Source organism: Serratia sp. B501, assembly GCF_051172315.1.
Lineage (GTDB): Bacteria > Pseudomonadota > Gammaproteobacteria > Enterobacterales > Enterobacteriaceae > Serratia > Serratia ureilytica.
This window is the reverse complement of sequence record NZ_JBPIZB010000004.1, coordinates 228,405-339,960: the sequence shown is the minus strand read 5'-3', so window position 1 is coordinate 339,960 and position 111,556 is coordinate 228,405. Positions and strand designations below refer to the sequence as shown.

The 111,556-nt window shown below is 61.4% G+C and carries 109 protein-coding genes, 3 tRNA genes and 3 pseudogenes (1 of these 115 running past the window's edge); 70 read left to right on the top strand and 45 right to left on the bottom strand.

Annotated features, from left to right (window positions below):
- Window positions 1-583 precede the first annotated feature (583 nt).
- From ACSBQV_RS15175 to ACSBQV_RS15160, 4 genes and pseudogenes are all read right to left on the bottom strand, one after another.
- A pseudogene (locus ACSBQV_RS15175) lies at window positions 584-1,088 on the bottom strand (integrase core domain-containing protein).
- A gap of 198 nt (window positions 1,089-1,286) precedes the next feature.
- Window positions 1,287-2,411, bottom strand: coding sequence for an HNH endonuclease (locus ACSBQV_RS15170; RefSeq protein WP_241900777.1), 1,125 nt, complete (start codon window positions 2,409-2,411; stop codon window positions 1,287-1,289).
- Between the two features lie 223 nt (window positions 2,412-2,634).
- Window positions 2,635-2,943 (bottom strand): hypothetical protein, encoded by a 309-nt coding sequence (locus tag ACSBQV_RS15165; protein ID WP_099784669.1) that lies wholly within the window; start codon window positions 2,941-2,943, stop codon window positions 2,635-2,637.
- Entirely contained in the window at window positions 2,838-3,080 is a 243-nt protein-coding gene (locus tag ACSBQV_RS15160; protein ID WP_099784667.1) for an ash family protein, read from the bottom strand. Before ACSBQV_RS15160 ends, ACSBQV_RS15165 begins: the two co-directional genes overlap by 106 nt.
- A gap of 379 nt (window positions 3,081-3,459) precedes the next feature.
- Here ACSBQV_RS15160 and ACSBQV_RS15155 point away from each other — a divergent pair, with 379 nt between their 5' ends.
- The 3 genes and pseudogenes from ACSBQV_RS15155 to ACSBQV_RS15145 all read left to right on the top strand — a co-directional run.
- Entirely contained in the window at window positions 3,460-4,296 is an 837-nt protein-coding gene (locus ACSBQV_RS15155; RefSeq protein ID WP_099784665.1) for an RNase A-like domain-containing protein, read from the top strand.
- 4 nt (window positions 4,297-4,300) lie between these two features.
- On the top strand, window positions 4,301-4,588 hold the full coding sequence (locus tag ACSBQV_RS15150) for a contact-dependent growth inhibition system immunity protein (protein WP_089192518.1): 288 nt from the start codon (window positions 4,301-4,303) through the stop codon (window positions 4,586-4,588).
- A gap of 19 nt (window positions 4,589-4,607) precedes the next feature.
- Window positions 4,608-4,898: pseudogene (locus ACSBQV_RS15145) on the top strand (contact-dependent growth inhibition system immunity protein); the annotation flags it as partial.
- 45 nt (window positions 4,899-4,943) lie between these two features.
- Here ACSBQV_RS15145 and ACSBQV_RS15140 read toward each other — a convergent pair.
- Both ACSBQV_RS15140 and ascF read right to left on the bottom strand, forming a co-directional pair.
- On the bottom strand, window positions 4,944-6,374 hold the full coding sequence (locus tag ACSBQV_RS15140; protein ID WP_099789758.1) for a 6-phospho-beta-glucosidase: 1,431 nt from the start codon (window positions 6,372-6,374) through the stop codon (window positions 4,944-4,946).
- Between the two features lie 16 nt (window positions 6,375-6,390).
- On the bottom strand, window positions 6,391-7,833 hold the full coding sequence (gene ascF, locus ACSBQV_RS15135; RefSeq protein WP_099785716.1) for a PTS cellobiose/arbutin/salicin transporter subunit IIBC: 1,443 nt from the start codon (window positions 7,831-7,833) through the stop codon (window positions 6,391-6,393).
- Between the two features lie 284 nt (window positions 7,834-8,117).
- Between ascF and ACSBQV_RS15130 the strand changes: the two genes are divergently transcribed.
- The 6 genes from ACSBQV_RS15130 to ACSBQV_RS15105 all read left to right on the top strand — a co-directional run bounded on the left by ACSBQV_RS15130 (window position 8,118) and on the right by ACSBQV_RS15105 (window position 15,437).
- Entirely contained in the window at window positions 8,118-9,137 is a 1,020-nt protein-coding gene (locus tag ACSBQV_RS15130; protein WP_143557069.1) for a LacI family DNA-binding transcriptional regulator, read from the top strand.
- Between the two features lie 641 nt (window positions 9,138-9,778).
- Window positions 9,779-10,843, top strand: a complete 1,065-nt coding sequence (rffG, locus tag ACSBQV_RS15125; protein WP_033651412.1) for a dTDP-glucose 4,6-dehydratase — start codon at window positions 9,779-9,781, stop codon at window positions 10,841-10,843.
- Window positions 10,844-10,863: 20 nt separating this feature from the next.
- The gene (gene rfbA, locus ACSBQV_RS15120) at window positions 10,864-11,733 is read left to right on the top strand and encodes a glucose-1-phosphate thymidylyltransferase RfbA (RefSeq protein ID WP_033651411.1); all 870 of its coding nucleotides are present in this window, start codon (window positions 10,864-10,866) and stop codon (window positions 11,731-11,733) included.
- A 75-nt stretch (window positions 11,734-11,808) separates the two neighbouring features.
- On the top strand, window positions 11,809-12,858 hold the full coding sequence (locus ACSBQV_RS15115) for a TDP-N-acetylfucosamine:lipid II N-acetylfucosaminyltransferase (protein ID WP_099785712.1): 1,050 nt from the start codon (window positions 11,809-11,811) through the stop codon (window positions 12,856-12,858).
- A gap of 54 nt (window positions 12,859-12,912) precedes the next feature.
- Window positions 12,913-14,043, top strand: coding sequence for a dTDP-4-amino-4,6-dideoxygalactose transaminase (rffA, locus tag ACSBQV_RS15110; protein WP_033651409.1), 1,131 nt, complete (start codon window positions 12,913-12,915; stop codon window positions 14,041-14,043).
- Entirely contained in the window at window positions 14,040-15,437 is a 1,398-nt protein-coding gene (locus tag ACSBQV_RS15105; protein ID WP_099785710.1) for a lipopolysaccharide biosynthesis protein, read from the top strand. Before rffA ends, ACSBQV_RS15105 begins: the two co-directional genes overlap by 4 nt.
- An 87-nt stretch (window positions 15,438-15,524) precedes the next feature.
- Here the strand turns inward: ACSBQV_RS15105 and yjiA are convergent, their stop codons facing one another.
- The 3 genes from yjiA to ACSBQV_RS15090 form a co-directional block, all read right to left on the bottom strand.
- Window positions 15,525-16,478, bottom strand: a complete 954-nt coding sequence (gene yjiA / locus ACSBQV_RS15100; protein ID WP_099785708.1) for a GTPase — start codon at window positions 16,476-16,478, stop codon at window positions 15,525-15,527.
- A gap of 21 nt (window positions 16,479-16,499) precedes the next feature.
- Complete coding sequence (locus tag ACSBQV_RS15095; protein WP_004953088.1) at window positions 16,500-16,703, bottom strand: YbdD/YjiX family protein; 204 nt, start codon at window positions 16,701-16,703, stop codon at window positions 16,500-16,502.
- A 218-nt stretch (window positions 16,704-16,921) separates the two neighbouring features.
- Window positions 16,922-19,102: a carbon starvation CstA family protein gene (locus ACSBQV_RS15090; protein WP_079450037.1), complete on the bottom strand. Its 2,181-nt coding sequence runs from the start codon at window positions 19,100-19,102 to the stop codon at window positions 16,922-16,924.
- Window positions 19,103-19,538: 436 nt separating this feature from the next.
- Between ACSBQV_RS15090 and sfnG the strand changes: the two genes are divergently transcribed.
- Window positions 19,539-20,633, top strand: a complete 1,095-nt coding sequence (sfnG, locus tag ACSBQV_RS15085; protein ID WP_025305137.1) for a dimethylsulfone monooxygenase SfnG — start codon at window positions 19,539-19,541, stop codon at window positions 20,631-20,633.
- Between the two features lie 4 nt (window positions 20,634-20,637).
- Here sfnG and ACSBQV_RS15080 read toward each other — a convergent pair whose 3' ends face one another.
- From ACSBQV_RS15080 to ACSBQV_RS15040, 9 genes are all read right to left on the bottom strand, one after another.
- Window positions 20,638-21,522: a LysR family transcriptional regulator gene (locus ACSBQV_RS15080; RefSeq protein ID WP_099785706.1), complete on the bottom strand. Its 885-nt coding sequence runs from the start codon at window positions 21,520-21,522 to the stop codon at window positions 20,638-20,640.
- 27 nt (window positions 21,523-21,549) lie between these two features.
- Window positions 21,550-22,242 (bottom strand): MgtC/SapB family protein, encoded by a 693-nt coding sequence (locus tag ACSBQV_RS15075; protein ID WP_019453282.1) that lies wholly within the window; start codon window positions 22,240-22,242, stop codon window positions 21,550-21,552.
- Between the two features lie 111 nt (window positions 22,243-22,353).
- Window positions 22,354-23,133 (bottom strand): ABC transporter ATP-binding protein, encoded by a 780-nt coding sequence (locus ACSBQV_RS15070; protein ID WP_099785704.1) that lies wholly within the window; start codon window positions 23,131-23,133, stop codon window positions 22,354-22,356.
- 585 nt (window positions 23,134-23,718) lie between these two features.
- On the bottom strand, window positions 23,719-24,801 hold the full coding sequence (locus ACSBQV_RS15065; protein WP_099785701.1) for a porin: 1,083 nt from the start codon (window positions 24,799-24,801) through the stop codon (window positions 23,719-23,721).
- Between the two features lie 31 nt (window positions 24,802-24,832).
- Complete coding sequence (locus tag ACSBQV_RS15060) at window positions 24,833-25,624, bottom strand: ABC transporter ATP-binding protein (protein ID WP_099785699.1); 792 nt, start codon at window positions 25,622-25,624, stop codon at window positions 24,833-24,835.
- A 16-nt stretch (window positions 25,625-25,640) separates the two neighbouring features.
- Window positions 25,641-27,362, bottom strand: coding sequence for an ABC transporter permease (locus ACSBQV_RS15055; protein ID WP_033641724.1), 1,722 nt, complete (start codon window positions 27,360-27,362; stop codon window positions 25,641-25,643).
- Window positions 27,363-27,844: 482 nt separating this feature from the next.
- Window positions 27,845-28,534 (bottom strand): trehalose-6-phosphate synthase, encoded by a 690-nt coding sequence (locus ACSBQV_RS15050; protein ID WP_099785697.1) that lies wholly within the window; start codon window positions 28,532-28,534, stop codon window positions 27,845-27,847.
- Window positions 28,535-28,547: 13 nt separating this feature from the next.
- Complete coding sequence (locus ACSBQV_RS15045; protein ID WP_099785695.1) at window positions 28,548-28,958, bottom strand: GNAT family N-acetyltransferase; 411 nt, start codon at window positions 28,956-28,958, stop codon at window positions 28,548-28,550.
- A 29-nt stretch (window positions 28,959-28,987) separates the two neighbouring features.
- Window positions 28,988-30,358: a glutamine synthetase family protein gene (locus ACSBQV_RS15040; protein WP_033641727.1), complete on the bottom strand. Its 1,371-nt coding sequence runs from the start codon at window positions 30,356-30,358 to the stop codon at window positions 28,988-28,990.
- 236 nt (window positions 30,359-30,594) lie between these two features.
- Here ACSBQV_RS15040 and ACSBQV_RS15035 point away from each other — a divergent pair, with 236 nt between their 5' ends.
- The gene (locus tag ACSBQV_RS15035; RefSeq protein WP_033638833.1) at window positions 30,595-30,912 is read left to right on the top strand and encodes a hypothetical protein; all 318 of its coding nucleotides are present in this window, start codon (window positions 30,595-30,597) and stop codon (window positions 30,910-30,912) included.
- Here ACSBQV_RS15035 and ACSBQV_RS15030 read toward each other — a convergent pair.
- The 5 genes from ACSBQV_RS15030 to ACSBQV_RS15010 form a co-directional block, all read right to left on the bottom strand.
- Entirely contained in the window at window positions 30,903-31,298 is a 396-nt protein-coding gene (locus ACSBQV_RS15030) for a hypothetical protein (RefSeq protein ID WP_099785693.1), read from the bottom strand. The genes ACSBQV_RS15035 and ACSBQV_RS15030 overlap by 10 nt on opposite strands.
- Before the next feature lie 13 nt (window positions 31,299-31,311).
- Window positions 31,312-31,704 (bottom strand): hypothetical protein, encoded by a 393-nt coding sequence (locus ACSBQV_RS15025; RefSeq protein WP_099785691.1) that lies wholly within the window; start codon window positions 31,702-31,704, stop codon window positions 31,312-31,314.
- Between the two features lie 27 nt (window positions 31,705-31,731).
- Window positions 31,732-32,121 carry a hypothetical protein gene (locus ACSBQV_RS15020; RefSeq protein ID WP_072626664.1) on the bottom strand — a complete coding sequence of 130 codons (390 nt, stop codon included), beginning with the start codon at window positions 32,119-32,121 and terminating at the stop codon, window positions 31,732-31,734.
- Window positions 32,121-33,125: a hypothetical protein gene (locus ACSBQV_RS15015; RefSeq protein ID WP_099785689.1), complete on the bottom strand. Its 1,005-nt coding sequence runs from the start codon at window positions 33,123-33,125 to the stop codon at window positions 32,121-32,123. Before ACSBQV_RS15015 ends, ACSBQV_RS15020 begins: the two co-directional genes overlap by 1 nt.
- A gap of 108 nt (window positions 33,126-33,233) precedes the next feature.
- Complete coding sequence (locus ACSBQV_RS15010) at window positions 33,234-34,133, bottom strand: LysR family transcriptional regulator (protein WP_099785687.1); 900 nt, start codon at window positions 34,131-34,133, stop codon at window positions 33,234-33,236.
- A gap of 168 nt (window positions 34,134-34,301) precedes the next feature.
- Between ACSBQV_RS15010 and ACSBQV_RS15005 the strand changes: the two genes are divergently transcribed.
- From ACSBQV_RS15005 to ACSBQV_RS14975, 7 genes are all read left to right on the top strand, one after another.
- Window positions 34,302-35,000 carry a CoA transferase subunit A gene (locus tag ACSBQV_RS15005; protein ID WP_004933280.1) on the top strand — a complete coding sequence of 233 codons (699 nt, stop codon included), beginning with the start codon at window positions 34,302-34,304 and terminating at the stop codon, window positions 34,998-35,000.
- Window positions 35,001-35,011: 11 nt separating this feature from the next.
- Window positions 35,012-35,665 carry a CoA transferase subunit B gene (locus ACSBQV_RS15000; RefSeq protein WP_025305151.1) on the top strand — a complete coding sequence of 218 codons (654 nt, stop codon included), beginning with the start codon at window positions 35,012-35,014 and terminating at the stop codon, window positions 35,663-35,665.
- Window positions 35,666-35,679: 14 nt separating this feature from the next.
- Window positions 35,680-36,864: an acetyl-CoA C-acetyltransferase gene (locus tag ACSBQV_RS14995; RefSeq protein WP_099785734.1), complete on the top strand. Its 1,185-nt coding sequence runs from the start codon at window positions 35,680-35,682 to the stop codon at window positions 36,862-36,864.
- Between the two features lie 18 nt (window positions 36,865-36,882).
- Window positions 36,883-37,806, top strand: a complete 924-nt coding sequence (locus tag ACSBQV_RS14990; RefSeq protein WP_099785685.1) for a 3-hydroxyacyl-CoA dehydrogenase family protein — start codon at window positions 36,883-36,885, stop codon at window positions 37,804-37,806.
- Window positions 37,807-37,848: 42 nt separating this feature from the next.
- Window positions 37,849-39,243 (top strand): GntP family permease, encoded by a 1,395-nt coding sequence (locus ACSBQV_RS14985; protein WP_197809601.1) that lies wholly within the window; start codon window positions 37,849-37,851, stop codon window positions 39,241-39,243.
- A gap of 12 nt (window positions 39,244-39,255) precedes the next feature.
- Complete coding sequence (locus tag ACSBQV_RS14980) at window positions 39,256-40,026, top strand: 3-hydroxybutyrate dehydrogenase (RefSeq protein ID WP_099785681.1); 771 nt, start codon at window positions 39,256-39,258, stop codon at window positions 40,024-40,026.
- A gap of 369 nt (window positions 40,027-40,395) precedes the next feature.
- A complete protein-coding gene (locus tag ACSBQV_RS14975) occupies window positions 40,396-41,532 on the top strand; it encodes a porin (RefSeq protein WP_046688171.1) in 1,137 nt (378 codons plus the stop codon).
- A gap of 36 nt (window positions 41,533-41,568) precedes the next feature.
- On the opposite strand, the gene ACSBQV_RS14970 is transcribed toward ACSBQV_RS14975, so the two are convergent.
- Window positions 41,569-42,390 (bottom strand): AraC family transcriptional regulator, encoded by an 822-nt coding sequence (locus ACSBQV_RS14970; protein ID WP_046688172.1) that lies wholly within the window; start codon window positions 42,388-42,390, stop codon window positions 41,569-41,571.
- A gap of 120 nt (window positions 42,391-42,510) precedes the next feature.
- On the opposite strand from ACSBQV_RS14970, the gene ACSBQV_RS14965 reads away from it, so the two are divergent.
- The 3 genes and pseudogenes from ACSBQV_RS14965 to ACSBQV_RS14955 form a co-directional block, all read left to right on the top strand.
- Window positions 42,511-42,888 carry a hypothetical protein gene (locus ACSBQV_RS14965; protein ID WP_099785679.1) on the top strand — a complete coding sequence of 126 codons (378 nt, stop codon included), beginning with the start codon at window positions 42,511-42,513 and terminating at the stop codon, window positions 42,886-42,888.
- A 10-nt stretch (window positions 42,889-42,898) separates the two neighbouring features.
- Window positions 42,899-43,774 carry a helix-turn-helix domain-containing protein gene (locus tag ACSBQV_RS14960; RefSeq protein WP_047025153.1) on the top strand — a complete coding sequence of 292 codons (876 nt, stop codon included), beginning with the start codon at window positions 42,899-42,901 and terminating at the stop codon, window positions 43,772-43,774.
- A 233-nt stretch (window positions 43,775-44,007) separates the two neighbouring features.
- A pseudogene (locus tag ACSBQV_RS14955) lies at window positions 44,008-44,925 on the top strand (L,D-transpeptidase family protein); the annotation flags it as partial.
- 173 nt (window positions 44,926-45,098) lie between these two features.
- Here ACSBQV_RS14955 and ACSBQV_RS14950 read toward each other — a convergent pair.
- The gene (locus tag ACSBQV_RS14950; protein ID WP_033651388.1) at window positions 45,099-45,401 is read right to left on the bottom strand and encodes a DUF5862 family protein; all 303 of its coding nucleotides are present in this window, start codon (window positions 45,399-45,401) and stop codon (window positions 45,099-45,101) included.
- 492 nt (window positions 45,402-45,893) lie between these two features.
- On the opposite strand from ACSBQV_RS14950, the gene ACSBQV_RS14945 reads away from it, so the two are divergent.
- The 5 genes from ACSBQV_RS14945 to ACSBQV_RS14925 are packed head-to-tail and all read left to right on the top strand — an operon-like array spanning window position 45,894 to window position 51,257.
- Window positions 45,894-46,301 carry an ExbD/TolR family protein gene (locus ACSBQV_RS14945; protein ID WP_021504179.1) on the top strand — a complete coding sequence of 136 codons (408 nt, stop codon included), beginning with the start codon at window positions 45,894-45,896 and terminating at the stop codon, window positions 46,299-46,301.
- 1 nt (window position 46,302) lies between these two features.
- Window positions 46,303-47,034, top strand: coding sequence for a TonB N-terminal domain-containing protein (locus ACSBQV_RS14940; protein WP_099785677.1), 732 nt, complete (start codon window positions 46,303-46,305; stop codon window positions 47,032-47,034).
- A 39-nt stretch (window positions 47,035-47,073) separates the two neighbouring features.
- A complete protein-coding gene (locus ACSBQV_RS14935) occupies window positions 47,074-49,317 on the top strand; it encodes a TonB-dependent receptor family protein (RefSeq protein ID WP_033651386.1) in 2,244 nt (747 codons plus the stop codon).
- 46 nt (window positions 49,318-49,363) lie between these two features.
- Window positions 49,364-50,014, top strand: a complete 651-nt coding sequence (locus ACSBQV_RS14930) for a MotA/TolQ/ExbB proton channel family protein (RefSeq protein WP_016929215.1) — start codon at window positions 49,364-49,366, stop codon at window positions 50,012-50,014.
- Window positions 50,007-51,257: a phospholipase D-like domain-containing protein gene (locus ACSBQV_RS14925; protein ID WP_099785675.1), complete on the top strand. Its 1,251-nt coding sequence runs from the start codon at window positions 50,007-50,009 to the stop codon at window positions 51,255-51,257. The genes ACSBQV_RS14930 and ACSBQV_RS14925 overlap by 8 nt, the downstream gene beginning before the upstream one ends.
- 34 nt (window positions 51,258-51,291) lie before the next feature.
- On the opposite strand, the gene ACSBQV_RS14920 is transcribed toward ACSBQV_RS14925, so the two are convergent.
- From ACSBQV_RS14920 to ACSBQV_RS14905, 4 genes are all read right to left on the bottom strand, one after another.
- Window positions 51,292-52,401 carry a P1 family peptidase gene (locus ACSBQV_RS14920; RefSeq protein WP_099785673.1) on the bottom strand — a complete coding sequence of 370 codons (1,110 nt, stop codon included), beginning with the start codon at window positions 52,399-52,401 and terminating at the stop codon, window positions 51,292-51,294.
- A 2-nt stretch (window positions 52,402-52,403) separates the two neighbouring features.
- Window positions 52,404-53,780, bottom strand: a complete 1,377-nt coding sequence (locus ACSBQV_RS14915) for an APC family permease (protein ID WP_099785671.1) — start codon at window positions 53,778-53,780, stop codon at window positions 52,404-52,406.
- Between the two features lie 125 nt (window positions 53,781-53,905).
- On the bottom strand, window positions 53,906-55,414 hold the full coding sequence (locus ACSBQV_RS14910) for a CoA-acylating methylmalonate-semialdehyde dehydrogenase (RefSeq protein ID WP_099818202.1): 1,509 nt from the start codon (window positions 55,412-55,414) through the stop codon (window positions 53,906-53,908).
- Window positions 55,415-55,424: 10 nt separating this feature from the next.
- Window positions 55,425-56,765, bottom strand: a complete 1,341-nt coding sequence (locus ACSBQV_RS14905) for an aspartate aminotransferase family protein (protein WP_099785667.1) — start codon at window positions 56,763-56,765, stop codon at window positions 55,425-55,427.
- Between the two features lie 135 nt (window positions 56,766-56,900).
- Here ACSBQV_RS14905 and ACSBQV_RS14900 point away from each other — a divergent pair, with 135 nt between their 5' ends.
- Window positions 56,901-57,830, top strand: a complete 930-nt coding sequence (locus ACSBQV_RS14900; RefSeq protein ID WP_033651382.1) for a LysR family transcriptional regulator — start codon at window positions 56,901-56,903, stop codon at window positions 57,828-57,830.
- Between the two features lie 135 nt (window positions 57,831-57,965).
- Here ACSBQV_RS14900 and ACSBQV_RS14895 read toward each other — a convergent pair whose 3' ends face one another.
- Window positions 57,966-59,093 carry an iron-containing alcohol dehydrogenase gene (locus ACSBQV_RS14895; protein ID WP_099785665.1) on the bottom strand — a complete coding sequence of 376 codons (1,128 nt, stop codon included), beginning with the start codon at window positions 59,091-59,093 and terminating at the stop codon, window positions 57,966-57,968.
- 229 nt (window positions 59,094-59,322) lie between these two features.
- Here ACSBQV_RS14895 and ACSBQV_RS14890 point away from each other — a divergent pair, with 229 nt between their 5' ends.
- The 3 genes from ACSBQV_RS14890 to ACSBQV_RS14880 all read left to right on the top strand — a co-directional run bounded on the left by ACSBQV_RS14890 (window position 59,323) and on the right by ACSBQV_RS14880 (window position 61,868).
- Complete coding sequence (locus tag ACSBQV_RS14890; RefSeq protein WP_434991459.1) at window positions 59,323-60,081, top strand: response regulator transcription factor; 759 nt, start codon at window positions 59,323-59,325, stop codon at window positions 60,079-60,081.
- Window positions 60,082-60,182: 101 nt separating this feature from the next.
- Window positions 60,183-61,484 carry an NAD(P)/FAD-dependent oxidoreductase gene (locus ACSBQV_RS14885; protein WP_033641752.1) on the top strand — a complete coding sequence of 434 codons (1,302 nt, stop codon included), beginning with the start codon at window positions 60,183-60,185 and terminating at the stop codon, window positions 61,482-61,484.
- Window positions 61,485-61,502: 18 nt separating this feature from the next.
- Window positions 61,503-61,868 carry a cupin domain-containing protein gene (locus tag ACSBQV_RS14880; RefSeq protein WP_015376517.1) on the top strand — a complete coding sequence of 122 codons (366 nt, stop codon included), beginning with the start codon at window positions 61,503-61,505 and terminating at the stop codon, window positions 61,866-61,868.
- A gap of 38 nt (window positions 61,869-61,906) precedes the next feature.
- Here the strand turns inward: ACSBQV_RS14880 and ACSBQV_RS14875 are convergent, their stop codons facing one another.
- The 5 genes from ACSBQV_RS14875 to ACSBQV_RS14855 all read right to left on the bottom strand — a co-directional run bounded on the left by ACSBQV_RS14875 (window position 61,907) and on the right by ACSBQV_RS14855 (window position 66,410).
- Complete coding sequence (locus ACSBQV_RS14875; RefSeq protein WP_089195436.1) at window positions 61,907-62,713, bottom strand: alpha/beta hydrolase; 807 nt, start codon at window positions 62,711-62,713, stop codon at window positions 61,907-61,909.
- Between the two features lie 95 nt (window positions 62,714-62,808).
- Window positions 62,809-63,921 (bottom strand): class II histone deacetylase, encoded by a 1,113-nt coding sequence (locus ACSBQV_RS14870; protein WP_099785661.1) that lies wholly within the window; start codon window positions 63,919-63,921, stop codon window positions 62,809-62,811.
- Complete coding sequence (locus ACSBQV_RS14865; RefSeq protein ID WP_434991458.1) at window positions 63,918-65,105, bottom strand: MFS transporter; 1,188 nt, start codon at window positions 65,103-65,105, stop codon at window positions 63,918-63,920. Before ACSBQV_RS14865 ends, ACSBQV_RS14870 begins: the two co-directional genes overlap by 4 nt.
- Window positions 65,106-65,245: 140 nt before the next feature.
- Entirely contained in the window at window positions 65,246-65,893 is a 648-nt protein-coding gene (locus tag ACSBQV_RS14860; RefSeq protein WP_033651375.1) for a helix-turn-helix transcriptional regulator, read from the bottom strand.
- Window positions 65,894-66,221: 328 nt separating this feature from the next.
- Entirely contained in the window at window positions 66,222-66,410 is a 189-nt protein-coding gene (locus ACSBQV_RS14855; RefSeq protein ID WP_099785657.1) for a hypothetical protein, read from the bottom strand.
- A gap of 96 nt (window positions 66,411-66,506) precedes the next feature.
- On the opposite strand from ACSBQV_RS14855, the gene ACSBQV_RS14850 reads away from it, so the two are divergent.
- From ACSBQV_RS14850 to ACSBQV_RS14830, 5 genes are read left to right on the top strand one after another with little or no spacing between them, the layout of a single operon-like run.
- Window positions 66,507-68,000 (top strand): APC family permease, encoded by a 1,494-nt coding sequence (locus tag ACSBQV_RS14850; RefSeq protein ID WP_089192544.1) that lies wholly within the window; start codon window positions 66,507-66,509, stop codon window positions 67,998-68,000.
- Window positions 67,975-68,565 carry a DUF3156 family protein gene (locus tag ACSBQV_RS14845; protein WP_099785655.1) on the top strand — a complete coding sequence of 197 codons (591 nt, stop codon included), beginning with the start codon at window positions 67,975-67,977 and terminating at the stop codon, window positions 68,563-68,565. Before ACSBQV_RS14850 ends, ACSBQV_RS14845 begins: the two co-directional genes overlap by 26 nt.
- Window positions 68,558-69,340 carry an SDR family NAD(P)-dependent oxidoreductase gene (locus tag ACSBQV_RS14840; protein ID WP_099785653.1) on the top strand — a complete coding sequence of 261 codons (783 nt, stop codon included), beginning with the start codon at window positions 68,558-68,560 and terminating at the stop codon, window positions 69,338-69,340. The genes ACSBQV_RS14845 and ACSBQV_RS14840 overlap by 8 nt, the downstream gene beginning before the upstream one ends.
- Before the next feature lie 10 nt (window positions 69,341-69,350).
- Entirely contained in the window at window positions 69,351-70,148 is a 798-nt protein-coding gene (locus ACSBQV_RS14835) for a MoaF C-terminal domain-containing protein (protein ID WP_099785651.1), read from the top strand.
- A 4-nt stretch (window positions 70,149-70,152) separates the two neighbouring features.
- Window positions 70,153-70,944 carry an SDR family oxidoreductase gene (locus ACSBQV_RS14830; RefSeq protein WP_099785649.1) on the top strand — a complete coding sequence of 264 codons (792 nt, stop codon included), beginning with the start codon at window positions 70,153-70,155 and terminating at the stop codon, window positions 70,942-70,944.
- A 104-nt stretch (window positions 70,945-71,048) separates the two neighbouring features.
- On the opposite strand, the gene hpaR is transcribed toward ACSBQV_RS14830, so the two are convergent.
- The gene (gene hpaR / locus ACSBQV_RS14825) at window positions 71,049-71,501 is read right to left on the bottom strand and encodes a homoprotocatechuate degradation operon regulator HpaR (RefSeq protein WP_042783637.1); all 453 of its coding nucleotides are present in this window, start codon (window positions 71,499-71,501) and stop codon (window positions 71,049-71,051) included.
- Between the two features lie 328 nt (window positions 71,502-71,829).
- On the opposite strand from hpaR, the gene ACSBQV_RS14820 reads away from it, so the two are divergent.
- From ACSBQV_RS14820 to hpaC, 11 genes are all read left to right on the top strand, one after another.
- Entirely contained in the window at window positions 71,830-72,462 is a 633-nt protein-coding gene (locus ACSBQV_RS14820) for a fumarylacetoacetate hydrolase family protein (RefSeq protein ID WP_033651368.1), read from the top strand.
- Window positions 72,459-73,223: a fumarylacetoacetate hydrolase family protein gene (locus tag ACSBQV_RS14815; RefSeq protein WP_016929192.1), complete on the top strand. Its 765-nt coding sequence runs from the start codon at window positions 72,459-72,461 to the stop codon at window positions 73,221-73,223. The genes ACSBQV_RS14820 and ACSBQV_RS14815 overlap by 4 nt, the downstream gene beginning before the upstream one ends.
- Window positions 73,220-74,674, top strand: coding sequence for a 5-carboxymethyl-2-hydroxymuconate semialdehyde dehydrogenase (gene hpaE / locus ACSBQV_RS14810; protein WP_033651367.1), 1,455 nt, complete (start codon window positions 73,220-73,222; stop codon window positions 74,672-74,674). Before ACSBQV_RS14815 ends, hpaE begins: the two co-directional genes overlap by 4 nt.
- 50 nt (window positions 74,675-74,724) lie before the next feature.
- The gene (gene hpaD / locus ACSBQV_RS14805) at window positions 74,725-75,582 is read left to right on the top strand and encodes a 3,4-dihydroxyphenylacetate 2,3-dioxygenase (protein WP_099785647.1); all 858 of its coding nucleotides are present in this window, start codon (window positions 74,725-74,727) and stop codon (window positions 75,580-75,582) included.
- A gap of 9 nt (window positions 75,583-75,591) precedes the next feature.
- Window positions 75,592-75,978: a 5-carboxymethyl-2-hydroxymuconate Delta-isomerase gene (locus ACSBQV_RS14800; RefSeq protein ID WP_004933172.1), complete on the top strand. Its 387-nt coding sequence runs from the start codon at window positions 75,592-75,594 to the stop codon at window positions 75,976-75,978.
- Between the two features lie 14 nt (window positions 75,979-75,992).
- Window positions 75,993-76,796 (top strand): 2-oxo-hept-4-ene-1,7-dioate hydratase, encoded by an 804-nt coding sequence (hpaH, locus tag ACSBQV_RS14795; RefSeq protein ID WP_033641768.1) that lies wholly within the window; start codon window positions 75,993-75,995, stop codon window positions 76,794-76,796.
- 76 nt (window positions 76,797-76,872) lie between these two features.
- Entirely contained in the window at window positions 76,873-77,667 is a 795-nt protein-coding gene (gene hpaI, locus ACSBQV_RS14790; RefSeq protein ID WP_033641769.1) for a 4-hydroxy-2-oxoheptanedioate aldolase, read from the top strand.
- Window positions 77,668-77,670: 3 nt separating this feature from the next.
- Window positions 77,671-79,041, top strand: a complete 1,371-nt coding sequence (gene hpaX, locus ACSBQV_RS14785) for a 4-hydroxyphenylacetate permease (RefSeq protein ID WP_021505400.1) — start codon at window positions 77,671-77,673, stop codon at window positions 79,039-79,041.
- Window positions 79,042-79,075: 34 nt separating this feature from the next.
- A complete protein-coding gene (gene hpaA, locus ACSBQV_RS14780) occupies window positions 79,076-79,972 on the top strand; it encodes a 4-hydroxyphenylacetate catabolism regulatory protein HpaA (RefSeq protein WP_004933161.1) in 897 nt (298 codons plus the stop codon).
- A 178-nt stretch (window positions 79,973-80,150) separates the two neighbouring features.
- Entirely contained in the window at window positions 80,151-81,713 is a 1,563-nt protein-coding gene (gene hpaB / locus ACSBQV_RS14775; RefSeq protein ID WP_004933158.1) for a 4-hydroxyphenylacetate 3-monooxygenase, oxygenase component, read from the top strand.
- Window positions 81,714-81,729: 16 nt separating this feature from the next.
- Complete coding sequence (gene hpaC / locus ACSBQV_RS14770) at window positions 81,730-82,245, top strand: 4-hydroxyphenylacetate 3-monooxygenase, reductase component (RefSeq protein ID WP_099785645.1); 516 nt, start codon at window positions 81,730-81,732, stop codon at window positions 82,243-82,245.
- Window positions 82,246-82,278: 33 nt separating this feature from the next.
- Here hpaC and ampH read toward each other — a convergent pair whose 3' ends face one another.
- Together ampH and ACSBQV_RS14760 are read right to left on the bottom strand one after the other, a co-directional pair.
- Window positions 82,279-83,421 (bottom strand): D-alanyl-D-alanine-carboxypeptidase/endopeptidase AmpH, encoded by a 1,143-nt coding sequence (gene ampH, locus ACSBQV_RS14765; RefSeq protein ID WP_033651366.1) that lies wholly within the window; start codon window positions 83,419-83,421, stop codon window positions 82,279-82,281.
- Window positions 83,422-83,546: 125 nt separating this feature from the next.
- On the bottom strand, window positions 83,547-84,305 hold the full coding sequence (locus tag ACSBQV_RS14760; protein WP_099785643.1) for a FadR/GntR family transcriptional regulator: 759 nt from the start codon (window positions 84,303-84,305) through the stop codon (window positions 83,547-83,549).
- 236 nt (window positions 84,306-84,541) lie between these two features.
- Between ACSBQV_RS14760 and ACSBQV_RS14755 the strand changes: the two genes are divergently transcribed.
- The 7 genes from ACSBQV_RS14755 to ACSBQV_RS14725 are packed head-to-tail and all read left to right on the top strand — an operon-like array spanning window position 84,542 to window position 90,703.
- Complete coding sequence (locus ACSBQV_RS14755; protein WP_099785641.1) at window positions 84,542-85,282, top strand: SDR family oxidoreductase; 741 nt, start codon at window positions 84,542-84,544, stop codon at window positions 85,280-85,282.
- Window positions 85,283-85,307: 25 nt separating this feature from the next.
- The gene (locus ACSBQV_RS14750; protein WP_099785639.1) at window positions 85,308-86,153 is read left to right on the top strand and encodes a fumarylacetoacetate hydrolase family protein; all 846 of its coding nucleotides are present in this window, start codon (window positions 85,308-85,310) and stop codon (window positions 86,151-86,153) included.
- 14 nt (window positions 86,154-86,167) lie between these two features.
- Window positions 86,168-87,445, top strand: coding sequence for an L-fuconate dehydratase (locus ACSBQV_RS14745; RefSeq protein ID WP_099785637.1), 1,278 nt, complete (start codon window positions 86,168-86,170; stop codon window positions 87,443-87,445).
- Window positions 87,446-87,459: 14 nt separating this feature from the next.
- Window positions 87,460-88,323 carry an amidohydrolase family protein gene (locus tag ACSBQV_RS14740; protein WP_099785635.1) on the top strand — a complete coding sequence of 288 codons (864 nt, stop codon included), beginning with the start codon at window positions 87,460-87,462 and terminating at the stop codon, window positions 88,321-88,323.
- Complete coding sequence (locus ACSBQV_RS14735) at window positions 88,301-89,077, top strand: SDR family oxidoreductase (protein WP_099785633.1); 777 nt, start codon at window positions 88,301-88,303, stop codon at window positions 89,075-89,077. The genes ACSBQV_RS14740 and ACSBQV_RS14735 overlap by 23 nt, the downstream gene beginning before the upstream one ends.
- Complete coding sequence (locus ACSBQV_RS14730) at window positions 89,074-89,433, top strand: L-rhamnose mutarotase (RefSeq protein WP_015376547.1); 360 nt, start codon at window positions 89,074-89,076, stop codon at window positions 89,431-89,433. Before ACSBQV_RS14735 ends, ACSBQV_RS14730 begins: the two co-directional genes overlap by 4 nt.
- A 40-nt stretch (window positions 89,434-89,473) precedes the next feature.
- A complete protein-coding gene (locus ACSBQV_RS14725; protein WP_099785631.1) occupies window positions 89,474-90,703 on the top strand; it encodes a sugar MFS transporter in 1,230 nt (409 codons plus the stop codon).
- Window position 90,704: 1 nt separating this feature from the next.
- Here the strand turns inward: ACSBQV_RS14725 and ACSBQV_RS14720 are convergent, their stop codons facing one another.
- The gene (locus ACSBQV_RS14720) at window positions 90,705-91,907 is read right to left on the bottom strand and encodes an MFS transporter (protein WP_099785629.1); all 1,203 of its coding nucleotides are present in this window, start codon (window positions 91,905-91,907) and stop codon (window positions 90,705-90,707) included.
- Between the two features lie 108 nt (window positions 91,908-92,015).
- Between ACSBQV_RS14720 and ACSBQV_RS14715 the strand changes: the two genes are divergently transcribed.
- Window positions 92,016-92,927: a LysR family transcriptional regulator gene (locus tag ACSBQV_RS14715; RefSeq protein ID WP_033651358.1), complete on the top strand. Its 912-nt coding sequence runs from the start codon at window positions 92,016-92,018 to the stop codon at window positions 92,925-92,927.
- Here the strand turns inward: ACSBQV_RS14715 and ACSBQV_RS14710 are convergent.
- Complete coding sequence (locus ACSBQV_RS14710) at window positions 92,924-94,018, bottom strand: GGDEF domain-containing protein (RefSeq protein WP_046688204.1); 1,095 nt, start codon at window positions 94,016-94,018, stop codon at window positions 92,924-92,926. The genes ACSBQV_RS14715 and ACSBQV_RS14710 overlap by 4 nt on opposite strands.
- Window positions 94,019-94,277: 259 nt before the next feature.
- On the opposite strand from ACSBQV_RS14710, the gene ACSBQV_RS14705 reads away from it, so the two are divergent.
- Complete coding sequence (locus ACSBQV_RS14705) at window positions 94,278-94,562, top strand: DUF1435 domain-containing protein (RefSeq protein WP_033641783.1); 285 nt, start codon at window positions 94,278-94,280, stop codon at window positions 94,560-94,562.
- A gap of 89 nt (window positions 94,563-94,651) precedes the next feature.
- Here ACSBQV_RS14705 and ACSBQV_RS14700 read toward each other — a convergent pair.
- From ACSBQV_RS14700 to ACSBQV_RS14685, 4 genes are all read right to left on the bottom strand, one after another.
- Window positions 94,652-94,738, bottom strand: a tRNA-Leu gene (locus tag ACSBQV_RS14700).
- Window positions 94,739-94,780: 42 nt separating this feature from the next.
- A tRNA-Leu gene (locus tag ACSBQV_RS14695) sits at window positions 94,781-94,867 on the bottom strand.
- Between the two features lie 36 nt (window positions 94,868-94,903).
- Window positions 94,904-94,990 (bottom strand) — tRNA-Leu (locus ACSBQV_RS14690).
- A gap of 72 nt (window positions 94,991-95,062) precedes the next feature.
- Window positions 95,063-96,007 carry a LysR family transcriptional regulator gene (locus ACSBQV_RS14685; protein WP_099785627.1) on the bottom strand — a complete coding sequence of 315 codons (945 nt, stop codon included), beginning with the start codon at window positions 96,005-96,007 and terminating at the stop codon, window positions 95,063-95,065.
- Window positions 96,008-96,125: 118 nt separating this feature from the next.
- On the opposite strand from ACSBQV_RS14685, the gene ACSBQV_RS14680 reads away from it, so the two are divergent.
- Window positions 96,126-97,118 (top strand): aldo/keto reductase, encoded by a 993-nt coding sequence (locus ACSBQV_RS14680; protein ID WP_099785625.1) that lies wholly within the window; start codon window positions 96,126-96,128, stop codon window positions 97,116-97,118.
- Between the two features lie 51 nt (window positions 97,119-97,169).
- On the opposite strand, the gene rsmC is transcribed toward ACSBQV_RS14680, so the two are convergent.
- A complete protein-coding gene (rsmC, locus tag ACSBQV_RS14675) occupies window positions 97,170-98,210 on the bottom strand; it encodes a 16S rRNA (guanine(1207)-N(2))-methyltransferase RsmC (protein ID WP_033641786.1) in 1,041 nt (346 codons plus the stop codon).
- Between the two features lie 146 nt (window positions 98,211-98,356).
- On the opposite strand from rsmC, the gene ACSBQV_RS14670 reads away from it, so the two are divergent.
- From ACSBQV_RS14670 to yjjJ, 14 genes are all read left to right on the top strand, one after another.
- Entirely contained in the window at window positions 98,357-98,794 is a 438-nt protein-coding gene (locus ACSBQV_RS14670) for a DNA polymerase III subunit psi (RefSeq protein WP_046688207.1), read from the top strand.
- Window positions 98,739-99,182: a ribosomal protein S18-alanine N-acetyltransferase gene (gene rimI / locus ACSBQV_RS14665; protein WP_033641788.1), complete on the top strand. Its 444-nt coding sequence runs from the start codon at window positions 98,739-98,741 to the stop codon at window positions 99,180-99,182. Before ACSBQV_RS14670 ends, rimI begins: the two co-directional genes overlap by 56 nt.
- A 151-nt stretch (window positions 99,183-99,333) precedes the next feature.
- Window positions 99,334-100,923: a peptide chain release factor 3 gene (gene prfC, locus ACSBQV_RS14660; protein ID WP_004933094.1), complete on the top strand. Its 1,590-nt coding sequence runs from the start codon at window positions 99,334-99,336 to the stop codon at window positions 100,921-100,923.
- A gap of 516 nt (window positions 100,924-101,439) precedes the next feature.
- Window positions 101,440-102,054 (top strand): molecular chaperone OsmY, encoded by a 615-nt coding sequence (gene osmY, locus ACSBQV_RS14655; protein WP_033641790.1) that lies wholly within the window; start codon window positions 101,440-101,442, stop codon window positions 102,052-102,054.
- Between the two features lie 161 nt (window positions 102,055-102,215).
- Complete coding sequence (locus ACSBQV_RS14650; RefSeq protein ID WP_004933089.1) at window positions 102,216-102,377, top strand: DUF1328 domain-containing protein; 162 nt, start codon at window positions 102,216-102,218, stop codon at window positions 102,375-102,377.
- 68 nt (window positions 102,378-102,445) lie between these two features.
- Window positions 102,446-102,631: a CsbD family protein gene (locus tag ACSBQV_RS14645; protein WP_004933086.1), complete on the top strand. Its 186-nt coding sequence runs from the start codon at window positions 102,446-102,448 to the stop codon at window positions 102,629-102,631.
- A gap of 10 nt (window positions 102,632-102,641) precedes the next feature.
- Window positions 102,642-103,760 (top strand): patatin-like phospholipase family protein, encoded by a 1,119-nt coding sequence (locus tag ACSBQV_RS14640; RefSeq protein WP_099785623.1) that lies wholly within the window; start codon window positions 102,642-102,644, stop codon window positions 103,758-103,760.
- Window positions 103,757-104,539, top strand: coding sequence for a TatD family hydrolase (locus ACSBQV_RS14635; RefSeq protein WP_072626698.1), 783 nt, complete (start codon window positions 103,757-103,759; stop codon window positions 104,537-104,539). The genes ACSBQV_RS14640 and ACSBQV_RS14635 overlap by 4 nt, the downstream gene beginning before the upstream one ends.
- Window positions 104,540-104,723: 184 nt before the next feature.
- Entirely contained in the window at window positions 104,724-106,001 is a 1,278-nt protein-coding gene (locus ACSBQV_RS14630) for a NupC/NupG family nucleoside CNT transporter (protein WP_004933076.1), read from the top strand.
- A gap of 370 nt (window positions 106,002-106,371) precedes the next feature.
- A complete protein-coding gene (gene deoC / locus ACSBQV_RS14625) occupies window positions 106,372-107,151 on the top strand; it encodes a deoxyribose-phosphate aldolase (RefSeq protein WP_099785621.1) in 780 nt (259 codons plus the stop codon).
- A 66-nt stretch (window positions 107,152-107,217) separates the two neighbouring features.
- The gene (gene deoA, locus ACSBQV_RS14620) at window positions 107,218-108,543 is read left to right on the top strand and encodes a thymidine phosphorylase (protein ID WP_099785619.1); all 1,326 of its coding nucleotides are present in this window, start codon (window positions 107,218-107,220) and stop codon (window positions 108,541-108,543) included.
- A 193-nt stretch (window positions 108,544-108,736) separates the two neighbouring features.
- Window positions 108,737-109,960 carry a phosphopentomutase gene (gene deoB, locus ACSBQV_RS14615; RefSeq protein ID WP_033641795.1) on the top strand — a complete coding sequence of 408 codons (1,224 nt, stop codon included), beginning with the start codon at window positions 108,737-108,739 and terminating at the stop codon, window positions 109,958-109,960.
- 166 nt (window positions 109,961-110,126) lie between these two features.
- Window positions 110,127-110,858 (top strand): purine-nucleoside phosphorylase, encoded by a 732-nt coding sequence (gene deoD, locus ACSBQV_RS14610; protein ID WP_004933059.1) that lies wholly within the window; start codon window positions 110,127-110,129, stop codon window positions 110,856-110,858.
- 137 nt (window positions 110,859-110,995) lie between these two features.
- A protein-coding gene (gene yjjJ / locus ACSBQV_RS14605; RefSeq protein ID WP_099785615.1) for a type II toxin-antitoxin system HipA family toxin YjjJ crosses the window boundary here: on the top strand, window positions 110,996-111,556 show its start. 783 nt of this gene lie beyond the right edge of the window; 561 of the gene's 1,344 nt are visible here — the first part of the coding sequence; the start codon lies at window positions 110,996-110,998; its stop codon lies off the right edge, out of view.

Genomic DNA, 111,556 nt, shown 5'->3' with positions numbered 1-111,556 from the left:
AACGCGGGAGGCTATGCTTTAACTATAGGAAGGTCTGGAACGTCAACAGGAGCGGAAGCTAGTTCATTTACTATGCAGGGTGCCAATTGCTTAATCTTGTGTCATTGAAAACACGCTACCGCCCGACCTTGGTTTTTAGAACCTGCCCCGTGCTATGTTACCAGCATTTGATGGTGTAAGCACACCCATTTTAATTCCACGCACTTTTTGAGATTTCCGATTTTTCAGTAATCAACCGGTATTCATTCCACCTTCTTCGAAAGAAATATAGCCAGCAGTTAATCTGTATGCCCTGAGTGTTCGTTAGCGAACGTAGAGCACCTACTGGCTTGAAAGAAAAGCGGCGCTCATCACATGATTCTCGCCCGAGATTCGTAACCAGTAAGCGCATACCCTGAATCACTTAAAAGTGTAATCCTCATGGAGCGAATGACTATATTTAGTTCTTAGCTGACTAAGTGGCTCAGTACTATTACGTGTTGATAATGTATAGCTGGCCTGCCCCCAGGATTAGATACAACGTTTAGTTAGTCATGTCGGATCCTTCACTCTCAGAATGTCACTTTCTCCAAGCCGCCGCAAATTAAGACGGCGTCTGATAATTTAGCGTGGAGTGCGGGCGACACTCGTTATAATCCTGACGCTATTCACGGATGATCTTCCAGGCATGACTGACGTCTCTGAACCAGTGTTCATTCAGGCATTCATCGCGAAAGCGTCCGTTAAAACTCTCAATAAATCCGTTCTGTGCCGGCTTACCGGACTGGATAAGTTGCAGCTCCACTCCGCACTCAAAGGCTCATTGATCCAGCGCGCTGCAGGTAAATTCCGGCCCCTGATCTATTCTTATCGTAACCGGGTAGCCGCGAAACAGCGCAATGCTGTCCTGAAAACGCGTAACTTGCACGCCTGAAATCCCGAAGGCAACGGTTAACCTCGGGCACTTCTAAACCGCCATACTTATTACGCCAGGTGTAAAACGTGGCATCGGAAATGGCGTGCTTGCGGCGGAGTTCACGGGCGGATATCCCGGCTTCAGCCGCGTGGAGAATACTGATGATCTGCTCGTCGGAAAAACGCTTCTTCATGGGGTGCCCTCATGTGACTTATGAAGACATTACTAACATCGGGATATACTAATCAATGGAGAGCAACTCAACGGCTCGATGAATTGGTCGTAAGTAGGTACTGACATGCTGAGGTTCCCTGTTTTTCCTTATTATTCCTATGATACTGCACAAACTCGGTTTTGAAGTTGACAGGTAGCACGCTGTTGTCGGCAACTTTTAACCGATAGTGGCCTCTTTCAACTCCAACTTCACCATCAGCTGCTTATTCACCTCTTTCCCATCCACTCCGCTATGAATCCGTCGATGGCAAGTTGGGCAGATGGCGCCCACCCACTGCGGGTGATCGGGGCCTTCGTCGGCTAAGCGTTTAGTGTGATGGGGTTCTAGGTAGGGCTCGCCATTCTTTTTCTTGAACGGTGCCGGCTGGTCGCAGGCTTCACAGATGCCATTGGCGCGCTTCAGCACGTATTTTTTTACGTCTTCGCTGCGTTTGAACCAGGATTTTTTGCTGTCGCTCTGTTGGCGCTGGCCTGATATCTCTGAAGACTTTATAGCCTTTGCGCGCAACTGTTCTAGAGTCTCCTCCTTCTGGTCTACTTCTGATGAGATAAGATCATGATCAGCATCTTGAGCAGAAGATACACGGAATAGATTGAAAATTATCCCTTGCCTCATGTTTTTTTGGGTGTCTTCACATTCAGCGTAGTTCCATGAATCACATTCAAATAGCCCAGCAAATTTCACGCCCGTACGTTTTTTGTTATATTCAAATAAAAGTATATCCTTACCATTCTCTTTATGGTCGCGGATATCTTTATTGCCTTTGGTAAACTGCATGTTACCTTTCTGGCCTTCTCCCGTGTAGGAGAAGTGGTCGTTGTTAGACCATCCATCTTTGTACCCATGCGTTTCGCCAGTCTCGCCGGTGAAAATAAAGATCACGGGAAATTCTTTAGGTGTCGATATTCCGCCCTGTTCTTGCCCTCCATAGAGGTCGTGAAGGTATTTACGTTTATAAACTTCGTCTTTTTCCAGTATCTCAAAAGGATGCGGCGTTTCGACGATATCGAAGTCGAGGTCTTTGAGAAATTGGATGGCTTTTTCCGTGCCGCTATCGGCATTTATTCCCTTAAACGGATAGCCATGCTGTTCACTGTATGCTCTAGCGGCAATGCCTCGGATATCGTACTTCTCGCCATTGTAATGAAGGGTGAATTTTTTAAATCGTTTTATTTTATGTTGTTTTAAGAATTCATCTCGGCCAATTTTTTTATATTCTTCGATGGCTTTTAAAACGGATTCTTTTGAAGATAACGCCTCTATTGCAGTTGCCAAAACCACTCCCTCACATTACCGAGTAGGCTCTGGGCAATGTGCTTGCTGACGAGAGCAGTATGCATCAATACCCAGCAGTTAACTCATCGATTTACCGAATGCGTTAACTATGCCAGGTAGGGGAGGAAATGCCTACCTTGATGAATGTTTTTGTTGTGATATGTCAGTCAGATCTATTGGAAATCGTGGGTGGGAAGGGCGATGAGCATCGCCCTGATTGCCATTTACGTTAGCCGCAGGCTTCCATCTCCCGCAACGCCCGCCCATAAAGATTACACAACGCAGGAACCAGATGCGCTGTAGCGTTGAGATAGCGATTCAGTTGCTCCCAGCCTTCGGGATCCAGCTGTGGGGTCTTTTGCAGCAAGTGGCCGAACAGCATCAGCCCGTGGCACAGCCCTTCCGCCTGTTCGGCAGAGAGTGCTGCCAGGTCTAAGAGCTCTGAGGGATTAAAAGCGCTAAGATCGAGGTGGTTAAACAGTTGGCGATAAAGGGTGAGGGTACTTGTGGTGTTTTCGGTGATGGCGACATTTTCCATGTGTCTTTATCCTTAGTGTGTAGTATGCGTACTACCACATGAGACGCTAAACCCATGGTGGTAGCCCAAGCGGAGTTAGCGTTACCGGACACGAAGGAAACCGGCGCTTCTTGCGAAGCCCCCACTTGGGCCACCATAATTCTGGATGTTTAAAGCCCCAACATTATATACATAATGCTGCCTTGTGTAAGTGTTCGGAACGCTAACTCCGGCTACGGATTTTGCCGCAGCGAAAAAAACTATAGCGTTATCAGTAAAAGGAAAAAATAAGCTGTATGGAATTACAGTTTGTTTGCTTTTAGGATTGGAATGCAGCTCGCAGTTATTTATGGTGCTCTTTTATATTTGTAATGTTGTCTATATATAGTGAATATAATTCATGGCATTCCATTCTCTAAATGAATGTTATGCTCAGTAATCCTCTATTCGCGCTACGAAGTGTTAACCGTTCCAGTATTTATCCTTTCTAGAGCTTATGTTAATCATACGGCTTTGCTCATTCACGGATGAACGAACATGGCGAATGAAGATGAGTTGCGTATTGCCTTGTCGCCGGTGCAGCTTGCGGCGGTGCTGTCTGATGAAAGCGTCACTGAAGGTGAAACGCTCAGTAACCGTCTGCTTGGCGGTTTGGGGCTTGCCGGTGGTGTCCTTGAGCTGATGGGGGCGGGGGTGTTGTGCTATGCGCCGGATCCGACGTTTATCACCAAAGTTGGGTGTGTGGTGGTGGGAACGCATAGCCTGGACAGCATCAAGGCCGCTTCCAATCAGATGATTACCGGGCATCCAACAACTACCGATACTTATCAGTCTGCCGTTTTATTGGCGCAAACATTGGGTGCCGATCGGGAAACGGCCTATAACGTTGGTTTAACGGTCGATATTGCCGTGCCTTTTGTCTTTGCCGGAGCGGTTGGCGCTGCCAGAGTCGCATCCGTGCGTATGGGGCGGGTTAAGCTGGTTGAGCTGGTTGAGCATGAGTCCGTTAGCGGTAAATATCCGGGCGGGCACACATTGGCTCGGCATATTAACAGAGCTCCGGAAGCACTTATTGCCAGGCTAGCCAGGCGCCCGAAACTGATTGCAGCAAGCACCTTCAGATCGGTAAAAGAGGCCGAAAAATATGTTTCTGTTACGGTAAAGGCGAACCGCGCAGATATTATGAATTGGGTAAAGTACGCGTCTCCCGGCAGCCGTTTGAGTGTGTATCACAATTTCACAGAATCAGTGGGTTATGGGGTATTACGCGGCAGTACTGACGTCTATCAATGTCACCGGGTTGGCGTTGTGATTGAATTTACCCGCTATAATGGCAAACCTTACTTTATCCTTAGCGCTTTCCCTGCGAGATAAGCCGATGAAAACCAGCGAACTTGATAACCTGATCGTCGTTTATTTTGGTCAAGATTATGACCTGATAAATGCAGAGGGCGATATTACTGCGCTGATTGCAGAGTACATTCGTCTGGCGACTCATCAGCAGCGCGAGGCGTTGCTCGAGGAGATAGATGCGTTATTGGCGCAGGATAATGTGGAGTCATTATTCAGCCAACGTTTCGGTTTTACCTTCAGCCCGGAGCTATGGGGAACCACGGTTTCTGCATTCCTGCAACAGGCCAGAAGCGCTGCAGTGAAAGCGCTTTGAGCACCATCACGAGCTCAGTAGCTTATTCAGTATTTACTTCGGTCAGGATTATGATCTGTTTACTGATGCCGAAACGGCCGAGGGTGTGATTGACGGCTTCCTTGTGCAAAACGGCAGTCAGGTCATCCGCAATATCCTCGAGGAGACTAAAGAGTTTCAGGCTACTTATGCAGGGCGTATGGACGAAGGCATGATGGAGCATTTTTCAGATGAGTTTGTGCCGGAAAGCTGGGGAACTACCGCGGTAGCGTTCTTTACCATATTGCAACGAAAAACAGAGCAAAAGCTGGAGCAGCTTAAACGAATTTAAGCCCCCCAACCCCACCGTCAACCCTCCTAACCCCACCGCCCAAACCTACCCCAAATCCCCCCCATTGCTGGCGATCACTTTCTTATACCACCAGAACGATTTCTTGCGGGTGCGGGCGAGGGTGCCGTTGCCCTGGTCGTCGCGGTCGACGTAGACAAAGCCGTAGCGCTTGCTCATTTCGCCGGTCGAGGCGGCCACCAGGTCGATGCAGCCCCAGGTGGTGTAACCCAGCACCGGCACGCCGTCGGCGATGGCGTCGGCCATGGCGCGGATGTGTTCGCGCAGGTAGCTGATGCGGTAGTCGTCCTCAATCTCGCCTGCTGCATTGAACTCGTCGTGTGCGCCCAGGCCGTTTTCCACCAGGAACAGCGGCTTTTGGTAGCGGTCGTACATCATGTTCATGGTGATGCGCAGCCCCAGCGGATCGATGCCCCAGCCCCAGTCGCTGCGCGGCAGGTGCGGGTTCGCCAGCGATTTCACCACGTTGGCGGCGCTGCTGTTGTTGTCGTTCATGTCGGCGGAGGCGCAGCGCGAGGCGTAGTAGCTGAAGGAGACGAAGTCGACGGTGTGCTTCAGGATGTCGGTGTCTTCCGGCGCCATGACGATGCTGACGCCTTTCTCGCGGAAGACGCGGGCGGCGTAGGAGGGGTAAGCGCCGCGCGCCTGCACGTCGATAAAGAACAGGTTCTCGCGGTCTTTCTCCAGCGCGGCCCACACGTCTTCCGGCTTGCTGGACCACGGGTAGAAGTTGCCGCCGGCCAGCATGCAGCCCACCTGGTTGGCGGGGTTCACTTCATGGGCGATGCGCGTCGCCAGCGCGCTGGCCACCAGTTCGTGGTGCGCGGCCTGGTATTTCACCTGTTCGGGGTTTTCGTCCGCTTCAAACACCAGCCCCGCGCCGGAGAACGGGCTGTGCAGCAGGATGTTGATCTCGTTGAAGGTCAGCCAGTATTTCACCAGCCCGTCGAAGGCTTCGAAGCAGGTGCGGGCGTAGCGAGTGAAGAACTCCACCATCTTGCGGTTGCGCCAGGAGCCGTATTCGGTCACCAGGTGCATCGGCACGTCGAAGTGGCACAGGGTCACCAGCGGCTCGATGCCGTATTGGCGGCACTCTTCGAACAGGCTGCGGTAGAAGGCGATGCCTTCTGCGTTGGGCGTCAGCTCGTCGCCGTTGGGGTAAATCCGGCTCCAGGCGATGGAGGTGCGGAACACGGTAAAGCCCATCTCCGCCATCAGCGCGATGTCGTCGCGGTAGCGGTGGTAGAAATCGATGGCGTCGTGGCTGGGGTAAAACTCGTCGTCGCGCAGGCTAAAGCGCTTCTCCTGCCCGAGTTTGACCGCCATGCGGTGCGGGCCGTGCGGGATCATATCGACGGTTGTCAGCCCTTTGCCGCCCTCGCGATAGCCGCCTTCCGCCTGGTTGGCGGCTAAAGCGCCGCCCCATAAAAATCCTTTAGGGAATGTTGAATCGGACATGCAATCCTCTGGTATCTCAATGCGTTGCGCTGGCGGCGTTCGCCGCCGGTGCGGTTTGGCCGGGCGCGGCGGCGTTTTCCGGCAGATCCTCGAAGCCCAGCATCAGCGTGAGCGCGAACGACAGCACCACCGAGAGCGCCATCACCGCTACCACCCACACGATGCTCATCGGGTTGGCCGGATCGAAGAACTGCACGCTGGTGAACAGCCCGGGCGAGGCCATCGAATGGCTGGCCAGCCCGCCGATGCCGGCGACCGCGCCGCAGACAAAGCCGCTGATCAGGCTGGCGACCAGCGGCCGTTTCAGGCGCACCGCCACGCCGTACAGCGCCGGTTCGGAAATCCCCGCCACGATGGCTGAGGCGGCGGCGGCCAGCGCGGTCTGGCGCAGCTCGCGGTTCTTGGTTTTCAGCGCCACCGCCAGCGAAGCGCCGCCCAGCGACAGGTTGGCGCCGATCTCCGAAGGCATCACCATGCCCTCTTTGCCGGTCTCGGCGATGGTCTGGATGATGGTCGGGGTGAACACCCGGTGCATGCCGGTGATCACCAGCAGCGGCCAAATCGCCCCCATGATGGCCACGGAAAGCCAGCCCAGGTAGCCGTGCACGGTGTAGACCAGCGCCGAAATGCCGCTACCGATCCAGATGCCGAGCGGGCCGATAAGCAGAATGGCGATCGGCGCGGCGATCAGCACGATCAGCATTGGCTTGAGGAAGTTCTTGGTCACCGCCGGGGTGATGCGATCCACCCCGCGTTCGATGTGCGACAGGATCCAGGTCATCACCAGCGCCGGGATCACCGTGTAGGTGTATTTCACCGCCGTCACCGGGATGAAGGCGAATTCCACCGCCTGGCCCTGCGCCGCCTTGGCCATCAGATCGATAAAGTTGGGATGCACCAGCACCCCGGCGATGGCGATCGCCAGCGACATGTTGGTTTTGAACTTCAGCGCCGCCGAGGCGGCGACCATCACCGGCAGGAAGAAGAACGCGCCGTCGCCGATCACGTTGAGGATGACGAGGGTCGAGGAGCCTTTCTCGAATACCCCGGCCATGTCCAGGATCATCGCCAGCAGCTTCACCATCGAGCCGCCGATGATGGCGGGGATCAGGGGCGACATGGTGCCCACCAGCGCGTCGAGAATGCCGGCGCCGATGCCCTTCAGGGTGAGCTGGCGTTTCACCGGGGCGGCGGGGGCCGCCGCGCCCGGCATGCCGAGCGCCAGCACCGCCTGATAGGCCTTGGCCACCTCGTTGCCGATGATCACCTGGCACTGCTCGCCGCTGTGCACCACGCCCAGCACGCCGTCGATGGCCTTCAGCGCCGGCGTGTCGATCTGGGTTTTGTCTTTCACCACGAATCTCAGGCGGGTCATGCAGTGGGTCACGGCCTCGATGTTGCCCGTGCCGCCCAGGGCGGCCACGATGGCGTGCGAGATCTCTGCGTAGTTCTTCGGCATGGCGTGTCGTCTCTCAGATAGCAATTCGGATAGCCCAAAGGCGAATATTTACTGCCTGGGCGATCCGTCGTTCCATCCGTATGAAACGCCCACAAGAAACCGGTTTCACAAAATCATGTATTGGTGTTTTGTGGTTGGCAAGAACTATGATTTTTGGCGTTTCGTTTTCGTGATCTGGATCGTCAGAGGTAAGTGCGCACCGGCGCGCAGGGGCGCGAAAGCGTTCCAAACGCCGGGCGTCTTGGGTAGACTGCGCTGAACCCATGGATTTTGGCGGCGCACAGATGGCAACGATACTCGAGGTGGCGAAAAAGGCCGGCGTTTCAAAGGCGACGGTGTCGCGCGTTTTGTCCGGCAGCGGCTATGTCAGCGAGGAGAAACGCGCGTTGGTGGATAAAGCCATCGCGGAAACCGGCTATCGGCCCAACCTGCTGGCGCGCAGCCTGGCGACCAACACCACCCAAACCCTCGGCCTGGTGGTCACCAACACCCTCTACAGCGGCAACTATTTCAGCGAACTGATGGCGCACTCGGCACGCATCATGGAGGCGAACGGCCGCCAACTGATCCTGGCGGACGGCAAGCACACCGCCGAAGAGGAGCGGGCCGCCATTCAGTTTTTGCTGGATCTGCGCTGCGACGGGGTGATCATCTATCCGCGTTTTCTGTCGATCGCGGAAATGGACGAGATCGTCTCCCAACACCACCAGCCGATTCTGGTGATCAACCGGCGGCTGCGGCTGAACGACAGCTACTGCATCTTCAGCGATCAGCACGCCGCCGGCGCGGCGGCGGTGGCGCACCTGATCGCGCGCGGCCATCGCGACATCGCCTTTATCACCGGTTCGCTCGATTCCCCCACCGGGCTGGAGCGGCTCTCCGGCTACAAATCCGCGCTGGCGCAGCAGGGCATTGCGGTTAACGAGGCGTTGATCGTCGAAGGAAAATGGCACGCGCAAAGCGGCGTGGCGGCGGTCGATGCGCTGCTGGCCGGCGGGCAGCCGTTCAGCGCCATCGTCGCCGGCAACGACGAAATGGCCATCGGCGCGATGAAGCGGCTGGCGGAGCGCGGCGTGGCGGTGCCGGAGGCGGTATCGGTCATCGGCTTCGACGACATCCCGCTGGCACCCTATACCGTGCCGTCGCTGTCGAGCATGAAGATGCCGGTCACCGAGATGATCCAGGAGACCATCAACCGCCTGCTGTCGATGCTGGACGGCGGCGAGCTCAGCAAGCGCCCCAGCTTCCCGGCCAGCCTGATCGAGCGCGAGTCGGTGGCGGCGGGGCCGTACGAGCGAAGTTGAACTCGGCAATGCGTCCATGTGGTTTGTGAAGGCGTAGGTTGGCCGTATAAGCCGTTATCACCCGGCGCAGCGCCGTCACCCCCATAGCCATGACTTTTCGCGACGGCGCGTCAGTCGCTCCCCTTACCACCCTGAGTAATAATCTGAAAGAGCGCCCCAAGACTGCTCTTTCGGGCCGCTATACGTTATGTTATCCCCCGAAAGTTTGGCCGTTCCCACCCGCTTTTAGCGATTGAAAGCATCACGCTGTCTTCTGCGACGGCATGGCTTCCTGCGTTGCGTCGGTGAACGGTTTCAGTGGCAAACCTTGCGGCCCTGCGGATGAACGGCCTGAGCGTGTCGCCGTCCGGCGGCAATACCCGAGCGACCACCAGAGATTGGCGTCTGTGAGCCAAGGGCGGTAGCGTAGCTGTCCGGCGTTTCCGGCGGCGATACCCGAACACGACGGTTGCGTGCCGACCTAAAACCAACAGAGCTGCGATGCAGCTCTGTTGGTTTTAGGGGCTTGCTCGCGCGGGATTGGGGAATGCTGTGATTCGATGGTCGGCAGGGTGTTTACCCACGACAAGGCCTTTAGCCGTTTTATGCGCATGTAAAACAATGTGGCGATGAAATGACCACGGCGTATTTTAGAGGATTCTATGAAAATTATCGTTACCGGCGGCGCCGGGTTTATTGGCTCGGCCGTTGCCCGCCATATTATCAATGATACCGCTGATCACATTTTGGTGCTGGATAGCCTGACCTATGCCGGCAACCTCGAATCCCTGGCGCCGATCGCCGATAGCGATCGTTACACCTTCGAGCAGGTCGATATCTGCGACCGTCAGGCGTTGGATCGCGTGTTCGCCGCCTTCCAGCCCGATGCGGTGATGCACCTGGCCGCCGAAAGCCACGTCGATCGTTCTATTGACGGCCCGGCCGCCTTTATCGAAACCAACATCGTCGGCACCTACACCTTACTGGAGGCGGCTCGCCAGTATTGGCACGCCCTGGACGCCGAGCGCAAGCAGGCGTTCCGCTTCCATCACATCTCCACCGACGAGGTGTATGGCGATCTGCACGGCACCGACGATCTGTTTACCGAAACCACGCCGTATGCGCCAAGCAGCCCGTATTCCGCCTCCAAAGCCGCCAGCGATCACCTGGTGCGCGCCTGGTTGCGCACCTACGGTTTACCGACCGTCGTCACCAACTGTTCGAACAACTACGGTCCTTACCATTTCCCGGAAAAGCTGATCCCTTTAACGATCCTGAACGCGTTGGAAGGCAAGCCGCTGCCGGTATACGGTAACGGCGCCCAGGTGCGCGACTGGCTGTACGTCGAGGATCACGCGCGGGCGCTGTATAAGGTGGTCACTGAAGGCGCGGTGGGCGAAACCTATAACATCGGCGGCCACAACGAGCGCAAAAATATCGAAGTGGTGCAAACCATTTGCGCGCTGTTGGATGAGATGGTGCCGAACAAACCGGGCGACATCGCGCATTATGCGGATCTCATCACCTTTGTCACCGACCGCCCAGGGCACGATATGCGCTATGCGATCGACGCCGCCAAAATCGATGCGGAGTTGGGGTGGAAGCCGCAGGAGACCTTTGAAAGCGGCATTCGCAAAACCGTGGAATGGTATCTGGCGAATGAGACCTGGTGGCGCCGGGTGAAAGACGGCTCCTATGCCGGCGAGCGTCTGGGTTTGACCCGTTAATCGATTTTTAAGGAAGAAGTATGAAAGGCATTGTTTTAGCGGGCGGTTCCGGCACGCGTCTCTATCCCATCACGCGCGGCGTTTCCAAGCAGCTGCTGCCGATTTACGATAAGCCGATGGTCTATTATCCGATCTCCGTGCTGATGCTGGCGGGGATCCGGGATATCCTGATCATCTCCACCCCGGAAGATATGCCCTCCTTCAAGCGTTTGCTGGGCGACGGCAGCCGTTTCGGCATCAATCTGAGTTATGAAATCCAGCCGAGCCCGGACGGCCTGGCGCAGGCCTTCCTCATTGGCGAAGCGTTCATCGGCGGCGACAGCTGCGCGCTGGTGCTCGGCGACAACATTCACTTCGGCCAGGGCTTCGGCAACAAGCTGGAGTCGGTGGTGAAGCGCAGCGAAGGGGCGACGGTCTTCGGCTATCAGGTGATGGATCCTGAACGTTTCGGCGTGGTGGAGTTCGACGATAACTTCCGCGCGTTATCGCTGGAAGAAAAACCGGCCGTGCCGAAATCCAACTGGGCGGTCACCGGGCTTTATTTCTATGACCATCACGTGGTCGAGATGGCCAAGCAGGTGAAGCCGTCGGCGCGCGGCGAGCTGGAAATCACCACTCTCAACCAGATGTATCTGGAGCGCGGCACGCTAAACGTCGAGCTGCTGGGGCGCGGTTTCGCCTGGCTGGATACCGGCACGCACGACAGTCTGATCGAAGCCTCTCAGTTTATACATACCATTGAGAAGCGTCAGGGCTTCAAGGTCGCTTGTCTGGAAGAGATCGCCTACCGAAAAGGCTGGTTGACGCGCGAGCAGCTGGCCGCCGAAGCCAAGCTGCTCGGCAAAACGCTGTATGGCCAGTATCTGTCGCAGCTGATCGCGGAAAAATAACCCCGGCCCGGCCCGTCGTGCTCCGAACATCCGGCGCGCGGCGGGGCGCTGGACGAACCTGCATATAGAGCGGATATGAGCACTGTACATATTTGTCCTCTGGATAAATTCATCCCTTCATTCATTGAATTTGTGAATGAGAAATTCGATCCCGATGAGCACACCTTTTGGGTTTACGGCGATAAGGCGCGTTTCGCTTTGCCGCCGGCGGATAACGTTCATTATCTCGGGGCGGATCTGTTCGGCAACGTCAAGCCGACCCTGAAGTTGATGAAGGCCATTCAACGCCACGACCGGGTGATTCTGCACAGCTTCCACGGCATCAAGATGGCGCTGCTGCTGCTGTTGACCCCCTGGGTATTAAAGAAATGCTATTGGTTCATGTGGGGCGGCGATCTCTACCAATACCAAATCGGCAAGCGCAACTTCAAATGGCGCCTGACGGAGCTGCTCCGCCGCCCGGCCATCAAGCGTATGGGCAACTTTGTCACTTACATCAAGGGCGATTACGAGCTGGCTAAAAAGTGGTACGGCTGCGCCGGCCGGTGGCATGAGTGCCTGCTGTATACCAGTAACGTATACAAGAAAAACGTCATCGGCGAACGTGCGGCGGACGCGGACGATAAAACCACCATTTTGCTGGGTAATTCCGCCGATCCGACCAATAATCATTTTGCCGCATTCGACGTTTTGGAAACCTACAAAAACGAGAATATCGAACTGGTCGTGCCGCTCTCCTACGGCAATAAACGCTATGCGGCAGAAGTGGTGGCCGAAGGCACGCGGCGCTTTGGCGAGAAGTTTGTCCCCTTGACCGACTTTATGCCTTTCCAGCACTACCTGGCGCTGCTGGGGAAAGTGGATATCGCGGTGTTCAATCACCATCGCCAGCAGGCGATGGGCAACACCATTTCCCTGCTGGGGCTGAAAAAAACGGTGTTCTTGAATCCGGGCACCACGCAGTGGGATTTCTTTCAGGAAAAGGGTATCCAGGTATTGGATCTTCAAACGTTTTCGCTACGCAGCTTGAGCGCGGCGGAAAAGCATGACAACGAGCAAAAAATCGAAGCCTATTTCTCCGCTGAGAACCTGACCGCGCAGTTAAAGGCCGTCTTTACTTCCTGATGCCGCACGGCTCACCGCCTCGGCATGCATTCAGAATCGACAACAAGGGATAACATGATACCGTTCAACAAACCACCGGTAACCGGCAACGAAATTCAATATATCAATGCGGCGTTGGAGAATGGGAAACTGTCGGGCGATGGCCCGTTCGGCAAACAGTGCCAGCAATGGTTTGAAAACAAGCTGGGGTGCAAACACGCGCTGTTGACCCCGTCTTGCACCGCCGCGCTGGAGATCGCCGCGCTGCTGGTCGATATCCAGCCGGGCGACGAAGTTATCATGCCAAGTTACACCTTCGTCAGCACCGCCAACGCCTTCGTGTTGCGCGGCGCAAAAATCAAATTCGTCGATATCCATCCTGAAACCATGAATATGGATGCAGCGCTGGTGGCTGCGGCGATCACCGATAAAACCAAAGCCATCGTGCCCGTGCATTATGCCGGCGTCTCCTGCGATATGGATGCGATCATGCGCCTGGCCGACCAACATAACCTGCTGGTGGTTGAAGATGCCGCGCAGGGCGTCATGAGCAAATACAAAGGCGATTTCGTCGGCGTTAAAGGCCATCTGGCGGCTTTCAGCTTCCATGAAACCAAAAACTACACCAGCGGCGGTGAAGGCGGCGCGTTGGTGATCAATGACGAACGCTTTATCAAACGCGCCGAAATTCTGCGTGAGAAGGGCACCGATCGCAGCCAGTTCCTGCGCGGCCAGGTGGACAAGTATACCTGGGTCGATTTCGGCAGCAGCTTCCTGCCGGGTGAACTGCAGTCGGCTTGCCTGTGGGGGCAGTTGGAACTGGCTGATGAGATCAACGATAACCGCCTGGCGACCTGGCACAAGTACTATGCGAGCTTTGCGCCGCTGGCGGAGAAAGGGCTGCTGACGTTGCCGACCATCCCGGCGGACTGCGAGCATAATGCGCATATGTTCTATGTGAAGCTGAAGGATATCGAGCAAAGAACGCAGTTCATCGCTCACCTGAAGGCCTGTGGCGTCATGGCGGTGTTCCATTATATTCCGCTGCACTCGGCGCCGGCGGGCAAGGTCTTCGGCACCTTCATCGGCGAAGACAACTACACTACCCGCGAAAGCGAGAGACTGGTTCGCTTGCCGCTGTACTACAAAATGAGCGATGCCGATCTGAATAAAGTCATTGAAAGCGTAGTGAGGTTCTTTGAGTGAACGCCCGCAAGATCCTGGCGTTCGCTATCGGGCCGATCGGTAATGCCGCGCTGGGATTGTTGACCCTGCCGGTGATCACCTGGCTGTTTTCGGCGGACGACGTAGGCCGAATCAGCATGCTGAACGTGGCCGTGTCTTTCTGCGTGCTGTTTTTCAGTTTGGGGCTCGATCAGGCTTACGTTCGGGAATACCATGGCGAATCCGATCGCGGGCAGCTGTTGAAGAACGTTGCTTTCCCCGGTTTGCTGATGATCGTCATCATCAGCGCCGTGTTCCTGCTGTTCCCCGGCAGTTTGTCCACGTTGCTGTTCGAACAGAAAGACACGGCGATAAGCTGGCTTGTCATGCTGATTCTGTTGGCTTCGTTCATCAACCGTTTTCTGTCCCTGATACTCAGGATGCAGGAGAAGGGGATGGCGTTTTCGCTCAGCCAACTGATGCCCAAGCTGATGACGCTGATCGTTATCGGCCTGTGCTATGTCCTGTTCACCCAGCATACGCTGATGCAGCTGGTGGTGGCGAACGCCGTCGGTTTTATCGCGGTGTCGCTGATGCTGATGTGGTCTTCCCGGGCGGATTGGATCGCCGCGCTGCGCAGTTCGCTGGACGCCGGCAAACTGAAAGCGATGCTCAAGTTCGGCTATCCGCTGATTTTGGGCGGGCTGGCGTTTTGGGGGCTAACCACCATCGATCGGATGTTCGTGCGAGCCTATTCCGGCTTTGAACAGTTGGCTATCTTCTCGGTGGCGGTCAGCTTCGCCGGCGTGGCGAGCATTCTGCAAAGCGTATTTTCTACCGTTTGGGCGCCGATGGTCTACAAGCTGGCGGAATCCAACGAGGGCGGCGAGCAGCAGATGATCAACAAGGTCACGCAGTGCATGCTGATTGCCGTGGTTTGCCTGTTCAGTCTGGGGGGGCTATTTTCCTGGCTGGTTGACTTTGTCTTGCCCGCTAACTACGTGAATGTGAAATACATTCTGGTTGCGAGCCTGGGTTTCCCTTTGCTGTTCACGCTGTCGGAAACGACGGCGGTCGGCATCGGCCTGAGCAGAAAGACCGGTTACACCATGCTGGCTTCCTTGATCGCGTTGATTATCAACGTGGCGGCCAACGCACTGCTGGTGCCTCGTTTCGGCGCCGGTGGCGCGGCGGTCAGCACCTGCTTGGCCTTCTGGGCATTCTTGATCCTGAGAACGGAGTTCTCGATTATCAGTTGGAAGACCATGCCGCGTTTTGAAATGTATTTCTTCACTTTCCTGTGTCTGGCGGGGGCGTCGGCTTCCGCACTGGCGGGCGAGAAAATGAAATACGAGCTGTTTGTCTATTGGGGCGTCCTGCTGGCCGTTGTGCTGGTGAGGAACCTGCGGTTCCTTAAATCGTTCGCCAAAAGATAACGTTTTCGGTCAGGCAACCCGTTGCGGGTTGCCGCCGTTTTGACTTCCCCCATCCAGCGCTATCCGATGGCGTTCACTTCTCCTGGCTCAACGCAGCCGCTCCCGAATCTCCTCCTCCGGCAAATCCACACCGATAAACACCAGCGTGCTCTTGCGCTCTTCCTCAGGCAGCCATTCTCGATCCCAGTCGGCGTTATACAGCCGCTGCACGCCCTGGAACAGCAGGCGGCGCGGCTCGTCTTCGATAGACAGAATGCCTTTGTAGCGCAGCAGGTTGTCGGCGTATTCCAGCAGCAGGCCTTCCATCACGTCGGAGATTTGCATCAGCGGCAGCGGGCGTTCCAGCGTCACGACAATTGAGCGGATGTCGCTCTGCGGCTGCGGGATGCGGCGGAACAGCGGGGTGGCTGGCGTCAGGTTCAGCTTGTCGTTCAGCGTGAAGCCTTCGATGTCGAACAGCACGCTCAGATCGATGTCGCCGTGCGTGACCTTGTAGACCGGCGCGCGGGCGTTCATCCGCTGCAGCCGCTGGATCAGCGCCTCGCAGTCCGGCGCTACGTCGGTTTTGGTCAACAGGAGGCGGTCGGCGTAGCCCACCTGCGCCTGGGCGATGCTGAACTGGCTCAGCTGCTGCTCGGCATGCGCCGCGTCCACCAGGGTGATGATGCCGTCCAGCAGGAAGCGCTCGCACAGGATCTCGTGCGAGAAAAAGGTCTGGGTAATCGGGCCGGGATCGGCCATGCCGGTGCATTCGATGATCAGCCGATCGAACGCCAGCTGGCCGCTGTCGACGCCGTCAAGCAAATCCAGCAGCGCGTCCGCCAGTTCGTTGGACTTGCTGCAGCAGATGCAGCCGTTGCTCAGGGTGGTAATGCGGCTGGCGCGATCGCCGATCAGCGCGTCGTCGATCGGCACTTCGCCGAACTCGTTCTCGATGACCGCGATTTTATAGCCGTGGTCGGCGTTCAGGATGTGGCGCAGCAGGGTGGTTTTGCCGGCGCCCAAAAAGCCGGTCAGGATGGTGACTGCAATGGGTTTCATACGGATCCTTGTGACTGCGGGTTAACAGCAGCGCATGCCGCCTTTGCCGTCGCCGCCGTAGCGCGCTTGCTGGCGCTCGCGGAAAAATTCTTTATAGGTCATCACCGGCTTGTCCGGGTGGTTGTCTTTCATGTGCTGGACGTAGGTATCGTAGTCAGGCACGCCCACCAACATGCGCGCCGCCTGCCCGAGATATTTCCCCGCCTGGCCGAGATTTCCGAACATAAGCCTTCTCCAACTTTACCCTGCATCACTACAGCGCTTGCTTAAGCCTGATATTAGGGGAAGCCGGGGGATGGGGTTCCCGCAGGGATGCCCCACCTCCGGGTCGCCCCGGGTATCTCGATTGCATCGCGCCGCACGCCTGGCATCTTGCGATACGTAGGCCGTGCGGCTTTGGGTACTACTTAACGTTTATTATGCAGGGTATCCGTTAAATCACATCAATGCTGGGTCGAAACTTTGACCTCCCCCTCAGTTACGCCGTCGGCGGGCGCGGCCTGCGGCACCGGCACGTAAGGCGTTTCCTGATCGGTGCGTTTCGGGTTCTTGTGCGCCGCCAGCGCGGTTTTCACCCCGTAGAAGATGATACTGTACACCACCAGCAGGAACAGAATGCTCAGCCCGGCGTTGGTGTAGTTGTTCACCACGATGTGGTTCATGTTGGCGATCTGCTGGGCGCTCAGCTCGGCGCCGCCCTCGGCGATTTTGCGTTTGTACTCGCCGGCCAGGAAGAAGAAGCCTTCCAGCTGCGGGTTGTCGCTGAACAGCTTCAGGCCCAGCGCGTAGGTGGTGCAGATCAGCAGCCACACCGCCGGCAGCACGGTCACCCAGATGTATTGCGCGCGCTTCATCTTAATCAGCACCACGGTGCCCAGCACCAGCGCCACGGCGGCCAGCATCTGGTTGGAGATGCCGAACAGCGGCCACAGGCTCTTCACGCCGCCGAGCGGATCCACCACGCCCTGATACAGCAGGTAGCCCCACAGCCCGACACAGCCGGCGGTGCCGACGATGCCGGCCACCAGCGAGTCGGTTTTCTTCAGGAACGGCACGAAGTTGCCCAGCAGATCCTGCAGCATAAAGCGGCCGGAGCGGGTGCCGGCGTCCAGCGCGGTCAGGATGAACAGCGCCTCGAACAGAATGCCGAAGTGATACCAGAAGCCCATGTTGGCGCCCGGAATGATCTGGTGGAACACGTGGGCGATGCCCACCGCCAGCGTTGGCGCGCCGCCGGCGCGGTTCAGCACCGAAGGTTCGCCGATGTCGGTGGCGGTCTGCAGGATCTGTTCCGGGCTGATGACGAAGCCCCAGGAGCTGACCGCCGCCGCTGCGTGCACGGTCACGTCCTTCAGCGAAGCCATGATCATCGGCGCGTCTTCGGTGCCCAGGCGGTGCAGATCCGGCATGGTGATGCCCAGCGCCGCCGGCGGGGTGTTCATGGCGAAGTACAGGCCCGGCTCGATGATGGAAGCCGCCACCAGCGCCATGATGGCGACGAAGGACTCCATCAGCATCGCGCCGTAGCCGATAAAGCGCGCGTCGGTCTCATTGGCCAACAGCTTCGGCGTGGTGCCGGAGGCGATCAGCGCATGGAAGCCGGAGACCGCGCCGCAGGCGATGGTGATGAACAGGAACGGGAACAGGGTGCCTTTCCACACCGGGCCGGTGCCGTCGACGAACTGGGTCACCGCCGGCATTTTCAGCTCAGGATTGAGGATCACGATGCCGATCGCCAGTCCGACGATCACGCCGATTTTCAGGAAGGTGGCCAGGTAGTCGCGCGGCGCCAGGATCAGCCACACCGGCAGCAGGGCGGAGACAAAGGCGTAGCCGATCAGCGTGAAGGTGATGGTGGTGTCTTTAAAGGTCAGCGCCGGGCCCCAGTACGGGTCGTGCGCCACCACGCCGCCGAACCAGATGGCGGCCACCAGCAGCACGATGCCGATGATTGACACTTCACCCACGCGGCCGGGGCGCAGGTAGCGCATGTAGATGCCCATAAACAGCGCGATCGGCACGGTGGAGCAGACGGTGAACACGCCCCACGGGCTTTCCGCCAGCGCTTTCACCACGATCAGCGCCAGCACCGCCAGGATGATGATCATGATCAGGAAGCAGCCGAACAGCGCGATGGTGCCCGGTATCGGCCCCATCTCTTTTTTGATGATCTCACCGAGCGAGGCGCCGTTGCGGCGCGAGGAGATGAACAGCACCATAAAGTCCTGCACTGCCCCCGCCAGTACCACGCCGCCCAGCAGCCACAGCGTGCCGGGCAGGTAGCCGACCTGCGCGGCCAGCACCGGCCCCACCAGCGGCCCGGCGCCGGCGATGGCGGCGAAGTGGTGGCCGAACAGCACGTTCTTGTTGGTCGGCACGTAGTTGAGGCCGTCATTGTTGACCACCGCCGGGGTGGCGCGGCCGGCGTCCAGCTTCATCACCCTGGTGGCGATGTACAGGCTGTAGTAGCGGTAGGCCACCAGATACACCGCCACCGAAGCGACGACGATCCACAGCGCGCTGATGTGTTCGCCGCGGCGCAGCGCCACCACGCCGAGGCAGGCTGCGCCGAGTATCCCCAGCAGCATCCACGGAATGTGCTTTAAAATCCCCTCTCGTTTCATGAGGTATCCTTAATTCCAGTCTGCAAAATATGAATGAACTCGTCCGCTTGTAAGAGATGTCAGAGTGGCGCGGCGAGCCGTAGCGTCTTTCCCGAGGTAAGGCGGGTTTAGGAACAGCTCATCATCGCCGGGGGTTAGGGGGGAAGACAGGCGTATTTCGGTCAGCGGTCAGATCCGCCGGGTGAACGGTTGGATTGACGGGGTAAGCGGTTTGTTGCATAACCAACAGCCGCCCGTCAGCCGCTGTTGCCAATGCAGCACCCGCCCGCACCCGTCGGCTTTAAACTCCCGGTTTTTCAGCCAGATGCCTTAACGCGGCGGTTGGCACGCATCCTGCTATCGGTTTTATAACCAAAACAAGGTTTTCAATATTTGGAAATCAATAATGGTTATATGCGCGCCGCATAACGGCGCCGACGGTCAGAGGGAGAGAAGCATGTCAGCAGCAAACCACTCACAGCAGCCGATTCAGTTCGCCTACTGGGTGCCGAACGTTTCCGGCGGCCTGGTGATCAGCAATATCCCGCAGCGCACCGGTTGGGACATCGGTTATAACCGCAAGCTGGCGCAGATCGCCGAGCGCGCCGGTTTCGACTACGCGCTTACCCAGATCCGCTTCACCGCCGGTTACGGCGCGGAAAACCAGCACGAATCGGTGTCGTTCTCTCAGGCCCTGCTGGACGCCACCGAAAAGCTGAAAGTGATCGCCGCACTGCTGCCGGGGCCGTGGAACCCCACGCTGGCGGCCAAACAGATCGCCACCATCAGCCATCTTTCCAACGCGCGCATCGCGGTGAACATTGTCAGCGGCTGGTTCCGCGGCGAGTTCAAGGCCATCGGCGAGCCGTGGCTGGATCATGAGGAGCGCTACCTGCGCTCGGAAGAGTTTATCCGCTGCCTGCGCGGCATCTGGACTGAGCCCAGCTTCACCTTCGCCGGCGATTTTTACCGTTTCCGCGACTACTCGCTGAAGCCGAAGCCGCTGGCGCCGTTGCCGGAAATTTTCCAGGGCGGCAGCTCACGCGCGGCGCGCGACATGGCGGCGCGGGTCTCGGACTGGTATTTCACCAACGGCAACAGCGTGGAGGGCATTCGCCGGCAGGTGGAGGACATCCAGAGCAAGGCGCAGGCCAATCACCATCGGGTGAAGGTGGGGGTGAACGGTTTTGTCATCGCCCGCGAGAGCGAACAGGCGGCGCAGGCGGTGCTGCAGGAGATCATCGATCACGCCAACCCGGAGGCGGTGCAGGGCTTCGGGCACGAGGTGAAAAACGCCGGGGCGGCCTCGCCCGAGGGCGAGGGCAACTGGGCCAAGTCCACCTTCGAAGATTTGGTGCAGTATAACGACGGCTTTAAAACCAACCTGATCGGCACGCCGCAGCAGATCGCCGAGCGCATCATCGCGTTGAAAGACGCCGGGGTGGATCTGCTGTTGCTGGCGTTTCTGCACTTCCAGGAAGAGGTGGAGTACTTCGGCCGTGAAGTGATCCCGCTGGTGCGCGAACTGGAGCGCCAGCGGGCGGCGGCCTGAGCGTTCAACCCGTTTGCAGGGTTTGCAGCAGGTGGATAAAGGCGGCGCTGAGCGGCGGCGTGGCCGGCTCATGGCGGGTAAAGACATAAAAGCGCGCGCTGATGTCGATCCCCTGCGTCGGGATTTTCTGCAGGTGCAGCTGCGGGGCGTAGTGCGCGACGACCCGATCGCTCAGCAGCGCGATATAGCCCTGCTGCCTGACCAGGCACCAGGTCGCCAGAAAGGAGTCGGTCTCGACGATCTGGCCGTGCGGCGTGTAACGTTCGGCGATCTCGCGGATGGCGGCGTGCCCCACCGAGCAGGAGCGCGGCACCACCCATTTGGCCTCGGCCGGCGGCTGCCCGGCGGCGGTAAGATCGCCTCCCTGATAGAGCGAGAAGCGCTCGCTTTTCAGCGCCTGCATGGCCAGATCGGCGCCGCCCGCCGCGCCGTTCAGGCTGCTGACCGCCAAATCCAGCTCGCAGTTTCGCAGCCGGGCCAGCAGGCCTTCCGGGCCGTCCTCCACCACCGTCACCCGGGTATGCGGGTAGCGGCGGTTGAAGCCTTCGAGCACCTGAGGCAGGTAGCACAGCAGCGGATCGACGCTCATCCCCACCCGCAGGCGCTTCTCGCCGTCAGCGCTCAGGCCGCGCAGCTCGTCAAACGCGTTGAGCAACTGATTGGTGGCGGCGTCTATCCGCCGGTAAAACAGCTCGCCGACCGCCGTCAGGCGCACGCCGCGGTTGCTGCGCTCCAGCAGCCGCGCACCGATGGTCATTTCCAGCTCTTTAAGCACCCGGCTGAGCGTCGGCTGCGAGACGGCCAGTTTTTTCGCGGCCTCGTGCAAGCTTCCACAGTGAACGATGTCTTTGAACATCGTCAGATGAGTCAGTTTTGGCATGGTTTTCATGGTTGATCTCCCTGGAAGTGAACGGCATCAGCCGGAGCCGGCGATGCGGCTGTAATAGGCCTGTTTCATCATGCTGTCGTTCAGCAGTTTATTGATGGTCTGGTCGAGTACCGGCGTGGTGACGGAGGCCGGCATCAGCGTGGCGGTGATCTCCACGTCGTCGTCGCCAAAGGGTTCGATATCCAGATGCGAGATAAAGCAGTTTTCTCCTTGCAGCACCTGTTTGAATTTGGCCAGCGCCTCACGTTGCTCATGCTCGAAGGCAATGACGCAAATCTGGTAGGTGGATTCACCGTTAACGTCATTGAAGGGTTGTTTGTTGACCATATTGACCAGCGGGCGCAGCAGGGTATTGGCGGCGAGCACGAACAGCGTCGCGGCCAGCGCATCGCCGTACAGGCCGCAGCCGGCGCAGGCGCCGACCGCCGCGGAGCCCCAGAGCGTGGCGGCGGTGTTCAGGCCGCGGATGTTCATCCCTTCTTTCATGATGGCCCCGGCGCCGAGAAAGCCGACGCCGGAGACCACGTAGGAAATGACGCGCACCGCGCCGCCGCTGCCGTCGATGGTCATGGCCAGATGGACGAAGATCGCCGCGCTGGTGGCCACCAGCGTGTTGGTGCGCAGCCCGGCGGTGCGCTGGCGGAACTGTCTTTCGTAGCCGATGGCCGCGCCCAGGACGGACGCGGTCAGCAGCGTCAGCAGTGTATGAATGAAATGCATGATAATAACTCGATGTATTATCCGCTTATCATGAGCCACCCGTGGCGGGGTGACTCTTGATAAACAGGTAGTTAAGTTGGCGGGACCCGTCCCGCCAGGCCAGGGCGGCGCTCAGTGCGCGGCGGCGATCTGCCGGCTGAGCGTCTCGCTGATTTTGTCCGTCAGCGGCTGCATCCCCTCGCGGGTGCGCGCCTCGCGGCGCTGCGTGATGTGATAGCAGCCGTCGAGGGTGCCGGCGCCCAGCAGGAGGATGCGATCAGACATCATCACCGCTTCCTCTACGCTGTGGGTCACCAGCACGATGGAGCGGGTTTTGATCTGGCGCGTGCTCCAGATGCGCAGCAGATCGCTGCGCAGGTGTTCGCCGGTATAGACGTCCAGCGCGGAAAACGGCTCATCCAGCAACAGCAGCATCGGTTCTACCGCCAGCGCGCGCGCAAAGCCGACCCGTTGGCGCATGCCGCCGGAAAGCTCGCGCGGGTAGGCGTCGCGGTAGGGCGCGAGCCCGACCAGATCGAGCATTTTCAGCGTCTGGGTTTCGACCACCTGCGGCGGCAGATCCTGCGCCTGCAGCCCGAAGGCGATATTTTGGTAGACGTTCAGCCACGGGAAAATGGCGAAGGTCTGGAACACCATGTTGATCTGCGGATTCGGCCCCGAGACTTTTTTATCCCCCAGCATCACGGTGCCCAGATCCGGCGCGATCAGGCCGGAAAGTATGCGCAGCAGGGTGGATTTGCCCGAGCCGGACTGCCCCAAAATGCTGACGACCTCGTTATCGTAGAGGCGCAGGTTGATTTCATTCAGCACCAGGCGTTTTTCTTTACCGGTAGGCTGAACGCTTTTGCTGACGTTATTAACCGTCAGCAACGTGGTTTTTTTTACCATCATGATGTTTCTCCACTCAATTAAAAATATGAGCATGGAAAAATGGCCGATAGTTATCGCCGCGCAGGGGTAAAATAAATGCGAGCGCAAATAAGCCTGAGCGTTATCGGACTGTTAATAAGCGTATGCTGGAAGGATTAGCCTGTCAGGCGCGCCGGAGCGGCGTGCGCGGAGGCCATGCGCTGAAGGGGTAAAGCGAAGGGATGTAGTAACTGACGCATATCCTGACACTTTCAGGATGCAATGGGATGACTATTGCTCCTGTGACCTCAGCGATTCCAACAATAAAATAAACAACCAACTGTCGCCGTCCATATCATTCCCCCGTTATTTTTCGTGTGGCCATAATACGCGTGATATTGCCTGTGATTCAATGTGGTTAGGCGGAATTATCGCGGCAAAATGTAATTTAATATGAATGCGGGAAAGTTTTTCTTTATTTATTAAACGGGGCGTCAACGAAAATCATGAGAATGAATATAGACGCTATTTTATGGAAATATAAACCTGAATTAAACGAGAGAATAACAGGGCGGGCGCAAGACAAATAATGAACCGGCCGCAGCGCGCGCTGCGGCCGGTATCGGGTCAGAACTGATACATGATGCCGGTTTCGACAATGTCGTCGGCGCCGGCGCCGACGGCGTTCTGCCGTTGCAGCAGGTTGAGCTTGTACTCCACGTAGGTTGACATATTGGCGTTGAAGCTGTAGTTCAGCGCCAGATCCAGGTATTTGACCAGATCGGCGTCGCCGATGCCGGGCAGGTTACGGCCGCGCGTTTGCAGGTAGGCCACCGAGGGCGTGACGCCGGAATCGAAGTGATACTGCGCGACCGCCTCGACGGCGTCCGCGCGGGGGGCGAAGCCGGCGTAGCGATCGCCGTCGACATAGGTCATGTTTTCGGTGCGCGCATAGCTGGCCGCCAGGTAGAGGTTGTCCAGATCGTATTTCAGCCCCAGCGTCCAGGCCCGGGCGCGATCGCCGTCAGCCAGGCCGAAGCGCTGCTGCGCCAGGGTGCGCGCAGAGTTGGCGTAGGCGGCGCCAAAGTTTAGCCCCGCGCCGGTGTCGTAGGTGGCGGAAAAGGCGTAGCCATCGCCGTTTTGCGTCTGAATATCCTTCGCCCGCAGAGCGTCGTCCCCCCGATTCTTCCCCTGATATTGCAAGCCGAGATCCAGACCGTCCAACAGCCCGCCCAGGCTGCGGTTGTGGTAGGTCAGCAGGCCGTTGGCGCGGCCGGTCATGAAGTTGTCGGCCGCTTCGTAGCTGTCGTTGCCGAATTCGGGCAGCACGTCCGTCCAGCCGGCCACGTCATACAGCAGGCCGTAGTTGCGGCCGTAGTCCAGGCTGCCCCAGCGGCCGAACGTCAGCCCGGCGAAGCCCAGCCGGGTATAGCTGTCGCCCGGCCCGGCGCTTTCCGCCTGATCGAGCCCCGCCTGATATTCCCATTGGCCATACCCTGTCAGCCCGTCGGCGATCTGCGTCTCGCCTTTGAAGCCGAAACGGGTGTAGGAGCGATCGCCGTTATTGTCGGCATCGCTGCTGAAGTAATGCACCCCGTTCAGTTGGCCGTACAGATCCAGTTTATTGCCGTCTTTGTTGACGATTTCTGCCCCGGCGGCGGCCGCCGGCAGCAGGATGACCAGCGCCATCAGTAAGCTTTTATGTTTCATTTCACTACCCTGAGTTAACGAAAATGCGGCCTTATCCGGCCGGTTGCGCCCGCGCGATTTTTTTGTACAGGCAGCTGCGGATCCGATCGGTGAGGTGCCGCAGGCTGTCCCGGTTGCGCGCCGCGCGGGGAATATTGATGCTGAATTCGTCATCGATCCGTTTGCTGGTCGCGTCCAGGATCAGCACCCGATCGGACATCAGCACCGCCTCTTCGACGTCGTGCGTCACCATCACCATGGCGCGCGTGCGCAGCCGGTTGTCTCCCCACAGCGCCAGCAGATCGCTGCGCAGTTTTTGCGCGGTAAAGATATCGAGGGCGGAAAAGGGCTCGTCCAGCAGCAAGACATCGGGCTCTACCGCCAACGCCCGGGCGAAGCCCACGCGCTGGCGCATGCCGCCCGACAGCTCGCGCGGCCAGGCGTGCTCATAGCCGCTCAGCCCCACCAGGCGCAGCAGCGCTCCCAGCCGCTCGGCGATCGTCTGCGGCGGCAGCTTTTGCGCCAGCAGGCCGAAGGCGATGTTGTCGTACACCGTCAGCCAGGGGTAGAGCGCGTAGGATTGAAACACCATGCCGGCGTTGGCGCTCGGGCCGCAGACCGGTTTGCCCGCCAGGGCGAGCGTGCCGCTGTCCGGTGGGATCAGCCCGGCCAGCATGCGCAGCAGCGTGGACTTGCCCGAACCGGATTGCCCCAGAATGGTGACAAACTCGCCGGCGTGCACGGTCAGCGACACGTCGCGCAGCACGGGGGTAGGGCGCTTGTTTTCGCCGATAAACGTCTTGTTCAACCGACGGGCGCTGATAATCACGTCTTGAGTCAGCATGTTGTTCCCCCTTTGATCAGTCATATTTGAATTTGGTTTCCGCGATGCGATACAGCGGTTGCCAGACGAAGATGATGCACAGCGCCACCAGCGCGCACATCGCGGCGCAGCCCAGTGCGGACTCCGGGTTCTTGCCGGCGTCGGTGACGACGGAAATGAACGCGCCCAGCCCGGTGGCGCTGAGGGTGGTGCTGCCCCACTGGATCACTTCGGCGGCGATGGCGCTGTTCCAGGCGCCGCCGGCGGCGGAGATGATGCCGGTCACGATGTAGGGGAAGATCGCCGGCAGCATGTAGTAGCGCCACCAGCGGAAACGGCGCAGCCCGAAGGTTTCGCTGACCTCGGTGATCTGCGTCGGAATGGCGGAAACGCCGGCGATCACGTTGAACAACACGTACCACTGGGTGCCCAGCATGATCATCGGAATGGCCCACCAGCCGAGATCCTGATGATAAATGGCGATGAAGGCGGCGATCAGCGGGTAGAAAATATTGGGCGGAATGGCCGCCAGGATCTGGATGATCGGCTGGAAGATCTTCACCAGGCGCGGATTCAGGCCGATCCACACCCCCAGCGGCGTGAAGATCGCTACGCTGAGCAGCATGGCCGCGGCCACGCGCGCAGTGGTAAGCAGCATCCACTCCGGCAGCATGGCGAAGTACTGTTTGGGGAAGTATTCCCACAGCCGGTAACCGAACCAGACGCAGGCCAGCACCACGCCGAGATACCACAGGCTGCGCCACAGCCAATTGCCTTTGGCGGCGAGGCGAAACAGGCGGTGCAGGCCGAGGGCGTACCACAGCCGCGGCAGCTTGAACAGCCACAGATCAGCCAGCGCGCGCAGCGTGCGGCCGAGCGCCGCGCCGACGTGCGAAAAGGCCAGACTGTTGTAGAACCACGGATTGCCGAGCGCCCGATTGGCGGTGACGTCTTCGTATTTGAAGCGGGCGGTGTAACGCACCAGCGGGCGGAAAACCAGCTGATCGAGCAGCACGATGTTGGCGGCCAGCGCGACGATCGCATACAGGATCGCCGGCACGTTCTGCTGCGCCAGCGCTTCGGCGATATAGGAGCCGACGCCGGGCAGTTCGACCGAGCGATCGCCGACCGGAATGGCTTCGGAGGCCACCAGGGCGAACCAGGCGGCGGATTGCGACACCATGGCGTTCCACAGCAGGCCCGGCACCGAATAGATGAATTCCAGCCGCCAGAAGCGTTGCCACGGGTTGTAATTGAAGCTGCGGGCGGCTTCGTCCAGCTCCTTGGGCACGATGCGCAGCGTCTGATACAGCGTCAGCATCATGTTCCAGGCCTGGCCGGTAAACACCGCGAAGATGGCGGTGCACTCCAGCCCCATCACGCTGTGTGGGTAGAGGTTGAGAAAGTACACGGTCGTGAAGGTCAGGAACCCCACCAGCGGCACCGACTCCATAAAGTTGACGAAGGGCAGGATCACCCGGCGCAGCGGCGCATAGCGCGCGGCCAGCACGGCGAACACCACAGAAAACAGCAGCGACCAGGCCATGCCGAGGAGAAAACGCATGCTGGTTCTGAGCGAATAATAAAGCAGGTTCCAGGCATCGAGACTAATGGCAGAGACGTTTTGTTCATTGAAGTCGCCGTGCATGTCGCCCCACGCGCGAATAAAAAAGGCAATGAAGAAAACGCCGATGGCGATAACGATAAAGTCATTTAAATAAGACTTTCTGAAAACAGATGTACCCCGGTTATTTTGCATAACGCAATACCTTATTTTTCCCATAAGAAATCCGTCGGCGCTCGGGTAATAGGCCCGGCGACATCAGATAAATACCGCCACAGCGGTTGAGACAAACGTTATTTTCGCAGCGAGGCGATGGGCGGGCAGGCAGAGCGGGAAAGGCCGTCAGAAGGGGAGCGGTTGCCGCATTCCGTATCTTTCAGAATGCAACGTGGATGGCATTACTGAAAGGCGCCCAATAGCATTAGCGTAAAACTAAAACTTTCATCGCCCATAGGGCCCTCCTCGGTTTAAATATGGCACGGAGAGGGTAATGTGTTTTGCTAATAAAAAGCAATTGGCGGTGCGTGGTTTTTACGGTTGATATGTAACAGGATGAATATTCATTTTTTAATCGCTATATTCAGAAAATAAAATAACCTATTTTGATGGCGGTAAATGTGGTGAAAATAAATCGCGGCGAAATAAAACGGCGCGCCTGAATACCGCGCGCCGTAACATCAATAAACCTGCCTGCCGTTGATGCCGGCGGGGAAAATGCCGGTGGCGAAGAGATGCCCGTTGGCCTGGATCTGGTCGTCGGGCAGCATCTCCAGCGGAAACTCGGCCGCCAGGCAGCTGAGAAAGGCGTTGCGATCGTCGGTGGTGGTAAAGCCGATCAGATCGTAGAACAGCAGCGAGGCGATCAGCTGGCGATGTTCCGGGATGCGCCGCAGCAGCGCCGCTGACGGGAACGGCAGATGGAAAAAGAACGCGCAGGCGTTCAGCAGCCCCTGTTCCTTCAGCGCCTGGGCGCAGGGCAGCAGTTGGTAATCGTCGATGCAGACGATATCGCCCGGGCACAGGTGTTCGCAGGCGATATCGGCGAAACGGCGATTCAGCTGCCGGTAGGCGCGGTAGTTTTCCGGCGTGAAGTGCGCCTTCTCCGGCTGGTTGTGGAACACCGGCCACAGGCCGTCGTGGTAGTAGCCCTGATAGTGGCGGCGAAACTCTTCGATGGACAGCGGGAAGGTCACCTGATCGTAACCGGCGCCTTGACGGCAGTGGACCGGGCGCTGCGCGAAATTCTGCACGTCGCCGTTCCAGCCGAGCCACAGCCCCGGTTCGGCGTCGGCCGCCAGCGTCCGGCCGGCGCAGGCCAGATCCTTGCCGTCGCACTGCTTGTTGGAAATCAGCACCAAACGAGACATGGGGGTCTCCTTATCAGTGAAGGGCGCGCAGGGCGTGCGCCGCGCAGTCGGCGCGCCAGGGCGCTTGCAGCGCGGGGAGCGTGACGCGCAGGCCGCGCAACGCCGGATGCGCCAGGCAGCAGCGCGCCAGCCAGCTTCCCAGCCCGACGCCGCGGTATTCGGCGCTGACGAACAGTTCGCTCACCGAGGCGAAGGTGGCGTAATCGGTCACCATGCGGGCGAAGCCGAGCAGGTGGCGCTTGCGGTACAGCCCGAAGCACAGGCCGTGGTGCACCAAGCGCTCCGCCGCCGCCCGATCCGGCAGGCTGAGGAAACGCTGGATCGCGTCGATATCCAACAACTGCCGATCGGTGCTGATATGAAAAACGCCTTTGCGCCAGCAGAGCAGCGGCTGTGCGGGCGCCCGTTGCGGTTGCATATTCATGATTATCCTTAGGTTAATGAACCGGGTGGTTACAGCATCCAGCCGAGTTCGGCGGCGGTGACCTGTTCCTCGAAGCGGCGCAGTTCGGCGCTTTTGCAGGTGTGCCACAGGGTGCAAAACGCCGGGCCGAGCAGTTCGCGCAGCGGATCGCTGTGGCGGAACAGCGCCAGCGCCTCCTGCTGGCCGAGCGGCAAGGGCGCGGCGTTGTCGCTCTCGCAGCCGTTGGCGGCGGGCGGCAGTGGCAGCGGGTGTTCCAGCCCGTGCAGCAGGCCACCGAGCATTACCGCCAGCGCCAGATAGGGGTTGGCATCGGCGCCGGCCAGGCGGTATTCGATGCGCTGGTTGGCACTGTCGGCGCAGGGCAGGCGCAGCGCCACCGTGCGATTGTTGTGGCCCCAGGAGGCGCGCAGCGGCACGTGCATGCCGGGGCGGAAGCGGCGAAACGCGTTGATGTTGGGCGCCAGGATCGCCATCGACGCCGGCATCAGCGCCAGCATGCCCGCCATCGCCTGCTGCATGTTGTCGCTCAGTTCGCCCGGCGCGCCGGTCAGCAGGTTCTCGCCGTGCTCGTTCTGCAGGCTGATGTGAAAATGCAGCCCGCTGCCGGCGGCGTGGGCGCAGGGCTTGGCCATAAAGCAGGCGTGCTGGTGATGTTGCTCGGCAATCTGCCGCGTCAGGCGCTTCAGCGCCATGATCTGGTCGCAGGCTTCCAGCACGCGCCGGCTGTGATGCAGGTTCAGCTCGTACTGGCCGGAAGCGGCTTCGGCCACCACGCCGGTCAGCGGCAGGCTTTGCAGCCGCGCGTGCCGTTCGATGTCGCTCAGCAGCGCATGGTGGCGCTCGGGCGCATCCACCGCGAAGCTCTGCGTCGGGCAGGCTTCCGCCTCGGCGGGGCGCTGCGGATCCTGCAGGTAGAACTCCAGTTCGGCCGCCACCACCGGGAAGCAGTTGCGCTCGTGCAGGCGCTTCAGCACCCGTTGCAGCACCACACGCGGCTCCAGCTCGCAGGCGTCGCCGTCGGCGTTTTGCATCGTCAGCAGCAGCTGGGCGTGGCGTTCGGGATCGCGTGCGCAGGGGCGCAGCGTGCCGGGCACCGGCAGGCACAGCCGATCCGGCTCGCCCGCCCGTTGCCCCAGCCCGCTTTCTTCAATCACCCGGCCGTGCAGATCCAGGGCGTAGATCGACAGCGGGAAGTAGCAGCCTTTTTCCAGGCCAAAGGCTTCGGCGATCGGCAGGCGCTTGCCGCGCAGCTGGCCGTTCAGATCGTGCAGATAAATATCCAGCTGTTCGGTATCCGGATAGCGCTGCAGGTAGTGTTCCAGCTCTTTGCGGAAGGTGCGCGTCGGCGATGCGGGCAGCTCTGCCAGCAGAGGATTGAACCCGATGATATTAGAATGCATGGCGCGCTCCAGAACGAAGACCGGTCACGGCCAGAGGCAGGGATAAACGCATGAGACAACTCTCTTGTGAGGCCATAGCGGCGATGTGAAAAGGGTATCTGCGGCGGCAAAAACTGTCTGTAAAAACGCCGTAACGTTAACGGGGCGCGGAATAAAAATGCCGTAAAGAGCGCGGCGGGTTGGCCGGGGCGGCACGGTCTATACTGGCGAGACGGGCCGTAGAAGGAGAGATAACGATGAAGAGAATAGGGTTGCTTATCGCCGCGCTGGCCGCGTTCCACGCCACCGCGTCTTCCCCACAGGCGTGGGCCGAGAGCGAACGGGCGATGCGCGCCGCCTGCCTGAAAGCCAGCGGGCTAAAAAACGCCAGGGTAGAAGGGGAGATTATTCACTACGGTGATGACGTCGGCTATTCGGCGCTGTTTATCGGTGGGCGCTACCCGCAGCCGTTTATGAAAAACCAGCCGGGCAGGGAGCTGTGCTTATATCAGCGCGCCACACAGAAGGCGGCGGTGCAGGCGGTGGAGGGGAGCAACGCGTCTGCTCAACCTTGATGCTTGATGAGGTAAATAAAAATACAACCCACGGTGGTAATAATGGCCTCTACGAGCAAAAGTATAAAGTCCATCGCCAGCCACTTCTGTAGCTCAGGAGAGGCGGTTTTTTGCACGAAATCGTAGGTTTTCGCATCGAGCCAAACTTGATCCCTTATTTTTATTTTTTTCCTTTTCAGAATCCAAAGAAACCACTGTGCCTTCAATGAGGTACCTAGCATACCGAGGCCGTCGGCAAAGGCGACGTAGGGCGGAATAAAATGTCCGCTGCCGGCGTAACGCTGATAGAACGCGTCAAACTCTTTTTTATGGCGCCGGTAGCCAATGAACTGAATGAAGGCGCTTAAAACCAGCAGCGTTAAGCATAATATGACAAGGGTTTTCATTGAGTAGCCTGAATCACGATATTCTCGCTATCATCATAAAGATCAATGCCATGATGAAGAGCACGCCTTCCAGCGCCAAAAGCGTGCCGTTGTTTTTCATCCAGGTCTGCAAGCGTTCAGATGATGAAAGACGAACAAATTCATAGGTCTTGGCGGGAAGATATTGGTTTTTCTTCACCTTGATTTTCTTGCCGCAAAGGATCCATCTGAACCATTGGACTTTGATGGAAGTACCTAAAGAGCCAAGGCCATCGGCAATTGCGACGTGAGCAGGGACAAAGTGGCCCTGTTGGGTATAGAGTTGATAAAAAACATCAAACTCGCGTTTATAGCGACGAGAGTAAATATATTGAGCAAGCCAACAAACTAAGAGCAGCACGGCTGCAATAAGTGATGCTGTTTTCATAAGCCCCCGGCTAAGGTTCAAGGGGCGTTATGCCTTACTCAAAAAAGCAAAGATACACATCAACGCCAAACACCCCATTTTCAGCACGCTTAGGATGAAGTCTTTTCGAATCCAGCTCTTCAGATGTTGAGATGTGTTTTCATTCACGAATTCGTAGGTTTTAGGGCTCAGAAAAGCGTTTTTCCCTATCTTTATTTTTCTGCCATTCAATACCCAACGGAACCATTGTGCTTTGATAGACACACCGAGCAAACCAAGGTTATCCGCGAAGATGACAAATGGAGGCAAGGGATGGGCGCTTTGCACATAACGTTGATAGAATTCAGAAAATTCGTCTTTATAGCGCCGATAGTAAAGGTACTGCACCAGGGCGCTAATCAATGTCAGAGTGAAGAACAGGACGATAGCGATTTTCATTATTCACCAAAAATGAAACCAGTAATGCTGTCGGCGGCTGCACCGCCACCCCAACTGCCAGCTGCGCCACCCAGAGCAGCGCCTGCTATACCACAAGCTAAAATACCGGTACCAAACGTGGAGGCGCCTAAGACGATACTACAAGCCGTCATTGCTAACATCGCACCGCCTTCACCCCCCAAAATCCCCGCCGCAGTACTTGCCGCAAAATGACTGTATCCCTTCACCGCGATCTTGGCGCACTCCTGTTCGCGACCGGTGGTGCAGGCGTTGTAGACGTCGTTGGTGGTATTCAGCCCACTCAATCCGATGCCGATCCAGCCGCCGGCTTTCATAAACTTGGCCGCCCGGCTGGCGCTGTCGACGTAGTTCGAATAACCCTTGATGGCGCCGACGCCGGCGGTGCTCCATTCATGCACCAGCGATTTACTGGAGAGCCCCAGCGCGTGTTTGATTTGCGCATACTCTTTCATATTGAGTTGAGCACGAGTAAGGCGATTCAGTAACGGTTTTAATGTACCGAACAGCCGCGCTCGTTCCACCTGAAACTGGGTGCCAATCAACGCGCCACTCGTGCGGAACTGATTTTGGTAGGTTTTTTCAATCTCGACCAGGATATTTTTGATCTGGCTGAAGTAGCGTTCTCCGGCATCTGAAGCCAGCCCGACGACCGTTTCCCCATAGCTGGTGAAGGCGGCGATAGCGGCGTAATTGCGGTGCAAGAAGGTAGAGAAATCGCTGTCACCGGCTTTCACCGCTTTGCTGGTGCGGCTCTTGGCCTGCATCAGGGCGGCGATCTGCGTAGATTGATTATGATTGCGCGGATCGGCGACGATCAGCATTTGCCCCGGTTGAACCAGCGGCGTATCGGCATTGAGCTGCATAAAAAAGCGTGCCGCTTCCGATGGCTTGCCACCGAACAGGTAGTTAGCGTGGAAGGCGAGCGGGCCGGTTTGTTGGGCGATGCAATAGCCCGGTGCGATGCTGCTGGACTTCTGTTCCATGTCGAAAAGCCTCCTTATTTTTAGGAAACTTAACATTTTCTACAGGGTGGTAACAGGTTCTGGCTCACGCTCTCGATCGGAGAATCATCTGAAAATGCTGGTGCCGCTTTACCCGTCACTCCCCGCCATCTCCCGTTCGATTACCGTCGCCAGCGCCTGCGCGGCGGAAGAGAGTTGGTGCTGCGCCAGGCGGATCAGGCCCACGCGCCGTTCGATAATCGGGCCGATCAGCGGCACGCAGACCGCCCCCAGCTCATCCATCTGTTGCTCGCACAGCGCCGGCACCGCGCTGGCGCCGAGGCCGTTGGCCACCATGCGCCCGACCGTCACCAACTGGTGGCTCTCAAACGCCACCTCCAGCGTTCGCCCGCTGCGGGCCAGTTCCTGCTCCAGCAGCAGCCGCACCGCCGATGGCCGCTGCAGGGTGATGAAATCCAGCGTCAGCAGTTCCTTCCAGCTCACCTGCGCCTTGCGCGCCAGCGCCGAATCCTTCGGCACCACCGCCAGAAAGCGATCGCGGCACAGCGGGGTGAAGTGCAGGGTGTCGCTCGGCTCCGGCTCGAAGGCGATGCCCATCTCCACCCGGCCTTCGCGGATCATTTCAAACACCTGTTCGTTGATGACGTCGTGCACCGCCACGTTGATGCCGGCATAGCGATCGCGAAACGCCTTAAGGATCGGCGGCAGCGGGTTGCCGGCGAACGACGGCATGGCGGCGAGCGCCACCTTGCCCATCTGCAGGGTGAAGCGCTGACGCATCGCCTCTTCCGCGTTATCCCAATCCGCCAGCAGCTGGCGCGCCATCGGGAAGAAGGTTTCTCCTTCCGGCGTCAGCGTCACCCGGCGGGTGGTGCGCAGCAGCAGCGGCCCGCCCAGCGCGTCTTCCAGCCCACGGATCGCCAGGCTGAGCGCCGGCTGAGAAATATTCAGCCGCTCGCTGGCCTGGGCGAAATTCAGAGTGTGAGCTACCGCTAAAAATGCGCGTAACTGTTTGATGCTCATTTTCATTTTGGTTGGCGTTAACTCTTTGTTAATTGTCGGTTAACGAGTGATTAATAAAAATTCTAAATGAATGCGGCATAAAAACAAAATTAACAAATCATTTTTGTGACCTGAAGATGCCCTCACGCAAGCCAGGGCATTTCGCCCTGCGCCGCAACATGCAGGGGCAACGATATGGCAGGGCTCGACAAACGCGTCGGCAGCTACCAGGAAGCGCTGGCAGGCCTGACGGACAACATGACGGTGCTGGCGGGCGGCTTTGGCCTGTGCGGCATCCCGGAGAATCTGATCGAAGAGATCCGCCGGCGCGGCGTGCGCGGGTTGACGGTGGTTTCCAACAACTGCGGCGTCGATGGGTTCGGCCTCGGGCGGCTGCTGGAAACCCATCAGATCCGCAAGGTGGTGGGATCTTACGTCGGTGAAAACGCGCTGTTCGAGCAGCAGGCGCTCAGCGGCGAGCTGGAGGTGGATCTCACGCCGCAGGGCACGCTGGCGGAGAAGATCCGCGCCGGCGGCGCCGGCATCCCGGCATTCTTCACCGCCACCGGTTACGGCACGCCGATCGCCGAAGGCAAAGAGGTGCGCGAGTTCAACGGCCGCCCCTACATCATGGAAACCGCCATCACCGGCGATTTCGCCATCGTGAAAGGCTGGAAGGCCGATCACTTCGGCAACGTCATCTACCGCCACACCGCGCAGAACTTCAATCCGCTGATGGCGACCGCCGGGCGCATCACGGTGGTGGAAGTGGAAGAGATCGTCGCGCCGGGCGAGCTGGATCCGGCGGCGATCCACACCCCCGGCATCTATGTCGATCGGCTGATCCAGGGCACCTTCGAAAAGCGTATCGAACAACGCACCCTGCGGGCATAAGGAGAATTCGCATGCTTACCCGTGAACAAATGGCGCAGCGCGTGGCGCAAGAGCTGAGGGACGGTTACTACGTCAACCTGGGCATCGGCATCCCGACGCTGGTGGCCAACTACGTGCCGGCGGGCATGGACGTGATGCTGCAGTCGGAAAACGGTCTGCTGGGGATGGGCGAGTTCCCGACCGAGCAACAGCTGGACGCCGACATGATCAACGCCGGCAAGCAGACGGTTACCGCGCGCCTCGGCGCGTCGATCTTCGATTCGGCGCAGTCGTTCGCCATGATCCGCGGCGGCCATGTCGATCTGACCGTGCTGGGGGCGTTTGAAGTGGACGTCGAGGGCAACATCGCCTCGTGGATGATCCCCGGCAAGATGGTCAAGGGCATGGGCGGCGCGATGGATCTGGTGGCGGGGGCGGAGAACATCATCGTGGTGATGACCCACGCTGCGAAGGGCGGCGAGTCCAAGTTGCTGCCGCGCTGCACGCTGCCGCTGACCGGCGCCAACTGCATCCGCAAGGTATTGACCGATCTGGCCTACCTGGAAATTGAAGACGGCGCCTTCGTGCTGCGCGAACGCGCGCCGGGCGTCAGCGTGGCGGAGATTGTCGCCAAAACCGCCGGCCGGCTGATCGTGCCGGAGCAAGTGCCGGAAATGCGTTTCTGAAACGGGAGGTGAATGTGCAACAACGTGAAGTGGTGATCGTGGCGGCGACGCGCACGCCGGTCGGCAGTTTTCACGGCGCGCTGGCGCCACTGACGGCGGTGGAACTGGGCACGGCGGCGGTGCAGGGGCTGCTGGCGCAAAGCGGCGTGGCACCGCAGCAGATCGATGAAGTGATCCTCGGCCAGGTGCTGACCGCCGGCTGCGGGCAGAATCCGGCGCGCCAGACCGCGCTCAACGCCGGGCTGCCGTTTACGACGCCGGCGCTGACCATCAACAAGGTGTGCGGCTCCGGTTTGAAGGCGGTGCATCTGGCGGTGCAGGCGATCCGCAGCGGTGACGCCGACGTGGTGATCGCCGGCGGCCAGGAGAGCATGAGCCGGTCGCCTTACCTGATGGCCGGCGCGCGCGCCGGTCTGCGCCTCGGTCACGCGCAGATGGTGGACAGCGTGATCCACGATGGCCTGTGGGACGCGTTCAACGACTACCACATGGGCATCACCGCCGAGAACCTGGCGGAGAATTACGCCATCAGCAGAGAAGAACAAGACAGGTTCGCGCTGCGCTCGCAGCAGAAGGCGCAGGCGGCGCAGCAGGCCGGGCGTTTCGCGCAGGAGATCACGCCGGTGACGGTGCCGCAGCCGAAGGGCGAAGCGCTGCGGGTAGAGCGCGACGAACAGCCGCGCGACACCAGCCTGGAGGCGCTGGCGCGGCTGCGCCCGGCGTTTCGCAAAGAGGGCACGGTGACCGCCGGCAACGCCTCGTCGCTCAACGACGGCGCCGCCGTGGTGCTGCTGATGAGCGCGGAAAAAGCCGCCGCGCTGCGTTTGCCGGTGCTGGCGCGCATCGCCGGTTACGCCTCGTCGGGCGTCGATCCGGCGATCATGGGCATCGGCCCGGCGCCGGCCGCGCGCCGCTGCCTGGAAAAAGCCGGTTGGCGGCTGGAGGAGGTCGATCTGATCGAAGCCAACGAAGCCTTCGCCGCGCAGGCGCTGGCGGTGGGCAAAGAACTGGGCTGGGAGGCGGAGCGGGTGAACGTCAACGGCGGAGCGATCGCGCTGGGGCATCCGATCGGCGCTTCCGGCTGCCGCATTTTGGTGTCGCTGCTGTACGAAATGCAGCGCCGCGAGGTGAACAAGGGGCTGGCGATGCTGTGCATCGGCGGCGGGCAGGGCGTGGCGCTGGCGGTAGAGCGCCCGTAAACAACCGAGGAAGGCACGATGCAGTCATCTGACTATGCGGTACTGGGCGCCGGGCTGATGGGGGTGGGCATCGCCACCCACTTTATTCGCCACGGCCATGAGGTGCTGCTGTATGAACCGGATCCGCAGCGCCGGGCGGAAGCGCCGGCAGTGGCGAGCGGTATTCTGGCCGAGCTGAGCGACGTCGGGCAGTTTGATCGCGGCGAACGCGAAGCGGCGCTGGTGCGGCTGCGCGTGACCGGCGATCTGAACGCGGTAGCGCGCGCCCGGCTGCTTATCGAGGCGATCCCGGAACGGCTCGAGCTGAAGCACGCGCTGTATGAGCAGTTGGAAGGGCTGATCGCCGACGACGCGGTGATTGCCAGCAACACCAGCGGCTTGCCGCCGGACGAGCTGGCGGCGCGCATGACCCATCCGCAGCGGCTGCTGATCGCCCACTTTTGGCACCCGCCGCACCTGATCCCGCTGGTGGAGATCGTGCCCGGCAGCGCCACCGAGCCGCGCCATCTGGCGGCGGTGCAGGCGCTGCTGGGCGAGATGGCGCTGGAGGCGGTGCTGCTGGAACGCGCCGCGCCGGGGTTTGTCGGCAACCGGCTGCAGTTTGCGGTGCTGCGTGAGGCGCTGCACATCGTCCACAGCGGCATCGCCAGCGCCGAGGTGGTGGATCAGGTGATGCGCGCCTCGCTGGGGCGGCGCTACGCCATGGTCGGCCCGCTGGAGGCCGCCGACATGACCGGGCTGGGGACGGTGGCGGACATCGCCCGCCACCTGTTCCCGGAGCTGGCGACCGGCGACGAGATGATGGCGCTGGTGGAACAGCGGCTGCAGCGCGGCGATACCGGCCAGCGCAGCGGCCGGGGATTTTATCTTTGGGATGACGCACGCAGGGAACGCATTCAACGGCGACGGGCGCATCAGCTGCGCTTTGCGCTGAAACCGTAATTTCGCACGCCGTACCTGACAATAACAACGATAGCGAGGTGCCTGATGAGCGTTTTGATTGCCCTGGCAGCACTGGGATTACTGATGCTGGCCGCCTACCGCGGCTACAGCGTGATTTTGTTCGCCCCGATAGCCGCGCTGGGCGCGGTGCTGTTGACCGACCCCGGCGCGGTGGCGCCGACCTTCACCGGGCTGTTTATGGAGAAGATGGTCGGCTTCGTGAAGCTCTACTTCCCGGTGTTCCTGCTGGGGGCGGTATTCGGCAAGCTGATCGAGCTGTCCGGCTTCTCCCGTTCGATCGTCGCGGCGGCGATCCGCATTCTCGGCCGACGCCACGCCATTCCGGTGATCGTGCTGGTGTGCGCGCTGCTGACCTACGGCGGGGTGTCGCTGTTCGTGGTGGCGTTCGCGGTTTATCCGTTCGCCGCCGAGCTGTTCCGCCAGAGCGGCATCCCCAAGCGGCTGATCCCGGCCACCGTGGCGCTTGGCGCCTTTTCCTTCACCATGGACGCCTTGCCCGGCACGCCGCAGATCCAAAACATCATCCCGACCAGCTTCTTCGGCACCAACGCCTGGGCCGCGCCCTGGCTGGGGCTGATCGGCTCGCTGTTCATCATCGCGGTCGGTTTGCTGTATCTTGAACGCCAGCGGCGCAAGGCGCAGCTGAAGGGGGAGGGTTACGGCACCGATCTGCTGAACGAGCCGGAAACCCCGGACGACATCAACCTGCCGAACCCGCTGATCGCCATCCTGCCGCTGATTTTGGTCGGGGTATTCAACCTTGGCTTCACCCATTGGATCCCGCAGTGGTACGGCGCCAGCCACGAGCTGACGCTGCCGGGGCTGGCCAAGCCCATCACCACCGATGTGGCGAAGATCACCGCCATCTGGGCGGTGGAAGCGGCGCTGGTGTCGGGGATTCTGCTGGTGGTGGCGTTCGGCTTTCGCAATATTCGCGGCCGGCTGGCGGAAGGCAGCAAGACGGCGGTCGGCGGCGCAATTCTGGCGGCGATGAACACCGCCTCCGAATACGGCTTCGGCGCGGTGATCGCCGCGCTGCCGGGCTTTTTGGTGCTGTCGCAGGCGCTGTCGACGATCCCCAATCCGCTGCTGAACGAAGCGATCAGCGTCACCCTGCTGGCCGGCATCACCGGTTCGGCCTCCGGCGGCATGAGCATCGCGCTGGCGGCGATGGCCGATAACTTCGTGGCCGCCGCCCATGCGGCACACATTCCGCTGGAAGTGCTGCACCGGGTGGCCTCGATGGCCAGCGGCGGCATGGACACCTTGCCGCACAACGGCGCGGTGATCACCCTGTTGGCGATCACCGGCCTTAGCCACCGGCAGGCCTATGGCGGTATTTTCGCCATCACCCTGATCAAAAGCGCCGCGGTGCTGTTTGTGATTGGCGTGTTCTACCTGACCGGCATTGTTTAAAGGAGCGATACCATGAGTGTACAAGGCAAAACCGCGCTGGTGACCGGCTCGACCAGCGGCATCGGCCTCGGGATAGCGTCCGTGCTGGCCGCCGCCGGCGTGCGCGTGATCCTCAACGGCTTTGGCGATGTGGAAGCGGCGAAAGCGCAGGTTGCCCGGCTGGGCAGCGCGCCGGGGTATCACGACGCCGATCTCGGCGATGCGGGCCAGATAGCGGACATGATGCACTATGCCGAGCGTGAGTTCGGCGGCGTGGACATTCTGGTGAACAACGCCGGCATTCAGCACGTGGCGCCGCTGGATCAGTTCCCGGTGGAGAAATGGAACGCCATCCTCGCCATCAACCTGTCGGCGGTGTTCCACACCTGCCGATTGGCGCTGCCGGGCATGCGCGAGCGCAACTGGGGGCGCATCATCAACGTGGCGTCGGTGCACGGGCTGGTGGCGTCGAAAGACAAGTCGGCTTATGTGGCGGCCAAGCACGGCGTGGTGGGGCTGACCAAGACGCTGGCGCTGGAAACCGCCCGCACGCCCGTGACCTGCAACGCCATCTGCCCCGGCTGGGTGCTGACGCCGCTGGTGCAACAGCAGATCGACAAGCGCATTGCCGCCGGTACCGATCCGCAGCGGGCGCGCGATGAGCTGTTGGCGGAGAAGCAGCCTTCGCAAGCGTTCGTCACGCCAGAGCAGCTCGGTGAGCTGGCGCTGTTCCTGTGCAGCGATGCGGCGGCGCAGGTGCGCGGCGCCGCCTGGAACATGGACGGCGGCTGGCTGGCGCAGTAGTGAGATCTTCCCCGGAGCGCGCAACGCGCTCCGTCGTTATTTCCCGCCATTAATTAATTCCCTCGCGTGACGGTTTACCTGCGGCAATAATATTTATTTGTTATTTGCTATCTTTATTCCCAGATAATCACGCCGGGTTATTTTGGGTAAAAGATGCGGATTGGTTTATTTCGTGCTGCGGTTATTACATTATTTTTCTCCGTGTTACAGGTGAACACGTTTCTGCTGAAAATAAGCCCAACCTGAAATAATGGCAGATTATGACGTGAATTTTTATATCTTGCGTGCGCTGTTGACATCGGGTAATTATTTCCGCGTGGCTTAAGACCACCGTGTTTATAACAATAATTTTTTCGGGCAGGGGTAATAATGAGAAAGAATACAACGCCAATATTCATTGGCGGCGTCTTGCTGTCGGCGTTATCCGCCGGCGCACAGGCCGAGATCACCATTCTGGATAAAAACCCGCAGAGCAATGTGTTGCTGGCGCCGCTCAGTTTAAAGGTGGGCGGCAGCATTCGCCCCGAGTGGATCTTCAATAACGGCCCGGAGCCGGGCTATGACAAAAACGGTCACGACGGCGGCACGCGTTTTCGCTTCAGCGGCGACTATGCGCTGACGCAGGACACCTCGATCATCGGCTATTACGAGTGGGGCGTCGATCTGGCGCACGCGCTCAGCTGGGACGGGCACTACAATGAGGACGGCAAACGCGACTATCAGCGCCAGCTGTACGCCGGTTTCAAGGACGATCGTTACGGCACCCTGACCTATGGCCACCAGTACGGCATCTATTATTCCGTGGTCGGCATCAAAAGCGACGTCTGGGATAACGACGGCCACGCGGGCGGCACCGGCATCGGTATTTCCGGCGATTATGACGGCGGCAATAAACCGAAAAACAGCATCAAATACACCAATGATTTCGGGCCGGTAACGCTGTACGCCAACTATTTATTGCCGGAAGACGATCTGCACACCGCGGATAACCTGATTTACCGCCGCAAGGGCGGTGGCGGGCTGGGCTTCGATTATAAGGTGACGAAGGATTTCACCTTCAGCGCCGCCTACAGTTATACCGACGCGAAGATCAAAGATAATCTGTACAACGAAAAGGATTATCACCAGCAGCTGTCCGGCACCGCGTTGACCTGGCAGCCAAACAACTGGTACATCGTCGGCACCGCCAGCTATTACAAAGACTATGTGCCGAGCACCCGCCAGCGCACGCTGTCGCACTTCTTCGCCGGTGACGGCTACGGGCTGGAAGGCTTCGTCGGTTACACCTTCAATATCGACAAGCCGTTCCTCAAATCCGTTCAGCCTTACGTCGCGGCGGACTCGCTGCGGCTGAAGGGAGACGAGGCGTATCACGCCAACCACGTCTACCTCGGCGCGGGCACCACCATCGGCTACGGTCTGTCGGTGTATGTGGAGCGCACGCTGGCCAACAGCAGCGACAACGAGCCGGATTCCACCTGGATAACGGTGTTCTACGACTTCTGATCCGCCTCTTGCCAGGCCGGCGCGGGCGCCGGCCGTTCACATGCTGATCGCGCCGCCCGGAGATTGCCCGGCGGCGTTGCGTTCCGCCAGGTAGCGCGCCGGCGGTTTGCCCACCGCCTTTCTGAACATGGTGACAAAGCCGCTGGCGCTTTCGTAGCCCAGATCCAGCGCCACCGTCTGTACGCTCTCACCCTGTGTCAAGCGCTGCAGCGCCAGCATCACGTGCAGCTGGCGACGCCAGTGGCCGAAGCTCATGCCCATTTGTTGTTGCAACGTGCGGCTGAGGGAGCGCTCGCTCATGCCGATGCGCTGCGCCCACTGCCCGAGGGTGGATTTGTCCGCCGGGCAGCTCAGCATGCCTTCGGTCAACTGCCGTATGCGCGCGTCGTCGGATACCGGCAGATGCAGATTCTCGATCGGCGCGGCCACCAGCTGATCCAGCAACACCGCCGTCAGGCGCCCTTCGGCGCCCTGTTCGTCGTAGAGCGGTTCGAAGGTGGTGGCCTGCAGCAGCAGTTCGCGCAGCAGCGGCGAGACCGACAGCGTGCAGCAACTCTGCGGCAAGCCGGCGACGACGTGTTGATCGACGAACAGGCAGTAAGCCTCGGTCGAGCCGGCGCCCTGGGCGTTGTGCAACACGTTGCCCGGCATCCACAGCGCGCACTGCGGCGGCACCAGCCACAGGCCGTTTTCCACTTCGCAGCGGATCATGCCGCGCACGGTATAGATCAGCTGCGCCTTTTGATGACGGTGCGGCTCGACTTCCCAGTCCTGCTCGATGGTGGAACTCTGCACGGCGAACAGCGGGCGCGGCACCTGATCGATATCGATATTGCGGCGTGGGATCTGGACTTTCATGAGAATAATTCTCAATTTGGCGGAATTGAAAAGTATTGTGTCCTGATTGCGCAATGTGGTCTAGCGCCGATGCCGATAAAGTAAGCGCCAGTCCTAAACCCTTTCGCGAGGAAACTGATTATGTCACTCGATACCGCCGATTTTCCGCTGGTGTGGATGCGCCGAAACGGGCGCGATACCCAGGCCGAGCTGGCTGAATTCAGCGCGCTGCTGGCGCGCGCCGAGCCTTTCGTCCTGATGACCGATCGTAGCGTCGGCGATGAAGGTGAAGAGCACGATCGCGACGCCCGCACTCAGGTAGCGCTGTGGAAGCGCGATAACCGCGCGGCGCTGAAGCGGTGGGCGAAAGGCATGATCATGCTTGAACCGGACGACGCCAAACGCGCGGCGGCGGAAGCATTCGCCGAATACGGCGCCAGGTTCTGGGGCTATCCGATATTGGTGGCCGCCGATGAAGCCGCAGGCCGGATGTTGGCGCTGACATTACTGAGCAAATAAGGGGAACACCATGCACCAGCAACAGGTGATTGAGCAGCTGCTGGCCTGGATCGAGCAGAGCCTGGATCAGCCGCTGACGCTGGACGACATCGCCGCCAAATCCGGCTATTCCAAGTGGCATTTGCAGCGGATGTTCAAGCAGCACACCGGCCATATCCTCGGCACGTACGCCCGCCGCAGAAGGTTGACCGCCGCCGCGCGCGAACTGCGCCTGACCGGCACCAGCGTGGCCTGTATCGCCGATACGTACCAGTTCGATTCGCAGCAGACCTTCACCCGCTGCTTCCGCAAGCAGTTCGGTCTGCCGCCGGCCAGCTATCGTCGCAGCCAGGATTGGTCGAGCTACGGTCTGCAGCCGCCGCTGCGGCTGACCGAAGCGCCGCTGCCGCAGGCCGACATCGTGACGCTGCCCGCCATGCAGCTGGTGGGCAACACGCAACGCCGCAGCTTTACGCTGGGGCAGTTGGCGGCTTCCAAATGCGAGCTGCGTCGCCATGCCTGGCGGCAACTGCTGCGGCCGCAGACGCTGCCCGAGGTGATGTATGGCCTTACCAGCCTGGAGATCGACCGGCAGCGTCGGGGCTGCCCGCGCATGGCGTATACCGCCGCTTTGCCGGACGAAGGGGCGGTGGGGGAACGGGTGACCATCGAACAGGGGGAGTACGCCCGTTTCACCTATCAGGGGCAGGCGGAAGGGTTACAAAACTTTATTGTCCGGCTGTATGACACCGCCATGCCGCAGATGAACGCCATCCGCCGGCCAGGGCAGGATATTGAGCGGTTCTACCCGGCGCAGGAGGGCAGTTGCCCGCTTGGCGGCGCGGCGATCCGCTGTGAATATCTGATCCCCATTCGGCGGGCGGAGGCGCTGGCCGCCGCCAGTTAGGCGGCGGTTCTCGCAGAAAATCGCCTTCGTGGCGCGTCAGGTTACAAAAAATTGCGATATTACATCGGTAATGGTTCACACTTTGATTGATGTGCACATATAATGCGCATCCGGTCAAATCCCCCTTGGTTTTTCAGGCCGCAGCGCCGTTGGCTGCCGGCTGAAATTCAACGGGGAAACGTGGCCGTAGAAACCAATACCCATAATCGCCAGTGGCCTTGACCAACACGAAGATGAAAATGAGCATTCGCGCGTTATTAACCCTGTTTACGGCACTGGTTGCATTCAGCCAGGCTGCCTTCGCCGTCGTCTACCCGCTGCCGCCAAAAGACAGCCGTTTGGTGGGCGAAAATATCCAAATCACCGTACCGGAAGACAGCAAACTGCCGCTGGAGAGCTTCGCCGCCCAGTATCAGATGGGGCTGAGCAACATGCTGGAGGCCAACCCGGGCGTGGATCCGTTCCTGCCGAAGGCCGGCAGCACCCTGACCATCCCGCAACAGCTGATCCTGCCGGACGCGCCGCGTGAAGGCATCATCATCAACAGCGCAGAAATGCGTCTGTACTACTACCCGAAAGGTTCCAACACCGTGGTGGTGCTGCCGATCGGTATCGGCCAGCTGGGTAAAGACACCCCGCTGAACTGGACCACCACCGTGCAGCGCAAGAAAGACGGCCCAACCTGGACGCCGACCGCCAAAATGCGCGCCGAATACGCGGCTGACGGCGAGATCCTGCCTGCGGTGTTCCCGGCCGGCCCGGATAACCCGATGGGGCTGTATGCGCTGTATGTTGGCCGCCTGTATGCCATTCACGGCACCAACGCCAACTTCGGCATCGGCCTGCGCGTGAGCCACGGCTGCGTGCGTCTGCGCGCCGACGACATCAAGTACCTGTTCCAGAACGTGCCGGTAGGCACCCGCGTGCAGTTCATCAACGAACCGATGAAGGCCACCGTCGAACCGGACGGCTCGCGCTACGTGGAAGTGCACAACCCGCTGTCGGCCAACGAAGAGCAGCTGCAATCCAAGGATCCGGTGCCGCTGACCATTTCCGCGCCGGTCGGCAAAGTGCTGATGGACGCCGGCGTCAACCAGAGCGAAGTGGACGCGGCGATCAAGGCTCGTTCCGGTATGCCGGTGAAAGTGAACTGATCGCCTCGGGCTTCAGTGACAATACCAAGAAGACGCCTGCGGGCGTCTTTTTTATGAACCGAAGTGCTGTCAGGATATTTGCGCCGGCGCGTCTCCGGGATTAACGGTTTTTTTATTCCCCGCGCGTCAAAAATAAAATAGCCGCCGCGCCGGCGGCCATTTTATTTCTATTACAGGCTGCCGCCGACCGAGGTCGAGGTGGAGCCGATCGTCTCGCGGAAATGTTTCGCGTAGTCGGCCACTTCCTGCTGCGTATGCGTCAGGCCATAAAGACCCAGCCCCACACCGCCTGCAACGCCGCCGATGAGGGTGCCAACCAATTGGCCGACCGCACCGGCAATAAAGCCGCCTGCGCCTGCGGATTTGCCTGCAATCAGCGCGCCGGTCATGGCGCCGTCCAACAGCCCATCCCAGGCCGCGTTCAGATCGCCACCGCTAACGTACTGTTCTTCATATTGACTAAGTACTTTCATATACAATCCTTATAAATAAAAGGGTGACTTAGTGGGTTTAATTAAATTCTAAAATAACGCCGTAGCGCTATTTCACTTTAAAAATATAACAGCTGATATTTGATTGGCAATATTCTATTCAATGAAGGGTATTATTTGGTTAAATATAGGCGCATTCATTTTTGGCGAGTGTTTTAAAGAGGGGGATTGGGAATGTTCTTGGGAAAAATAGCAGATATCGCTGGAAGGTGAGAGGCAAAACCGCCGCCGGTTGGCGCAGCTTGTCACTATTTTCACATTTATTGTCTCGTCATCCGCACGGCGTTAGGCCCACATTGCAATTATTCCGATAAAAACTATCGCTAATTAATGGGTTATATAGCCCTTGCCGTCGTTAGCCATTGAAAAAATCCTCGCAAAAAATCCGCACTGTGAAAATAAGATCACACAAGCGTAACAAAAGGTAAACAAACCCCTCCTATATTGGCTGCTTCGCTTTTGTGAGGGAGTGTCATGCGTAACTGGAACGAACCGAAAAAGAACAAAGCGCACATCGAACTGATCCCGATGATCGACGTGATGATGTTTTTATTGGTGTTTTTCGTCTTGATCAGCCTGAACGTCATTCCGGCGCTCGGGTTGAAAACGCAGCTGCCGTCCGCCGGCAGCGCGCAACAGCTGAAACCGCAGAAGAAAGCGATTATCACGCTGGGGGCCGACGAACAGCTGCAGCTGGATGGCCAGCCGATCGCGCTCGACGCGTTGGTCACGACGCTCAAGCAACAGCAGCAGGCCAACCAGACCACCACCATCATCGTCAACAGCGACAAAGGCGTGGCGGTCGAGCGGCTGGTGGCGGTCATGGATAACCTGCGCCAGGGCGGTTTCTTCTCCGTCTCCATCGCGACACGGAAGCTGTGACATGTATCTGCTCTATCGCTCACGTCATCTTTTCAGCTGGTTGCCGGCGCTGATTGTCGCCGGCTGCCTGTTGTTCGCCAGCCAGCAGGCGGCGCTGAAGATCCAGCCGCGCTACGACGAAACCGCCATCGAACTGGCGCTGGTGGAGCCTGAACCGGCGCCTGAACCTCAACCGCAAACGCCGCCGGACCCCCAGCCCGAGCCGGAGCCGATCCCCGAACCGGTGGTGCCGGCGCCGGAACCGATCGTGGAAGCCAAGCCGGTGCCGAAACCGCAACCGAAGCCCAAACCCAAGCCGGTGAAAGAGAAAGCCAAACCGGTGGAAAAGCCTAAACCGACGCCGGTGCCCGCCGCCCCGCGCGCGCTGGTCAGCAAACCGGCGGCGCAGCCCGCGCCTGCCGCCCCGGCGGCGCCGAAGGTGAATGCGCAGGCGATTGAAAACGGCTATCTGCTGGCCTTGCGCCGCGAACTGGAACAGCGCAAGCGCTACCCGACCGGCCGTCAGGCCTCCCTCGAGCGCCCGCAGGGCAACGTTGAGGTGTGGCTGGAGGTCGATCGCAGCGGGCGGGTGGTCTCTTCCGGCATCGCCAACAAAGCCGCCAGCATGCTGCTGAATCGCGCGGCGATGAGCAGCCTGCAAAGCATCAGTTCAGTAAAGCCTTTCCCGAGCGACGCGTTCGCCGGGCAAACAACCAAAAGATTTACCGCGACGTTCAATTATCAGGCGCCTTAGCGCAAGGGTTAATCGTTTGATTTTTAAGGGATGCACACCATGAAATCGTTCAATCGTTCTGGGATCTATCTGGCGGTGATGTCGGCGATGCTGCCGGGCGCCGCGCTGGCGGCCGACGGCACCGACGTCGGCACCATCAGCGTCAAGGGGCAGTCGCTCGGCGGCGGCATGATGGTGCAGGACGACAGCGCCAAAGCGCGCTCCACCGTCACCAAAGAGGCGATGGATAAAATGCCGTCGGCGGCCAACGCCATCGACAAGCTGAAGTTCACGCCGGGCCTCAACGTCAACAGCAATGATGCCAGCGGCCTGAGCGGCGTGGACTACACCATGCGCGGCATGAACTCGGATCAGATCGGCCTGTCGATGGACGGCATCCCGATCAACGACTCCGGCAACTACGCGGTATACCCGAACCTGCTGGGCGATGCGGAGAACCTGGAAGAGGTGTTCGTCACCCAGGGCTCTTCCGAAGCGGACGGCCCGCATATCGGCTCCAGCGGCGGCAACATCGGCCTGGTAACGCGCCGCCCGGCGAAAGACTTCGGCGGTTTCGTCAAGCAAACGCTGGGCAGCAACAGCCTGAGCAAAACCTTCGCCCGCCTGGACACCGGCGAGTACAACGGCTTCAGCAACTGGCTCTCCTATTCGCACACCGAGGCGAAGAAGTGGCGCGGCGAGGGGCGGCTGTACTCCGACAAGTTCGAGATGAACTCGCTGTACGAAGACGGCAACGGCAACAGCAGCAATCTGGTGATGAAGTACAACCGCCAGAACAACACCAACTACAACACCCTGAGCAAGGCGCAGTTCCAAAACGACGGCCGCGACACCGACTATGCCACCACGCCGGAGTACAACAGCCGCGGACAGTTGAACAAGTATTACAAGCTCGAGCGCAACCCGTTCGAGAACTTCACGCTGTCGTTCACCCAGAAGCTGCAGTTGCGCGACAACCTGTCGCTGACCCTGCAACCGTATTACTACTGGGGCAACGGCGGCAGCTTCAACGGTCAAACCGCGTCGGTATTGTCCAGCACGTCGGACAGGGCAGGGCAGTACGATCTCAGCAACCTGAAATCCAACACCTACTACCGCCCGTCGTGGACGCAGACCTGGCGGCCGGGCATCACCACCAAGCTGAAGTGGGACATCAACGATCAGCACAGTCTGGATATCGGTTACTGGTATGAGCGCGCGCGCCAGCTGCAGACCCAGCCGTTCATCAGCATCAAGGGCGACGGCAACCCGTCGCAGATTTGGGGGCCGCCGGGCGGTTCCGATCAGGTGAAGGACGCCAACGGCAACACCGTTCAGGGGCGCAACCAGTACACCATCACCCCGGCGCAGAAGGTGTGGCTGCAGGATACCTGGTTCGCCACGCCGGACTGGACCTTCGTCGGCGGCCTGGCCTATCAGTACGTGGAACGTAAAGGGGACAATCGCGGCAGCCTGTACAACGCGCCGGAGAAACGCAAAGCCACCTATCATGAATTCCTGCCGAACTTCAGCGCCAGCTATAAGGTGAACCAGGAAAACCAGGTGTTCTACAACCTGACGCGCAACATGCGCACGCCGCCGAACTACGTGCTGTACAACGTCGGCGATTCGCTCAGCACCAAGCCGGAGCTGAGCTGGAACCACGAGCTGGGCTGGCGCTTCCAACAGGAAGACATGCTGCTGAGCGCCACGCTGTTCTACATGCGCTACAGCGATCGCCAGATCTCCACCACCAACGCGGCCGGCGACTACGAGATGATGAACATCGGCAACGTGGAGAACAAAGGGCTGGAGCTGGAGTGGAGCGGCCAACTGCCGCATAACTTCAATTACTACACCTCCTATACCTATACCCAATCGAAGCAGAAGAGCGACATCGTCAGCAACGGCGGGTTGCCGCTGCCGACCTCCGGCAAAGAGGTGCCGAACGTGCCGAAAAACCTGCTGAACATGACGCTGGGTTATGACGACGGCCTGTACTACGGCAGCGTCAGCGGCAAGTACGTCAGCGCGTTCTATGGCGATCTGACCAACGACGAGAAGATCGGCGGGCGCACGGTGTTCGATCTGGCGGCGGGGGTGCATCTGCCGGTGGACAAGAAAATCGTCAAAAGCGCCGCGCTGCGTTTTGGCATCAGCAACCTGTTTGACAAGGAATACCTGACCTCGGTGCGCACCACCACCTTCAACGCGGCGCCCTACGGCGGCGTGAAGGCCAGCACCCCGTATTACAACGTCGGCGAAGAACGCACCTTCAGCGTCTCGCTGGAAGCCACCTTTTAACTGAATGCCCCGCCGTCTGCCCGGCGGCGGGGAAGAGGAACCCTGTATGGACGCCAATCTGTTGCACGACATTATTTTCTACGTGATGTACGCCGCGCTGGCGATCGCGCTGGTGATCATCATCGAACGCACGCTGTACTTCGCCTACACCCAACGCCAGGCGCGCAGGCTGGAGCAGGCGCTGACGCCGGAGGTGCGCCGCGCGGCCGATCTGCCGGACGCGCTGACCCAGCGTAACAGCCTGCCGATGGCGGTGATCGCGCCGGTGCTGGCGCAGAAACACCGCGCCGGCGACCGTGAGGCGATCGGCGATCTGATCGATGCCCAGTACCTGCTGAGCAAGCCGCCGATGGCGCGCGGCCTGTGGCTGCTGGAAACCGTGGTCACCGCCGCGCCGTTGCTGGGGCTGCTGGGCACGGTGATGGGGATCATCGAAACCTTCAAGGCGCTGGCCGCCTCGGGGGTGTCCGAGCCGAGCCTGGTGTCGGCCGGCATGGGCACCGCGCTGTACGCCACCGGGCTGGGCATCGCCATCGCGCTGCTGTGCCTGGTGGCCAACAATTTCCTGCAGAGCCGCATGGAGCGCATCAACGAGCTGCTGAAGGTGCTGCTGATCCGCGCCGGTCAACCGGCCAGCCGTCCGGAGAGCGGCAGCGGCGAACAATGGGTTGACAGCGGAGCGCCGCGCTATGCCTAATGGCCATCCAGTACGGCGGCCGCTCGGCCGCCTTTATGCGGCATTGTGGAGCGGTTGTTTGTTGATGTTGAGCCAGAGCGCTGCGGCGCGTTTTGCTATTCCCGGTTATGAGCTGGTGTACACCGCGCCGGTGGAAACCGCGCTGCAGGCCGACGACCTGCGCAACACCGCCGAGGTATGGCGCGAGATGTTCGACGCGGCGAAAACCCGCATCGATCTGGGGCAGTTCTACGTGGCGAATCAGGACGGTTCGCTGCTGGACGGCGTGCTGCAGCACCTGAAGGCGGCCGGTGAGCGCGGGGTGAAAATCCGCTTTTTGCTGGAAGAGAAGGGCATTCGCCTCTCCACCGCCGAGACGCTGGAACGGCTGAAGGCGATCCCCAATCTGGAGCTGCGCATCATCCCATACCAGAAGCTGAGCGGCGGCATTCTGCATGCCAAGTATCTGCTGGTGGACGGCGAGCAGGCGTTCGTCGGCAGCCAGAACTTCGACTGGCGCGCGCTGGAACACATTCACGAAACCGGGCTGCGCATCAGCGACGCCAGGGTGGTGGGGCAGATCCAGGCGATCTTCGAACAGGACTGGCGGGCGCAGGCGCTGCTGGCGCAGGATAAGCCGGTGCCGACGCTGCCCGATTCGCCGCCGACGGCGCAGCCGCAGGGCAATTATCTGGTGGCCAGCCCGCGCGCCTACAACCCGGCGGGCGTGCTCGATTCGCAGGCCGAGCTGCCGCGTTTGCTGGCCGACGCCAAACGGCGGGTGCGGGTGCAGGTGATGGACTACGCGCCGCTGTCGTTTGGCCCGGAGCGCAGTCGCCCCTTCTATGCGGTCATCGACAACGCGCTACGCAGCGCGGCGGCGCGCGGCGTGCAGATCGAGTTGATGGTAGCCAACTGGAACACCAAAAAGCCGGATATCGCCTGGCTGAAGAGCCTGGCGCTGGTGCCGAACGTGCAGATCAAGGTGGTGACCATTCCGCCGGCCAGCAGCGGCTTCATCCCGTTTTCCCGGGTGATCCACAGCAAGCTGATGACCATCGACGATGAGATTGCCTGGGTGGGCACCAGCAACTGGACCGGCGGCTATCTGGACAACTCGCGCAATCTGGAGCTGGTGCTGCACAGCACGGCGATGAGCGGGCGGTTGGACAGGCTGTACCAACAGCTGTGGGACAGCGTCTACGCCGAGCCGTTGAAGCTGGATTACGATTACCCGACGCCCAAACCGGGCGGCGAATCCTGATAATCAGGGCGCATTAACCCGCGCCCCGCGTTGTTTACCGCCGCCAGCCGGCCTTCTCCAGCGCCGTCACCAGCTGTTCGGCGCTCAACCCTTCCGCCCGATGGCCGTTGCCGCTGACGGTATTGGCCGCCAGCAGCGCATTCACGATCGCTTCCTCCACCGCTTCCGCCGCCGCGGCGAACAGCGCCGAAATGTAGTCGTTGTTCACCATGCGCAGCGGCGTGGTGAAAGCGCCTTTATTGGCGTAGTCGGCGGGCGGCAGGCCGTCGTTGCCGGTGGCGAAGGCGATAAAGATATCGCCGCTCGAGTCCTCGGTGCCGCCGCCGGTGCGGGCGATGCCGATGCTGGCGCGCTGCGCCAGCCGCGCGCACTGGTGCGGCAGCAGCGGCGCGTCGGTCGCCAGCGCCACCACGATGGAGCCCATGCCGGGATGCGGCAACTGCGGCGTGAACGGCGAGGGGAGATGCCCCAGGTGGCGGCCCACCGGGTAACCGCCGACCAGCAGCGACTCGCGCTTGCCGTGGTTGGCCTGCACGATGGCGCCCACCGTCCAGCCGCCTTGATCGGCGGGCAAGCGGCGCGATGCGGTGCCGCTGCCGCCCTTGAACTCATGGCAGATCATGCCGCTGCCGCCGCCGACCGCGCCTTCCTGCGGCAAGCCGCCTCGGGCCGCCTGCTGCGCCTGGCGCACGTGCTCGGCCTTGACGTGAAAGCCGTTGATGTCGTTGAGCAGGCCATCGAAGGTTTCCATCACCACCGGCATATTCCAGTACACCGCGTTGTCGCTCGCGGGCAGCGTTTCACGCTCCAGCGCGATCAGCGCATCGCGCACTACCCCCACGCTGTGGGTGTTGGTGAAGGCGATCGGGCTGGTCAACAGGCCCGCTTCGCGCACCCATTCCAGGCCGGTGGCGTCGCCGTTGCCGTTCAGCACGTGCACGCCGGCGAAGCAGGGCGCGTGGCGAGCGGAGCCGGGGCGCGGTTCGATCACCGTCACGCCGGTGCGCACGCTGCGCCCGTCCGCCAAATCGGCATGAAGGCTGGCATGGCCGACGCGCACGCCGGGCACGTCGGTGATGGCGTTCAGCGGGCCGGGCGTGCCCTGGCCGATGGTGATGCCCAGATCCTGAGCGCGCTGCGTCATGGTTATTCTCCTTCTATTGAGGGGGTGGCGAGGGGCGCCGTCTGGCGGCCGCGCAAGTGGTTCAGCGCCAGCCCGAAGCCGATGATGCCGGCAATGATAATAAAGTCTTTCAGGCTGCTGGCGATCAAAATCGTCCACAGCACGTACAGGCAGCACAGCAACGCCACCGCTACCGGCAGCGGCCACAGCGGCATCAGGTACGGGTGATGGAAGTGGCGGCGACGGCGGCTGATCAGCGCCGCCACCGCCATGATGATGTACACCAGCAGCAGCAGGATCACGGTGAACGAGGTCAGCGACTCGAGATCGGAGCAAAACGCCAGCAGCGCCGAGGGGACGCCGAACAGCAGGGTGGCGATCCAGGGGGTGCCGAAGCGCGGGTGGATGATTTTCAGCGCGCGGTTGAACGTCGGCAGCCAGAAGCCGTCGCGCCCGCTGGCGAACATCATGCGGCTGAACTGCGCCACGATGGCGATGATGGCGTTGAATACCGACAGATAGATCGCGCCGCTCACCACCCGCGCCAGCGTCGGGCCGCCGAGCTGGGTGACCACATAACCGACCGGATCGGCCTGTTTGGCCATCTCCGCCAGCGACGGCGAGCCGATCAGCAGGGCGGTGAACGGCACCAGTTCCACCAGCACCACGATGACCAGCGTCAGCATGATCGCGACCGCCATCGGTTTGCCCTGCTCGCGCATATCTTCCGCCATGTACACCGCCGCGCCGTAGCCGTTGTAGGAGAACAGCGCGACCCCGACCATGGCGACGATCAGCGGCAGCGAAACCGGCGCCAGGCTGCCCTGCGCGTCCAGCATCACCGGCGCGATGAGGATCTCCGCGCTTTGATGCGGATGGCTGAAACCGAGCCAGGCGATCAGCGCCAGCACCGCCACTTCCACCACCAGAAAGGCGCCGGTCAGCAGGGCGTTGGCCTTGATGTTGAAAATGGCGCAGGCGCCGCCGATCAGCACGGTGATCATGCCGGCGGTGGAGGCGTCGAATGAGGTGCCCAACGCGGTATTCAGATAGGGCACGGCGCCGGTGGCCAGCACCGCCGGCACGAACAGCGCGGCGCTGAGAATAAACAGATAGGTCTGCAACCCGCACAGGGTGCCGAACAGGCGTTTGATGATGCTGTATTCGCCGCCGGCGCTGGGGTGCGCGGCGCCGAGCTCGGCATAACACAGCGCGATGGTGGCGGCGACGCAGGCGGCGATCAGAAACGACAGAAAGGCGCCGCTGCCGGCGCTGGCGATCGCAAGCGGCGCGATGACGAAGATCGAACTGGCCGGCGTCACGCCGGAAGCGGTAATCATCACTACGTCGAGGACGCTGAGATTGCCTTTGAAAGTGTGTTCAGGGGCGGACTCTTGCATGGTTAACGACTCCATTAACGTGTGAGTGAGTTATTGTTTTGCTGCACAGGCTGTACGCAGAAATCAAATGGAGCGCGCTAAATGCCGGGGAGCGTTGCTCCCCGGAAGTTTATTGTTCTTATGTGTTACCCCTGCCCCGACGGGAAGCTGAAACTGGCGCGGCGGGCGTCGCCGGAGGCCGGCCAGCGCTGGGTAATGGTCTTGCGTTTGGTGTAGAACCTGACGGCGTCCGGGCCGTAGGCGTGCAGATCGCCGAACAGCGAGCGCTTCCAGCCGCCGAACGAGTGGTAGGCCACCGGCACCGGCAGCGCCACGTTGATCCCCACCATGCCGATCTGAATGCGGCTGGAGAAGTGGCGCGCCGCTTCGCCGTCGCGGGTGAACAGGCAGGTGCCGTTGCCGTATTCGTGGGCGTCGATCAAGGCCATCGCCTCCTGCAGCGACGCCGCGCGCACCACGCCGAGCACCGGGCCGAAGATCTCCTCCTGATAGATGCGCATGCCGGGCGTCACGCGGTCGAACAGCGTCGGGCCGAGGAAATACCCCTGGCTGGGGCGGCCGTCGGCGTCCGTCACGCGCAGTTCGCGGCCGTCCACCAGCAGCTCGGCGCCTTCGGCCACGCCCTGATCGATATAGCCTTTCACCTTCTGATAATGCTGTTGAGTCACCAGCGGCCCCATGTCGTTGCGGTTGTCGCTGCCGGGGCCGACGCGCATGGCGGCCATCTGTTGCCGCAGCCCGGCGATCAGCGCGTCGGCGGTGCCGTCGCCCACCGCGACCACCAGCGGGATGGCCATGCAGCGCTGGCCGCAGGAGCCGAACGCCGCGCCCATCAGCGCGCCGACCGCGCCGGGGATATCGGCGTCCGGCAGCACCACCGCGTGGTTTTTGGCGCCGCCCAGCGCCTGCACCCGTTTGTTCTGGCCGCAACCGGTGTGATAGATGTGTTCTGCGACCGGCGTCGAACCGACGAAGCTTATCGCCTTCACGCGTCCGTCATGCAGCAGCGTCTCCACCGCTTCGCGATCGCCGTTGACCACGTTGAGCACCCCCGGCGGCAGCCCGGCCTCCGCCGCCAACCGCGCGATATACAGCGTGGCTGAAGGGACGCGCTCGGAAGGTTTCAGTACGAAGGTATTGCCGCAGGCGACCGCCATCGGCCACATCCACAGCGGCACCATCGCCGGGAAGTTGAACGGGGTGATGCCCGCTACCACCCCGAGCGGTTGAAACTCGCTCCAGCTGTCGATGCCCGGGCCCGCCTCTTTGCTGTGTTCGCCTTTCAGCAGTTCCGGCACATAGCCGGCGTATTCGATATTCTCGATGCCGCGCTGCAGTTCGCCCAGGGCGTCGCTGAGCACTTTGCCGTGCTCGGCGGTGATCAATTGGCAGATGGCGTCGGCGTGCTGCTCCAGCAGATCCTTGAGCTTCATCATGATGCGCGCGCGCTTCAGCGGCGGTGTGTCGCGCCAGGCGGGGTAAGCCTGCTCGGCGGCGGCGATGGCGCGCTCCACCGTGGCACGGTCGGCCAGCAGCACCTCCTGCGCCGATTGGCCGGTGGCCGGGTCGTAAACCGGCTGGCTGCGTTCGCCGGCGGCGGCGGGTTCGCCGTTGATCCAATGGGTAATGGTCATGGTTCGCTCCTTATTCGGTGGCGTTGAGGGCATCGCCGACGGCGTTGATCAGCGCATCGATCTGCGCTTCGCTGCTGATGAACGGCGGCGCCAGTTGCAGGGTGTCGCCGCCGTAGCGCACGTAAAACCCGCTTTCCCAGCAGCGCATCGCCGCTTCGAAGGGCCGCCGCGCCGGTTCGCCGGGCCGCGCCGCCAGCGTGATGCCGGCTGCCAGGCCGATATTGCGAATGTCGGCGACGTGTTTGGCCCCCTGCAGGCTGTGCACCGCGCGCTCGAAATAGGGCGCCAGCGCCTGTACGCGCTCCACCATCTGTTCGCGCTGCAGGATGTCCAGCGTCGCCAGCGCCACCGCGCAGCTGACCGGATGGGCGGAGTAGGTGTAACCGTGCGGGAATTCGAGCTGGTAGTCCGGCTCGCCGCCGTTCATGAAGGTTTGGTAGATCTCCGGCCGCACCACCACGGCGCCCATCGGCTGCGCGCCGTTGGTCACCTGTTTGGCGATGTTCATGATGTCCGGCGTGACGCCGAACGCCTCGGCGCCGGTCATCGCGCCGCAGCGGCCGAAGGCGGTGATCACTTCGTCGAAGATCAGCAGAATGTCATGCTGGGTACAGATCTCGCGCAGGCGCTGAAGATAGCCGACCGGCGGCACGATCACCCCGGCGGAGCCGGAGAACGGTTCGACGATCACCGCGGCGATCGTCGAGGCGTCGCGCAGCGCGATGATGCGGTTGAGCTCTTCCGCCAGCTCCGCCCCCTGTTGCGGCATGCCGCGCGAAAAGGCGTTGCCGGCCAGCAGGGTGTGCGGCAGATGGTCCGCCTCGGCGCCGGTGCCGAACGTCTTGCGGTTGCCGGCGATGCCGCCGACCGAGATGCCGCCGAAGTTAACGCCGTGATAGCCCTTTTCCCGGCCGATAAAGCAGGTTTTGCCCGCCTGGCCTTTGGCGCGCCAGTAAGCGCGCGCCATTTTCAGCGAGGTGTCCGCCGCTTCCGAGCCGGAGCCGGTGAAGAACACGTAATCCAGCCCCGCCGGCGTCAGCGCCTTGATTTTGTTGGCCAGCTCGAACGACAGCGGGTGGCCGAACTGAAACGCCGGCGAGTAATCCAGCGTCGCCAACTGACGCTGGGCGGCGTCGGTGATTTCCTGCCGGCCGTGCCCCAATCCGCAGCACCACAATCCGGACAGGCCGTCGAAAATCTTTCTGCCGTCGTGGCTGGTGTAATACGCCCCTGCGGCCTGAGTAATGATGCGCGGCTGCGCTTTAAAATTGCGGTTGCCGGTAAAAGGCATCCAATGGGCTTCTAACCCTTCGGCATCGAGACGATTAAGCGAATAATTTTCAGCGGCCATGTTTTCCTCCGGGCAGGAAAATAAGTGCGATTAATTAAATAAAATGAGTTGTTAACGAATTGTTGTGCGAAATTGACTATGTACCGCTTGTTCTCTACTGTGAATAATCATATGTCGAAACTTACTTAAGGTTTTATGCAAGTAAAAAAGCGCGCGTTGCTGGGACAATTGTCGGATATGGATCTGCGTCTGCTGCGGGTATTCAAGGCCGTGGTCGATTGCGGCGGCATGAGCGCCGCCGAACTGGAGCTGAATATCAGCCTGTCGACCATCAGCAAGCACATCAAGGATCTGGAGCAGCGGCTGGGCCTGACGCTGTGCCAGCGCGGGCGCGAGGGCTTTGCGGTCACCGACGAGGGGCTGATTATCTACCAGGAAACCGTCAACCTGCTGGCGGCCACCGAGGCGTTCCGGCGCGGGGTGGATGAGGTGCACCAGCGCATGGGCGGGCAGCTGCACGTGGCGATATTCGACCATACGGTCAGCAATCCGCAGGCGCAGATCGGCCGGGCGATCGCGTTATTCAGCGAGCGCGCGCCGGAGGTTTCTTTGCAAATGTACGTGGAGCCGATTAATACCATTGAACGTGGCGTTATTGACGGGCAATTTCAGGTTGGCGTTATTCCCATGCACCGCAGCGCGGAAAGTTTATCTTATCATTCGTTATTCAGTGAGAGGATGTTCTTATATTGCGGCGCGCAGCATGAATTATTTTCCGCCCGCCATGAAACATTAAATTGGGATCTGCTGCACAATTATGCTTTCGCCGGATTGGGCTACCATTCGCCGAATATGGAACTGAGCCTGCAGCAACATTTGCATCGCAAGGCGACGGGGTTCGCGCAAGAGTCGATCGCCACGCTGATCCTGTCCGGCAAGTACGTCGGCTTTTTGCCGGATCACTACGCGGCGTTTTTTGTGGCGCAGAACCTGATGCGGGCGATTAAACCGGCGCTGTTCCGCTATCACTGCGAGTACTCCAGCGTCCTGCGCCGCTCGCCGGTGCCGCAACGGGTGGTGAAGCTGTTCCATGAGTGCCTGCTGGCGGCCCACGGAACAGCGTGACGCTTACTGCTCTTTCTTCTTGCCGAAGATTCTGATCAGCGCGCCGACCAGGATGCCGACCGCGATGCCGGCGAAGATCCAGCCGATGATGCCCATTTCCTTAACTCCTGCTAGTGCGTTGATCTGATTATATAATCATTCGATGCGAAACGCCTCTTCGATCATCCGTTGCCGCTGCGCCGGCGCATAGTCGATCCAGGAATTCTTGCTGTTGGATTTCTCCAGCGCCACCGCCAGCTCCTGGCCGGAAATCGGCAAATCGTCCTGCCAGAACGGCGCGATGGCGTGGCGGGTGATGAAATCGGTCAGGTAGCTCTCCGGGCTGCCCTGCCAGTGCGGGTACAGTCTGGCGGCCAGCTCGGCCATCAGCGCGCGCTGCTGCGGCTGTTCGCTGCTTTCCAACAGGGCGAGGAACGGCAGCAGCAGGCGACCGCAGACCTGCCCGTGGTGGTAGTCGCGCAGCGCGCCGATCTCGCCGGCGATGCCGTGAATGACCCCCAGCCCGGCGGCGCTCAGCGTCAGCCCGCCGAGGTAGGAAGCCTGCATAATGGCTTCGCGCGCCGCGTCGCTGCGGTTGAGCGCCGGCCAGGCGGCGAGGAAGTGGCGGATGCCGTTCAGCGACATATCGCGCGTCATGGCGCCGGCGGTTTTCGACAGATAGGCCTCGAACAGGTGGGTGAAGGCGTCGATAGCGCAGTAGGCCAGCACCTTTTCTGGGGCGCCCGCCAGCAGCTGCGGATCGAGAATGGCGGTGTGCGGCACGAAGTTGTTATGGCGCAGCGAGGCTTTCACCTTGCTGACCTGGGTATCGGTGATCACCGCGTTCTGGGTCACCTCGCTGCCGGTGCCGGCGGTGGTGGGAATGGCGATCAGCGGCAGGGTGGCGCCGCTGATTTTGCTGTCGCCCACCTTTTCCATATAGCGCAGCGTTGGCAGCGGGTGCTCAACCAGCGCGGAGAACGCTTTGGCGGCGTCCAGCACGCTGCCGCCGCCGATGGCCACCACGCGCCGCGCCTGGCCGCGCCAGCGCGCCACCCAGGCGTCGATTTCCTGCGGCGACGCCTCGTGGCTGACGATTTCGGTGCCGATGAGCAGCGGCGCCAGCGCTTCGCGCAGGCCGGCGTACACCGGGCCGTTGAGAAAAGAGCGGCAGCTGAACAGCAGCGTCGGCTGCGGGTCGGCAAGCAGCAGCGGCGGCAGCTGCTGGATGCTGCCGTGGCCGAACCAGGTCTGGCGGTTGGCGATGATGTGGCTGACGGACATGAGGTCTCCTTGACGGCGTTGCAGGTCGCGATGCCACAGCATAAGCCAGCGGGCGCGGAGCGGCCACCGCTTTCCCCGCCGCGGCAACCTGTGAGTTGTTTAACATGTAAACGATCGCGCTCTTGCATTTCGGCGCTGCGGATGCTTTTTTTAACAGTACCGGCCGTCGTGCGGCCAACCCCATCCGAAATCGGTAGATTGTTAATGTGTTAATAATGGCGAGGCGGGTATGGAAATTCAGGTTGAACGCTTGTCTGCGGTGATCGATGCGGTGGCCAGCCCACGCTTTTATCCCAGCCTGTTGAACTGGCTAGAAGGGTTTTTTGCCTTCGACAACGCCATCGTCTATGCCTTCGAACGCGGCCGGCCGCCGCGCTGCCTGATTAAAACCGAGCGCGAAAACAGCGACGCGGTCAATCAGCTCTACCAGCAGGGCGCCTACCTGCAGGATCCGTTTTACCGCGCGCTGAACGACGGCGGCGAAGGCGAGGTGCTCACGCTGCGCCAGCTGGCGCCCTGCGGGTTTTATCACAGCGACTATTACCGTAATTTTTATCGCAAGACCGGCTGGCACGACGAGGCCGGCGTGCTGCTGCAGCTGACGCCGGAGCGCGGGCTGGGCGTCTTTTTCGGTTCGGCGCGCCGCACGGTGGCGGTGCGTTACCCGCAGCGGGCGGATCTGCGCAGCGCGTTGACGCTGGTGAAAAGCGTGGCGCGGCTGCACGGCGAAGTGGTGGCGGCGGCGGCCGAGGCCGCGACGGTGAACGATGACGGCGCCCAGGCGCGCTATCTGCTGACGCCGCGCGAGCGCGAGATTGTCGATCTGATCCTCGCCGGCTGCGGTTCGCAGCAGATCGCCGACCGGCTGTTCATCAGCCTCGGCACGGTAAAAAACCACCGCAAGAACATCTACGGCAAGCTGAACATCGGTTCGCAGGCCGAACTGTTCAGCCTGCTGCTGGCCGCCCCGCAGCGACGCAGCGCGTGAATGTTAATTTTTTGTAGCGAATGACCCTAAGGGGACATAGCGGCACGGCTGCTGCCTCCCGATAATCCGATGTCATGGCATAGGCAATCGGGAGTGCGGCAGTGAACAACGAAATCGAGTCCTTAACCTACTACGCGGCGACCAAAAAATACGATCTGCGCTTCCCGACGTTGGAAGAGGATCTGGACGTTGACGTGGTGATCATCGGCGGCGGCTTCTCCGGCATCAACACCGCGCTGGAGCTGGCGGAGAAGGGCATCACCAACATCGCCATTCTCGAGGGCCGCTATCTGGGCTACGGCGGCACCGGGCGCAACGGCGGCCAGGTGATGGCCGGCATCGGCCACGATCTGGAGAAGATCAAACGCCACGTCGGCCCGTCCGGGCTGGAAACCATCTTCAAGATCAGCAACCTCGGCGCCGGCATTATCCGCGAGCGCATCAAGAAATATGACATCGACGCCGACTTCTGCTTCGGTTACGGCTACCTCGGCAGCAACGCACGCCAGGAGAAGACCCTGCGCGGCTGGCTGAAGGAGTTCAGGGCGGTGGCGCCGCAGGAAGAGATCGAACTCTACACCGGCGCGGAAGTGAAGCAGGTGGTGGGCTCCGACGCCTACACCTGCGCGCTGAAACACATGGGCGGCGGCCACGTGCATTCGCTCAATCTGTTGCTGGGCGAGGCCAAGGCGCTGAGCGGCTACGGGGTGAAAATCTTCGAGAACAGCAGCGTGCTCGACGTGGAGTATGGCCCGCGCATCACGGTGCGCACCGCCATGGGCTCGGTGCGCGCCAACAAGATGCTGTGGGCCTGCAACGGCTTTCTCAACGGCATGGAGCCGCAGATCTACCGCAAGACTATCAATACCTACGCCTTCCAGCTGGCCACCGAGCCGCTGTCTGACGATCTGATCCGTCAGATCAGCCCGATCCGCGGCGCCTACAGCGACATCCGCCCGGTGATCGACTATTACCGGGTGACCAACGAGAACCGGCTGCTGTTCGGCAGCGCCACCCGCCTGATCGAATACTTCCCGTCGGATCTCAAGGCCTGGAACCGCAACCTGATGCTGAAGGTGTTCCCGTACCTGAAAGACGTGAAGATCGATCTGGCCTGGGGCGGCCCGCTGTGCTGCAGCGCCAACCTGTTCCCGCAGATCGGCACGCTGCCGGATCGCGACAACGTGTTTTACGTGCAGGGCTACTCCGGCTTCGGCGTGACGCCGAGCCACATCGTGTGCAAGGTGCTGGCGGAGGGCATGAGCGAAGGATCCGATCGCTACGATCTGATGAGCTCGATCCCGCACGTCAACATTTTCGGCAAGGACAAGCTGCGGCGGGTGATGACCACCGCCGGCAAGGTTTGGCACCAGACATCCGGCTACTGGAAAGGCCGCCGTTAACCCTCAGAGGAGAATCACATGAAACCGTTACTGCTTAAACAACCGCTGCCGGAACTGCTGGAGATCGGCAGCGTCAGCAACCTGGGCGCCACGGTGATCGCCGGCACGCCGAACGTCGGCGTGGCCAGCATCTTCGGCGAACCGACCGACAACCTGAACTGCGGCGTGTTCAGCTGCACCCGCGGCAGCTTCGTGATGGAGTACCCGTTCGCCGAGCACGCCACGGTGTGGGAAGGCAGCGCCACCCTGACCAACGAACGCACCGGCGAGTCGGTGCAGTATCAGGCCGGCGACTCCTGGTTCGTCGAGAAGGGCACCCCGGTGCGCTGGGACATCACCTCGGACCGCTTCGTCAAACACTACCTCGCCATCGTCGAAGGCTGACGCCGTCATGCCCCCTCAGCCTGCTGAGGGGGAACGCCTTAGCCTAACGCCCGCGCAATAAAATCGGTCACCCGCTTGAGGATCTGATCCTTATTGGTTTCGTTAAAGCTCTCGTGCCGCCCGCCCGCATTGATCAGCTGTTCGAAGTCGTCGCCCCGCAGACGGTCGAGCGCGGTTTGCGTTTCGCTCATCAGCACCAGCCGATCGTCGTCGCCGTGGATCCACAGCGTGGGCAGCGCGCCGAAGCCCGGCCCGGCGTTGATGGCGGCGAGCATCCGCTGCATGGCGCGCAGGGTGGGGCGCTTGAACGGCCCGTGCCACACCAGCGGATCCTCCTGATAGGCCGCGCCGACCGCCGGATCGCGCGCCAGGGTGGCGGTATCCAGCGGCGCGTCGGGGATCGTCGGCAGTTCGGCCAGATCGGAAATCGCCGTTCTGTCGCCGAGCAGCGGGCCGGACAGCACCAGCGCGCGCACTTCCTCACCATGGCGCTGCACGTAGCGGGTGGCAATCATGCCGCCCATCGAGTGGCCGATCACCACCAGCGGCAAGGTGGGATATTGCTGCCGGAAATGGTTGACCACGCGCTGCACGTCGTCGACCACGGCGTCATAATCTTCGATCAGCACGCGTTCGCCCTGCGACAGGCCGTGGCCGAGATGGTCGGGGCCGAACACCCGCGCGCCCTGCGCCTGCAGCGTGCGCGCCACGTATTGATAGCGGCCGAGGTGCTCGCCGTAGCCGTGCACCAGCAACGCCAGATAGCGCGGCTTGTCGTTTCCCCAGTCGTGCACGGCGATGTCGCCGTGACGGCCTTTGATAAAGCTGACGGTTTGTTCGGACATGTTATTGTTCTCATGGTGGTAGGGTTGCCCTTCAGCGTAGCGGCTGGCGGCGAGGTTGTCAGGGGCGCCGGGTGCGGCGCCCGCAGAGAGGGGGGTTACAGGCCGAACTGGCGTGCCAACTCGTCGAGCGCTTCACGCTGGAAGCGGTTGAACGCGTCGCGCGGCTGCTGTTGCTGGATGAACGCCAGCAGCGGATCCTGGACTTCCGTGCGCACGCCGCTCAGCTGTTCCATCACCGCCAGCCCGCAGAACGGCACGTAGGATTCGGCGTAGCCGCCTTCATGCACCATCACCAGTTTGCCGCCGCACAGCCGGTCGGCGGCCTCCTGCACCAGCGCGGTCATGGCGCGGAAGCTGTCGCTGTGCAGCTGCATGCGCGCCAGCGGATCGAGCGCGTTGGCGTCGTAACCGCAGGCGACGATGATCATCTCCGGCTCGAATTTTTCCAGCGCCGGGATGATGATGCGCCGCATGGCGTGCAGGTAGCCGTCGTCGCCGGCGCCGGCCAGCATCGGCACGTTAACGTTGCAGCCCGCCCCGTCGCCTTCACCGCGATCCCGTTCGCCGGAATAGCCCGCCGGGAAGCAGCCGTCCTGATGCAGCGACAGCGTCAGCACGTCGCCGCGCCGCCAATAGATGTGCTGGGTGCCGTTGCCGTGGTGCACGTCCCAGTCGAGCACCGCCACTTTTTCGAGGCCGTAACGGGCTTTGGCGCGCTCGATGGCGATCGGGATATTGGCCAGGAAGCAGAAGCCCATCGATTGATCCGGCAGGCAGTGGTGGCCCGGCGGGCGCGACAGCGCATAGGCATTATCCAGCTCGCCCTGCAGCACCGCCTCCACCGCCGCACAGGCCAGCCCGGCCGAGAGTTTGGCGATTTCATAGCTGCCCGGCCCCAGCGGCGCCTCTTCCCCCAGCAGGCCGCCGCCGCTGTCGCTCACCTGTTTGAAGCGCTGCAGATAGTGGGCGGGGTGGATGCGCAGCAGGTCTTCTTCCGTCGCTGGTTCGGCGCTCAGCAGGGTGAGCTGGCGCGACAGGCCGGACACGTCCATCAGGTTCTTCATGCGCCGTTTGGTTTCCGGCGATTCGGCATGGCCGGCGCCCGAGGGCGGTTGCACCCAGCCGCCGACCGGCAGGGTGGTGGCGTGCAGGCCGGTGCTGTGCCAGAAACAGCGTTCATCAAACAAGAAACCGGTTGTTCTTTTCACCTTTCTCCTCCTGTTATACGGCGCGGTACGCGCGGTGCAGCCAGCGAAATCAACAGCAGCGACAGCAGCGCGCAGCCCAGCGCGCCGAACAGCAAGGCGTTGAAACCGCCGGAAGATTCGATCAGATAGCCGGCCAGCGTCGGGCCGATGGCCATGCCGCCGCCGATCACCAGGTTGATGCCGTTCATCAGCTTGCCGTCGTTATCCAACCCGGCGACCCGCGTCAGAATGAACGGCAGCACGAAGGTCCAGGTGAATTTGAACAGCAGGGCCGCCAGGGCGAAGCGCAGCAGCAAGGGTTGACCCGCCAGCAGCGCCACGCTGGCCAGCAGCAGGGCGTAACCGAGCGCGATCGGGCGCCCGCTGCCGAAGCGCGCGCCGATCAACGCTGCGGCGCCGGCGCCGACGATGCCGAGCAAGGTGGCGACGGCCAGCACCTGGCCGCTGTGGGCCGGCGACAGCCCGGCGCCGGCGGCGATGCCGCCGATAAAGGTCCAAACCGCGCTCAGGCTGATGTAAAAGGTCAGCACCGCCAGCACGGCGCACAGCTTGCGCGTCGGCGAGGCGGCGGCTCCGCTGCGGGCGCTGCGCGCGGCGGTGAAACCGTTGGGAAACGCCGGGATGAGCGGCAGGCAGCACAACATGATGGCGGCCAAAATCAGGTAGACCGCCATCAGGCCGAAGTGCGCGAACAGCGGCGGCAGCGCCAGCAGCCCCACCGCGCCCAGTACCAGCTGGCCGAGCACCCAGAAGGCATAGACGCGGCTGGGATTGGCGGTGCCGGCGGCGCAGGTGATGCACAGGATCATCAGGGTGCCGCCCGCCAACGAGGCGATAAAGCGCAGCGGCAGCAGCAGGGTGAAATCCTGCACCAGCGCCGAAGCCAGGTTGCCGGCGATAAACACCAGCGCCGACAGCGCAGCGACCCGCCGCCAGTTGATGCGCCCGATCCACCACCACGCCGGCAGCGTGGCCAGGCTCATGGCGCCGAGTTCGGTGGAGAACAGGCGGCCGATCTGCGCCGGGCCGAGCTGCCACTGCGCGGCGAGCTGGGCGGCCACGGCGGGGGCGGTCATCAGAATGCACGGCGCGATGGCGGCGAAGACGATAATGGCGGTCAGCAGCCGCGGCGGGCAGGGGAGCGCCGCGCCGGCGGCGGGCGCGGAAACCGAATCACTGGACATAAACCTTATTCCCCAAGCGTTGAGTGACGATGAAATATCCCGCCCGGCCCGATTGCGGGCAGGGGGGAACCGCGCCATAAATGGCGAATACGTTTTGGCGTTATTTTCCGGCTGCCGGCAGCGGCGGCCGTTATCGGGCGTTAACCGTGGGCGAGAAAGCCGCCGGCGACCAGTTCGGTACGGTTCACCACGTCGGTTTTGGCGAAAATGTTGCGCATATGGGTTTTCACCGTGGACAGCGAAATGCCCAGCTTCAGGGCGATGCGCTTATTGCTGGCGCCTTCGCGCACCAGGTTGACGATCTCTTGTTCCTTGGCGGTCAGCAGCTGCGCCTCGCTGTCGGGCAGCAGATCGCGCGTCGCCAGCTCGATCAGCGGCAGCACCGCGCGCAGGCGGCCGCGCTCCAATTCGGTAAACGGCGTATCGCGGATCAACGACACCCCGGCGACGATGCGTTTGCGTTGGCGAATGAAAATCTCCGTCATGTCGCGCATGTCGTTCGGCAGCATAAAGTCGTGGTAATAGCGGCGATTGTCGGCGATCGCCGCCGGACTCATGCCGACCATGGTGATGTCTTGCCGATGGAAGTTGGCCGGCTGCAGCGGGTCTATTTGCTGGAAGTGGTTCAGGTATTGCTGATGCGTTTTATCGGGCATACCGTGCAGGATGTAGTGATCCGGCCGCAGGTCGCGATCGACCAGATAAAACACCCCGGCGGACACCGGGATCAGGTGCGTGATGGTCGCCAAACAACTGTTGATAAAGGCATCGGATGCTGTGCTGTGCATGATTCGTGTTCCTCCCTTTATCGTTCAATCTGGAGAATGTTGGCGGTCAATATATGAACGATACAAGCATAGTTGTAGCAATTTAGCAACACAATAAAAACATATTAACAACGTGAGGCCGATTGCAATAAAACACAGAAATAACAAGATGACACTGCGTTAATCAGGGCTTTTTTGTTCGGATTTATCGCGATTTTCATTAATAGGTTAATGAAATAATTCGACGTTTTTCCCGCTGAATTTACAGCGCTTTTCAACGCCTGCCCGGGGGAGGCCCTCGCCGCTGCGCGCGTGCTACAGCCGACGTCGCTTCCGCTGCCCCTCGTTCTTAAGAACGATAGCCAGGCTTTTCCGCCGTTGCGCATTGAAGATAGCGCCAGTCGGCGCCAAACGTATAAGACGAAAAAATGATGACCTTGCTTGGGCTGAGCCGATCCGCTTCATGCTGAGCGAGCGCGCCGCCGTGAGCGCGGCCGCAGGTTGAAACCGTCTCGTCCTTAAGGACGATAGTCAGCATTTTCCTTTCCTCTCTATAGTGAGATGACCGCCGCTGGCGGTGAAAAACCTGCAAGCACCTGCATGCATCAGGCCAAAACTATAAGAGGAAATAACCATGAACCTGTCGTCGCGGTTGCACGCCCACCTGGCTCGAGGCAAGGTCGGCTTTCCCACCACCCTGGCCAGTTCGGTCGGGGTGATCATGGCCAGCCCGGTGATCCTGACCGTTACCAGCGGCTTTGGCATCGGCGGCGACACCTTCGCGCTGGCGATGCTGATCGCTTTCGTCATGATGCAGGCGCAGCTCACCACCTTCTCCGAAGCGGCGGCGCTGCTGCCGACCTCCGGTTCCGTTTACGACTACATTTCCTGCGGCATGGGGCGCTTTTTCGCCATCACCGGCGCGCTGTCGGCCTACCTGATCGTGCATATCTTCGCCGGCACCGCCGAGACCATTCTCTCCGGCATTATGGCGCTGGTGAACTTCGAACACCTCAACACCCTGATGGAAAGCCACAACGCCTCCTGGATGGTCGGCGTCGGGCTGGTTGTCGTGTTCGGCATGCTCAACGCGTTCGGTATCGAGGCCTTCGGCAAGGCGGAGATCGTGCTGACCTTCGCCATGTGGAGCACGCTGGTGATTTTTGGCATCGTCGGGCTGCTGTCGCCGCATGCGGTGCCGCTCGAAGGCTGGTTCGGCAGCACGTTGAACCTGAACGATCCGTTCGCGGTGTTCAGCCTGATCGGCATGGCGATGTTCATGTTCGTCGGCTGCGAGCTGGTGACGCCGATGGCGCCGGAGATCAAACGCTGCGATCGGGTGATCCCGCGCGCGATGGCGCTCGGGCTGTGCGGCGTGGCGGTGTGCATGGCGCTGTACGGCGCGGCGCTCAGCCACCAGGTGGAAAACGTGGTGATCGACGCCGCCAGCGGCACGCGCCTGCTGGAAACGCCGATGGCCATCCCGGCGTTCGCCGGCCAGGTGATGGGCCAGTTCGGCAAGTACTGGTTGGGCGTCGGCCTGCTGCTGGCGGGCGCGGCAACCATCAACACGCTGATGGCGGCGGTGCCGCGCATTCTGTACGGCATGGCGCTGGACGGCGCGCTGCCGCGCATGTTCGCCTATCTGCACCCGCGCTTTAAGACGCCGGTGGTCGGCATTCTGGTGGCGGTCTTGATCCCCTGCGTACATGCCTTCGCCATTCAGGGCAACCTCGACAAGATCATTCCGCTGGTGCTGGCGGCGGTGTGCGCCTGGGGCGTGGCCTACCTGCTGGTGACTTGCTCGGTGGTGCTGCTGCGCCTGCGCCGCCCCGATCTGCCGCGCGCCTATAAATCGCCGTGGTTCCCGCTGCCGCAGATCGTCTCCAGCGTCGGCATCGTGCTGGCCATCGTTTACATCACACCGCCGGGGATGAATCCGCGCGACGTCTACATTCCCTTCGGCTGGATGATCGGCCTGACCGCCGCCTATGCGCTGTTCTGGACGCTGTGCGTGCAGAAAGTGAATCCGTTTAAGCCGGTGCCGGTCGAGCAGGTGCTGGAGAACGCGTTCGCCAAGGGCGAAAACGAGGAGGCGCAGTTTGATCGGCTTACTTCCCTCACTTAATCGCGCCTGGCGGCGAGCGCCGTCGGGCTATCGGCCGGGCGCCGCGCTGGATCGTCTGGCGCGCAACCTGGAGCCCTATACGTGCGAACGCCTGGCGCCGGGTCTGCTGCGGCTGACGCTGCCGCAGGGGCCGCAGATCGAGGTCAGCGAACAGGTGCAGGGGCTGTTTCTGGCGCATATCGTCAGCCACCGCTTTCGGTTGCAGGGCACGTGCACAGCGCAGCCTCCGCTGACGCTGGACGTGGTGACCGGCGGCTGGCTGCGGCGGCGCGGAGTGCGCTATCTGCTGCGCCAGCGCCATGCGGCCGCGCAGCGGCTGTTGGACGGTCTGCTGCGCTACCCGCAGATCGGTGAGACGCTGGCGCAGCTGGATTTTCGCCGCGTGCGGCTGACGGTGAACGACGGGCGCTGGCAGGCGGATATCGAGCATTTCGCCGCCTCGGAGGTGGTCAGCCGCGTGCCGGCCGGCCGCCGCTATCTGCGGCTGGATGCCGAACAGCGGCGGTTGCTGTTGAGCAGCCTGCTGATGATCGGCCAACTGATGGAGAAGCTGAATCATGAATAGAGTGGTTGTGATTACCGGCGGCGGCACCGGCGTCGGCGCCGCCTGCGCCCGTTTGCTGGCGGCGCAGGGCGATCGGGTGTTCATCATCGGCCGCCGCCCGGAACCGCTGGCGGCGCTGGCGCAAGAGATCGGCGCGCAGGCGCTGGTGGGCGACGCCGCCAGCGGCGAGAGCTGGGCCCACACGCTGCTGCCGGCCATTCTGCGCGACGCCGGGCGCATCGACTGCCTGATCGGCAGCGCCGGCGGCATGGGCTTCAAGCGCATTACCGAGATGACCGACGCGCAGTGGCAAGGGGCGATGGACAGCAACCTCAACAGCGCTTTCGCCAGCGCGCGCGCCTGCCTGCCGGAGCTGATTAAAAGCGGCGGCAACCTGCTGTTCGTGGCCTCGATCGCTTCGCTGGCCGCCGGGCCGGAGGTCTGCGGCTACGTCACCGCCAAGCACGCGCTGATCGGCCTGATGCGCTCCATCGCCCGCGACTATGGCCCGCTGGGCGTGCGCGCCAACGCGGTGTGCCCGGGCTGGGTGACCACGCCGATGGCGGACGAAGAGATGCAGCTGTTGATGGACGCCCATCAGATTTCGCTGGAACAGGCTTACCAGATGGTCTGCCGCGACGTGCCGCTGCGCCGGCCGGCCAGCGCCGAGGAGATCGCCCGCGTCTGCCGTTTCCTCTGTTCCAGCGAAGCCTCAATCATTACCGGCGCGACGCTGGTGGCCGACGGCGGTTCCACCATTGTCGATGTGCCGACCCTGGCTTTCACTTCCCTGTAAGGAGCATTCCATGAGTTCAGAAGCGGTATTCATTCAGGTTGGCGCGCTGGCGGAAGGCTTTGCGCCGCACAGCAATACGCTGGAACGCCAGCACGGTCTGGCGGGCACCACGCTGACGCTGCGTTTCAGCGACGGCGCGACGCAGCGCTGTCGGTTTACCGATGCGCAGACTCTGGAGTGGGGAGCGCGGCGCGGTATCGCCTATCGCGCCACCAGCATTCGCCCCGGCGTGTTGTTCATCGATTTTCTCGATCCCGCCCGCGCCAACGCCAGCATTACGCTGGTATGCGACCGCAATCAGGGCAACTTCACTGCGGTATACGGCCAGTTGCCGGACGAAGCGCAGGCGCGGCTCGACGCCTTCAGCCGGGTGGAGCAGGGGCTGCCGCTGACCGCGGTCGAGGCCGAATTCCGCTTCGGCACGCTGGATGACGCCGACGCGGCGCCGCCGGGCTTTACCGATGAGCTGATCGGCATGCGCAACATGTACACCTACAGCCCGACCGAACGGTACGAGCACATCTACCTGAACGACAACTTCTACGCCTGGCAGTGTCTGGACGGAGTGGAGAAGGGGCTGGCGGACGTCGATCGCTGCCACTACGTGAAGGTGGCGGAGCAGCTTTATCTGTTCGTCTGGCGCGAGAAGATCATTCCGACGCTGGGCGTGGTGATGATCGATCTGCAGGGCATGCGCACCGACGGCAAGATCCTCGGTTATCAGGGCAGCGATTTCAGCGCGCTGAGCAACTTTGCGGTCGGTGCCCACGCGCAGGTGCTGAACACCACGCGCCACCCGCGAGGATAGGCCGATGAGCGCAACCTATGCGGCCGGCGCCTTCGCCGGGCAGGCGGTGCTGGTGACCGGCGGCGCGCAGGGCATTGGGCTGGCGATCGTCAGCGCCTTTGCCCGGCTGGGCGCCGAGGTGACGATCGCGGACGTGCAGCTGCCGCAGGCGCAGGCGGCGGCGCAAACGCTGCGGGGCGAAGGGTGGAACGTACAGGCGCTGGCCTGCGATCTGGCCGAGCCGGGGCAGATTGCCGAGTTGGTGGCGGCGGTGGGCGAGCGGCACCAACGGCTGGACGTGGTGATCCACAACGCCGCCTATTTTCCGCTGACGCCGTTCGCCGCCATCGACGCGGCCCTGTTGCAACGCACGCTGAGCGTCAATCTGATGGCGCCGTTCTTTCTGGCGCAGGCGGCGCTGCCGTGGATGCGCCGCGCCGGCGGCGGCAGCCTGCTGGTGACCTCGTCGGTGACCGGCCCGCGGGTGGCGTATCCGGGGCTGGCGCATTACGCCGCTTCCAAGGCCGGGGTAAACGGCTTTATTCGCGCGGCGGCGCTGGAGTTGGCGGCGGAGAACATTCGCGTCAACGGCGTGGAGCCGGGGATGATCCGCACGCCGGCGATGGCCAACCTGGGCGACGCGCAGGTGAATCAGGCGATCGCCGCCGCGGTGCCGCTCGGGCGGCTGGGGGAACCGGAAGACATCGCCGCGGCGATGGTGTTTCTCGCCTCGCCGGCGGCGGCCTACATCACCGGCCAGACGCTGGTGGTGGACGGCGGCGCGCTGTTGCCGGAAACGAATGCTCTGCTTACTTGACGTAGCCACGCACCCCAGTCGCTTACTTGAGTAAGCGACTGGGGATTTACGCCTTGGCCGCCTGGCTGCAACGCCAATTAATGTGAGAATTCCGGTTGGTTAAATCACTTCTTGGCGGGATGCGCGGTGACGTTGGCGGGCAGGCTGTCGCCCAGGGTGATCAGCTCGTCCAGCAACGTCATCAGCTGGTCCATTTTTTGCCGTGAAAAGGCGGCTTCAATCTCGGCGTAGCCTTGTTCCACCTGATGGCGCGCCACTTCATACAGCTCCTGACCCTGCTGGGTCAGCGACACGTACAGCTTGCGCTGATCGTTGACCGGTTTAAGGCGGAAGATCAGCTTATCGCGCTCCATGCGCGACAGAATGCCGGTCAGGCTGGGACGCAGGATGCAGGTTTCCGCCGCCAGTTCGTGGAATTCGATCGAACGGCTGTTGGCCAGCACGCGGATGATGCGCCACTGCTGCTCGGTGAGATTGTGGCTTTTCAGGATCGGGCGGAAGAACCCCATGGCGGTTTCACGCGCCTGCAGCAGGGCGATGGTTAACGATTCATGCATAAGTTTGGCCTTAGCTATCAAGGTGTTCGTTGTTACGGCGCTCGTTATGGGGGCGCCTGCCCCGCAAAGCCCGATTTTGTTAATAACTTAATAGTAGCCAAAGTTACCCGTAGGGATAAAGCAAAAATGCGAGGCGCAGCTAAAAATGGCGTGAAAAATGGTTAATGCATTGAATAATCACGCTAATGTTCGTAATTTGTGAATATTTTGTTATCACGATCACAAATCACTCCAAGCGCGTTGCGTAAAAGCTGCACAGCGTATAAAAGTAATCATTAATATATTAATGAATGCCGGTTGTCATGTTTTTGCCATTGGAGGAGTTCGCATGAAAGGCACCGTATTTTCCGTTGCGCTGAACCACCGCAGCCAACTGGACGCCTGGGATCAGGCGTTTCACCAGCCGCCGTATCAAACCCCGCCCAAAACCCCGGTGTGGTTTATCAAACCGCGCAATACCCACCTCGCCAACGGCGGGGCGATCCCGTTTCCGGCCGGTGAAACCGTGCAGAGCGGCGGCACGCTGGCGGTGATCATCGGCGACACCGCGCGCAAGGTGCCGGCGGCGCAGGTGAGCCGTTATCTGGCCGGTTACGCGCTGGCCAACGACGTCAGCCTGCCGGAGAGCAGCTTCTATCGCCCGGCGATCAAGGCCAAATGCCGCGACGGCTTCTGCCCGCTGGGGGAGATGGGGCAGTTGGAGAACGCCGATCGGCTGGAGATCGTCACCGAGATCAACGGCGTGGAGCAGGATCGCTGGTCCACCGCCGATCTGGTGCGCTCGGTACCTGAGCTGATCGCCGCCATCAGCGATTTCATCACCCTGCAGCCGGGCGATGCGGTGCTGATAGGCACCCCGCACCAGCGGGTGGCGATCAAACCGGGGGATGAGGTGACGGTGCGCGCCGCCGGCCTGCCCACGTTGACCAACCGCGTCACTCAGGCAGGAGCCGCATCATGAAACATGCCCGTATTCGCCATCATGGCCAGATCGTCAACGTTCAGGTAGACGACCAGCTGCGCGTCACGCTGCCGAACGGCGAGGTGCTGCAGGAGCGTGAAGTGGAATGGCTGCCGCCGGCGCAGGGCACGGTGTTCGCCCTGGGGCTGAACTATGCCGACCACGCCAGCGAGCTGGAATTTAAAGCACCGGAAGAGCCGCTGGTGTTCCTCAAGGCGCCGAACACCCTGACCGGCCACCGTCAGGTGTCGGTGCGTCCGGCCGGCGTGGAGTACATGCATTACGAAGCCGAGCTGGTGGCGGTGATCGGCAAGACCGCGCGCAACGTCAGCCGCGAGCGCGCCATGGAGTATGTGGCGGGTTACACCCTGTGCAACGACTACGCCATCCGCGACTACCTGGAGAACTACTACCGGCCGAATCTGCGGGTGAAGAGCCGCGACACCCTGACGCCGATCGGGCCGTATATCGTCGATCGCGACGACGTCGCCGATCCGCACCGCCTGGCGCTCAGCACCTACGTCAACGGTGAGCTGCGCCAGCGCGGCAGCACCGCCGACATGATTTTCGACATTCCGTTCCTGATCGCCTACCTGAGCGAATTCATGACGCTGCAGCCGGGCGACATGATCGCCACCGGCACGCCGAAAGGGCTGGCCGACGTGCAGCCGGGCGACGAAGTGGTGGTGGAGATCGAAGGCATCGGCCGTTTGGTTAACCACATTATCAGTGAAAAAGATTACGAGGAGAGCCTGCGATGAAAACCATCAACCACTGGATCAACGGCAAGAACGTCGCCAGCAAAGAGTATTTCACCACCACCAACCCGGCGAACGGCGAGGTGCTGGCGGAAGTGGCCTCCGGCGGCCAGCTGGAGATAGACCAGGCGGTGGCCGCAGCGAAAGAGGCGTTCCCCAAGTGGGCGAATACGCCGATGAAAGAGCGCGCGCGCCTGATGCGCCGTTTGGGTGAACTGATCGACCAGAACGTGCCGCAGATCGCAGAAATGGAAACCGCCGATACCGGTCTGCCTATCCATCAGACCAAAAACGTGCTGATCCCGCGCGCCTCGCACAACTTCGAATTTTTCGCCGAGGTGTGCCAGCAGATGAACGGCAAGACCTACCCGGTGGACGACAAGATGCTCAACTACACGCTGGTGCAGCCGGTGGGGGTATGCGCGCTGGTGTCGCCGTGGAACGTGCCGTTCATGACCGCCACCTGGAAAACCGCGCCTTGCCTGGCGCTGGGCAACACGGCGGTGCTGAAAATGTCCGAACTGTCGCCGCTGACCGCTGATCGCCTGGGCGAGCTGGCGCTGGAAGCCGGCATTCCGGCCGGGGTGCTGAACGTGGTGCAGGGCTACGGCGCCACCGCCGGCGACGCATTGGTGCGCCATAAAGACGTGCGCGCGGTCTCCTTCACCGGCGGCACCGCCACCGGCCGGCGCATCATCGAAAGCGCCGGGCTGAAGAAATTCTCCATGGAGCTCGGCGGCAAGTCGCCGGTGCTGATCTTTGAAGACGCCGACATCGAGCGGGCGCTCGACGCCGCGCTGTTCACCATCTTCTCGATCAACGGCGAACGCTGCACCGCCGGTTCGCGCATCTTCATTCAGGAGAGCATCTACCCGGAATTCGTCAAACGTTTCGCCGAGCGCGCCAACCGTCTGCGCGTCGGCGATCCGCAAGATCCCAACACCCAGGTGGGCGCGTTGATCAGCCCGCAGCACTGGGAAAAAGTCTCCGGCTATATCCGCCTCGGGGTGGAGGAAGGGGCGACCCTGTTGGCCGGCGGCCCGGATAAACCGGCTGGCTTGAGCCACGGCAACTTCCTGCGCCCGACGGTGCTGGCGGATGTCGACAACCGGATGCGCGTGGCGCAGGAGGAGATCTTCGGGCCGGTGGCCTGCCTGCTGCCGTTCAAATCAGAAGAAGACGGCCTGCGCATGGCCAACGACGTGGAGTACGGCCTGGCGTCGTACATCTGGACGCAGGATGTGAGCAAGGTTCTGCGCCTGGCCCGCGGCATCGAAGCGGGCATGGTTTTCGTCAACACCCAAAACGTACGCGATCTGCGCCAACCGTTCGGCGGCGTGAAAGCCTCCGGCACCGGCCGCGAAGGCGGGGAATACAGCTTCGAAGTGTTCGCCGAAATGAAGAACGTGTGCATTTCCATGGGTGATCACCCGATCCCACGCTGGGGCGTTTAATCAGGCCCCGGCATCGTTCACGGAATCATTTTTGTTTCATGTGAGGACTTATGGGTAAGTTAGCGTTAGCCGCCAAGATTACACATGTGCCATCGATGTATCTGTCGGAAATCCCTGGGAAAAACTTTGGCTGCCGGCAGGCGGCCATCGACGGCCATAAAGAGATCGGCGCGCGTTGCCGCGAGATGGGCGTCGACACCATCGTGGTGTTCGACACCCACTGGCTGGTGAACAGCGCCTATCACATCAACTGCAGCGCGCATTTCTCCGGCGTGTACACCAGCAACGAGCTGCCGCATTTCATCCGCGACATGACTTACGACTACGACGGCAACCCGGCGCTGGGCCAGCTGATCGCCGATGAGGCCTGCAAGCGGGGCGTACGCGCCAAGGCGCACGACATCCCGAGCCTGAAGCTGGAATACGGCACGCTGGTGCCGATGCGTTACATGAACGCCGACAAGCATTTCAAGGTGGTGTCGATCTCGGCGTTTTGCACCGTGCATGACTTCGCCGACAGCCGCCGGCTGGGCGAGGCGCTCAAAAGCGCCATAGAAAAATACGACGGCACCGTGGCGGTACTGGCCAGCGGCTCGCTGTCGCACCGCTTTATCGACGATCAGCGCGCCGAAGAGGGCATGAACAGCTACACCCGTCAGTTCGACCAGCAAATGGACGAACGGGTGGTCAAGCTCTGGGAAGAGGGGCGCTTTCGCGAGTTCTGCGAAATGCTGCCGGAGTATGCCGATTATTGCTACGGCGAAGGCAACATGCACGACACCGTGATGCTGCTGGGCCTGCTCGGCTGGGGCAAGTACGACGGCAAGGTGGAGTTCATCACCCCGCTGTTCGCCAGTTCCGGCACCGGGCAGGTCAACGCCGTGTTCCCTTTGCCCGCTGAAGCCTGAGGTGTGTGAATGCCCCATTTTTACGCTGAATGTACCGACAACATCCGCCGCGAGGCGGATTTGCCCACCCTGTTCGCCAAGGTCAACGAGGCGCTGGCGGCGACCGGCATCTTCCCGCTGGCCGGCGTGCGCAGCCGGGCCATCTGGCTCGATACCTGGCAGATGGCCGACGGCAAGCAGGATTACGCCTTCGTGCACATGACGCTGAAGATCGGCCACGGCCGCAGTCTGGAAAGCCGTCAGCAGGTGGGCGAGATGCTGTTTGCGCTGATCAAGGAACACTTCGCCGCGCTGATGGCGCAGCGTTACCTGGCGCTCTCTTTCACCATGGAAGAGCTGGATCCGGTGCTGAATTACAAACAGAACAATGTCCACGCGCTGTTCAATAAAGCGTGAATAAGGGGTCGTAAATGCTGGATAAAGAGCAGGTTAACCGCGCCGTGCAGCGCCTGCATCAGGCGGAAAAGAGTCGTGAGCAGATCCGCGCGCTGTCGCTCGATCATCCCGAGATCACCATCGAAGACGCCTACGCCATTCAGCGGCAGTGGGTGGCGCTGAAGATCGCCGAGGGGCGCGCGCTCAAAGGCCACAAGATCGGCCTGACGTCGCGCGCCATGCAGGTCAGCTCGCAGATCACCGAACCGGACTACGGCGCGCTGCTGGACGACATGTTCTTCAACGACGGCAGCGATATTCCGATCGATCGTTTCATCGTGCCGCGGGTGGAGGTGGAGCTGGCGTTCGTGCTGGCCAAGCCGCTGCGCGGGCCGAACTGCACGCTGTTCGACGTCTACAACGCCACCGACTACGTCATTCCGGCGCTGGAGATCATCGACGCGCGCAGCCACAACGTCGATCCCGAGACGCAGCGGCCGCGCAAGGTGTTCGACACCATCTCCGACAACGCCGCCAACGCCGGGGTGGTGATGGGTGGGCGGCCGATCAAGCCGGATGCGCTGGATCTGCGTTGGATCTCTGCGCTGCTGTACCGCAACGGCGTGATTGAAGAGTCCGGCGTGGCGGCGGCGGTGCTCAATCATCCGGCCAACGGCGTGGCCTGGCTGGCCAACAAGCTGGCGCCGTATGAGGTGGAGCTGGAAGCGGGGCAGGTGATCCTCGGCGGTTCTTTCACCCGGCCGGTGCCGGCGCGGCGCGGCGATACTTTCCACGTCGATTACGGCCCGATGGGCTGCATCAGCTGCCGCTTCGTCTAATAAGCAGGCTCGGCGAACCGAGCCGCAATAACCGGGCGGGGGCCGCGTGCCGCGCCCGCTTGTCAGGGAGAATGCGATGTTAACCAACCACTTCAAGCGAGCGCTGCAGGAAAAACGCCCGCAGATCGGGCTGTGGCTCGGGCTGTGCAGCAGCTACAGTGCCGAACTGTTGGCCGGCGCCGGTTTCGACTGGCTGCTGATCGACGGCGAACATGCGCCCAACAACGTGCAGACGGTGCTGGGGCAGCTGCAGGCGGTCGCCCCTTACCCGAGCCAGCCGGTGGTGCGGCCGCCGTGGAACGACGCGGTGATCATCAAGCAGTTGCTGGATGTCGGCGCGCAAACCTTATTGATCCCAATGATTCAGAACGCCGAACAGGCGCGCGACGCGGTGCGCGCCACGCGCTATCCGCCGCATGGCGTGCGCGGCGTCGGCAGTGCCCTGGCGCGCGCCTCGCGCTGGAACCGGGTGCCCGATTACCTGCAGCAGGCCGACGAGCAGATGTGCGTGCTGGTGCAGATTGAAACCCGCGAGGCGGTGAAAAACCTGGAGGCGATCCTGCAGGTGGAAGGGGTGGACGGCGTGTTTATCGGCCCGGCGGATCTCAGCGCCGACATGGGCTTCGCCGGCAATCCGCAGCATCCGGAGGTGCAGCGCACCATCGATGACGCCATTGCGCGCATCCGCGCCGCCGGCAAGGCGCCGGGCATTTTGATGGCCAACAAGGCGCTGGCGCAGCGCTATCTGGAAGCCGGCGCGCTGTTCGTCGCGGTAGGGGTGGATACCACCCTGCTGGCGCGGGCGGCGGAAGCCCTGGCGAACGAGTTCAAACAGGGCGGGGCGCAAGCGCCTTCATCGGGAGTCTACTGAACCATGAACCACGTCGATTCGCTGCCGCCGGCCAACCCGGCGCAGCAACATAAAGCGTTAACCGCCGCCGAGCAATCGGTGATTAAAAAGTTGTTTCGGCGCCTGATTATTTTCCTGTTCGTGTTGTTTGTTTTCTCTTTCCTCGACCGCATCAACATCGGTTTCGCCGGGCTGACGATGGGCAAGGATCTCGGCCTCAGCTCGACCATGTTCGGGCTGGCGGCGACGCTGTTCTACGCCACCTACGTGATCTTCGGCATTCCGAGCAACATGATGCTGAGCCGGGTCGGCGCGCGACGCTGGATCGCCACCATCATGGTGCTGTGGGGCATCGCCTCCACCTGCACGATGTTCGCCACCGGGCCGACCAGCCTGTATGTGCTGCGCATGATCGTCGGCATCACCGAGGCCGGCTTCCTGCCGGGCATTCTGGTGTACCTCACCTACTGGTTCCCGGCGTTTTACCGCGCCCGGGCCAACGCCTTGTTCATGATCGCCATGCCGGTGACCATGGCGATCGGTTCGCTGGTCTCCGGCTATATTCTGGCGCTGGACGGGGTGATGAACCTGAAGGGCTGGCAGTGGCTGTTCCTGTTGGAAGGGATCCCGTCGGTATTGTTGGGCGTGGTGGTGTGGTTCTACCTCGACGACACCCCGGCCAAGGCCAAGTGGCTGACCGACGAGGAAAAAGCCAGCCTGAAGGCGATGATGGAGGCCGACAAGCTACAGCTGGTGCAACCCAACGGGCCGAGCAGCCACCGCGCGCTGCAGCAGCGCAGCCTGTGGCGCGAGATCTTCACGCCGATCGTGCTGATGTACACGCTGGCCTATTTCTGTCTGACCAACACTCTGAGCGCGATCAACATCTGGACGCCGCAGATCCTGCAGAGCTTCAACCAGGGCAGCAGCAACGTGACGATCGGCATTCTGGCGGCGATCCCGCAGATCTGCACCATCGCCGGCATGGTGTGGTGGAGCAAACGATCCGACAGGCTGCAGGAGCGTAAGCATCACACCGCGCTGCCGTACCTGTTCGCCGCCGCCGGCTGGCTATTGGCTTCCGCCACCGATCACAGCCTGATCCAACTGCTGGGGATCGTGATGGCGTCGGTCGGTTCCTTTACCGCCATGGCGATCTTCTGGACCACGCCGGATCAGTCGATCAGCCTGGAAGCGCGGGCGGTGGGGATCGCCGTGATCAACGCCACCGGCAATATCGGATCGGCGCTCAGCCCGCTGTTGATAGGCTGGTTCAAGGACATGACCGGCAGCTTCAACTCCGGGCTGTATTTCGTTTCAGCGCTGTTGATCGTCGGCGCCGTGCTGGTGTGGCGCATTCCGATGAAGGATTCGCGCCCGAGAGCGACGCCTTGATACGCAGATAGGCAGGATTGCAGGAGGTAATGAGGTGCGGAAAAGTACCGGTTTTATCGCCAACATCGATATTTGCAAAGAGTATGACGCGCGCTACGCCGCCGACGAGGTGCACTACGAAACCTTCGCCGGGCTGGCGGCGTTCTTCGGCCGCGACATGCAGGTGCACTGGCACGACTGCTTCTTCCAGGTGCATTTTCTGGAGACCGGCAAGATAGAGCTGCAGCTCGACGATCAGCACTATTCGGTGCAGGCGCCGCTGTTCATCCTCACGCCACCGTCGGTGCCGCATGCGTTCTTTACCGAACCGGACAGCGACGGCCACGTGCTGACGGTGCGTCAGGAGCTGATTTGGCCGCTGCTGGAGCGCCTGTATCCCGGCAGCAATCTGGCGCTGGACATGCCGGGCATCTGCCTGTCGCTGGCCGATGCGCCGCAGGAGCTGACGGCGCTCAGCCACTATTGGGCGCTGATCCGCCGCGAGTTCGCGCAGAACCTGGCCGGGCGCGAACAGACGCTGGCGCTGTTGGCGCAGGCGGTGTTCACGCTGCTGCTGCGCAACACCGCGCTGGAAGACAGCGCCAACAGCGGCGTGCGCGGCGAACTGCAGCTGTTTCAACGCTTCAACAAGATGGTGGACGAGCGTTTCCGCGAGCATCTGCCGGTGCCGGAGTATGCGCAGGCGTTGGGCGTGACCGAATCGCGGCTCAACGACCTGTGTCGGCGCTTCGCCAACCGGCCGCCCAAGCGGCTGATCTTCGATCGATTGCTGCGCGAGGCCAAGCGCATGCTGCTGTTCAGCGCCTGCACGGTGCATGAAACCGCCTACAGCCTCGGCTTCAAGGATCCGGCCTATTTCGCCCGTTTTTTCAATCGGCTGGAAGGCTGTTCCCCTTCAACCTACCGCGCGGCGCAACACGCCCTTTCGTAACCGCGATCACAGTTTGCCGCGAAAGCGGCAAACTGACCTGAAAAGTACCGGCGATTGCCGCAAAAGTCTCTTCTCGAAACCGGCTTTGGCAGCTTCAATTAAGCAACCAAAAGAAAACATTATTTTAACAAATGGCCGACTCCACGGCCTGAAAAATGCCGATTACGAGGAAGACCCGATGAAACCAGAAGACTTTCGTGCCGACAGCAAGCGTCCGTTCACCGGCGCCGAGTACCTGAAAAGTTTGCAGGACAGCCGTGAAATATACATTTACGGCGAACGCGTAAAAGACGTCACCACCCATCCGGCGTTCCGCAATGCGGCGGCCTCGGTCGGCCAGCTGTACGACGCGCTGCACGATCCGGCCAGCCAGGATCGCCTGTGCTGGAATACCGACACCGGCAACGGCGGTTACACCCACAAGTTCTTCCGCTATGCCCGCAGCCCGGAGGAGATGCGCCAGCAGCGTGACGCCATCGCCGACTGGTCGCGCCAAAGTTACGGCTGGATGGGGCGCACGCCGGATTATAAGGCGGCCTTCGGCTGCGCGCTGGGCGCTTATCCGGAGTTCTACGGCCAGTTCGCCGACAACGCGCGCCACTGGTACAAACGCATTCAGGAAACCGGGCTCTATTTCAACCACGCTATCGTCAACCCGCCGATCGATCGTCATAAGCCGGTCAACGAGGTGAAGGACGTCTACATTCAGGTGGAGAAAGAAACCGACGCCGGCATCATCGTCAGCGGCGCCAAAGTGGTGGCTACCAACTCGGCGTTGACCCACTACAACTTCATCGGCTTCGGTTCGGCGCAGGTGATGGGCGATAATCCGGACTTTGCGCTGATGTTCGTGGCGCCGATGGACGCCGAAGGGGTGAAGCTGATTTCGCGCGCCTCCTACGAGCTGGTGGCCGGCGCGACCGGTTCGCCGTTCGACTACCCGCTGACCAGCCGCTTCGACGAGAACGACGCGATCCTGATCATGGATCATGTGCTGATCCCGTGGGAAAACGTGCTGATCTACCGCGATTTCGACCGCTGCCGCCGCTGGAGCACCCAGGGCGGTTTCGCCCGGCTGTTCCCGCTGCAGGCCTGCGTGCGTCTGGCGGTGAAGATGGATTTCATCACCGCGCTGCTGCAAAAGAGCCTCTCGTGCACCGGCGTGCTGGAGTTCCGCGGCGTGCAGGCCGATCTGGGCGAAGTGGTGGCCTGGCGCAACCTGTTCTGGTCGCTGAGCGACGCGATGTGCGCCGAAGCCACGCAATGGGAAAACGGCGCCTACCTGCCGGATTCCGCCGCGCTGCAAACCTACCGCGTGATGGCGCCGATGGCCTACACCAAGGTGAAACACATCATCGAAAAGAACGTCACCAGCGGCCTGATCTACCTGCCGTCCAGCGTGCGCGACATGAACAACCCGGAGATCGACAAGTACCTGGCGCGCTACGTGCGCGGATCGGACGGCATGGATCACGTCGAGCGCATCAAGATCCTCAAACTGATGTGGGATGCGATCGGCAGCGAGTTCGGCGGGCGCCACGAGCTGTATGAGATCAACTACGCCGGCAGCCAGGATGAGATCCGCCTGCAGTGCCTGCGCCATGCGCAGGGATCCGGCAACATGGATCGCATGATGCAGATGGTCGACAAGTGCCTGGCCGATTACGATCAGCACGGCTGGAAGGTGCCGCACCTGCGGAACAATGACGATATTAATCAGTTGGATAATCTGCTGAAGTAATTCAGGAGGAGGTTGTATGTCTCAGGAAAATGAACAGCGGCTGCGCTTTCGCGACGCCATGGCCAGCCTGTCGGCGGCGGTGAATATCGTCACCACCGACGGCCCGGCGGGGCGCTGCGGCATCACCGCCACGGCGGTGTGTTCGGTGACCGATACGCCGCCGACGCTGCTGGTGTGCATCAACCGCAACAGCGCGATGAACCCGGTGTTTCAGGAAAACAGCAGGCTGTGCGTCAACGTGCTTAACCACGAGCAGGAGCTGATGGCGCGCCACTTCGCCGGCATGACCGGCGTCAGCATGGAAGATCGTTTCCGGCTGGAAGAGTGGCAGCTCGGCGCGCTGGGGCAGCCGGTGCTGCGCAATACCCTGGCCAGCCTGGAAGGGGAGATCGAGCAGATCCAGAGCATCGGCACCCACCAGATGTACCTGGTGCAGATCAAGCAGATCGCGCTGAGCGAAGCGGGCAACGGCCTGATCTACTTCAAGCGCAACTTCCATCCGGTGATTCATCAGATGGCGGTGCCGGCCTGACGCTTGGGGGCGCAGCCAGCTGCGCCCCTCATCTCAACTCTTGTTGGCCGCCAGATCGCTCACCAGGCGGTTGACCGGATCGCTCATGTTGGTGAACTTGCTCAGCTCCGAACGGGTCACCACCACGAACACCCCGACGTTTTTCGCCGGGATCATCGCCATGTAGGTGATGAATCCGCCGCCGCCGCCGGTCTTCTGAATGATGCCCGGCAGCCCGTCCTTCGGCGCCATATACACCCAGCCCAATCCCAATGCATCCGCTTGCCCCGGCACGTCCATGCCCTTCAGCGACACCAGATCGTGGCGCTGGAAGTACATGGTTTGCTCGCTGGCGGCGGTGGCTTTGCGCGGGCCGCTGGCACTGGAGGAGAGGAACTGCTGCATCCAGCGCTGCATGTCGCGCGGGGTGGAGTAGACGCCGCCGCTGCCGGCCGCGGCGGTGGTGTCGCGACAGGCGCTTGGGCCGGCCGCCGCCACCATCAGGCGCGAGCATTGTTCAGGGCTCGGCGTCAGCGTGGTGTCGACCATGCCGAGCGGTGCGGTGATTTTCTCTTTCAGCAGCGCGTTGTATGGCTTGCCCGCGGCGCGCGACAGCGCGTCGGCCAGCAGATCATAGGCCAGGTTGGAATACGCGGCGTGCACGCCCGGTGGCGTCGTGATGTTGGCATGCGCCAGCCACTGCCAGCGCTGGGCCTTGGTCGGCCAGGTGAACACCGGCGTTTTCGGCGGCTTCTTGCCCGGCTGCTCGCGCGGCAGCGCGCTGGTGTGGGTCGCCAGGTTCAATAAGGTGATCGGCTGGCCGGCGTTGTAAGCCGGCACATAGGCGCCCTTGGGGGCGTATTTGCGCAGCGGGTCGGTCAGCTTGACCTGGCCTTCCGCCGCCATCTTCACCATCACTTCGCTGGTCATCAGCTTGGTGATCGAGGCGATGCGGATCAGCGAATCCGGGCGCGGGCGCAGGTTGTTGCCGGGCTTGGTGTCGCCAAAGCTGCGGTTAACCACTTGATTGCCGTCGATCACCACCAGCGCCATGCCGGTGGCGCCGCTGTTGTAGAAAATATGTTCGGCATACTGGTCGACGATTTGCGAAGCCAGCTGCGGGGGCGCGGCCTGCACGGCCAGCGGCGCGGCGCACAGGCCCAGCGCCAGCAATAAAGCGGAGACAGAGTTCTTCAACGGTCGTTATCCATTTAACAATGCAGCGGGAAAGGGCGTTATTCGTCGCCCAGTGTAATGCCCCCAGGCCCCTGCTGCATGTAGAAAAAAGAGCGGTGGCGATAAAAATTTTTAACCGCCGCGGCCTATTGCGCGCGGGCGAAAATGGCGATCACTTCGTCCAGGTGCGCCTTCATCGCCTTGCGGGCGCCGCGCACGTCGCGCGCTTCAATTGCCGCCAGGATCGCCCGGTGTTCCAGCTCGGAACGGTGCGGCATGTCGTCCGGCGTATAGTGGCGCTGCAGCACGCGGAACATGCTGCCGTAACGGTGGCCGAGCAGGTGCCCGATGATGAACGCATAGGCCGGGTTGCCGCTGGCCTGGGCGATGCGGATGTGGAACAGCCGATCGCCGGGGTGGGTGGCGGAGCCGGCCCGGTTATCGCGGCAGTTCTGGTCATAGGCGGCGCGGATGCCCGCCATCTCTTCGTCGGTGGCGTGGCGCGCGGCCAGCGCGGCGGTCTCCGGTTCGATCAACAGGCGGGTTTGCAGCAGTGAAAACGGCGGCAGCTCGGCGTTGAAATCCAGCTCGATATTCAGTTCGTCGTCGATTTCCGCCCACTGGTTGCGGCCGGCCTGGGCCATGACCGGTTCTTGCGACGCCGGCGGCGGCGTTTGCGAACGCACGATCACCCCGTTGCCCACCTTGACGTCCACCAGGCCGATCACTTCCAACGCGATCAGCGCCTCGCGCACCGACGCGCGGCTGACCTGCAACTGCTGGGCAAGATCGCGCTCCGAGGGCAGGCGGCTGCCCGGCGGAAATTCGTTGTTCTCGATAAGACGTTTGAGCTGGTCAGCTATCTGTCTGTAAATCCTTGGGTTTTCCAGTCGGGTAATCGGCATTTTTGACCTTTGACGATTCGGCGTTCAGTGATTTGGCGCACAATTATGCGACAAGGCGCTTGAGTAATCGTTATTCAAGTGTAAAAAAATGGTTAATTGAAATGCGGTTTCAAGGCTGTTTTTATTAACTTCTTCCCCCAACGATAACGCGTAAAGCGTCTTTTGTCATGTTAGAGGCCTGACCTTTAACCGCCTTTAGTGGCCTGACCATTAGACCTTTAGGCCGAGGAGTCAAGATGGATTTAACCGGGAAACGCGTACTGATCACCGCCGCCGGGCAAGGGATCGGATTCACCACCGCCAGGCTGTTCGCCGCCGCCGGCGCTGACGTGATCGCCAGCGACATCAACCTCGAGCGCCTGCAGGGCTGCGCCGGGATCCGCGCGCTGGCGCTGAACGTCACCGATCCGGCCGCCATTGCGGCGGCGGCGGAAGCGATCGGCCCGATCGACGTGTTGTTCAACTGCGCCGGCGTGGTGCACAGCGGATCGATCCTCGATTGCAGCGAGGATCAGTGGGCGTTCGCGCTCGATCTCAACGTGACCGCGATGTTCCGCATGATCCGCGCTTTCCTGCCGGGCATGTTGGCGCGCGGCAAAGGCTCGATCATCAACATGTCCTCGGTGGCCTCGAGCGTGAAAGGGGTGCCGAACCGCTTCGCCTACGGCGCCAGCAAGGCGGCGGTGATTGGCCTGACGCGCTCGCTGGCGGCGGATTACGTCACCCAGGGCATCCGCTGCAACGCCATCTGCCCCGGCACGGTGGAATCGCCGTCGCTGCGTCAGCGCATCGCCGAGCAGGCGCGCGAACAGGGGCGTAGCGAGCAAGAGGTGTATCAGGCGTTCGTCGCCCGCCAGCCGATCGGGCGCATCGGCACCACCGAGGAAATTGCCCAGTTGGCGCTGTATCTGGCCTCCGACGCCAGTTCGTACACCACCGGCACGGTGCAGATCATCGACGGCGGCTGGAGCAACTGAGCCGCCATTTTTGAGAGAGGAACGCATGAAACTTTTACGTTACGGGGAACCCGGGCAAGAGCGCCCCGGCATGTTGGATGCGCAGGGCCGCCTGCGCGATCTGTCGCAGCATATCGCCGACGTGGGCGGCGCCGCGTTATCGCCGGCGTCGCTCGCCAAACTGCGCGCGCTGGACAGCGCCGCGTTGCCGCTGGTCGAGGGGCAGCCGCGCCTCGGCGCCTGCGTCGGCGGCATCGGCAAGTTCATCTGCATCGGCCTGAATTACGCCGATCACGCGGCGGAAACCGGCGCGGCCATTCCTGAAGAACCGGTGGTGTTCAACAAATGGACCAGCGCGGTGGTCGGCCCCTACGACCGGGTGGAGATCCCGCGCGGCTCGCAGAAAACCGACTGGGAAGTGGAGCTGGGCGTGGTGATCGGCCAGGGCGGGCGCTACATCAGCGAAGCAGACGCGATGCGCCACGTCGCCGGTTACTGCGTGATCAACGACGTCTCCGAACGCGAGTATCAAATTGAGCGCGGCGGCACCTGGGACAAGGGCAAAGGCTGCGACACCTTCGGGCCGATCGGCCCCTGGCTGGTGACCGCCGACGAAATCGCCGATCCGCACAGCCTGAACCTGTGGCTGGAGGTGGACGGCAAGCGCTATCAGGACGGCAACACCAGCACCATGATCTTCCGCATTCCGCAAATCGTCAGCTACCTCAGCCGCTTTATGAGCCTGCAGCCGGGCGACGTGATCTCCACCGGTACGCCGCCGGGCGTCGGCATGGGGCAGAAACCGCAGCCCGTCTATCTGCGGGCGGGCCAGACGATGCGTCTGGGCATCGAAGGGCTGGGAGAACAGCGCCAGCAAACCGTACAGGCTTAACCGGGAGCGCCGCCATGACCACCATTACCGCACTGCGGGTTGAAGACATTCGCTTCCCCACCTCGTTGGGGCTGGACGGATCCGACGCCATGAATCCGGATCCCGACTATTCCGCCGCCTACGTGATCCTGGAGACCGATCGCGCGGATCTCAGCGGCCACGGGCTGACGTTCACCATCGGGCGCGGCAACGAGATCTGTTGCGCAGCGATCCGCGCGCTGGAACATCAGATCGTCGGTGAGCAACTGGAGACGATCGCCGCCGACATGGGCGCCTTCTGGCGGCGCTTCACCAGCGACAGCCAGCTGCGCTGGATTGGGCCGGACAAGGGCGCCATTCACCTGGCGACCGGCGCGGTGGTCAACGCGGTGTGGGATCTGTGGGCCAAATCGGTCGGCAAGCCGGTATGGCGGCTGGTGGCAGAGATGACGCCGGAGGAGCTGGTACGCTGCATCGACTTCCGTTACATCACCGACTGCATCACGCCGCAGGAAGCGCTGGCGCTGCTGAAACAGCGGGCCGAGGGCAAAGAACGGCGCCTGGAGCGGCTGCTGCAGGAAGGGTACCCCTGTTACACCACCTCCGCCGGCTGGCTGGGTTACCCGGATGACAAGCTGCGCCGCCTGTGCCAGGAAGCGGTCGACGCCGGTTTCTCCTACCTGAAGCTGAAGGTCGGGCGCGATCTGGAAGACGACATTCGCCGGGTGCGCATCGCCCGTGAGGTGATCGGCCCGGATCGCCGGCTGATGATCGACGCCAACCAGGTGTGGGAGGTGGGCGAAGCCATTCCGTGGGTGAAACATCTGGCGTTCGCCAACCCCTGGTTTATCGAAGAACCGACCAGCCCGGACGACGTGGAAGGGCATCGCCGCATCCGCGAAGGGGTGGCGCCGGTCAAGGTGGCCACCGGTGAGATGTGCCAGAACCGCATCATGTTCAAGCAGTTCATCATGCGCGGCGCGGTGGATGTGGTGCAGATCGACGCCTGCCGTCTCGGCGGCGTCAACGAAGTGCTGGCGGTGATGCTGATGGCGGCCAAATACCAGCTGCCGGTCTGCCCGCACGCCGGCGGCGTCGGGCTGTGCGAATACGTGCAGCACCTGTCGATGATCGACTACCTGTGCATCGCCGGCACCCACGAAGGGCGGGTGATCGAGTACGTCGATCATTTGCATGAACACTTTGTCGATCCCTGCGTGATCACCGGCGCGGCCTACATGCCGCCGAGCCGTCCCGGTTACTCGATCGAGATGCATCCGTCGTCGATCGAGCAGTATCGGTTCCGCGGGTGAGGCGGGAGGATCGCATGCCGCGCATCGACGCTCACCAGCACTACTGGCGCTACCACCCGCAGCACTACCCGTGGATCGACGAGCGGATGCGCGTGCTGCGACAGGATTTCGATCCGCCTCGGCTGCGGCCGCTGTTGCAGGAACACGGCTTCGACGGCGCGCTGGCGGTGCAGGCGCGCCCCAGCGAGGACGAGACGCTGGCCCTGCTGGCGCTGGCTGAGCAGAGCGAGGGCGTATGCGGCGTGGTGGGCTGGTTGGATATCACCGCGCCGCAGCTGGCGCAGCGTCTGGAGGCCTGGCGGCCTTACAGCGCGCTGCGCGGGGTGCGCCATCAGGTGCAGGACGAAGCGGATCCGGCGGCCTGGCTGGCGCGGCCGGAGGTGGATCGCGGCATGCAAACGCTGCAGCGCGCCGGGTATGTGTACGAGATCCTGGTGATGCACCGGGATCTGGCAGCCGCGGCGGCGTTTGCCGGCCGCCACGACCAACACTGGCTGGTGCTGGATCACTTCGGCAAGCCGGACATCGCGCGCGGCGCGCGGCACTGGGCGCAGCAAATCCGGCCGTTGGCGGCGCTGCCGCACGTGGCCTGCAAGCTCTCGGGGCTGATCACCGAGGCGCCGGGTGGCCGGTGGCGGGCGGAGGAACTGCTGCCGTTCTTCGATGCCGCGCTGGAGGCGTTCGGCCCGCAGCGGCTGATGTTCGGCTCCGATTGGCCGGTGTGCCTGCTGGCCGGCGACTACCGCCAGGTGGTGCAACTGTGTGAACGGGCCCTCTCGACGCTGGGGGCCGCCGAGCAGGCGGCGATTTGGGGCGATACCGCCCGGCGAATTTACGGGTTAACGGAGTCTGGTTATGGATCTGTATCTGCAAGATAAGGTGGTGCTGGTCACCGGCGGCGGTGCCGGCATCGGCGCGGCGATTGCTCATGTGCTGGCCGAGGAAGGGGCGATCCCGGTGCTGGTCACCAACGCCGCGCCGGAGGCGGCGCTGCTGGCCGATTTGCAGCGGCTGCAGCCGCGCACCGGGGTGATCCTCACCGAATTGTGCGACGAGGCGGCCTGCCGCCGGGCGGTCAGCCAGACGCTGGCGACCTTCGGCCGTCTTGACGGGCTGGTGAACAACGCCGGGGTCAACGACGGCGTTGGGCTGGAGGCGGGGCGCGAAGCGTTCGTCGGCTCGCTGGAAAAGAACCTGGTGCACTACTACCTGATGGCGCACCTGTGCCAGGCGGCGCTGCGGGAGAGCCGGGGCGCCATCGTCAACATCGCCTCCAAGACCGCGCTCAGCGGGCAGGGGGGCACAAGCGGCTACACCGCCGCCAAGGGCGCGGTGCTGGCGCTGACGCGCGAATGGGCGGTGTCGCTGCGCCATGACGGGGTGCGGGTGAACGCGGTGGTGCCGGCGGAGGTGATCACCCCGCAGTACCAGCGCTGGCTCAACACCTTCGCCGAGCCGCAGCGGCAGATGGAGAAGATCACCGCGCGCATTCCGCTCGGGCAGCGCATGACCACGCCGCAGGAGATCGCCGATACCGTGGCGTTTCTGCTGTCGTCGCGGTCATCGCACACCACCGGGCAGTGGCTGTCGGTGGACGGCGGCTACCTGCATCTCGATCGGGCGCTGACGTGAGCGGCGCGGCGGCAGGGCGGCGCCGTTTCTGCCAGGCGCTCGATCTGATTGACTCACCGGCGCTGATTGCGGAGTACCAGCAGCATCATCAGCGCATTTGGCCGGGCATCGCCGCGCATTTGCGCGAGCACGGCATTCTGGACATGGAGATTTACCGGTTGGGCACCCGGCTGTTCATGATCGTGGAGGTCAGCGCCGATTTCGACGCCGCGCGTTTTGACGCCGCCAGCCTGAACAACCCCGAAGTACAGCGATGGGAAGCGCTGATGTGGCACTACCAGGCCGCCACCCCCTGGACGCCGCAGGGCGAAAAATGGGTGGAAATGGCGCGGATTTTCTCTCTGCAACAGCAATAACGCCAACATCATCATCGCCAGACGATACGAGGGTATCACCATGCTTGCTGAAAAAAGTGCGGCCTCTGCGCAGCCGGGCGTCCCCGTGACCGCCAATCTGCGCTGGGCCTTTATCCTGGTCACCAGCCTGTTCTTCATGTGGGGGCTGTCCTATGGCCTGCTGGACGTTTTAAACAAACATTTTCAGGAAACGTTGCACGTCACCAAGGCACAGTCGGGGCTGCTGCAGGCGGCCTACTTCGGCGCCTATTTCCTGGTGGCGCTGCCCGCCGGTTATTTCATGGATCGCAAGGGCTATAAGGCGGGCATTCTGGTCGGGCTGTGCCTGTACGCACTGGGCGCGCTGCTGTTCGTGCCGGCGGCGTCGGCCAACAGCTTCGGCGTCTTCCTGTTCGCGCTGTTCGTTATCGCCAGCGGCCTGGGCTGCCTGGAAACGGCGGCCAACCCGTACGCCACGGTGCTGGGCGACGCGCAGGGCGCCGAACGGCGGCTCAACCTGGCGCAGTCGTTCAACGGCCTCGGGCAGTTTATCGGCCCGCTGATCGGCGGCACGCTGTTCTTCTCCGCCGGCCAGTCCGTCGGCGGCGGCGATCAGAGCGTGGTGAAGATGACCTATGTGGCGATCGCCATGCTGGTGTTGCTGATCGCGCTGTTGTTCAGCCGCACCCGGCTGCCGGCGATCCGCGAAGAGGAAAAACCGGTGCACGGCGTGATAGCGCAGGGGTTGTGGCAGCATCCGCATTTCGTCGGCGGGGTCATCACGCAGTTTTTCTACGTGGCGGCGCAGGTGGGCGTGGGGGCATTCTTCATCAACTACGCCACCGAGCACTGGCGCGAGGTGTCTAACCAGAGCGCCTCTTACCTGCTGTCGATCGCCATGATCTGCTTTATGGTCGGACGTTTCTTCAGCACCTGGCTGATGGGACGGGTCAAACCGGCGACGCTGCTGGCGGTCTATGCGCTGATCAACATCGCGCTGTGCGGCGTGGTAATGCTGAGCGTAGACGGCGTATCGGTGGTGGCGCTGATCGCGGTGTTCTTCTTTATGTCGATCATGTTCCCGACCATTTTCGCCCTGGGGGTGAAAAATCTGGGCAAGCACACCAAGCGCGCCAGCTCGTTCATGATCATGGCGATCGTCGGCGGCGCCATCATGCCTTACTTTATGGGGGCGCTGGCCGACCGTTACAGCACCGCGCTCTCTTATCTGCTGCCGCTGTTGTGTTTCGCGGTGGTGTTGGTTTACGGCCTGCGGCAGCGCCGCGCCTGATTCACCCCGGCGGCGAATCGGCTTTCGCCGCCGTTTTCGGCATCTGCCGCCGGGTCCCCATCAGGATGGCCAACGCCAGCAGCAGCACCAGGCCGGACAGCGCGCCGTTTATCGTCAGGCCGCTGGCATCCACCACCAGCCCGCCCACCAGCGAACCGCAGGAAATCGCCAGGTTGAACAGCGCGATATACAGTGAAGAGGCGACCTCGGCCGCATCGGGCGCCGCCTTGAGCATCCACGCCATCAGCGCAACGGAAACGCCGCCGTAGGCGATGCCCCACAGCAGCAGGAAGGCGCCGCCGCTCAGCGGCGTGTGGCCCAGCAGCGGCAGCAGCAGGACGGCGAGCGCCAGCCCGAGGGCGATCAGCGCCAGGGTGCGGCGCAGTCGTTTGGCGGCGGCCTGGCCGGCGATAAAATTCCCGACGAGGCCGGCGATGCCGTAGGCGAACAGCAGCGGCCCCACCCAGCGGCTCTCGATGCCGGAGACCGTCTGCAGCAGCGGACGGACAAAGGTGTAAGCCATAAAGTGGCCGGCGACCAGCAGAAACGTCAGCAGCAGCCCGGTCAGCAGCCGGCGATTCGCGCGTTGCGCGGTGAACGACCGCCAGCCGATCGCCTGCGTGACCGGCAGCGGCGGCAGCACGCACACCAGCAGGAGCAGGGTCAGCGCCGCCAGAACGGCGACCGCCAGAAACGCCATGCGCCAGCCCAGCGCTTCGCCGAGGAATACCCCGAGCGGCACGCCGAACACCGAGGCCGCCGCTACGCCGCCGAAGATGATGGACAGCGCCAATCCGACGGAGGCCGGCGGCACCAGGCGTTCCGCCAGCCCGCCGGCGATGGCCCAGATACCGCCGATGCAAAAACCCAGCAGGATGCGCGCAGCGAACAGCAGCGCCAGGGAGGTGGCGGCGGCGGCCAGCAGGTTAGCGGCGATCAGCAGCAGCAGAAAGCCCGCCAGCAGGTTGCGGCGGTCCGTGCGCCGGGCGCCCAGCACCACCAGCGGGGCGAACAGCGCGGCGAACAGGGCCGGCAGGGAAATCAGCAGCCCGGCGCGGCCGATCGATGCGTTCAGGGTGCTGACGATCGGGGTCAGCAGCCCGACGGGCAGCATTTCTGCGGTGACGACGGTAAAGGTGGACAGGCCGACCGCGAAGGTCGCCAGCCACGCTTTTGCGCCGCCGTCGGCGTGTAAGGTACTCATAATGACTCTCCCAACAGATGACGAACCTCAGTGTATCCGCGCCAAAATGGCTGATAAACTGGCCTGAATGCGCAACATTGGGGACAAATCGTGGCTAATTTACCGTCTATGCCTTTGGATAACCTGACCGACCTGCTGGTATTCATTCGCGTCGCCGACGCCTGCAGCTTCACGCTGGCGGCCGAGAGACTGGGCATCTCCCGATCGGCGGCGGGCAAATGCGTGAACCGATTGGAGGCGCGATTGGCGACCCGGCTGCTGCAACGCACCACGCGCAGCGTCAGCCTGACCGAAGACGGCGCGGTGTTTTACGAATATGCGCAGCGCATCCTGTCGCAGGCCGAAGAGGCGGAAACGGCGCTCAATACGCGGCGGCAAACCCCGCGCGGGCGGCTGCGGCTGGATGTGCCGGTCTCGTTGGGGCGGTTGCATATTTTGCCGATTCTGCGGGAATTTTTGGCGCAGTGGCCGGAGGTGGACGCCGACGTCAGCTTCTCCGACGATTACAGCGATTTGGTGCGCGACGGCATCGACGTGGCGATCCGCGTCGGCGGCAGCGACGACAGTCGGCTGGTGCGGCGGGTGCTCGCGCCGCATCGCCTGATCACCTGCGCGGCGCCGGACTATCTGGCGCGCTACGGCACGCCTGCGACACCGGAGGCGCTGGGCGATCACGAGACGCTGGTCTTCAGCCACCAGGGATTGCCGGCGCCCTGGCGCTATCGGGTTAACGGCCAACTGCACGAACAGCCGGTGCGCGGCCGGATGCGTTTCAACAACGTCGAGGCATTGCGGGATGCGGCCGTCGCCGGGGCCGGTCTGTGTCAGGTAGGGGCGTTTCTGGTCGGTGAACAGATGGCGGCCGGCACGCTGGTGCCGGTGCTGGAACGCTATTGTCGCCCGGGGCCGCCGATCTGCGCCGTCTATCCCAGCCGACGCCATCTCTCCCCCAAAGTGAAACTGTTTCTGGCGGCGATCGAACGGCGCTGGCAGGGCAAGGCGATTTGGGAAACCGTTTAGCGTGTCAATTCCTGCGGTTGCAGCAAGGCGGGCTCGACGTTTTGCGCCAACTGAATATTGTTGCGGCCGCTGTGCTTCGCCAGATAGAGCGCGGCGTCGGCCGCGCCTATCGCCGATTCGATGTCCAGTTTTTCCAGCGCGGAGATGCCGGCGCTGAGCGTCAGCGTGCCGCTGTGCTGCGGACTGGCGCCGTGCGGGATGTTCAGCTCCGCCACCCGCTGGCGCACCCGTTCGGCCAGCTGCGCCGCGTAGCCTTCGTGCACGTTGGTCAGCAGCACCAAAAATTCTTCCCCGCCGTAACGCACCACGATGTCGCGCGAACGCACCGCATCGCGGATGGCGACCGCCACCTGCACCAACGCCCGATCGCCCATGGCGTGGCCGTAGCTGTCGTTATAGACCTTGAAGTGGTCGATATCCAGCAACAGCACGTAATGATGGCCGGTTTGCGGTTCCAGCAGCATCGTGATCTTATTCTCCAGCCCGCGCCGGTTATAAAGGCCGGTCAGAGGATCGATCATGCTCAAATTATTGAATTTATCCCGCTCGTTATACAGGTTGGCCACCAGCGCGTGAGTAAAGATTTCACTGCGTTTCAACATCAGGTGGTGGATGGAGAAAGCGATAATAGGTAATAGCGTGGTGAATAATATCCGCAGGGTATTATGCATGCCGTCTAAAGCCAGGATCACCATTGCGGAAGGCACGGCGTGTAAACAAAAGGCGGTAAAGTTGTCCGTCAGGGAAATAGCGCTGATAAAAAAGATGCTAAACAAACTAATTAATAAAAAATCTTGGTTATTCGGTAGGCAATATTGACTTTTAACGTAAATATGTGCGGCCCAGAGCAGGCCGAGCACGCCGGCGAACAGGTTGAGTTTGCACAAGTATTTGCGTGGCGTTTGCAGGGACAATAGCGCGGCTACCAGACAAAATAGCGGTATACATAATAAAGGTAGGGTAAATGCGGGCGTATCCCTAAAAGGGAACAATAATGTAAATACGGAAGAGGCGGCATTCATTATCAGAAAAAGAAATAATGCCAGGCGCTGCTTGCTGTTCAGTAATTCCTGATAAGAACGGGCGTTCATACGGAGGTCACTCTTTGCAAAGTCGTTCTGTCGAATAATTAAGGTTGAGAAGCATTCCTTTGGCGCGAATATCCACTTGAATTGCATGGTTGAGGATTGTGATTATTATCATGCAAACAGGACTAGGAATTTTCTTATGTCAAATTATCATTTTTTCATGCTGGTGTCATCTGGGTTTGGTCAGCGCAGTGAAAATGATGCGGCGGCCAAAAAAGTGTTATATGATATTGGTTATCATTATCACTTGAAGGGGGTTGTCATGCTCACCGCCATGATTGCCGCGTGCGGGCTGTGGGGCGTCAGTTGGTGCCTCGGGGATCGCCTGGCCAGCGCCTGGGGCGTTTTGCTGCCTTGTGCGCTGATGCCGCTGCTGGCCTTGATAGACCTGGATATGGTGCAGTTGCGCACCCTGATCGTGATAGCGATGTTGGCCACGCTGGTGATGCTGTTCAACAGCCGGCTGCGCCACTATCTGCTGCTGCCTTCCTGTATGGCGCTGGCGGGCGGCCTGGCGGCTGTCAGCCTAAACTTCAGCTTCGGGTGAAACGCCGGAAACGGCAAAACCACGCTTAAGCGTGTGATTTATCAATGCGTTGGGATTTTTTCGAGGATACTGCCGGGGAAATCATCAATTGGTGCGAAGAGAGGGACTTGAACCCTCACGTCCGTAAGGACACTAACACCTGAAGCTAGCGCGTCTACCAATTCCGCCACCTTCGCACAGTCGATGTTGTTGCTTTGATTTATATTACGTCGCCAGCGTGGTGCGAAGAGAGGGACTTGAACCCTCACGTCCGTAAGAACACTAACACCTGAAGCTAGCGCGTCTACCAATTCCGCCACCTTCGCATCGATGCTGAGTGCAATATAAATCATGTGGTTATTTGGTGCGAAGAGAGGGACTTGAACCCTCACGTCCGTAAGGACACTAACACCTGAAGCTAGCGCGTCTACCAATTCCGCCACCTTCGCGTACCAGAAACATTACCGGAGTAACGTTACCACGGAGGCGAATTCTAGAGATTTTGGCGGACACGTCAACAGTTATTTCCCCGCTTTGCGGGCGTTTGCTGGAAAAACAGCCATATCGCCGCTTTTCTGCTGGTCAAACAGCCAAATCAGCCAATCAATCAACACTCTGACCCGCGGCGCTAGGAAACGGCCGGGCGGATACATGATGTAAATCGGCATCGGCGGAGGCGGCGTTTCCGCCAGCACTTCCACCAGTTCGCCCTGTTCCAGCCAAGGGGCAAGCGAATAGCGCGCCGCCTGTATCAATCCCATGCCGGCACGCGCGCCGGCGATATAGGCGTCGGCGCCGCTGACGCTCAGCCGGGCGGGCAGTTCGCGCAGTTCCAGCTTGCCGCCGCGGCAAAACTCCAGCGGGTAATCGCGGTTGCTGGCCAGCGAAAAATACCCCACCGCGCGGTGCGGCGCCAGGCTATCGATGTCGAGCGGCGTACCGTGGGCCTGCAGGTAAGCGGGGGAAGCGCAGGTGACCTGCGGCAGCTGGGCGATCCGCCGCGCCACCAGGCTGTCGTCTTCGGTTTCCCAGGCGCGCAGCACGCAGTCCACGCCTTCGCGCAGCAGATCGACGTGGGTGTCGTTGGCGCCCAGCGCCAGCGTAATGTCGGGATAGCGCCGGTAGAAGTCGTCCAGCGCCGGAATGACGACCTCGCGCGCCAGCGAATGGGGCATATCGATGCGCACTTTGCCGGACGGCTGCAGCTTATGGTGGCTGAACAGCGTGTCCGCCTCCTCCAGCGCGCCCAGCAACTGCACGCAGCGTTGATAGTAGAGACTGCCTTCGCTGGTCACCTGAACCTGGCGGGTGGTGCGGATCAGCAGGCGCACGCCCAGCCGCTGTTCCAGCCGTTTCAGCGCGTTGCTGACCGTGGCGCGCGGCAGCTGCAGGCGTTCGGCCGCCCGGCTGAAGCTGCCCAGTTCGACGATGCGGGTAAAAATGCGCATGGCTTGAACCTGATCCATTACCACTCCGTATTGTTGGTGATTTTTGAACAGTGATGTGCAATCTGCATTATTTATCTTTGTCGCGTAAACAACCAGACTTTGCTGCGTTATCCATTCACCGCATGAGGGCAGCACAATGCAACAACGTAAACTCGGTTCCCACGGTCCCGTCGTCTCCGCCCTGGGGTTGGGATGCATGGGCATGAGCGACTTCTACTCCACCGGCGCCGATCGGCAGGAAGCCATCGCCACGCTGCACCGGGCGCTGGAGCTGGGCGTCACGCTGCTCGACACCGCCGACATGTATGGCCCGCACACCAACGAAGAGCTGGTGGGGGAAGCGATCAAAGGCAAGCGGCAACAGGTGTTCCTGGCCACCAAGTTCGGCATCCTGCGCGATCCGGCGGATCCTTCGGCGCGCGGCGTCAGCAGCCGACCCGAGTATATCCGGCGCTCCGTCGAGGGCAGCCTGCGGCGCTTGGGCGTGGAGGAGATCGATCTTTATTATCAGCACCGGGTCGATCCGCAGGTGCCGATCGAGGACGTCGTGGGCACGATGGCGGATCTGATCCGCGAAGGCAAGATCCGCCACATCGGCCTGAGCGAGGCGTCGGTCGCCACGCTGGAGCGGGCGCACAAGGTGCATCCGATCACCGCGCTGCAGACCGAATATTCGCTGTGGACGCGCGACGCCGAGCAGGGCGTGCTGGCGGCCTGCGAGCGCCTGGGCATCGGCTTTGTGCCCTACAGCCCGTTAGGGCGCGGTTTCCTCACCGGCGCTATCCAGCGGCCGGAGGATCTGGCCGAGGACGACTTCCGCCGCAGCAACCCGCGCTTCCAGGGGGAAAACTTCAGCCGCAATCTGGCGCTGGTGGAGAAGGTGAGCGAGCTGGCGGCGCAGAAGGGCGTTAAACCTTCGCAGCTGGCGCTGGCCTGGGTGTTGGCGCAGGGGGAACACATCGTGCCGATCCCCGGCACCAAACGCCGTCGTTACCTGGAAGAGAACGTCGCGGCGGCGGAGATAACGCTGAGCGCGGCTGAGCTGGCGGCGATTGAAGCGGTGTTCCCGCTGAGCGCGGCGGCCGGCGAACGCTACGGCGTGGAGTCGATGACCTACATCAACGGTTAAAAAAAAGCGCGGCCTGCAGGCCGCGCTCTGTCGTTTTCCGCCAACGGCGAATTATTTCTTCTTCGGCGCGCGCGGCGGACGGCCGACGGTCGCCTGGTACACCTTGAAGCGGCCGTTCTGCGCCAGCACTTCGTGGCTGCCGAAGGTGGCGTCCAGAATGTCCGGGTATGGCAGGAAGGCGTTGGCGACAATGCGCAGTTGGCCGCCGATCGGCAGGTGCTTCACCGCGCCGCGGATCAGGGTTTCGGCGGCGGTCAGGCTGGTCTGCAGCCCGTCGTGGAACGGCGGGTTGGAGATGATCATGTCGAAACGGCCGGTGATGTCGGAGTAAACGTTGCTGACGATCACTTCCCCTTCGATGCCGTTGGCGGCCAGCGTCGCGCGGCTGGATTCCACCGCGGCGGCGTTGACGTCGCTGAGGGTCAATTTGACTTTCGGCGACAGCTTGGACATTACCGAGGCCATGACGCCGGCGCCGCAGCCGATGTCCAGCACCTTGCCTTTCATGTGTTTTTCCAGCGTCGACAGCAGCAGCGAGCTGCCGACGTCCAGACCGTCGCGGCTGAATACGCCCGGCAGCGTTTTCACTTCCAGATCGTGCAGCTGATAGCTGTCCCACCAGTCGTTCAGGTCGAACTCGGTCTGCGCGTCCAGGCGGCCGTGATACAGGCCGCAGCGGCGCGCGCTGTCGATTTTCACCAGCGTGACGTGGCCTTCCAGCGTTGGCTCGGCGCTGCGCACGCCGCTGCGGTTTTCACCGACCACGAACACGTCCGCGCCCACCGGCAGCAGCGCCAGGATGTTGCACAGCTGGAATTGCGCTTCCTGCTTGCTCTTCGGCCAGTAGTAAACCAGCGTGTCGCAGTCGGCGACGAAAGCGGGATCGACGGTCAAACCGAACTGCACGTTATCGCCCATCGTCCGGTTCAGTAACTGCCAGTGATGGTATTGCTGAGTGTGGACGCGCACGTCCGCGGCCTCGAATTGGGCCGGCAGGCTGTCCTGCAGGTCGCCGGCAAACAGCACGCGGCGTTCGATAAATTCATCACTGTGGCGCAGCATGACTTCACTGGCGGGGGTTAATGCAGACATCAGATATTGGCTCCTGGAAATGAGACCGGGGATTATAGAGCTTTGTGGCGATATGTTCGACGGGTTTGTTGGCGCGGGCTGCGCGGGTTTGTTAGCATAGCGCGGCGCATGGCAGGCATGGCGCACCACAACGGGTAGGAATCGGCATGGCATCAAAACGCGACTGGCTGTTACAACAACTGGGTATTACGCAGTGGACATTGCGCCGCCCGGGCGTGTTGCAGGGCGAAGTGGCGGTCAGTCTGCCGCCCGAGACGCGCCTGCTGGTGGTGGCGCAGACGCTGCCGGCGCCCGACGATCCGCTGTTTTGCGACGTGCTGCGCAGCCTGGGGCTGACGCCGGCGCAAACCTACAGCCTGACGCCGGAACAGGTGGCGATGCTGCCTGAAGAGACCGCATGCAACAGTTGGCGGCTGGGCGTGACGGAACCGCTCGCGGTCGCCGGCGCGCAGCTACACAGCCCGGCGCTGGCCGAGCTTTCCCAAGACGCGGGGGCCAAACGCGCCCTCTGGCAGCAGATTTGTCATCATGAACACGATTTCTACCCTGACGGCGGCCGACCTGGCCACGGCCTTCAACATTGAGCAAGCCAGCCACGCTTTCCCCTGGACGGAAACCACCTTTGCCAGCAATCAGGGCGATCGCTACCTTAACCTGAAGCTGAGCGCCGATGGGGAGATGGCGGGGTTCGCCATCACGCAGATCGTGCTGGACGAAGCCACGCTGTTCAACATCGCCATTCATCCGCAGCACCAGCGCCGGGGCTTTGGCCGCCTGCTGCTCAACGCGTTGATCGAACAGCTGGAGAGCCGCGGCGTGGTTACGCTGTGGCTGGAAGTCCGCGCCTCCAACCAGGCGGCGATCGCGCTGTATGAAGATCTCGGTTTCAACGAAGTCACCGTGCGCCGCAATTATTACCCGAGCGCCCACGGCCGCGAAGACGCGATCGTGATGGCGCTGCCGTTGGGGTAATCAGCCCGGCCGGAAAAAGCATTGATTGTCACCGGTTGGCAAATCGGCGAAAATGCCCGGCTGTTATCTTTTATTCACCGCTTTGCCCGGCGCCGCGATCGGCGCGTTCTGATGATGTCGCAGGGCGGACTAACCGTAGAACCTGAAAACCATGTCTCCTAGTGAATTTGCCCGCGAAGTCTCCAAAAGAAGAACTTTCGCCATCATCTCGCACCCCGATGCCGGTAAAACCACCATTACCGAAAAAGTGCTGCTGTTCGGACAGGCGATCCAGACCGCCGGTACGGTAAAAGGCCGCGGCTCCAGCCAGCACGCCAAATCCGACTGGATGGAAATGGAAAAGCAGCGTGGGATCTCGATCACCACCTCGGTGATGCAGTTCCCGTATCGCGACAGCCTGGTCAACCTGCTGGATACCCCGGGGCACGAGGACTTCTCCGAAGATACGTATCGCACCCTGACCGCCGTGGACTGCTGTCTGATGGTGATCGACGCCGCCAAGGGCGTTGAGGATCGCACCCGCAAGCTGATGGAAGTCACCCGTCTGCGCGACACGCCGATCCTGACCTTCATGAACAAGCTGGACCGCGACATCCGCGATCCGATGGAAGTGATGGACGAAGTTGAGCGCGAACTGAAGATCGCCTGCTCGCCCATCACCTGGCCGATCGGCTGCGGCAAGCTGTTCAAGGGCGTTTACCACCTGTACAAGGATGAAACCTACCTGTACCAGACCGGTAAAGGCCACACCATTCAGGAAGTGCGCATCGTCAAGGGCCTGAACAACCCAGAGCTGGATGCGGCGGTGGGAGAAGATCTGGCGGCGCAGCTGCGCGATGAGCTGGAACTGGTGCAGGGCGCTTCTCACGAGTTCGATCAGGAAGCTTTCCTGAGCGGCGAGCTGACGCCGGTGTTCTTCGGTACAGCACTCGGCAACTTCGGCGTGGATCATATGCTGGACGGTCTGGTGGCCTGGGCGCCGGCGCCGATGCCGCGCAAAACCGACACCCGCGAAGTGACGGCGGCGGAAGAGAAATTCACCGGCTTCGTGTTCAAGATCCAGGCCAACATGGATCCGAAGCACCGCGACCGTGTGGCCTTTATGCGCGTGGTGTCCGGCCGTTATGAGAAGGGCATGAAGCTGCGCCAGGTGCGCACCGGCAAAGACGTGGTGATCTCCGACGCGCTGACCTTTATGGCCGGCGACCGTTCGCACGTGGAAGAAGCCTATCCGGGCGACATCATCGGTCTGCACAACCATGGCACCATCCAGATCGGCGATACCTTCACTCAGGGTGAAGACATGAAGTTCACCGGCATCCCGAACTTCGCGCCGGAACTGTTCCGCCGCATTCGCCTGCGCGATCCGCTGAAGCAGAAACAGCTGCTGAAGGGGCTGGTACAGCTGTCGGAAGAGGGCGCGGTGCAGGTGTTCCGCCCGATCGCCAACAACGATTTGATCGTCGGCGCGGTCGGCGTGCTGCAGTTCGACGTGGTCGTGGCGCGTTTGAAGAGCGAGTACAACGTGGAAGCGCTGTATGAGTCGGTCAACGTGTCGACGGCGCGCTGGGTCGAATGCGACGACGTGAAGAAGTTCGAAGAGTTCAAGCGCAAGAACGAGATCAACCTGGCGTTGGACGGTGGGGACAACCTGTCCTATATCGCGCCGACCATGGTGAACCTCAACCTGACGCAGGAACGCTATCCTGACGTGACCTTCCGCAAGACCCGCGAACACTGATACATCGGCAGGGCGCCCGGTGCGCCCTGCCAATTCCCCGTATTCTCACTCCGCTAATTAATAAATCTTCCTCATATTTTATCCTGCGAATCGATGTCGCCCAGGCGAGACGCGATTGGCCTGCGTTTTCCGCCGCATGGTCTATCTTTAACGAGATGTCCGCACATTGCTTGAGAGTAAATCACTGTAATACGCTGATTGTTTGGTGAGTTATTCTGATGTGTTGCCGATAGGAGACAGTCTGTTTCCTTAAATATCAATGAGATGACTGTTTTATCGTTTCGTGTCACTTGGTCTGTCGTCAATAGGCGACAGTTTTTTGATTAAAAATCCGACTCAACGCTTTTTTTGTTTGATTTTTAAGGTGTTTATGGAGTTGGCACGGCGGTTGCAATATTCCTGTCGTGAACGCTTAATCGTATAGCGATGATGAAGTATTTACCGAGAGGCCGCGTGAAGGCGGCTGAAGGGTTCCGGCGCTCTGGCGCTAGGGCCCCCAACAAAAGGAAGAGATCGATGAAAAAGACCAAATTTGCACACTCGCTGATGGCTGTTGTTTTGGGTTCTGCTTTGGTGAGCGGCACTGCGCTGGCCGAAGACAGTCTGCTCAACAAGGCGTCTAACGCCGCGGACAGTGCCGGTGCCAAAATCGATAGCTCCATGAAAAAAGTTGACGGTTACATGGATGACAGCGCGATAACGGCTAAAGTTAAAAGTGCATTGGTGGACGATAAGAGCATCAAAAGCACTGACATTTCGGTGAAAACCGAAAAAGGCACCGTGATCCTGAGCGGGTTTGTCGGCAGCCAGGCGCAGGCAGAGCATGCGGTTGCGGTTGCCGGCAAGGTGGAAGGCGTCAAAACCGTCAGCGACAAGCTGCACGTGAAAGATGAAGCCAACCAGTCGATCAAATCGTATGCCGGCGACACCGCCACCACCAGCGAGCTGAAAGCCAAGCTGCTGGCCGATGACATCGTGCCGTCGCGCAATGTGAAAGTGGAAACCACCGATGGCGTGGTGCAGCTTTCCGGTGAAGTGAAAACGCAGGCGCAGTCTGAGCGTGCCGAAAGCATCGCCAAGGCTATCGACGGCGTGAAAAGCGTGAAAAACGACCTGGTGGTCAAGCAGTAATCCCGCCAGGCGCCCGTAACAAGTAACAACAAGCCGTATCTGTCGGGCCGTCAAGGCGGCCCGACGTGTACCACCAAAAAAAGAAACTGATTTGCCGTCGATGTCCCGTTGTCGGGGCGGTAGACGGCAGCGAATTTTTTCACAATGGTAAGGAGAAGCTTATGTTTCGTTGGGGCATTATCTTTTTAGTCATCGCGCTTATCGCTGCGGCACTGGGGTTCGGTTCGCTGGCGGGCACCGCCGCCTGGGCCGCCAAAGTCGTGTTCGTTGTCGGCATCATCCTGTTCCTGGTCAGTCTGTTCACCGGCCGTCGGCGCCCTTAGCCGGCCGGCATTTTCCTGCAAACTGTAACAAAGCTTAATTCCTTTTCTCACGTCGGGGAGGGTCGGCCATGAACAGCGACATCATCGTCGGGCGCTGGAAACAGCTGAAAGGTCAGGTATGGCAGGCTTGGGCCGAATGGTCCGGTAGCGATGGTGCCTGGTTGGCCGGCAGCAATGATTTCCTCGTCGGCGTGCTGCAAGAGGATTACGGAAGAGAGCGAGACGCGGTATCCTCGGAGAAAACGTCTCACTGAGGATGCCAAGTTGGGATACAGAATACCCATCACGCTCGGCAATATAGAACCGCTGGCGTCTAAACCTTTTCGACCAGGAAAAATGGCGTTGGTCTGCGAAGGCGGCGGCCAGCGCGGCATTTTCACCGCCGGCGTGCTGGACGAGTTTCAGCGCGCGGGCTTTAACCCTTTCGATCTGCTGATCGGCACATCGGCCGGCGCTCAGAATCTGTCTGCCTATATCTGCGGGCAGATGGGCTACGCGCGCCGGGTGATCACCCGTTACACCACTTCGGCACAGTTCTTCAATCCGCTGCGCTTTGTGCGCGGCGGGCATCTGATCGATCTCGATTGGCTGGTTGATACGGCGGCGGCGCAGATGCCGCTGGCGATGGACGTGGCGGAACAGCATTTTACCGACGGGCGCGAATTCCTGCTGTGCGCCTGCCGCAGCGACGATTTCGAGCCGACCTATCTGCCGGCGCAGCGCGAACGCTGGCTGCCGGCCATCAAGGCGTCCAGCGCCATTCCCGGCTTCTACCGTCAGGGCGTGGAATTGGACGGCGTCAGCTATCAGGACGGCGGCATCAGCGATGCGATCCCGGTGGAAGAGGCCTATCGCCGCGGCGCCGACACCATCGTGGTGATCCGCACCGTGCCTTCGCAAATGTACTACACCCCGCAGTGGATGAAGCGCATGGAGCATTGGCTGAGCGACAGCAGCCTGCAGCAGATGGTGCGCATCCTGCAGCATCACGAGCAAAGCTATCACCGCATCCAGCGCTTTATCGAAAAGCCGCCGGGCAAGCTGCGCATCTTCGAGATCTTCCCGCCGAAGCCGCTGGCCAGCAATGCGCTGGGCAGCCGATTGGGGGCGCTCAATCAGGATTATCACCTGGGGCGCCGCTGCGGCCGCTACTTCCTGGCCACCGTCGGCCAGTGGATGGCGCAGCAGGAGCCCGACGGCATGAAGGTGCGAAAAGCGCTGTCGCGCCGCCTGATCCAGCCGGAGAACGTCAGAATGCCTTCGCCGATCGTGACCGACATCGCCATGCCCACCGAGCGGGCGGCGCAGCCGGAGGCCACGGTGGCGGCGCCGAAAATCATCCTGCCGGGCGATCTGCCGCCGGGTGAAGGGGGCGCGCTGTGAGTTACGCCTTTACTGACACCCACTGCCATTTCGATTTCCCGCCCTTTACCGGGCATGAGGCCGAGAGCCTGGCGCGGGCGGCAAGCGCCGGCGTAAAGCGCATCATCGTCCCGACGGTCACCGCCGATCGCTTCGCGCGGGTGTTGCGGCTGGCGCAGGAGCATGCGCCGCTGTTCGCCGCACTGGGGCTGCACCCGCTGTATATCGCGCAGCATCATGAGCCGCAGTTGGAACAGTTGGCGGCGCTGCTGGCCGAACGGCCGCACAAGCTGGTGGCGGTGGGGGAGATCGGGCTCGATCTGTATATGGATAACCCACAGTTCGAGCGGCAGCAAAGCGTGCTGCTGGCCCAACTGAAGCTGGCGAAACAGCATGACCTGCCGGTGATCCTGCATTCGCGCCGCACCCACGACCAGCTGGCCGCCGCGCTGCGGCGCATGCAGCTGCCGCGCCGCGGCGTGGTGCACGGCTTTGCCGGTAGCCTGTCGCAGGCGCAGGCGTTTATCCGCCTCGGCTATTACATCGGCGTGGGCGGCACCATCACCTATGAGCGGGCGCAGAAAACGCGCGCCGTGATGGCGCAGCTGCCGCTTGAGGCGCTGCTGCTGGAGACCGATGCGCCGGACATGCCGCTGGCCGGCTATCAGGGGCAGCCGAACCGCCCCGAGCGCGCCGCCGAGGTGTTTCACGCGCTGTGCGAACTGCGGCCGGAACCGGCCGACGAGATCGCCGCCCACCTGCAACGCAATACCCAAGCGCTGTTCGCCATGCCGAATTGAGGTCTGCATAACGTGACTTGCGTCACGTTATAAGATTTTCATTTGCGTCTCGTTGTATACATTTGTGACATAAATCGGTGCGAGGGTGACCTCGCTCAGTATAATCCCCCCCGAAACACTCCAATAGCAGACCTCTCTTCATGAGCAGGGATGTATTTTATTTTTTGCAACAGGGAAACTTTGCATGCAACTCATCATGAGTCTGGTCGGGATGGCGGTGCTGATCGCCATTGCGGTGCTGCTCTCCAGCAACCGTCGGGCCATCAAACTGCGCACCGTGGTGTGGGCGTTCATCATTCAGGTCGGTATCGGCGCGCTGGTGCTGTACGTGCCGCTGGGCCGCAGCATCCTCGGCAGTATGTCTAACGGCGTGGCAAACGTTATCGCTTACGGCAATCAGGGCATTTCGTTCATCTTCGGCGGGCTGGTGTCCGACAAGATGTTCGAAGTGTTCGGCGGCGGCGGCTTCGTGTTCGCGCTGCGCGTCCTGCCGGTGATCGTGTTCTTCTCCTCGCTGATTGCGGTGCTGTACTACCTCGGCATCATGCAGTTGGTGATCCGCGTGCTGGGCGGCGGCCTGCACAAGCTGCTGGGCACCTCGCGCACCGAATCGCTGTCGGCGACCGCCAACATTTTCGTCGGCCAGACCGAAGCGCCGCTGGTGGTGCGTCCGTATATCGCCACCATGAGCCAGTCAGAACTGTTCGCCGTGATGTGCGGCGGCCTGGCTTCGGTGGCCGGTTCGGTGCTGGCGGGATACGCGCAGATGGGCGTGCCGCTGGAATACCTGATCGCCGCGTCCTTCATGGCCGCGCCGGGCGGGCTGCTGTTCGCCAAGCTGATGGTGCCGGAAACCGAGCAGACCCACGATAAAGACGATGCGATGAAGCTGATCGCCGAAGAGGATCGTCCTGCCAACGTGATCGACGCGGCGGCTTCCGGCGCGGCTTCCGGCATGCAGCTGGCGCTGAACGTCGGCGCGATGCTGCTGGCGTTTATCGCGCTGATCGCCTTGCTCAACGGCATTCTCGGCGGCATCGGCGGCTGGTTCGACTACCCGCAGCTGTCGCTCGAGCTGATCCTCGGCTGGGTGTTCTCGCCGATCGCCTTCCTGATTGGCGTGCCGTGGAGTGAAGCGATGACCGCCGGTTCGTTTATCGGCCAGAAGATCATCGTCAATGAGTTTGTCGCCTATATGAACTTCGGCGCCTATCTGCGCCCGGACGATGTGGTGGCGGCGGAAGGCCTGCAGGTGCTGTCAACGCACACCAAGGCGATCATCTCCTTTGCGCTGTGCGGTTTCGCCAACCTCTCCTCGGTGGCGATCCTGCTGGGCGGTTTGGGCAGCATGGCACCCAACCGTCGCCATGACATCGCGCGTTTCGGTCTGAAGGCCGTGGCGGCGGGCACGCTGTCCAACCTGATGAGTGCCACCATCGCCGGCTTCTTCCTGGCGCTGTAAGCCCTCGCTGAGCCCGCGTCGGCGCGACCGATCGCGGGACTCCGCCTATACTCTAAGCAACGCGGGTGTTCGCCGCACCCGCGATCTTCAGCCGCTTCTTTAGCGAATTTGTGAACGATATCGCGTTATTTTGTGATGTTCTTCACATATAATTCCGGTCTGTTACAGTGCTATTTCATATAGTGTGACGATGAACGCGAATCGCCCCCGGCATTCGTGTTCAAATAGCTATTACTGGCCGGCCGCAAGGCGGGTGGCCATGTGCGGTGAGAAGGATCTCAGTTGCCGCCGCGGGAACGCCGTTCCCCTGCGCTATCTTCATGGAACCAAGTCCGCTCGCCAACACCCAGGTACTCAGTTGGAGAGTTTTATGACCGAATTAACCGCAGCAGCGCAACGTGCGCTGAACTTGATGGATTTAACCACGCTGAACGATGATGACACCGACGAGAAAGTGATCGCCCTCTGTCGTCAGGCCAACAGCCCGGCCGGCCACACGGCGGCCATCTGCATCTACCCGCGTTTTATCCCGGTGGCGCGTAAGGCGCTGCGCGAGCAAGGCACGCCGGACATCCGTATCGCCACCGTGACCAACTTCCCGCATGGCAACGACGATATCGACATCGCGCTGGCGGAAACCCGCGCGGCCATCGCCTATGGGGCGGATGAAGTGGACGTGGTGTTCCCTTACCGCGCGCTGATCGCCGGCAACGAACAGGTCGGTTTCGAGCTGGTGAAACAGTGCAAACAGGCTTGCCAGGCGGCCAACGTGCTGCTGAAAGTGATCATCGAAACCGGTGAGCTGAAGCAGGCCGATCTGATCCGCAAGGCGTCCGAGATCGCCATCGAGGCCGGCGCCGACTTTATCAAGACCTCCACCGGCAAGGTGCCGGTCAACGCCACCCTGGAGAGCGCCGAGCTGATGATGTCAGTGATCCGCGATATGGGCGTGGCGAAGACGGTGGGCTTCAAGCCGGCCGGCGGCGTGCGCACCGCGGAAGACGCGCTGCATTATCTGCAACTTGCCGATCGTATTCTGGGCGAAGGGTGGGCCGACGCGCGGCATTTCCGCTTTGGCGCTTCTAGCCTGCTGGCCAGCTTGCTGGCCGCGCTGGGCCACCAAACCCAGACCGCCGGCGGCGGCTACTGATCGATATCGTTGGCGGGCGCCAGGCGCGCCCGTCTGCACCGACTCTCGGCGACACAGGGGGATGCCTTGTTCCTGGCTCAAGAAGTTATTCGTAAAAAACGCGACGGCCAGCCGTTAAGCGAAGCGGAAATCCGCTTTTTCATCAACGGCATTCGCGACAATGTGGTGTCGGAAGGGCAGATCGCCGCGCTGGCGATGACCATTTATTTCCATGACATGAGCATGCCGGAGCGCGTGGCGCTCACCATGGCGATGCGCGATTCCGGCACCGTGCTGGACTGGAAGAGTTTGGCGCTGAACGGCCCGATCGTCGACAAGCACTCGACCGGCGGCGTGGGCGACGTGACTTCGCTGATGCTCGGCCCGATGGTGGCGGCCTGCGGCGGCTATGTGCCGATGATCTCCGGCCGCGGCCTGGGGCATACCGGCGGCACGCTGGACAAACTGGAAGCCATTCCGGGCTTCAATATTTTCCCGGACGATAACGCCTTCCGCAAAATCATTCAGGACGTCGGCGTGGCGATCATCGGCCAGACCAGCTCGCTGGCGCCGGCGGACAAGCGTTTTTACGCCACCCGCGATATCACCGCCACCGTGGATTCTATCCCGCTGATCACCGCCTCCATTCTGGCCAAGAAGCTGGCGGAAGGGTTGGATGCGCTGGTGATGGACGTGAAGGTCGGCTCCGGCGCCTTTATGCCGACCTATGCCCTGTCGCAAGATTTGGCGCAGGCGATCGTCGGCGTGGCCAACGGCGCGGGCTGCAAGACCACCGCGCTGCTGACCGACATGAATCAGGTGCTGGCTTCCAGCGCCGGCAACGCGGTGGAAGTGCGCGAAGCGGTGCGCTTCCTGACCGGCGAATACCGCAACCCGCGCCTGTTGGAAGTGACGCTGGCGCTGAGCGTAGAGATGCTGTTGTCCGGCGGCCTGGCGAAAGACGAGGCCGACGCGCGCGCCAAGCTGCAGGCGGTGCTGGATAACGGCAAGGCGGCGGAGGTGTTTGGCCGCATGGTGGCGGCGCAGCAGGGGCCAATAGACTTCGTCGAACGCTACGATAGCTATCTGCCGGCGGCAACGCTGAGCAAGCCGGTGTATGCTGAAAAGCCGGGCATCATCAGCGCCATGGATACCCGTGCGCTGGGCATGGCGGTGGTGTCGTTGGGCGGCGGCCGCCGTCGGGCGAGCGACGCCATCGATTACAGCGTCGGCCTGACCGAGATGGCGCGCCTGGGCGATACGGCGGATTCCCAGCAGCCGCTGGCGATGATCCACGCCAACGATGAAGAGAGCTGGCAGCAGGCGGCCGATGCGGTGCGCAGCGCAATGACGCTGAGCGACAAGGCGCCGGAAGCGACGCCGGTGGTGTATAAGCGCATCACTCAAGCGTGATGACCCTCGTCTTTCAAGCCGTAGCGTTGTTGGCTGCACGCGTGCACCCCAGTCACTTACTTGAGTAAGCTCCTGGGGATACACGCGCTAGCCGCCTAGCTACAACTTGAAATCCATTGGGTATAAATTTAGAGAATAAGGGCGATTGCAGTTTTGCGGTCGCAATAGCGTGAGAACACGCAGGAGAGCACAGATGAAACGCACATTTATTATGGTATTGGACTCCTTCGGCATCGGCGCCAGCGAAGACGCCGAACGTTTTGGCGATCAGGGTTCCGACACCCTGGGCCACATCGCCGAGGTTTGCGCGCGCGGTGAGGCCAACGTGGGCCGTCAGGGCCCGCTGACACTGCCTAACCTGAGCCGTCTGGGTCTCGGCAAAGCGGCGGAAGAGTCCACCGGCAACTTCCCGCAGGGGCTGGATCGCAACGCCGACATCATCGGCGCCTACGGCTACGCCAGCGAGCTCTCTTCCGGTAAAGACACGCCGTCGGGCCACTGGGAAATCGCCGGCGTGCCGGTGCTGTTCGACTGGGGCTACTTCAAGGACGAGCACAACAGCTTCCCGCAGGCGCTGCTGGATAAGCTGGTGGAGCGCGCCAATCTGCCGGGCTACCTGGGCAACTGCCACTCATCCGGCACCGTGATCCTCGATCAGTTGGGTGAAGAGCATATGAAAACCGGCAAGCCGATTTTCTACACCTCCGCCGACTCGGTATTCCAGATCGCCTGTCACGAAGAGACCTTCGGCCTGGAGCGCCTGTATGAGCTGTGCGAAATCGCGCGTGAAGAGCTGACCGAAGGCGGTTACAACATCGGCCGCGTGATCGCGCGTCCGTTTGTCGGCGACAAGCCGGGCCACTTCCAGCGCACCGGCAATCGCCACGATCTGGCGGTAGAGCCGCCGGCGCCGACCGTGCTGAAAAAGCTGGTGGACGAGAAGGGCGGCGAAGTGGTGTCGATCGGTAAAATCGCCGACATCTACGCCAACGTCGGCATCACCAAGAAGGTGAAGGCGACCGGCATCGACGCGCTGTTCGACGCGACCCTGATCGAAATGGAAAAGGCCGGCGACAACACCATCGTGTTCACCAACTTCGTGGACTTCGACTCCTCCTACGGTCACCGTCGCGACGTAGCGGGCTACGCCGCCGCGCTGGAGCTGTTTGACCGCCGCCTGCCGGAACTGCTGAAGCTGGTGAAAGACGAAGACATCATCATCTTCACCGCCGACCACGGCTGCGATCCGACCTGGAGCGGCACCGACCACACCCGCGAACACATCCCGGTGCTGGTCTACGGCCCGAAAGTGAAACCGGGTTCGCTGGGCCACCGCGAGACCTTCGCCGACATCGGCCAGACCGTCGCCAATTACTTTGGCCTGTCGCCGATGGATTACGGTAAGACCCTGTTCTAAGCCCTGTCTTTCAAGCCGCAGCGTTGTTAGCTTCACGCGTGAACCCCAGTCGCTTACTCAAGTCAGCTCCTGGGGATTCACCCGCCAGCTGCCTGGCTGCAACTCGAAATTCAAGGCTTGGATGTTTGACGTTTTTATTAAATAAGATTTCTAAAGGAAGAAAATTATGGCTACGCCGCACATTAATGCTGAGATGGGTGACTTCGCTGACGTAGTACTGATGCCGGGCGACCCGCTGCGCGCAAAATACATCGCCGAAACCTTCCTGGAAGGCGCGGTGGAAGTGAACAACGTGCGCGGCATGTTGGGCTTCACCGGCACCTACAAAGGCCGCCGCATCTCCGTAATGGGCCACGGCATGGGCATTCCGTCCTGCTCCATCTACGCGCGCGAGCTGATCGCCGAATTCGGCGTGAAGAAGATCATTCGCGTGGGTTCCTGCGGCGCGGTGCGTGACGATATCAAACTGCGCGACGTGGTGATCGGCATGGGCGCGTGCACCGACTCCAAGGTGAACCGTCTGCGCTTCAAGGACAACGACTACGCGGCGATCGCCGACTTCGACATGGTGCGCAACGCGGTCGACGCGGCGGCGGCGCAGGGCATCCCGGCGCGCGTGGGCAACATCTTCTCCGCCGATCTGTTCTACACCCCGGATCCGGATATGTTCCAGGTGATGAAGAAGTACGGCATCCTGGGCGTGGAAATGGAAGCGGCCGGCATCTACGGCGTGGCGGCGGAGCTGTACGAAGAGTTCGGCTGTAAGGCGCTGACCATCTGCACCGTGTCCGACCACATCCTGCGTCACGAAGCGACCACGGCGGCGGAACGCCAGACCACCTTTAACGAAATGATCGTTATCGCGCTGGAATCCGTGCTGCTGGGCGACAAAGCGTAATACCGCGGCGGGCGTCGTCATGGCGCCCGCCCGTCAATCCATTCACTCCTCATGGCCGTTTTTGGCTAACGCTTTACCTTTCTGCCGTTTAACGCTATTACTTCCTCTATCAATCTATTCACCAATCTATTCATCCGATGCTCACCGTTGAACAAGTTTTGCGTCATGGGCCGGCCACGGCTCGTCAACTGACAGAAGCGTTGGGCATCAGTCAGCCAACGTTATCGCGCCGTCTCCGCGAACTGGCGGGTGCCGTATTGATCCTCGGTAAAGGCAGAGCGACGCGCTATGCGTTGCGACGCGGGATCGGAGGGGAGAGGCAGTTTCCGCTGTATCGGGTTGATGAACGGGGCAAGGCGCACCTGTTTGCCACGCTGTGCCCGCTGTATCCTGCGGATAACTGTGCGGTGTGCGATGAGCGCAGCGGTGAGTGGCAGCTCTATGACGGCCTGCCATGGTATCTGAATGACCTGCGGCCGATTGGCTTTCTCGGGCGAGCCTGGGGCAAAGCGGCGGCACGCGAGTTGAATTTGCCGGAGGATGTGCGGCGATGGGATGAAGGCCAACGCCTGTTGGCGCTCTGCCGTTATGGCGAAGACATGACTGGCGATTTGCTGCCTGGCGCCGACAGCTATCAGCGTTGGTTGATGCGGGATACTGCCGTCGCTGTTTCGGCGGAAGATAAAATCGAGCATTAC

Bases quoted from the DNA above. Each gene is read 5' to 3' on its own strand.
- ACSBQV_RS15165 (WP_099784669.1), bottom strand. From the start codon at position 2,943: ATGGAAAATGTCGCCATCACCGAAAACACCACAAGTACCCTCACCCTT.
- ACSBQV_RS15160 (WP_099784667.1), bottom strand. From the start codon at position 3,080: ATGGTGGCCCAAGTGGGGGCTTCGCAAGAAGCGCCGGTTTCCTTCGTG.
- ACSBQV_RS15155 (WP_099784665.1), top strand. From the start codon at position 3,460: ATGGCGAATGAAGATGAGTTGCGTATTGCCTTGTCGCCGGTGCAGCTT.
- ACSBQV_RS15150 (WP_089192518.1), top strand. From the start codon at position 4,301: ATGAAAACCAGCGAACTTGATAACCTGATCGTCGTTTATTTTGGTCAA.
- ACSBQV_RS15140 (WP_099789758.1), bottom strand. From the start codon at position 6,374: ATGTCCGATTCAACATTCCCTAAAGGATTTTTATGGGGCGGCGCTTTA.
- ascF (WP_099785716.1), bottom strand. From the start codon at position 7,833: ATGCCGAAGAACTACGCAGAGATCTCGCACGCCATCGTGGCCGCCCTG.
- ACSBQV_RS15130 (WP_143557069.1), top strand. From the start codon at position 8,118: ATGGCAACGATACTCGAGGTGGCGAAAAAGGCCGGCGTTTCAAAGGCG.
- rffG (WP_033651412.1), top strand. From the start codon at position 9,779: ATGAAAATTATCGTTACCGGCGGCGCCGGGTTTATTGGCTCGGCCGTT.
- rfbA (WP_033651411.1), top strand. From the start codon at position 10,864: ATGAAAGGCATTGTTTTAGCGGGCGGTTCCGGCACGCGTCTCTATCCC.
- ACSBQV_RS15115 (WP_099785712.1), top strand. From the start codon at position 11,809: ATGAGCACTGTACATATTTGTCCTCTGGATAAATTCATCCCTTCATTC.
- rffA (WP_033651409.1), top strand. From the start codon at position 12,913: ATGATACCGTTCAACAAACCACCGGTAACCGGCAACGAAATTCAATAT.
- yjiA (WP_099785708.1), bottom strand. From the start codon at position 16,478: ATGAAACCCATTGCAGTCACCATCCTGACCGGCTTTTTGGGCGCCGGC.
- ACSBQV_RS15095 (WP_004953088.1), bottom strand. From the start codon at position 16,703: ATGTTCGGAAATCTCGGCCAGGCGGGGAAATATCTCGGGCAGGCGGCG.
- ACSBQV_RS15090 (WP_079450037.1), bottom strand. From the start codon at position 19,102: ATGAAACGAGAGGGGATTTTAAAGCACATTCCGTGGATGCTGCTGGGG.
- sfnG (WP_025305137.1), top strand. From the start codon at position 19,539: ATGTCAGCAGCAAACCACTCACAGCAGCCGATTCAGTTCGCCTACTGG.
- ACSBQV_RS15080 (WP_099785706.1), bottom strand. From the start codon at position 21,522: ATGAAAACCATGCCAAAACTGACTCATCTGACGATGTTCAAAGACATC.
- ACSBQV_RS15075 (WP_019453282.1), bottom strand. From the start codon at position 22,242: ATGCATTTCATTCATACACTGCTGACGCTGCTGACCGCGTCCGTCCTG.
- ACSBQV_RS15070 (WP_099785704.1), bottom strand. From the start codon at position 23,133: ATGATGGTAAAAAAAACCACGTTGCTGACGGTTAATAACGTCAGCAAA.
- ACSBQV_RS15065 (WP_099785701.1), bottom strand. From the start codon at position 24,801: ATGAAACATAAAAGCTTACTGATGGCGCTGGTCATCCTGCTGCCGGCG.
- ACSBQV_RS15060 (WP_099785699.1), bottom strand. From the start codon at position 25,624: ATGCTGACTCAAGACGTGATTATCAGCGCCCGTCGGTTGAACAAGACG.
- ACSBQV_RS15055 (WP_033641724.1), bottom strand. From the start codon at position 27,362: ATGCAAAATAACCGGGGTACATCTGTTTTCAGAAAGTCTTATTTAAAT.
- ACSBQV_RS15050 (WP_099785697.1), bottom strand. From the start codon at position 28,534: ATGTCTCGTTTGGTGCTGATTTCCAACAAGCAGTGCGACGGCAAGGAT.
- ACSBQV_RS15045 (WP_099785695.1), bottom strand. From the start codon at position 28,958: ATGAATATGCAACCGCAACGGGCGCCCGCACAGCCGCTGCTCTGCTGG.
- ACSBQV_RS15040 (WP_033641727.1), bottom strand. From the start codon at position 30,358: ATGCATTCTAATATCATCGGGTTCAATCCTCTGCTGGCAGAGCTGCCC.
- ACSBQV_RS15035 (WP_033638833.1), top strand. From the start codon at position 30,595: ATGAAGAGAATAGGGTTGCTTATCGCCGCGCTGGCCGCGTTCCACGCC.
- ACSBQV_RS15030 (WP_099785693.1), bottom strand. From the start codon at position 31,298: ATGAAAACCCTTGTCATATTATGCTTAACGCTGCTGGTTTTAAGCGCC.
- ACSBQV_RS15025 (WP_099785691.1), bottom strand. From the start codon at position 31,704: ATGAAAACAGCATCACTTATTGCAGCCGTGCTGCTCTTAGTTTGTTGG.
- ACSBQV_RS15020 (WP_072626664.1), bottom strand. From the start codon at position 32,121: ATGAAAATCGCTATCGTCCTGTTCTTCACTCTGACATTGATTAGCGCC.
- ACSBQV_RS15015 (WP_099785689.1), bottom strand. From the start codon at position 33,125: ATGGAACAGAAGTCCAGCAGCATCGCACCGGGCTATTGCATCGCCCAA.
- ACSBQV_RS15010 (WP_099785687.1), bottom strand. From the start codon at position 34,133: ATGAAAATGAGCATCAAACAGTTACGCGCATTTTTAGCGGTAGCTCAC.
- ACSBQV_RS15005 (WP_004933280.1), top strand. From the start codon at position 34,302: ATGGCAGGGCTCGACAAACGCGTCGGCAGCTACCAGGAAGCGCTGGCA.
- ACSBQV_RS15000 (WP_025305151.1), top strand. From the start codon at position 35,012: ATGCTTACCCGTGAACAAATGGCGCAGCGCGTGGCGCAAGAGCTGAGG.
- ACSBQV_RS14990 (WP_099785685.1), top strand. From the start codon at position 36,883: ATGCAGTCATCTGACTATGCGGTACTGGGCGCCGGGCTGATGGGGGTG.
- ACSBQV_RS14980 (WP_099785681.1), top strand. From the start codon at position 39,256: ATGAGTGTACAAGGCAAAACCGCGCTGGTGACCGGCTCGACCAGCGGC.
- ACSBQV_RS14975 (WP_046688171.1), top strand. From the start codon at position 40,396: ATGAGAAAGAATACAACGCCAATATTCATTGGCGGCGTCTTGCTGTCG.
- ACSBQV_RS14970 (WP_046688172.1), bottom strand. From the start codon at position 42,390: ATGAAAGTCCAGATCCCACGCCGCAATATCGATATCGATCAGGTGCCG.
- ACSBQV_RS14965 (WP_099785679.1), top strand. From the start codon at position 42,511: ATGTCACTCGATACCGCCGATTTTCCGCTGGTGTGGATGCGCCGAAAC.
- ACSBQV_RS14960 (WP_047025153.1), top strand. From the start codon at position 42,899: ATGCACCAGCAACAGGTGATTGAGCAGCTGCTGGCCTGGATCGAGCAG.
- ACSBQV_RS14950 (WP_033651388.1), bottom strand. From the start codon at position 45,401: ATGAAAGTACTTAGTCAATATGAAGAACAGTACGTTAGCGGTGGCGAT.
- ACSBQV_RS14945 (WP_021504179.1), top strand. From the start codon at position 45,894: ATGCGTAACTGGAACGAACCGAAAAAGAACAAAGCGCACATCGAACTG.
- ACSBQV_RS14940 (WP_099785677.1), top strand. From the start codon at position 46,303: ATGTATCTGCTCTATCGCTCACGTCATCTTTTCAGCTGGTTGCCGGCG.
- ACSBQV_RS14935 (WP_033651386.1), top strand. From the start codon at position 47,074: ATGAAATCGTTCAATCGTTCTGGGATCTATCTGGCGGTGATGTCGGCG.
- ACSBQV_RS14930 (WP_016929215.1), top strand. From the start codon at position 49,364: ATGGACGCCAATCTGTTGCACGACATTATTTTCTACGTGATGTACGCC.
- ACSBQV_RS14925 (WP_099785675.1), top strand. From the start codon at position 50,007: ATGCCTAATGGCCATCCAGTACGGCGGCCGCTCGGCCGCCTTTATGCG.
- ACSBQV_RS14920 (WP_099785673.1), bottom strand. From the start codon at position 52,401: ATGACGCAGCGCGCTCAGGATCTGGGCATCACCATCGGCCAGGGCACG.
- ACSBQV_RS14915 (WP_099785671.1), bottom strand. From the start codon at position 53,780: ATGCAAGAGTCCGCCCCTGAACACACTTTCAAAGGCAATCTCAGCGTC.
- ACSBQV_RS14910 (WP_099818202.1), bottom strand. From the start codon at position 55,414: ATGACCATTACCCATTGGATCAACGGCGAACCCGCCGCCGCCGGCGAA.
- ACSBQV_RS14905 (WP_099785667.1), bottom strand. From the start codon at position 56,765: ATGGCCGCTGAAAATTATTCGCTTAATCGTCTCGATGCCGAAGGGTTA.
- ACSBQV_RS14900 (WP_033651382.1), top strand. From the start codon at position 56,901: ATGCAAGTAAAAAAGCGCGCGTTGCTGGGACAATTGTCGGATATGGAT.
- ACSBQV_RS14895 (WP_099785665.1), bottom strand. From the start codon at position 59,093: ATGTCCGTCAGCCACATCATCGCCAACCGCCAGACCTGGTTCGGCCAC.
- ACSBQV_RS14890 (WP_434991459.1), top strand. From the start codon at position 59,323: ATGGAAATTCAGGTTGAACGCTTGTCTGCGGTGATCGATGCGGTGGCC.
- ACSBQV_RS14880 (WP_015376517.1), top strand. From the start codon at position 61,503: ATGAAACCGTTACTGCTTAAACAACCGCTGCCGGAACTGCTGGAGATC.
- ACSBQV_RS14875 (WP_089195436.1), bottom strand. From the start codon at position 62,713: ATGTCCGAACAAACCGTCAGCTTTATCAAAGGCCGTCACGGCGACATC.
- ACSBQV_RS14865 (WP_434991458.1), bottom strand. From the start codon at position 65,105: ATGTCCAGTGATTCGGTTTCCGCGCCCGCCGCCGGCGCGGCGCTCCCC.
- ACSBQV_RS14860 (WP_033651375.1), bottom strand. From the start codon at position 65,893: ATGCACAGCACAGCATCCGATGCCTTTATCAACAGTTGTTTGGCGACC.
- ACSBQV_RS14855 (WP_099785657.1), bottom strand. From the start codon at position 66,410: ATGCTGACTATCGTCCTTAAGGACGAGACGGTTTCAACCTGCGGCCGC.
- ACSBQV_RS14850 (WP_089192544.1), top strand. From the start codon at position 66,507: ATGAACCTGTCGTCGCGGTTGCACGCCCACCTGGCTCGAGGCAAGGTC.
- ACSBQV_RS14840 (WP_099785653.1), top strand. From the start codon at position 68,558: ATGAATAGAGTGGTTGTGATTACCGGCGGCGGCACCGGCGTCGGCGCC.
- ACSBQV_RS14835 (WP_099785651.1), top strand. From the start codon at position 69,351: ATGAGTTCAGAAGCGGTATTCATTCAGGTTGGCGCGCTGGCGGAAGGC.
- ACSBQV_RS14830 (WP_099785649.1), top strand. From the start codon at position 70,153: ATGAGCGCAACCTATGCGGCCGGCGCCTTCGCCGGGCAGGCGGTGCTG.
- hpaR (WP_042783637.1), bottom strand. From the start codon at position 71,501: ATGCATGAATCGTTAACCATCGCCCTGCTGCAGGCGCGTGAAACCGCC.
- ACSBQV_RS14820 (WP_033651368.1), top strand. From the start codon at position 71,830: ATGAAAGGCACCGTATTTTCCGTTGCGCTGAACCACCGCAGCCAACTG.
- ACSBQV_RS14815 (WP_016929192.1), top strand. From the start codon at position 72,459: ATGAAACATGCCCGTATTCGCCATCATGGCCAGATCGTCAACGTTCAG.
- hpaE (WP_033651367.1), top strand. From the start codon at position 73,220: ATGAAAACCATCAACCACTGGATCAACGGCAAGAACGTCGCCAGCAAA.
- hpaD (WP_099785647.1), top strand. From the start codon at position 74,725: ATGGGTAAGTTAGCGTTAGCCGCCAAGATTACACATGTGCCATCGATG.
- ACSBQV_RS14800 (WP_004933172.1), top strand. From the start codon at position 75,592: ATGCCCCATTTTTACGCTGAATGTACCGACAACATCCGCCGCGAGGCG.
- hpaH (WP_033641768.1), top strand. From the start codon at position 75,993: ATGCTGGATAAAGAGCAGGTTAACCGCGCCGTGCAGCGCCTGCATCAG.
- hpaI (WP_033641769.1), top strand. From the start codon at position 76,873: ATGTTAACCAACCACTTCAAGCGAGCGCTGCAGGAAAAACGCCCGCAG.
- hpaX (WP_021505400.1), top strand. From the start codon at position 77,671: ATGAACCACGTCGATTCGCTGCCGCCGGCCAACCCGGCGCAGCAACAT.
- hpaB (WP_004933158.1), top strand. From the start codon at position 80,151: ATGAAACCAGAAGACTTTCGTGCCGACAGCAAGCGTCCGTTCACCGGC.
- hpaC (WP_099785645.1), top strand. From the start codon at position 81,730: ATGTCTCAGGAAAATGAACAGCGGCTGCGCTTTCGCGACGCCATGGCC.
- ACSBQV_RS14760 (WP_099785643.1), bottom strand. From the start codon at position 84,305: ATGCCGATTACCCGACTGGAAAACCCAAGGATTTACAGACAGATAGCT.
- ACSBQV_RS14755 (WP_099785641.1), top strand. From the start codon at position 84,542: ATGGATTTAACCGGGAAACGCGTACTGATCACCGCCGCCGGGCAAGGG.
- ACSBQV_RS14750 (WP_099785639.1), top strand. From the start codon at position 85,308: ATGAAACTTTTACGTTACGGGGAACCCGGGCAAGAGCGCCCCGGCATG.
- ACSBQV_RS14745 (WP_099785637.1), top strand. From the start codon at position 86,168: ATGACCACCATTACCGCACTGCGGGTTGAAGACATTCGCTTCCCCACC.
- ACSBQV_RS14740 (WP_099785635.1), top strand. From the start codon at position 87,460: ATGCCGCGCATCGACGCTCACCAGCACTACTGGCGCTACCACCCGCAG.
- ACSBQV_RS14735 (WP_099785633.1), top strand. From the start codon at position 88,301: ATGGATCTGTATCTGCAAGATAAGGTGGTGCTGGTCACCGGCGGCGGT.
- ACSBQV_RS14725 (WP_099785631.1), top strand. From the start codon at position 89,474: ATGCTTGCTGAAAAAAGTGCGGCCTCTGCGCAGCCGGGCGTCCCCGTG.
- ACSBQV_RS14720 (WP_099785629.1), bottom strand. From the start codon at position 91,907: ATGAGTACCTTACACGCCGACGGCGGCGCAAAAGCGTGGCTGGCGACC.
- ACSBQV_RS14715 (WP_033651358.1), top strand. From the start codon at position 92,016: ATGCCTTTGGATAACCTGACCGACCTGCTGGTATTCATTCGCGTCGCC.
- ACSBQV_RS14710 (WP_046688204.1), bottom strand. From the start codon at position 94,018: ATGAACGCCCGTTCTTATCAGGAATTACTGAACAGCAAGCAGCGCCTG.
- ACSBQV_RS14705 (WP_033641783.1), top strand. From the start codon at position 94,278: ATGCTCACCGCCATGATTGCCGCGTGCGGGCTGTGGGGCGTCAGTTGG.
- ACSBQV_RS14685 (WP_099785627.1), bottom strand. From the start codon at position 96,007: ATGGATCAGGTTCAAGCCATGCGCATTTTTACCCGCATCGTCGAACTG.
- ACSBQV_RS14680 (WP_099785625.1), top strand. From the start codon at position 96,126: ATGCAACAACGTAAACTCGGTTCCCACGGTCCCGTCGTCTCCGCCCTG.
- rsmC (WP_033641786.1), bottom strand. From the start codon at position 98,210: ATGTCTGCATTAACCCCCGCCAGTGAAGTCATGCTGCGCCACAGTGAT.
- ACSBQV_RS14670 (WP_046688207.1), top strand. From the start codon at position 98,357: ATGGCATCAAAACGCGACTGGCTGTTACAACAACTGGGTATTACGCAG.
- rimI (WP_033641788.1), top strand. From the start codon at position 98,739: ATGAACACGATTTCTACCCTGACGGCGGCCGACCTGGCCACGGCCTTC.
- prfC (WP_004933094.1), top strand. From the start codon at position 99,334: ATGTCTCCTAGTGAATTTGCCCGCGAAGTCTCCAAAAGAAGAACTTTC.
- osmY (WP_033641790.1), top strand. From the start codon at position 101,440: ATGAAAAAGACCAAATTTGCACACTCGCTGATGGCTGTTGTTTTGGGT.
- ACSBQV_RS14650 (WP_004933089.1), top strand. From the start codon at position 102,216: ATGTTTCGTTGGGGCATTATCTTTTTAGTCATCGCGCTTATCGCTGCG.
- ACSBQV_RS14645 (WP_004933086.1), top strand. From the start codon at position 102,446: ATGAACAGCGACATCATCGTCGGGCGCTGGAAACAGCTGAAAGGTCAG.
- ACSBQV_RS14630 (WP_004933076.1), top strand. From the start codon at position 104,724: ATGCAACTCATCATGAGTCTGGTCGGGATGGCGGTGCTGATCGCCATT.
- deoC (WP_099785621.1), top strand. From the start codon at position 106,372: ATGACCGAATTAACCGCAGCAGCGCAACGTGCGCTGAACTTGATGGAT.
- deoB (WP_033641795.1), top strand. From the start codon at position 108,737: ATGAAACGCACATTTATTATGGTATTGGACTCCTTCGGCATCGGCGCC.
- deoD (WP_004933059.1), top strand. From the start codon at position 110,127: ATGGCTACGCCGCACATTAATGCTGAGATGGGTGACTTCGCTGACGTA.